Source organism: Caulobacter sp. DWR2-3-1b2, assembly GCF_049896345.1.
Taxonomy (GTDB): domain Bacteria; phylum Pseudomonadota; class Alphaproteobacteria; order Caulobacterales; family Caulobacteraceae; genus Caulobacter.
This window is the reverse complement of the sequence record NZ_JAFCUC010000006.1, coordinates 166,079-264,615: the sequence shown is the minus strand read 5'-3', so window position 1 is coordinate 264,615 and position 98,537 is coordinate 166,079. Positions and strand designations below refer to the sequence as shown.

Annotated in this window: 84 protein-coding genes, 1 other RNA gene and 4 pseudogenes (1 of these 89 cut by a window edge); 45 read left to right on the top strand and 44 right to left on the bottom strand. The window is 67.2% G+C overall.

Features of this window, described 5'->3' with window-relative positions:
• A pseudogene (locus ACP694_RS16775) lies at nt 1-97 on the top strand (IS5/IS1182 family transposase); the annotation flags it as partial.
• Between the two features lie 18 nt (nt 98-115).
• On the opposite strand, the gene ACP694_RS16770 reads toward ACP694_RS16775, so the two are convergent.
• The 5 genes from ACP694_RS16770 to ACP694_RS16750 all read right to left on the bottom strand — a co-directional run bounded on the left by ACP694_RS16770 (nt 116) and on the right by ACP694_RS16750 (nt 4,570).
• The gene (locus tag ACP694_RS16770; RefSeq protein ID WP_426014221.1) at nt 116-1,912 is read right to left on the bottom strand and encodes an ATP-binding protein; all 1,797 of its coding nucleotides are present in this window, start codon (nt 1,910-1,912) and stop codon (nt 116-118) included.
• 114 nt (nt 1,913-2,026) lie between these two features.
• Nucleotides 2,027-2,500 (bottom strand): DUF1203 domain-containing protein, encoded by a 474-nt coding sequence (locus ACP694_RS16765; RefSeq protein WP_426014219.1) that lies wholly within the window; start codon nt 2,498-2,500, stop codon nt 2,027-2,029.
• A 173-nt stretch (nt 2,501-2,673) separates the two neighbouring features.
• Nucleotides 2,674-3,120 (bottom strand): flagellar basal body protein, encoded by a 447-nt coding sequence (locus ACP694_RS16760; RefSeq protein ID WP_426014218.1) that lies wholly within the window; start codon nt 3,118-3,120, stop codon nt 2,674-2,676.
• Nucleotides 3,121-3,122: 2 nt separating this feature from the next.
• Nucleotides 3,123-3,452: a rod-binding protein gene (locus ACP694_RS16755; RefSeq protein WP_426014217.1), complete on the bottom strand. Its 330-nt coding sequence runs from the start codon at nt 3,450-3,452 to the stop codon at nt 3,123-3,125.
• Nucleotides 3,452-4,570 (bottom strand): flagellar basal body P-ring protein FlgI, encoded by a 1,119-nt coding sequence (locus ACP694_RS16750; protein ID WP_426014216.1) that lies wholly within the window; start codon nt 4,568-4,570, stop codon nt 3,452-3,454. Before ACP694_RS16750 ends, ACP694_RS16755 begins: the two co-directional genes overlap by 1 nt.
• Nucleotides 4,571-4,800: 230 nt before the next feature.
• Here ACP694_RS16750 and ACP694_RS16745 point away from each other — a divergent pair, with 230 nt between their 5' ends.
• Nucleotides 4,801-5,232 (top strand): flagellar assembly protein FliX, encoded by a 432-nt coding sequence (locus tag ACP694_RS16745; protein ID WP_426014214.1) that lies wholly within the window; start codon nt 4,801-4,803, stop codon nt 5,230-5,232.
• 175 nt (nt 5,233-5,407) lie between these two features.
• The gene (gene dksA / locus ACP694_RS16740) at nt 5,408-5,836 is read left to right on the top strand and encodes an RNA polymerase-binding protein DksA (protein WP_426014212.1); all 429 of its coding nucleotides are present in this window, start codon (nt 5,408-5,410) and stop codon (nt 5,834-5,836) included.
• 66 nt (nt 5,837-5,902) lie between these two features.
• Here the strand turns inward: dksA and ACP694_RS16735 are convergent, their stop codons facing one another.
• The gene (locus tag ACP694_RS16735; protein WP_426014252.1) at nt 5,903-6,517 is read right to left on the bottom strand and encodes a pyridoxamine 5'-phosphate oxidase family protein; all 615 of its coding nucleotides are present in this window, start codon (nt 6,515-6,517) and stop codon (nt 5,903-5,905) included.
• Nucleotides 6,518-6,588: 71 nt separating this feature from the next.
• Nucleotides 6,589-6,945 carry a response regulator gene (locus ACP694_RS16730; RefSeq protein WP_426014211.1) on the bottom strand — a complete coding sequence of 119 codons (357 nt, stop codon included), beginning with the start codon at nt 6,943-6,945 and terminating at the stop codon, nt 6,589-6,591.
• 331 nt (nt 6,946-7,276) lie between these two features.
• Here ACP694_RS16730 and ACP694_RS16725 point away from each other — a divergent pair, with 331 nt between their 5' ends.
• Both ACP694_RS16725 and ACP694_RS16720 read left to right on the top strand, forming a co-directional pair.
• On the top strand, nt 7,277-8,074 hold the full coding sequence (locus ACP694_RS16725) for a crotonase/enoyl-CoA hydratase family protein (protein WP_426014250.1): 798 nt from the start codon (nt 7,277-7,279) through the stop codon (nt 8,072-8,074).
• Nucleotide 8,075: 1 nt separating this feature from the next.
• The gene (locus ACP694_RS16720) at nt 8,076-8,723 is read left to right on the top strand and encodes a DUF3052 domain-containing protein (RefSeq protein WP_426014209.1); all 648 of its coding nucleotides are present in this window, start codon (nt 8,076-8,078) and stop codon (nt 8,721-8,723) included.
• Nucleotides 8,724-8,943: 220 nt separating this feature from the next.
• Here the strand turns inward: ACP694_RS16720 and ACP694_RS16715 are convergent, their stop codons facing one another.
• Both ACP694_RS16715 and ACP694_RS16710 read right to left on the bottom strand, forming a co-directional pair.
• Entirely contained in the window at nt 8,944-10,131 is a 1,188-nt protein-coding gene (locus ACP694_RS16715; protein ID WP_426014207.1) for an FAD-binding domain-containing protein, read from the bottom strand.
• Nucleotides 10,132-11,272: 1,141 nt separating this feature from the next.
• Entirely contained in the window at nt 11,273-12,760 is a 1,488-nt protein-coding gene (locus ACP694_RS16710) for a flavin-containing monooxygenase (RefSeq protein WP_426014206.1), read from the bottom strand.
• A gap of 175 nt (nt 12,761-12,935) precedes the next feature.
• On the opposite strand from ACP694_RS16710, the gene ACP694_RS16705 reads away from it, so the two are divergent.
• Genes ACP694_RS16705 through ACP694_RS16695 form a run of 3 tightly spaced genes read left to right on the top strand, consistent with a single transcriptional unit; the run spans nt 12,936 to nt 15,159 of the window.
• On the top strand, nt 12,936-13,829 hold the full coding sequence (locus ACP694_RS16705) for a DMT family transporter (RefSeq protein ID WP_426014205.1): 894 nt from the start codon (nt 12,936-12,938) through the stop codon (nt 13,827-13,829).
• Entirely contained in the window at nt 13,826-14,560 is a 735-nt protein-coding gene (locus ACP694_RS16700; RefSeq protein WP_426014204.1) for an N-acetylmuramoyl-L-alanine amidase, read from the top strand. The genes ACP694_RS16705 and ACP694_RS16700 overlap by 4 nt, the downstream gene beginning before the upstream one ends.
• Complete coding sequence (locus ACP694_RS16695; RefSeq protein ID WP_426014202.1) at nt 14,560-15,159, top strand: FMN-binding negative transcriptional regulator; 600 nt, start codon at nt 14,560-14,562, stop codon at nt 15,157-15,159. Before ACP694_RS16700 ends, ACP694_RS16695 begins: the two co-directional genes overlap by 1 nt.
• Nucleotides 15,160-15,423: 264 nt before the next feature.
• Here ACP694_RS16695 and ACP694_RS16690 read toward each other — a convergent pair whose 3' ends face one another.
• Nucleotides 15,424-15,693 (bottom strand): hypothetical protein, encoded by a 270-nt coding sequence (locus ACP694_RS16690; protein ID WP_426014200.1) that lies wholly within the window; start codon nt 15,691-15,693, stop codon nt 15,424-15,426.
• Nucleotides 15,694-15,861: 168 nt separating this feature from the next.
• Between ACP694_RS16690 and rnpB the strand changes: the two genes are divergently transcribed.
• The 14 genes from rnpB (at nt 15,862) to ACP694_RS16620 (ending at nt 30,995) form a co-directional block, all read left to right on the top strand.
• Nucleotides 15,862-16,261, top strand: an RNA gene (rnpB, locus tag ACP694_RS16685) — RNase P RNA component class A.
• A gap of 348 nt (nt 16,262-16,609) precedes the next feature.
• Complete coding sequence (locus ACP694_RS16680; RefSeq protein WP_426014198.1) at nt 16,610-17,077, top strand: division/cell wall cluster transcriptional repressor MraZ; 468 nt, start codon at nt 16,610-16,612, stop codon at nt 17,075-17,077.
• Nucleotides 17,074-18,069 (top strand): 16S rRNA (cytosine(1402)-N(4))-methyltransferase RsmH, encoded by a 996-nt coding sequence (rsmH, locus tag ACP694_RS16675; RefSeq protein WP_426014196.1) that lies wholly within the window; start codon nt 17,074-17,076, stop codon nt 18,067-18,069. Before ACP694_RS16680 ends, rsmH begins: the two co-directional genes overlap by 4 nt.
• Nucleotides 18,066-18,524 carry a cell division protein FtsL gene (gene ftsL, locus ACP694_RS16670; RefSeq protein WP_426014193.1) on the top strand — a complete coding sequence of 153 codons (459 nt, stop codon included), beginning with the start codon at nt 18,066-18,068 and terminating at the stop codon, nt 18,522-18,524. The genes rsmH and ftsL overlap by 4 nt, the downstream gene beginning before the upstream one ends.
• Nucleotides 18,521-20,275 carry a peptidoglycan D,D-transpeptidase FtsI family protein gene (locus tag ACP694_RS16665; protein WP_426014192.1) on the top strand — a complete coding sequence of 585 codons (1,755 nt, stop codon included), beginning with the start codon at nt 18,521-18,523 and terminating at the stop codon, nt 20,273-20,275. The genes ftsL and ACP694_RS16665 overlap by 4 nt, the downstream gene beginning before the upstream one ends.
• Complete coding sequence (locus ACP694_RS16660; protein ID WP_426014190.1) at nt 20,272-21,729, top strand: UDP-N-acetylmuramoyl-L-alanyl-D-glutamate--2,6-diaminopimelate ligase; 1,458 nt, start codon at nt 20,272-20,274, stop codon at nt 21,727-21,729. The genes ACP694_RS16665 and ACP694_RS16660 overlap by 4 nt, the downstream gene beginning before the upstream one ends.
• Nucleotides 21,722-23,119, top strand: a complete 1,398-nt coding sequence (locus ACP694_RS16655) for a UDP-N-acetylmuramoyl-tripeptide--D-alanyl-D-alanine ligase (RefSeq protein ID WP_426014188.1) — start codon at nt 21,722-21,724, stop codon at nt 23,117-23,119. Before ACP694_RS16660 ends, ACP694_RS16655 begins: the two co-directional genes overlap by 8 nt.
• Nucleotides 23,119-24,234, top strand: coding sequence for a phospho-N-acetylmuramoyl-pentapeptide-transferase (gene mraY, locus ACP694_RS16650; RefSeq protein WP_426014186.1), 1,116 nt, complete (start codon nt 23,119-23,121; stop codon nt 24,232-24,234). The genes ACP694_RS16655 and mraY overlap by 1 nt, the downstream gene beginning before the upstream one ends.
• Nucleotides 24,235-24,247: 13 nt before the next feature.
• Nucleotides 24,248-25,657, top strand: coding sequence for a UDP-N-acetylmuramoyl-L-alanine--D-glutamate ligase (murD, locus tag ACP694_RS16645; protein ID WP_426014185.1), 1,410 nt, complete (start codon nt 24,248-24,250; stop codon nt 25,655-25,657).
• Between the two features lie 74 nt (nt 25,658-25,731).
• Entirely contained in the window at nt 25,732-27,687 is a 1,956-nt protein-coding gene (locus ACP694_RS16640; RefSeq protein ID WP_426014184.1) for a PAS domain S-box protein, read from the top strand.
• Between the two features lie 68 nt (nt 27,688-27,755).
• Complete coding sequence (gene ftsW, locus ACP694_RS16635; RefSeq protein WP_426014181.1) at nt 27,756-28,928, top strand: putative lipid II flippase FtsW; 1,173 nt, start codon at nt 27,756-27,758, stop codon at nt 28,926-28,928.
• 55 nt (nt 28,929-28,983) lie between these two features.
• On the top strand, nt 28,984-30,069 hold the full coding sequence (gene murG / locus ACP694_RS16630; protein WP_426014178.1) for an undecaprenyldiphospho-muramoylpentapeptide beta-N-acetylglucosaminyltransferase: 1,086 nt from the start codon (nt 28,984-28,986) through the stop codon (nt 30,067-30,069).
• Between the two features lie 58 nt (nt 30,070-30,127).
• Nucleotides 30,128-30,475: a hypothetical protein gene (locus ACP694_RS16625; RefSeq protein WP_426014177.1), complete on the top strand. Its 348-nt coding sequence runs from the start codon at nt 30,128-30,130 to the stop codon at nt 30,473-30,475.
• The gene (locus ACP694_RS16620; protein ID WP_426014176.1) at nt 30,465-30,995 is read left to right on the top strand and encodes a PIN domain-containing protein; all 531 of its coding nucleotides are present in this window, start codon (nt 30,465-30,467) and stop codon (nt 30,993-30,995) included. Before ACP694_RS16625 ends, ACP694_RS16620 begins: the two co-directional genes overlap by 11 nt.
• On the opposite strand, the gene ACP694_RS16615 is transcribed toward ACP694_RS16620, so the two are convergent.
• Entirely contained in the window at nt 30,992-31,453 is a 462-nt protein-coding gene (locus ACP694_RS16615) for a hypothetical protein (protein ID WP_426014248.1), read from the bottom strand. The genes ACP694_RS16620 and ACP694_RS16615 overlap by 4 nt on opposite strands.
• A 90-nt stretch (nt 31,454-31,543) precedes the next feature.
• On the opposite strand from ACP694_RS16615, the gene murC reads away from it, so the two are divergent.
• From murC to ACP694_RS16600, 3 genes are all read left to right on the top strand, one after another.
• Nucleotides 31,544-32,962, top strand: coding sequence for a UDP-N-acetylmuramate--L-alanine ligase (murC, locus tag ACP694_RS16610; protein WP_426014173.1), 1,419 nt, complete (start codon nt 31,544-31,546; stop codon nt 32,960-32,962).
• Nucleotides 32,963-33,245: 283 nt separating this feature from the next.
• Nucleotides 33,246-34,178 carry a UDP-N-acetylmuramate dehydrogenase gene (murB, locus tag ACP694_RS16605; RefSeq protein ID WP_426014172.1) on the top strand — a complete coding sequence of 311 codons (933 nt, stop codon included), beginning with the start codon at nt 33,246-33,248 and terminating at the stop codon, nt 34,176-34,178.
• A gap of 216 nt (nt 34,179-34,394) precedes the next feature.
• The gene (locus ACP694_RS16600; RefSeq protein ID WP_426014171.1) at nt 34,395-35,801 is read left to right on the top strand and encodes a M20/M25/M40 family metallo-hydrolase; all 1,407 of its coding nucleotides are present in this window, start codon (nt 34,395-34,397) and stop codon (nt 35,799-35,801) included.
• A gap of 99 nt (nt 35,802-35,900) precedes the next feature.
• Here the strand turns inward: ACP694_RS16600 and ACP694_RS16595 are convergent.
• A pseudogene (locus tag ACP694_RS16595) lies at nt 35,901-36,028 on the bottom strand (hypothetical protein); the annotation flags it as partial.
• Between the two features lie 118 nt (nt 36,029-36,146).
• On the opposite strand from ACP694_RS16595, the pseudogene ACP694_RS16590 reads away from it, so the two are divergent.
• The 4 genes and pseudogenes from ACP694_RS16590 to ftsZ form a co-directional block, all read left to right on the top strand.
• Nucleotides 36,147-36,416 (top strand): annotated as a pseudogene (locus ACP694_RS16590) (D-alanine--D-alanine ligase); the annotation flags it as partial.
• Nucleotides 36,343-37,257, top strand: a complete 915-nt coding sequence (locus ACP694_RS16585) for a cell division protein FtsQ/DivIB (RefSeq protein ID WP_426014169.1) — start codon at nt 36,343-36,345, stop codon at nt 37,255-37,257. The pseudogene ACP694_RS16590 and the gene ACP694_RS16585, both read left to right, overlap by 74 nt.
• A 31-nt stretch (nt 37,258-37,288) precedes the next feature.
• The gene (gene ftsA, locus ACP694_RS16580) at nt 37,289-38,614 is read left to right on the top strand and encodes a cell division protein FtsA (protein WP_426014167.1); all 1,326 of its coding nucleotides are present in this window, start codon (nt 37,289-37,291) and stop codon (nt 38,612-38,614) included.
• Nucleotides 38,615-39,218: 604 nt separating this feature from the next.
• Nucleotides 39,219-40,739, top strand: coding sequence for a cell division protein FtsZ (gene ftsZ, locus ACP694_RS16575; RefSeq protein ID WP_426014165.1), 1,521 nt, complete (start codon nt 39,219-39,221; stop codon nt 40,737-40,739).
• Between the two features lie 125 nt (nt 40,740-40,864).
• Here ftsZ and ACP694_RS16570 read toward each other — a convergent pair whose 3' ends face one another.
• Nucleotides 40,865-41,167: a hypothetical protein gene (locus ACP694_RS16570; RefSeq protein ID WP_426014163.1), complete on the bottom strand. Its 303-nt coding sequence runs from the start codon at nt 41,165-41,167 to the stop codon at nt 40,865-40,867.
• 206 nt (nt 41,168-41,373) lie between these two features.
• Here ACP694_RS16570 and ACP694_RS16565 point away from each other — a divergent pair, with 206 nt between their 5' ends.
• Entirely contained in the window at nt 41,374-41,844 is a 471-nt protein-coding gene (locus tag ACP694_RS16565; protein WP_426014161.1) for an Lrp/AsnC family transcriptional regulator, read from the top strand.
• A 7-nt stretch (nt 41,845-41,851) separates the two neighbouring features.
• Here the strand turns inward: ACP694_RS16565 and ACP694_RS16560 are convergent, their stop codons facing one another.
• A complete protein-coding gene (locus tag ACP694_RS16560; RefSeq protein ID WP_426014159.1) occupies nt 41,852-42,460 on the bottom strand; it encodes a hypothetical protein in 609 nt (202 codons plus the stop codon).
• A gap of 1,125 nt (nt 42,461-43,585) precedes the next feature.
• Entirely contained in the window at nt 43,586-44,818 is a 1,233-nt protein-coding gene (locus tag ACP694_RS16555; protein WP_426014157.1) for a pyridoxal phosphate-dependent aminotransferase, read from the bottom strand.
• Between the two features lie 234 nt (nt 44,819-45,052).
• Between ACP694_RS16555 and ACP694_RS16550 the strand changes: the two genes are divergently transcribed.
• Nucleotides 45,053-45,430, top strand: a complete 378-nt coding sequence (locus tag ACP694_RS16550; RefSeq protein ID WP_426014155.1) for a methylglyoxal synthase — start codon at nt 45,053-45,055, stop codon at nt 45,428-45,430.
• A 100-nt stretch (nt 45,431-45,530) separates the two neighbouring features.
• Here the strand turns inward: ACP694_RS16550 and ACP694_RS16545 are convergent, their stop codons facing one another.
• On the bottom strand, nt 45,531-45,998 hold the full coding sequence (locus ACP694_RS16545) for a ribonuclease H (protein WP_426014152.1): 468 nt from the start codon (nt 45,996-45,998) through the stop codon (nt 45,531-45,533).
• Between the two features lie 389 nt (nt 45,999-46,387).
• Between ACP694_RS16545 and ACP694_RS16540 the strand changes: the two genes are divergently transcribed.
• Nucleotides 46,388-47,764: a hypothetical protein gene (locus ACP694_RS16540; protein WP_426014151.1), complete on the top strand. Its 1,377-nt coding sequence runs from the start codon at nt 46,388-46,390 to the stop codon at nt 47,762-47,764.
• A 60-nt stretch (nt 47,765-47,824) separates the two neighbouring features.
• Nucleotides 47,825-48,133 carry a hypothetical protein gene (locus ACP694_RS16535; RefSeq protein ID WP_426014149.1) on the top strand — a complete coding sequence of 103 codons (309 nt, stop codon included), beginning with the start codon at nt 47,825-47,827 and terminating at the stop codon, nt 48,131-48,133.
• A 6-nt stretch (nt 48,134-48,139) separates the two neighbouring features.
• Here ACP694_RS16535 and ACP694_RS16530 read toward each other — a convergent pair whose 3' ends face one another.
• The 8 genes from ACP694_RS16530 to ACP694_RS16495 all read right to left on the bottom strand — a co-directional run bounded on the left by ACP694_RS16530 (nt 48,140) and on the right by ACP694_RS16495 (nt 56,945).
• Nucleotides 48,140-48,745: a hypothetical protein gene (locus ACP694_RS16530; RefSeq protein WP_426014148.1), complete on the bottom strand. Its 606-nt coding sequence runs from the start codon at nt 48,743-48,745 to the stop codon at nt 48,140-48,142.
• Nucleotides 48,746-48,888: 143 nt separating this feature from the next.
• A complete protein-coding gene (locus ACP694_RS16525; RefSeq protein ID WP_426014246.1) occupies nt 48,889-49,977 on the bottom strand; it encodes a DUF2336 domain-containing protein in 1,089 nt (362 codons plus the stop codon).
• Nucleotides 49,977-50,597, bottom strand: a complete 621-nt coding sequence (locus tag ACP694_RS16520; RefSeq protein ID WP_426014147.1) for a hypothetical protein — start codon at nt 50,595-50,597, stop codon at nt 49,977-49,979. The genes ACP694_RS16525 and ACP694_RS16520 overlap by 1 nt, the downstream gene beginning before the upstream one ends.
• A 114-nt stretch (nt 50,598-50,711) precedes the next feature.
• Nucleotides 50,712-51,467: an ABC transporter permease gene (locus ACP694_RS16515; RefSeq protein WP_426014145.1), complete on the bottom strand. Its 756-nt coding sequence runs from the start codon at nt 51,465-51,467 to the stop codon at nt 50,712-50,714.
• A gap of 133 nt (nt 51,468-51,600) precedes the next feature.
• Nucleotides 51,601-52,344 (bottom strand): ABC transporter ATP-binding protein, encoded by a 744-nt coding sequence (locus ACP694_RS16510; RefSeq protein ID WP_426014144.1) that lies wholly within the window; start codon nt 52,342-52,344, stop codon nt 51,601-51,603.
• Nucleotides 52,341-53,318 carry an ABC transporter substrate-binding protein gene (locus ACP694_RS16505; RefSeq protein ID WP_426014142.1) on the bottom strand — a complete coding sequence of 326 codons (978 nt, stop codon included), beginning with the start codon at nt 53,316-53,318 and terminating at the stop codon, nt 52,341-52,343. Before ACP694_RS16505 ends, ACP694_RS16510 begins: the two co-directional genes overlap by 4 nt.
• 194 nt (nt 53,319-53,512) lie before the next feature.
• Nucleotides 53,513-55,576 (bottom strand): MASE1 domain-containing protein, encoded by a 2,064-nt coding sequence (locus ACP694_RS16500; RefSeq protein ID WP_426014141.1) that lies wholly within the window; start codon nt 55,574-55,576, stop codon nt 53,513-53,515.
• Nucleotides 55,577-55,700: 124 nt separating this feature from the next.
• Nucleotides 55,701-56,945 carry a cation:proton antiporter gene (locus ACP694_RS16495; RefSeq protein ID WP_426014140.1) on the bottom strand — a complete coding sequence of 415 codons (1,245 nt, stop codon included), beginning with the start codon at nt 56,943-56,945 and terminating at the stop codon, nt 55,701-55,703.
• A 91-nt stretch (nt 56,946-57,036) separates the two neighbouring features.
• On the opposite strand from ACP694_RS16495, the gene ACP694_RS16490 reads away from it, so the two are divergent.
• Nucleotides 57,037-57,522, top strand: a complete 486-nt coding sequence (locus ACP694_RS16490) for a low affinity iron permease family protein (protein WP_426014138.1) — start codon at nt 57,037-57,039, stop codon at nt 57,520-57,522.
• A 30-nt stretch (nt 57,523-57,552) separates the two neighbouring features.
• Here ACP694_RS16490 and ACP694_RS16485 read toward each other — a convergent pair whose 3' ends face one another.
• Nucleotides 57,553-57,864 carry a polyhydroxyalkanoic acid system family protein gene (locus ACP694_RS16485; protein ID WP_426014136.1) on the bottom strand — a complete coding sequence of 104 codons (312 nt, stop codon included), beginning with the start codon at nt 57,862-57,864 and terminating at the stop codon, nt 57,553-57,555.
• A gap of 124 nt (nt 57,865-57,988) precedes the next feature.
• Here ACP694_RS16485 and didA point away from each other — a divergent pair, with 124 nt between their 5' ends.
• From didA to ACP694_RS16465, 4 genes and pseudogenes are all read left to right on the top strand, one after another.
• Entirely contained in the window at nt 57,989-58,201 is a 213-nt protein-coding gene (gene didA, locus ACP694_RS16480; protein ID WP_426014133.1) for a DNA damage-induced SOS-independent cell division inhibitor A, read from the top strand.
• A gap of 32 nt (nt 58,202-58,233) precedes the next feature.
• Nucleotides 58,234-59,247, top strand: a complete 1,014-nt coding sequence (gene dgcA, locus ACP694_RS16475; protein WP_426014132.1) for an N-acetyl-D-Glu racemase DgcA — start codon at nt 58,234-58,236, stop codon at nt 59,245-59,247.
• Between the two features lie 72 nt (nt 59,248-59,319).
• A pseudogene (locus ACP694_RS16470) lies at nt 59,320-59,541 on the top strand (thiolase C-terminal domain-containing protein); the annotation flags it as partial.
• Between the two features lie 73 nt (nt 59,542-59,614).
• Entirely contained in the window at nt 59,615-60,409 is a 795-nt protein-coding gene (locus tag ACP694_RS16465) for a DUF1295 domain-containing protein (RefSeq protein WP_426014130.1), read from the top strand.
• Nucleotides 60,410-60,527: 118 nt separating this feature from the next.
• On the opposite strand, the gene ACP694_RS16460 is transcribed toward ACP694_RS16465, so the two are convergent.
• Nucleotides 60,528-62,024, bottom strand: coding sequence for a carotenoid oxygenase family protein (locus tag ACP694_RS16460; RefSeq protein ID WP_426014128.1), 1,497 nt, complete (start codon nt 62,022-62,024; stop codon nt 60,528-60,530).
• Between the two features lie 164 nt (nt 62,025-62,188).
• Here ACP694_RS16460 and ACP694_RS16455 point away from each other — a divergent pair, with 164 nt between their 5' ends.
• Nucleotides 62,189-64,186: a TonB-dependent receptor gene (locus tag ACP694_RS16455; protein WP_426014126.1), complete on the top strand. Its 1,998-nt coding sequence runs from the start codon at nt 62,189-62,191 to the stop codon at nt 64,184-64,186.
• Nucleotides 64,187-64,234: 48 nt separating this feature from the next.
• Here the strand turns inward: ACP694_RS16455 and ACP694_RS16450 are convergent, their stop codons facing one another.
• Complete coding sequence (locus ACP694_RS16450) at nt 64,235-65,338, bottom strand: L,D-transpeptidase family protein (protein WP_426014124.1); 1,104 nt, start codon at nt 65,336-65,338, stop codon at nt 64,235-64,237.
• A gap of 79 nt (nt 65,339-65,417) precedes the next feature.
• Between ACP694_RS16450 and ACP694_RS16445 the strand changes: the two genes are divergently transcribed.
• A complete protein-coding gene (locus ACP694_RS16445; protein ID WP_426014123.1) occupies nt 65,418-66,572 on the top strand; it encodes a D-alanyl-D-alanine carboxypeptidase family protein in 1,155 nt (384 codons plus the stop codon).
• On the opposite strand, the gene ACP694_RS16440 is transcribed toward ACP694_RS16445, so the two are convergent.
• Together ACP694_RS16440 and ACP694_RS16435 are read right to left on the bottom strand one after the other, a co-directional pair.
• The gene (locus tag ACP694_RS16440) at nt 66,466-68,982 is read right to left on the bottom strand and encodes an ABC transporter permease (protein WP_426014121.1); all 2,517 of its coding nucleotides are present in this window, start codon (nt 68,980-68,982) and stop codon (nt 66,466-66,468) included. The genes ACP694_RS16445 and ACP694_RS16440 overlap by 107 nt on opposite strands.
• Complete coding sequence (locus ACP694_RS16435; protein ID WP_426014120.1) at nt 68,982-69,695, bottom strand: ABC transporter ATP-binding protein; 714 nt, start codon at nt 69,693-69,695, stop codon at nt 68,982-68,984. Before ACP694_RS16435 ends, ACP694_RS16440 begins: the two co-directional genes overlap by 1 nt.
• 57 nt (nt 69,696-69,752) lie before the next feature.
• On the opposite strand from ACP694_RS16435, the gene ACP694_RS16430 reads away from it, so the two are divergent.
• On the top strand, nt 69,753-70,412 hold the full coding sequence (locus ACP694_RS16430) for an arylesterase (RefSeq protein ID WP_426014117.1): 660 nt from the start codon (nt 69,753-69,755) through the stop codon (nt 70,410-70,412).
• A 116-nt stretch (nt 70,413-70,528) separates the two neighbouring features.
• Here the strand turns inward: ACP694_RS16430 and ACP694_RS16425 are convergent, their stop codons facing one another.
• The 10 genes from ACP694_RS16425 to ACP694_RS16380 all read right to left on the bottom strand — a co-directional run bounded on the left by ACP694_RS16425 (nt 70,529) and on the right by ACP694_RS16380 (nt 84,373).
• Nucleotides 70,529-71,635, bottom strand: coding sequence for a YeiH family protein (locus tag ACP694_RS16425; protein WP_426014115.1), 1,107 nt, complete (start codon nt 71,633-71,635; stop codon nt 70,529-70,531).
• A 137-nt stretch (nt 71,636-71,772) separates the two neighbouring features.
• Complete coding sequence (locus ACP694_RS16420; RefSeq protein WP_426014113.1) at nt 71,773-74,904, bottom strand: efflux RND transporter permease subunit; 3,132 nt, start codon at nt 74,902-74,904, stop codon at nt 71,773-71,775.
• 9 nt (nt 74,905-74,913) lie between these two features.
• Nucleotides 74,914-75,984 carry an efflux RND transporter periplasmic adaptor subunit gene (locus ACP694_RS16415; protein ID WP_426014244.1) on the bottom strand — a complete coding sequence of 357 codons (1,071 nt, stop codon included), beginning with the start codon at nt 75,982-75,984 and terminating at the stop codon, nt 74,914-74,916.
• 229 nt (nt 75,985-76,213) lie between these two features.
• A complete protein-coding gene (mgrA, locus tag ACP694_RS16410; protein ID WP_426014242.1) occupies nt 76,214-77,230 on the bottom strand; it encodes an L-glyceraldehyde 3-phosphate reductase in 1,017 nt (338 codons plus the stop codon).
• 217 nt (nt 77,231-77,447) lie between these two features.
• On the bottom strand, nt 77,448-78,449 hold the full coding sequence (locus tag ACP694_RS16405) for a glycoside hydrolase family 5 protein (protein WP_426014111.1): 1,002 nt from the start codon (nt 78,447-78,449) through the stop codon (nt 77,448-77,450).
• A gap of 91 nt (nt 78,450-78,540) precedes the next feature.
• Nucleotides 78,541-79,269: a FadR/GntR family transcriptional regulator gene (locus ACP694_RS16400; protein ID WP_426014240.1), complete on the bottom strand. Its 729-nt coding sequence runs from the start codon at nt 79,267-79,269 to the stop codon at nt 78,541-78,543.
• A 182-nt stretch (nt 79,270-79,451) separates the two neighbouring features.
• Nucleotides 79,452-81,020: a sodium/sugar symporter gene (locus tag ACP694_RS16395; protein WP_426014110.1), complete on the bottom strand. Its 1,569-nt coding sequence runs from the start codon at nt 81,018-81,020 to the stop codon at nt 79,452-79,454.
• A 42-nt stretch (nt 81,021-81,062) separates the two neighbouring features.
• Nucleotides 81,063-81,698, bottom strand: a complete 636-nt coding sequence (locus ACP694_RS16390) for a 2-dehydro-3-deoxy-6-phosphogalactonate aldolase (protein WP_426014109.1) — start codon at nt 81,696-81,698, stop codon at nt 81,063-81,065.
• Nucleotides 81,685-82,626 carry a 2-dehydro-3-deoxygalactonokinase gene (locus ACP694_RS16385; protein ID WP_426014107.1) on the bottom strand — a complete coding sequence of 314 codons (942 nt, stop codon included), beginning with the start codon at nt 82,624-82,626 and terminating at the stop codon, nt 81,685-81,687. The genes ACP694_RS16390 and ACP694_RS16385 overlap by 14 nt, the downstream gene beginning before the upstream one ends.
• Before the next feature lie 10 nt (nt 82,627-82,636).
• The gene (locus ACP694_RS16380; RefSeq protein ID WP_426014105.1) at nt 82,637-84,373 is read right to left on the bottom strand and encodes an IlvD/Edd family dehydratase; all 1,737 of its coding nucleotides are present in this window, start codon (nt 84,371-84,373) and stop codon (nt 82,637-82,639) included.
• A 280-nt stretch (nt 84,374-84,653) separates the two neighbouring features.
• On the opposite strand from ACP694_RS16380, the gene ACP694_RS16375 reads away from it, so the two are divergent.
• The 4 genes from ACP694_RS16375 to ACP694_RS16360 all read left to right on the top strand — a co-directional run bounded on the left by ACP694_RS16375 (nt 84,654) and on the right by ACP694_RS16360 (nt 94,236).
• Nucleotides 84,654-87,662 (top strand): TonB-dependent receptor, encoded by a 3,009-nt coding sequence (locus ACP694_RS16375; RefSeq protein WP_426014103.1) that lies wholly within the window; start codon nt 84,654-84,656, stop codon nt 87,660-87,662.
• 225 nt (nt 87,663-87,887) lie between these two features.
• Nucleotides 87,888-89,387 carry a tryptophan halogenase family protein gene (locus ACP694_RS16370; RefSeq protein WP_426014101.1) on the top strand — a complete coding sequence of 500 codons (1,500 nt, stop codon included), beginning with the start codon at nt 87,888-87,890 and terminating at the stop codon, nt 89,385-89,387.
• Nucleotides 89,388-89,554: 167 nt separating this feature from the next.
• A complete protein-coding gene (locus ACP694_RS16365) occupies nt 89,555-91,228 on the top strand; it encodes a DUF5597 domain-containing protein (RefSeq protein WP_426014099.1) in 1,674 nt (557 codons plus the stop codon).
• Between the two features lie 161 nt (nt 91,229-91,389).
• Nucleotides 91,390-94,236 (top strand): TIM-barrel domain-containing protein, encoded by a 2,847-nt coding sequence (locus ACP694_RS16360; RefSeq protein WP_426014097.1) that lies wholly within the window; start codon nt 91,390-91,392, stop codon nt 94,234-94,236.
• A gap of 39 nt (nt 94,237-94,275) precedes the next feature.
• Here the strand turns inward: ACP694_RS16360 and ACP694_RS16355 are convergent, their stop codons facing one another.
• From ACP694_RS16355 to ACP694_RS16335, 5 genes are all read right to left on the bottom strand, one after another.
• Nucleotides 94,276-94,941: a M23 family metallopeptidase gene (locus tag ACP694_RS16355; protein WP_426014095.1), complete on the bottom strand. Its 666-nt coding sequence runs from the start codon at nt 94,939-94,941 to the stop codon at nt 94,276-94,278.
• A 261-nt stretch (nt 94,942-95,202) separates the two neighbouring features.
• On the bottom strand, nt 95,203-96,738 hold the full coding sequence (hutH, locus tag ACP694_RS16350; RefSeq protein WP_426014094.1) for a histidine ammonia-lyase: 1,536 nt from the start codon (nt 96,736-96,738) through the stop codon (nt 95,203-95,205).
• Between the two features lie 10 nt (nt 96,739-96,748).
• Nucleotides 96,749-96,934, bottom strand: coding sequence for a hypothetical protein (locus ACP694_RS16345; protein WP_426014092.1), 186 nt, complete (start codon nt 96,932-96,934; stop codon nt 96,749-96,751).
• Between the two features lie 44 nt (nt 96,935-96,978).
• Nucleotides 96,979-97,740, bottom strand: coding sequence for an SDR family NAD(P)-dependent oxidoreductase (locus tag ACP694_RS16340; RefSeq protein ID WP_426014090.1), 762 nt, complete (start codon nt 97,738-97,740; stop codon nt 96,979-96,981).
• Between the two features lie 93 nt (nt 97,741-97,833).
• A protein-coding gene (locus tag ACP694_RS16335; protein WP_426014088.1) for an alpha-L-fucosidase crosses the window boundary here: on the bottom strand, nt 97,834-98,537 show its 3' portion. 922 nt of this gene lie beyond the right edge of the window; 704 of the gene's 1,626 nt are visible here — the last part of the coding sequence; its start codon lies off the right edge, out of view; its stop codon occupies nt 97,834-97,836.

Genomic DNA, 98,537 nt, shown 5'->3' with positions numbered 1-98,537 from the left:
CAAGCAGTTCCGCCGCATCGCAACCCGGTACGACAAGCTTGCAACCACCTTCATGGGCTTCGTAACCCTCGCCGCCATCATGCTATGGCTCAAATAGCTAAATCGTCACTACGGCCTAGAGCAGTGACACGTCCGCCGACACCGCGCCCGCCAACGCCGTTTCTAGCGCCGCCACCAGGCGCGCGGCGGCGATCGGCTTGGCCACGAAGCCATCCATGCCGGCGTCGAGATAGCGGTCGGTCTCGTGCGTCAGCACGCTGGCGGTGACGGCCAGGATCGGCGTGCGCGGCCGATCGCCGGCGGCCTCCAGCGCCCGGATCGCGCGGCCCGCTTCCAACCCGTCCATGCCCGGCATGTGGATGTCCATCAGGATGGCGTCCCAGGGCTCGGCGCGCCACATGGCGACGGCTTCCTGGCCGTCACGCGCCGCGCCGCAGGCCACGCCCATATGGGCCAGCATGGCTTGAAGCACGGTGCGGTTGGTCTGGTTGTCATCGACCACCAGCATCCGCAGGCCGCCATTCGCGGTCGGCCTCTCGACCGGAGCCGCCGGTACGGGCTCGATCAGGCCGTCCACAGTGGGGCAAGGCACGTCGAACGCGAAGCGCGCGCCGCCGCCCTGCGGGCTGTCGAAATCGATCTGGCCGCCCATCAAGGTCACCAACCCGCGGCAGATGGCCAGGCCCAACCCGCTGCCCCCGGTGCGCCGGGTGGTCGAGCTGTCGAGCTGCACAAACTTCTCGAACACCTGGGCATGGCGGTCTTCGGGAATGCCCACCCCGGTGTCGATCACCTCGCAGGTCAGGCCCAGGGCGTCGCCGCCGATGCGCACGGTGACCGCGCCGGCTTGGGTGAACTTGACGGCGTTGGAGATCAGATTGCTGAGCACCTGGCGTAGCCGCGCCTCGTCGCCGTCACGCCAGCCACGCGCCTGGGGTTCGACTTCCAGCGCGAAGGCCAGGCCCTTGTCGTGGGCCAGGCCCGCATAGAGCCGACTTAAGGTCTCGGCCAGGGCGTCCAGACTGAAGGGCGCGCGCAGGATCTCCATCTTGCCGGCCTCGATCCGCGAGATGTCGAGAATGGCGTTGATCACCCCCAGTAGCGCCCGACCGGAGTCTTGCACGACCGCCAACCGGCCACGCTGATCTTCGGAAAGCTCGGCCCGCTCCATGGCCTGGGCCATGCCCAGCACGCCGTTCAGGGGCGTGCGGATCTCGTGGCTCATGGTCTCGAGGAACTCGGTCTTGACCCGGTTGGCGGTCTGGGCGGTCAGGGCCAGCGCCTGGGCCTCGTCACGCAAGCGGCGGTTCTCGCCCAGCTCGGCCTCCAGCTTGCGGTTCAGGGTGTCAGACGCCAGGCGGGCGCGCAGCTCGCGCAGCACCGCCCCCCGCATCAGGGTCGACATGCCCAGGGCGGCGAAGGCTCCCGCCACGCCCAGGAAGCCGTACTGGGCGACCAGGTCGCCCGGCGCGTTGCGGGCCATCAGCAACAGGCCGACGAGCGACACGCCAACACTGAACAGGGCCACGCGGCGGGTGGGGGCCGAGGTCGCGAACACCAGGGCCATCAGCACGAAATAGACCAGCTTGGCCGGTTCGAAATGCAGCACCTGATAGGCCACGACATTGGCCATCAGCAGCGCGTTCATCGTCAGGGCGGCCGTCTCGAGCCCCACCAGTCCTGGCGGACGGAACTTCAGGCGCCACCACAGGCCCAGAGCGGTCAGGGCGGCCAGCATCGCCAGACCTTCCAGCAGCAGCAGGCCCCAGCCCCTCTCGTAAAAGGGGTGAGAGATGCTGATCACGGCGTAGTAGGCGGCGGCGGCGAGCAAGTATCCGCTGAGGATCGGAATGTAGGGCCCGACGATCTCTTTCGTCGGGATGGGTTCCCACTTAACAACCGCGCGCTTCATAAAACCGTGCGTCCCCCCGCCTGCTCGATCTACGAATAGCTTAGCTGTTCGCGGTTAAGTCGCCATTGAGATAACGCCGTCATCGAACCCTGCTTCCAAGTGTCGCAGACGCGGTCAGGCGTCCGCGCGATCAATCCGCGCGGCGTAGCAGCCGGGCCGGGCGTAGTGGGCGTGCAGATAGGCGACCTGCGGGTCGGCCAGCAGCCGCTCGATGACGGGGCCGGCCTGCGCGCCCTCGACCAGGTCGGCGTCGCACATCATGCCGGCCGCGTCGAAGGCGCGAAGCGACAGCAGGCGCCGGGCCAGGGCGGGCGGCAGGGCGTTGGTCGCGTTGACCGCCGCGCCGGCCGCTTCGCGCACATAGATGGCGTGGGCCGAGCGGAAGGGGCTATCGGCGGGCTGATGCTCATAGTTCAGCAGGATCAGCCGCTCGCCGGGCTCGGCGTCGTCCAGCGTCACGCGGCAGGGAAAGGCGAAGGCGGTGTCGGCGACGACCCGCAGCATGCCGCGCGCCGCCAGCGCGTCGTCGTCGAGCGCGAACAGCGGCTGGAAAGGTTCTATCGGCAGGCTGGAAACGGTGAAGGCCACGGCAAGCTCCTGTGCTGGAGCCTGTGTGGCGGCTGGCGCTGCGCGCCGACACCCGATGCTTGTGGTGTCTGCTAGAGCATCGCGCGGAAAAGTGGTCACCGGTTTTCCGCAAAAGCGATGCGAAAACAAAAGTCTAGAGCAAGCCGTGCGATTCCTATGTCGCGCGACTTGCTCTAGGCCCGCTGGTTCAGCGTGATCGCCGTGCCGTTCTGACGATAGGCCGCGCCTTGCGAGCCTGGCCCATAGCCCGACGCGGTGGGGCGTTGCTCGGCGACTTCCTGGGCGATGGCGCGGACCAGGCCTTCGGTGACGGTCTTGGCGGCGGTGACGGCGCGGCCTTGGCGGGCCAGCACGGCGTCGAAGGCCTCGGTGGCGCGGACCAGCCGCAGGCGGCGGGACGGTTCGGCGCCGGCCACCAGGGCGACGCTGGCGCGAACCCGGGTCGACTCGTGGCGATACAGATTGGCCAGCTTGGCGACCTCATCGACATATTGCGCCGCCTCGTGCGGCCGGCGGGCCTCGAAGGCGGTGGCCTGGCGGGCGATCAGGTCGGTGAGGCGCTCGGTCAGGATGATCAGCTGTTCGACGCGGTCGTCGGGTCCGGTGGCGGTGAGGGCCATGACTATTCCTTCAAGCCTTGCATCTTCAGCATTTCCTTCTGGACCGTGGCGGCCAGACCGATGCCGCCGGCCTTGGTGACCTGCTTGGCCATCTCCTCGGTCAGCAGCGACTTGAACATGTCCTCGCCGGCCCCGCCGCCTCCGATCTCGGGGGTTTTCATGCCAGCGGTCATCGACTGCAGCATGATCGACAGGAACGAAGCCTCGAACTTCTGAGCCGTTTCCTTGATCTTGCCGCGCCGCAGAAGTTCGGCGGTGGAGGTGGCGGTGGGGCCGACTGTGTCGATCGGCGTCGCCGCGAGGGCCATATTTGTCGTGAACAGGGCGCTCATCACATCACCTCGATGTCGGCTTGCAGGGCGCCCGCGGCCTTGATGGCCTGCAGGATCGAGATCATGTCGCGGGGCGTGACGCCCAAGGCGTTGAGGCCGCCGACCAGGCTCTTCAGCGAGGCGCCGCCGCCCAGGGTCAGCAGCCTCTTGCCGGTCTCCTCGTTGACGCTGACGGCGGACTGCGGGACGACCTGGGTCTGGCCCGGGCTGAACGGGGCCGGTTGGCTGACGGCCGGGTTTTCCTGGACAGAGATGGTCAGGTTGCCCTGGGCGATCGCCACCTGGCTGATGCGAACGTCGTCCCCCATCACGATGACGCCGGCCACCTCGTCGATGATCACCTTGGCTGGGCTGTCGGGCTCGACCTCCAGGTTCTCGATGGCGGTGACGAAGCTGATCATGTCCATGCCGGCCGGCGGGCGCACCGCGACGATGGTCGGGTTCTGGGCCTGGGCCGAGCGGGGAAACTTGGTGTTGATGGCGTCGGAAATCCGGCGCGAGGTGGTGAAGTCGGGGTTGCGCAGGGTCATGCGCATCTCACCCATCTCGACCATCTGGAAGCCGGTTTCCTTTTCGATAATGCCGCCGGCGGCGATCCGACCTGCGGTCGGCACGCCCTTTGTGACGGAAGAGCCCGAGGCCCCGCCGGCCGAGACCGATCCGGTCTGCACCGAGCCCTGCGCCACCGCATAGGTCTGGCCGTCCGCGCCTTGCAGCGAGGTGACCAGCAGGGTGCCGCCCAGCAGGCTCTTGGCGTCGCCCAGGGTCGAGACCGTGACGTCCATCCGCGCGCCGGACGCCGAGAACGGCGGCAGGTTGGCGGTGACTATGACGGCGGCGGTGTTCTTGGTGTTGAGGTTGCCGTCGCGGACATTGACGCCCTGGCGTTCCAGCATCGCCTCTAGGCTCTGCTTGGTCATCGGCGCGTTGCGCAGGCTGTCGCCAGAACCGTTCAGGCCGACGACGATGCCGTAGCCGATCAACTGGTTGTCGCGCACGCCTTCGAACGAGACGATGTCCTTGATCCGCGACTTGGCGTCAGCGGGGCTGGAGGCCATGGCCATGGCGACGGCGGCGAGAGCGAGGCCCAGAACGGAAGCGAAGAATGAACGAGACATGGCGATCCTGCGGCGGGGTCGTATCCCCGGGTCGTCCCATGCCAGAAGCGGGCCATGAAAAAGTTCAATGAAATCAGTTGAAATCTAGGGTTTTTCTGCCTGCGACAATCCGATCCGGCAGTTTCTGCCCGGCATTAACCATACCGCAAGCGAGCGCCGCCAAAATGTGGTTAACGGGAGGGGGTGACTCCCGCGTTTCGGTAGTTTCCGCGAACGGAGCAGCGTCGGTCATGAAGGTTTCCAGCACGGGAGGCGCGGGCGCGGTTGGCGCATCGCGGGCCAAGCCGACTGGCGGCGGCGGATCGGGATTCTCCCTGCCTACGGTGGGCGGCGCGAGTGCGGCTTCGGGCGTAGCCCAGACTGGCGGCGTGGCGGGTGTCGGCTCGCTGGACGCCCTGCTGGCCCTGCAGGCCAATCTGGATCCCCTGGAGCGCAAGCGGCGAGCGGTGAAGCGCGCGGGCGGCCTGCTGGACATTCTGGACGCGCTGAAGATCTCGGTTCTCGACGGCGAGGTTTCGACCCAAACCCTGTCCAGGCTGAAAAGCGCGGTCCGAGAGCACCGCGAATCGACCGACGATCCGGGGCTGGAAACAATTCTCAACGAAATCGAGACCCGGGCTGCGGTCGAAGCGGCCAAGCTTGAGCAGGCCCGGCTGGGTTGAGAAGATTGATGAAACCGTATCTTAAAGAACACGGTTCATTGAATTTCCCCAGGATCCGGGATTTCCTGCACGGCGCTGGACACACCGCTCACGCGACGTTCATTGAACCCGGCTATCGTTTTGGTATAAGCACCCCGCCTGACTTGGGCGGAGTTGATCGGGGCGTGAGGCGTTAATGCAAACGGCCACTGTTCTTAAGGCGTCAGGCTCGTATCGTCCTACAGACGACGAGCCTTTCATGAACGAGCGTCAACTTGAATATTTCAAGCAGAAGCTCATCGCATGGAAAGAGGAGATCCTCCGCGAATCTCGCGAGACGGTCACTCATCTACAGGCTGAAACTGAAAACCATGCCGACCTCGCCGATCGCGCGTCGTCGGAAACTGATCGGGCGCTTGAACTTCGGACCCGTGACCGTCAACGGAAGCTTATTTCCAAGATCGACCAGGCGTTGCGTCGGGTCGAGGACGGTTCCTACGGCTACTGCGAAGAGACCGGCGAACCGATCGGTTTGGCGAGACTGGACGCGCGGCCCACCGCGATGCTCAGCCTGGAAGCCCAGGAACGCCACGAACGTCGGGAACGGGTTCACCGCGACGATTGAGATCATCATGATCTCGACCTGATTGTGTTTCGAACGGCCCCGCCTCACGGCGGGGCCGTTTTCGTTTCACCACAGGCTCGCCGCCGCGCGCTCGGGCCAGGCCTTGTCGTACTCGGGCCCGCCGACGGTGTCGTGGCTCAATGCCGCCAGCATGGCGCCGGGCGAGGGCAGGCGCCGGGTATCGAGCTGGGTCTCCGCTTTCCACAGTCCCGGGCGGACGACGGCCCGGGCGCACTGGAAATAAGCCTCGACGACCGTGATCACCAGACAGGTGCGCGGCGCCTTGCCATCGACGGCGAAACTGGCCAGCAGGGCTGGATCGGCCGACACCACCGCCCGGCCATTGACCCGGAAGGTCGTGCCCGAGCCGGGGATCAGGAACATCAGCGCCACGCGCGGATCGCGGACCACGTTGCGCAGGCTGTCGATGCGGTTGTTTCCCCGCCGGTCCGGCAGGATCAGGGTCCGCTCATCGGCGATGCGCACGAAACCGGGCTGGTCGCCGCGCGGACTGCAGTCCAGTCCCTCGGGGCCGGCCGTGGCGAGGGCCAGGAACGGCGATGCCTCGATCAGGGCGCGGTAATGCGGCGTGATGCGGTCGGCCACCTTGACAGTCGAGGCCGCGACCGGCGCGAGTCTGTAGAGCGCCTCGAGCGCCTCGAGCGCCTCGAGCGCTTCCAAGCTGTCGATGACGTCCACGGGCGGCCTCCTGCGAGGCCGCCAGCATAGACGGTCTGAACGCCGCGAAAAGCCTAGGCCGCCGCGGCTTGGGCGACGGCGCAAGCCTCGGCCAGGCGATGGGGCGAGATCGGCTTGTCGACCACGGTGCGGGTTCGCGCCCCCAGTTGGTCGGCGTTCCCGGTGACGTACACCACCGGGATTGGCCCTAGACGCGCCAGGATCGCCGTCACTGCTTCGACGCCGGTGCCACCGATGATGCGGTAGTCCGCCGTGATGAGATCAGGGTGCCGCCTCAAGGCGCAATCGAGCGCTTCCTGGGGACTTTCGGCGATGTCGAAACTATCGAACCCCTGCTCGGTGAGCAAAGCCTCCACTTCCATTGCGATGAGGATCTCGTCCTCGATGATCAAAGCATGCCGATGGGACATGTTCACTGGACGCCACCACTTCTCTAAATCGTCCCTATCCCCAGTAGAAGCCTATGATTCTCTTCTGCGCTAACGATTTTTACGGTTCAGCTTGTCTAAAATGTCGCAGGGGCGCGCCTGCGACTTGTTCTCAAGCGCCACCTTAGGCGCTCTTGACTGGTGACAACGATGTCATGAACGGCGAACACTTGCCTGGTCTTTGTAATCACAAGTGTTTACCTCAATGTTCAGCGAACGCCGTGTTTCGGTCATGTTTGCTTGCGGAGTCTTGCGTCGTCCAAGGGAAATTGCGCTATGCAGAGCGCAAAAATACGCAGGAGCGCGCGCCATGATGTCCCTGATCCTTACCGAGAAACGCGGCCACGTCGCGATCCTCACGCTCAACCGCCCCGAGGCGATGAACGCGCTGGGCGCGCCGGGCGATGGCGATCAGGTGGCGGCGGCCTGCGAGGCGATCAATGACGACCAACAAATTCGCTGCGTGATCCTTACCGGCGCGGGCCGGGCGTTCTCGGCCGGCGGCGACGTCAAGGCGATGAAGGCCCGCGAAGGCGCGTTCGGCGGCAACGGCGTGGCGGTGCGCGACGGCTATCGCAAGAACATCCACCGCATCGTGCGGGCCATCTATGGCCTGGAGGTCCCGGCCATCGCCGCCGTCAACGGGGCGGCCATCGGCCTAGGCTGCGACGTGGCCTGCATGACCGACATCCGCATCGCCGCCGACACCGCCAAGTTCGGGGTGACCTTCCTGAAGCTGGGCCTCATCCCCGGCGACGGCGGGGCCTGGCTGATGCCGCGCACGATCGGCATGAGCCGCGCCGCCGAGCTGCTGTTCACCGGCGACGTCATCGACGCGGCCAAGGCGCAGGACTGGGGCCTGATCAGCAAGGCGGTGCCGGCCGAGACCCTGATGGACGAGGCCCTGGCCCTGGCCGAGCGCATCGCCCTGCAGCCGCCCCACGCCCTGCGCATGGCCAAGACCCTGCTGCGGCAGGGCGCCAGCGCCAGCTACGACACCCTGATGGAGATGAGCGCCATGGCCCAGGCCATCGCCCACCACACCGACGACCACATGGAAGGCGTCGACGCCCTTCTCGAAAAGCGCCAACCCAGCTTCAAGGGCTCCTGACATGGGTAAGGAAGCCAAGGGCGTCTGGGGCCAGCTGGCGGACGGCGAGAGCGACGGCAAGCTGCTGTGGGAGCCGCCCAAGCTGATCTTCCGCGGCGCGGTGCGCGGCATTTTCCAGGGCCATGCCCTGCGCGACCTGCGGGTCGAGGGCGCCGACCTTGTCCTGACCGACGGCACCCGGTTCACGCTGGAGCCGGGCGAGGCGGACACGTGGCTGCACGCCATCCAAAACCCGCCCAGCCGCCTGGACAAGCTGGGCGTCAAGGCGGGGCAAACGGTGGTGGTCCTGGGCGTGGATGACGCCGAGTTCCTCGACGAGCTGTCGGGCCGGGCGGAGCCGGTGGAAGCCGACGAGGACATCGACCTGCTGTTCCTGGGCGTTGAGGACCTGGCCGATTTCGACCAGCTCGAAGACCTGATCGGCGGCCTGGCGGCCAAGGGCGCGATCTGGATCGTCGCCGAGAAGGGTCGGGGCGCGCCGCTGAAGGACACCGAGATCCTGGCCGCGGCGCGCGGGCAGGGGCTGGTGGACACCAAGGTCTGCGCGTTCTCCAAGACCCACACCGCGCTGCGCTTCGTCAAGCGCAAGGGCGGGGCGGTGGCCGCGCCAGCCGTCGCCGATGAGGACGAGGGGTTCGACGAGGAGTAGGGGGGCACTAAGCGGGGCGGCTGGGTGGGCTTTCGAGCCTAGTCCGATGTTCGTCCTGCCGGTTCTCCGGCACGGCGTCCAAGGTCCGGCGTCAGGCGCGGCCACAATTCCCGCACCCGACTCAACCTGGCCTCACTCCAGACGCGCCGATGGAGCGGGCAGGGTGTTGACCACAGCGATGGCCGTCAATCCGCTCCCAAACTAGCGGAGCGATCGCGGCCTAGGTGAGGTCTCCGGCCGCGAGGCTTACCATCGCTCGCGCCTTGAACGGAAAGAATCCCTTGGTCGCGTGAGGCCAAAGCCGAACATCCCAACGACGCCTGACCTGCACCAGCGTTACGCCTTCAACCGCCAATCTGGACGAGATATCAGCCAATGCGTCAGCGACCGGGCCAACCGGAGCATAGGGCGTGACAATTTGCCGGACACCGGCTGCTCTGGCGGCAGACAGCAGGCGCTCGGGCTCCAGGCTATCATGCCGGGTCGTGGGGCAGCCGAAGAATGCGCCGATCCGCGTTGTCGTATCCAGGGCTGCGCCTTCGAGGAAGCGACGAGCCGCTTCGCCCCAGAGCTGCTGCCCGTCCGTCGCAACAACTGCCGCTACGAAGGGGCTAGCCGCTCCAAAAGCTGACTCCGGATGCATGTCCTCCGACGTGACCAGAAGCATGGCCGGCTCAGAGATGGAGGCGACACGATGTTCAACCAGGTCGAGAGGACCCGGAAGCGGAAGCTCCGTGAGCGCGGTGGCTTCTGTGGCCAGACCTTTCGGTGCAAAGCGCCGGTTGGTATTGCGGGCGATGTTGTCGGTAGAGGCGAGATAGATCTTGCCGGGCGTCTGAAGCCCCGCAACCCAGCGCCAGGACAGCGTATTGCTCGCCGCATCGGCATCAATCAGATGACGTAAAAAGAAGTTTGCGCCCAGCGACCAGGGCAGCTTCAGGGTGAAAATCCAGATGGAGGCAAACCACATACGTGTGTGGTTGTGGAGGTAGCCGGTCTCCGCCAACTCATTCACCCAGTCATCAAAGCCCTCAATCCCCGTCTGGCCGGTCTGCGCTTCATGAAGGGTAGGGGAGCCGGCAAACGCTTGGGCCTGGCGATCTCTTTCAGTGCAGAAGCGCGCCCAGACTGCGGGGCGTGTCTCAAGCCACCCCTTCCAGTAGGTCCGCCACAGCACCTCCTGAACGTATTTCTCGGCCGCTCTGGCGTCATGCTGCGCGAGCACGGCGGCGATGATCTCCTTCTCGGTGATCAGGCGATGGCGCAGATAGGGTGAGAGCCTCGACACCGCGGTCGGCTGGCCAGGACCAGGATCAGTATTGCGGCCGGCCGCGTAGGCAAGACCGGCTTGCGGGACGAAAGCGGTGAGGCGGCGTAGGGCTTCATCACGGGTTGGCGGGAAAGTCATGATCGTCCGTCACTTGCAAGCTTGCCGGCTCCTTAAGCGCCTGGGGTCTCAATGCATAGGCCGGACGTGCTGATTGAGCCGGCTCGGCGCGGGGTGTCGGCCAGATCCAAGCTTACCCACATTGCGGGACGGTCGTCCGGACCAAATGGGCGACACAAGTCCGACCACGCCATTGGGTCCTTCGGCTGAATGTCCGAGCCCTGGAGCTAAACTAAGTTCCGCTTCGGGTCGGGAGCGGAAGCCAGCCTGTTGCCCGAAACTGGACATTGGACCTTCGGTGGGAAGCGCACATACCAAGGTTAGAGATAGGCGGCGTCCAACGGTGATCGAAGGTCCGGTTGATGGAGCGGGTCCACCTTCCGCTTCCGACCCCTGAGCTGACGTTGGGTTGCGCCTGGAACACCCTCTCTCTTGGAGAGAGGGAGGGGCCCATGGCGGAGCCATGGGAGGGTGAGAGGTTACACTCTCACCGAATAAAGCACAGTCATTCTGCAGGTCTCGGACGGCTGCCAGATCCACGACATTGGCCGTCATGCGCTAATTCCGGACTCTCGAAGGGGCGGCTGAATGGATTGGGAATTTCCGGCCGGCGGTGCAACCTCTCACCCTCCCACCGCTTCGCGGCGGGTCCCTCCCTCTCTCAAAGAGAGAGGGGTTCAGGACGACCGACCTCCACCCTTCGCTGACGTTCCGAACGTCCGCTTCCGGTGAAACCGGCATCCGCTCCGGATGTGGCCACGCCTTATAGCCTTGGTGGATCGGAGCTCTGGCGTCTGACGATGTCAAGGACGGCGCGAAGCGCCGCCGCGACGCGGCCGCCAGAGGCGGTCCTTGACATCGTCAGACGCCAGAGCAAGCTCGCCATCAAGGTTTTAAGGCGCGGCCTCGCCGATGCGGGCGGTTTGGGAAGGGGCTGGACGTTTCAAGCACGTTGGCGACCCGGCAGTGCTTGGCGCCCGCTGCGGTGCGCGCCAGCCTGTCGGCGCCTTCGCGCACCGGAAGTCCTCCCCCTTTGGGGGAGGTGTCGGCGAAGCCGACGGAGGGGGGAGTGATTAGCAGGTGGCCGAACCTCCGGATCGGAGACCCCAAAACTCCCCCCACCGATCGCTGCGCGATCGCCTCCCCCACGGGGGGAGGCGTTCTAGGCCGCCTCCGTGACCTTCGCCTTCGCCTTCGCCTTGGCCTTGCTGAACACCATCGTCCCGTCGTCCACCTTGCCCAGCCGCAGGGTCACCAGATCGAGCGCGTAGTTCTGATAGGCCTTCCAGGGCTTTTGCGCGCCCTGCTTGGGGAACTTGCCGATGCCGCGCTGGACGTAGCCGGAGCTGAAGTCCAGCCACGGCTCGACCGGCATGTCGGGGTCGGTGACACGCGGGGTGCATTGGACGGTGCCGGTGCGGTCCATGTGGTTGATCAGCCGGCAGACATATTCGGCGGTCAGGTCGGCCTTCAGGGTCCAGCTGGCGTTGGTGTAGCCGAAGGTCGAGGCGAAGTTGGGCACATCGCTGAACATCATGCCCTTGTAGGACAGGCTCTGCGACAGGTCGGCCGGTTGGCCGTCGACCACCACCTTCATGCCGCCCGCCAGCTGCATCACCAGGCCCGTGGCGGTGACCACGACGTCGGCGTCCAGGGTCGCGCCCGAGGTCAGTTTCAGGCCGGTCGGGGTGAAGGCCTCGATATGGTCGGTGACCACCGACGATGTCCCGGCCTTCAGCGAGGCGAACAGGTCGGCGTCGGGCACCAGGCAAAGGCGCTGGTCCCAGGGGTTGTAGCGGGGCGTGAAGTGGGTGGCGACGTCGTAGTCGGGCCCCAGATGTTCGCTGACCAGGCCGATCAGCTGGGCCTTGGTCTTTTCCGGCTTCTTGCGGGCGATGTTGAAGAACAGCATCTGCATCAGCACGTTCTTCCAACGCGTGATGCGGTAGGCCAGCATGATCGGCAGCTTGGCCCGCAGCCAGTTGGCCAGGGCGTCCTCCGCCGGACGTGAGACCACATAGGTGGGTGAGCGCTGCAGCATGGTGACGTGGCTGGCGGTCTTGGCCATCTCCGGCACCAGGGTGACGGCGGTGGCCCCGCTGCCGATCACCACGACCTTCTTGCCGGTATAGTCGAGGTCGGCCGGCCAGTGCTGCGGGTGGACGATGCGGCCGCCGAACGTCTCGACACCCTCCCAGGGCGGCGTGTAGCCGGCGGCGTAGTCGTAATAGCCGCTGCACATCAGCAGGAAGTTGCAGGTCAGGGTGACGACCCGGCCGTCATGCTCGGCCTCGACGGTCCAGGTGGCGGTCTCCGAGGACCAGCTGGCTTGCTGGACCTTGTGATTGAAGCGGATCTTGCGGTCGACGCCGTGGTCCTTGGCCGTCTCGCGGACATATCTCAGGATCGACGGGCCGTCGGCGATGGCCTTGGCTTCGCGCCAGGGCCGGAACGAATAGCCCAGGGTGTACATGTCGCTGTCGGAGCGGATGCCGGGATAGCGGAACAGGTCCCAGGTGCCGCCGATGGCTTCGCGGCCCTCGAGGATTGCATAGGTCTTGCCCGGGCAGTGGGTTTGCAGGTGATAGCCCGCGCCGACGCCCGACAGGCCCGCTCCTACGATCAGGACGTCGAAATGCTCGATGGCCATGCGCTCGCTCCGCTCCCCGATGTGGTCCGGCGTGCCCGGACGTCTTGGTTATCTTATCGACGTTCATATAGAGGCGACCATTTTGACCGTCGGTCAACCGGTGGCGTACCGTCCTTTCGATTTCCGGCGGGTTTTCGTTTGCGCACCGCGGCTTTGGCCGCGTATTCGATCCGGCATGAACTTGCGCGATTTCGGTCTGCTGGTGCTGGTCTGCCTGGTCTGGGCCTGCAACAACATCATCTCCAAGATCGTGGTCGCCCACTGGGGCGTGCCGCCGTTGTTCTATGCGGCGGTGCGGTTCGCGATCGTCGCGGCGGTGACCCTGCCGTGGCTGCTGCCCGCGCCCCGGCCGACCTGGCGGATCGTGGTGGTCGGCCTGCTGATGGGCGTCGGCAACTTCGCCCTGCTGTTCATGGGCTTCAAGACGGCCTCGCCCTCGGCGGCGGCGGTGGTCATCCAGGTCGCCGTGCCCTTCACCACCATCCTGTCGGTGCTGCTGCTGGGCGAGAAGGTGCGCTGGAAGCGCGGGCTGGGCATCGCCCTGACCCTGTCGGGGGCGGTGGTGGTGATGTGGAACCCGCACGGCCTTCAGCTGTCGCCGGGCCTGTGGTTCATCGTCGGCTCGGCCTTCACCGGCTCGCTGGGCGCGGTGATGATGAAGCAGATCGAGGGGGTCAAGCCCCTGCAGTTCCAGGCCTGGGTCGGCTTCACCGCCGTCGCGCCCCTGGCGGCGCTGAGCGGGGTGTTCGAGCCCGGCGGCCTGGGCCTCGCCGCCCATGCCGGCTGGCCGTTCGTGGCCGCGGTGCTGTTCTCGGCCCTGGTGGTGTCGGTGCTGGGACACACGACCTATTATGGCCTGATCCAGCGTCACGAGGCCAATCTGATCGCGCCGCTGACCCTGATGACCCCGTTGATGACCATTGGCCTGGGCGTGCTGATCACCCACGATCACTTCGACATCCGAATGGGAATCGGCACGGCGCTGGCGCTGGTCGGCGTGCTGATCATCGCCCTGCGCAAGAACCAGGTCATGCCGCTGATCCTGCTGATGAGGAACCGTTTCCAATGACGCCCTCCCCTCTGAAGTTGGCCGACGCGCCGTCGCCGAACTTCGATGCCCGCAAGGCCATCCCCGACAGCGTGATCCTTCACTACACCGGCATGGAGACCGGCCCGGCGGCGCTGGAGCGTTTGTGCGATCCGGAAGCCAAGGTCTCGGCCCACTACCTGGTCGAGGAAGATGGCCGGGTGTTTCGCCTGGTGCCCGAGGAGCGCCGCGCCTGGCATGCCGGGGCCGCCTTCTGGAAAGGCGTCAAGGACATCAACTCGGCCTCGATCGGGATCGAGATCGTCAATCCGGGACACGAGTTTGGCTACCGCGCCTTTCCCGACGCGCAGGTCGCCGCCGTGATCAACCTGCTGGCCGACATCCGTTCGCGGTGGACCATCGACGATGACCGCGTCCTGGGCCATTCCGACATCGCCCCCGGCCGCAAGATCGACCCGGGCGAGCTGTTCCCCTGGAAGCGGCTAGCCGAGGCCGGCCACGGTCTTTGGGTCGAGCCGCCGCCGTCGCCCGGCGCGCCGCTGGGCGAGGGCGAGGAGGGGACCGGCGTCTTCGCCCTTCAGGCCGGCCTGACCCGCCTGGGCTACAACTGCCCGCCGTCCGGCAAGTACGACGCCTGGACCACCACCATCGTGGCCGCCTTCCAGCGCCACTGGCTGCAGACCCGCTTCGACGGCGTCGCCGACGGCGAGACCCGGGCAAGGCTGGTGGCCCTGCTGCGGGCCGCCGGCTGATGCATCCGGCCCAGCCGTTCCGGGTCGAGGATCGCGCGACCCTGCTGGGCTTCATCGCCGCCCATCCGTTCGTGACGCTGGCGGCGGCGGTGCGCGGCCGGCCGTTCACAGCCCAGGCGCCGGTGGTGATCCGCCATCTCGGTGACGGCGAGGTGGCCCTCGACTTCCACCTGTCGCGCGGCAACGTGCTATCGCCGTACATCGTCCAGGGCTTTCGTGCGGTGGCGCTGGCCACGGGTCCCGACGCCTATGTCAGCCCGGACTGGTACGCGGGCGAAGACCAGGTCCCGACCTGGAACTACCTGTCGGTCGAGGCCGAAGGCTCGGTCGCCGGGCTCAACGACGTCGAGCTGGTGGCCCTGCTCGACGACCTCTCCGCCCAGGAGGAGGCGCGCTTGCTGCCCAAGCCGCCCTGGACCCGCCACAAGATGAGCCCTGGCCGCTTCGAGGCCATGACCCGCGCCATCATCGGCGCGCGGTTGGTCGTCGATCGCCTGGAGGGGACGTTCAAGCTGTCGCAGAACAAGAGCGAAGCGGATCGGGCTGGGGTGGTCGCGGCGCTGGGGGAGCATCCGATCGCGGGATTGATGCGGAGCTAGGGTCGAATCTCGGGATTGGCCGTTTGGCTTCCGACCCTGGGCGGACATTGGGTTGCGCCTTAAAAAGCCCTCTCTCTTGGAGAGAGGGAGGGGCCCATGGCGAAGCCATGGGAGGGTGAGAGGTTACATTCTCACCGAATAGGGCATGGTCATCCAGCAGGTTGGGGCAGCTGCCAGATCCAGGATTTGTTGCCGTTGTGTGCTCCTCCGGACCTTCGAAGGCGGCTGGACGGATTCGGATTTTCCGGCCAGCGGTGAAACCTCTCACCCTCCCACCGCTTCGCGGCGGGCCCCTCCCTCTCTCAAATAGAGAGGGTTTTTCGCGTCCGCCAACCACCCTAAGCTGACGTGAGCAATGGCGGCTCCGGGGCGTTGCGCCGATCGATCGCATTTCGCTTCGGTGCGAAAGCGCGAGCGATGAAAGGACAGTGGGGGCTTTGTCTTCCCGACCTCCGTCGGAAACAGCAGACCGTCTTCAAGCATCGCGCGGATTTCATCCGCATCCATCGTGTCGAACTCGTCGGGAATGGCCAATTCGCCGTCCAGGAAGCCAAGGCGGCGTAGCTGACCGGGATGGTCCTCCGGGCGGTCGGGTGCGGCATGGAATTTCTCCGCCGAGCTAGGCGGTGAAGTCAGTCTACCTCATCGTGCCTCGATCTCCGATTGACCCGCCGTCACGGACCCGTCAAACACCCCCTCGGACCAGATGGTCGGGCGGCCGCGGTCTTCGCAAGAAGGTCGAGGAAAGTCCGGGCTCCACGGTGACAAGGCGGCGGGTAACGCCCGCCGGGAGCGATCCCAGGGATAGCGCCACAGAAAGCAAACCTCCTCCCCTCGGGGCGGGAAGGGTGAAAGGGTGGGGTAAGAGCCCACCGCGGACCTGGCAACAGGGACGGCATGGCAAGCCCCGCCTGGAGCAAGACCGAATAGGGACCCCGCGCCGGCCTCGCGTCGGATAGGCCGTCACTGGCTGAGAGGGTCCGGGTAGGTCGCGAGAACCGTCCCGCGAGGGGCGGTCCAGAGGAATGGCCGTCTCGCGGTCGTCTTTCTTTCGGGAGGGGCGGACGTCAGACAGAACCCGGCTTACAGACCATCTGGTCCATTTCGCGCGCCAGAATGGGGACCGGCGCATGCGCTGGTCCCCAGCCGCCACCTTTCGCGAAAGTGGGTTTTACCCCCGCTTGTCCACCGCGCGAGCCGGGTCGATGCGCTCATTCCCGTGTTCGCAAGGCGTTCAGCGAGTCTAGCGCCAGCCGAAGTCTTAACATGTTCTGTGTATGTTCTGTTGATAGATTCACGGGCTCTGTGAACACCCGCCGCGACACCTTTGTTTTCGCGGCGAAACGCCTGTTGGTGTCATTGTCTCCCAATCAATCCCATGTTAACCCAGTTCTGCCGGAGCGAGCGTGTCAGGGCGTCCGGCGGCGGGCTTTTCGATAGGGGTAGTGGGGTGTTTCTCTCGACGTTCGAGAAGCAGCTGGACAGCAAGCGGCGCATCGTTGTGCCGCAGGATTTCCGCGCCACGCTCTCGGGCCCGTTCGACGGGATCTTCTGCTTTCCTTCCATCGAAGCCGATTGCCTTGAAGCTGGCGGGAAAAGCTTGTTTGACCGTTACCAGGGCGTGATCGAGGAGCTGCCTTTCGGCGACCCGCTGCGTTCGGCCCTCGAGGTCAGCGTGCTGGGCGGCATGGCCAAGCTGTCGTTCGACACCGCCGGCCGCATCACGCTTCCCGACACCCTGTGCGAGATGTTCGGCCTGACCGACTGGGTCGCCCTGGTCGGCCTGGGCGAGCGGTTCCAGATCTGGTCGCGCGAGGCCTTCCAGGCCCACCGCGCCGAGCAGCGCGAACTGGCCCGCGACGGCTTGGCCGCCATGCGCGCCCAGCAGCGCACCGCGCGGATCGGCGGCGTCGCATGACCGAGCTTTCCGACACCCCTCCCGAGGTCGCGCCGCACGTCTCGGTGTTGCTGGGCGAAGTGGTCGGCGCCCTGGCGGCAGGCCCTGGCGACGTGGTCATCGACGGCACCTTCGGGGCTGGCGGCTACACCCGCGCCATCCTGGCCACCGGCGCGACGGTCATCGCCTTCGACCGCGATCCCAGCGTCCAGCGCTTCACCGCCGAATTCACCGCGACGGCCAATTCCGCGACGGCCAATTCCGCGACGGATAGTCGCTTTCGGCTGATCGAGGACCGTTTCTCGCAAATCACGGCGTATCTGGAGGATGCGTCGGTTGACGGCGTAACCCTGGATCTTGGCGTGTCTTCCATGCAGCTCGACGAGGCCGAGCGCGGCTTTTCCTTCATGCGCGACGGTCCGCTGGACATGCGCATGGGCGCCGACGGCCCCACGGCCGCCGACCTCGTCAACGACCTGGACCAGGTCGAGCTGGCGCGCATCCTCTACGTCTATGGCGAGGAGCACGCCTCGCGCCGCATCGCCAGCTTCCTGGTCAAGCGCCGGGCCGAGCGGCCCTTCACCCGCACCCTGGACCTGGCCCATGTGATCGAGCGCGCCCTGGGCGGACGCAAGGGCGCCAAGGCCCATCCGGCCACCCGCTCGTTCCAGGGCCTGCGGATCGCCGTCAACGCCGAGCTGGAAGAGCTGGAGGCCGGGCTGGTCGCCGCCGAGCGGGTGCTGAAGCCGGGCGGCCGGCTGGCCGTGGTCACCTTCCATTCGCTGGAAGACCGCATCGTCAAGACTTTCCTGGCCGAGCGGGCCGGGCGCACGCCCGGTGGCTCGCGCCACGCCCCGCCGGTCGAGGTGGGCGCGCCGGCCAGCTTCCAGCTGATCTCGTCCAAGGCCATCGCGCCGGGCGAGGCCGAACTGGCCGTCAATCCGCGCGCCCGCTCGTCGAAGCTGCGCGCCGCCGTGCGGACGCAGGCTCCGGTGTGGAGTGACGCCCGATGAGCCTGTCGAGCATGTTCGATCGGCGCATACGGGGCTTCCGGGTGGTGGAGCTGGTTTGCCTGTGCCTGCTGATCGCCTTGGTGTTGGGCGTCTACATGGCCAAGACCTTCGCCGGCCGCGAGCGCGCCGAGATCGCCTCGGTCGAGCAGCAGATCGTCGATGAGAAGGTCCGGGTTCGGTTGCTGAAAGCCGAGGTCGCCTACCTCGAGCGCCCGGGCCGCATCGAGCAGTACGCCGCGAGCCGAAACCTCGGGCCAATCAAGCCTGAGCACGAAACCACCGAGGACGCCCTGATCGACCTCGCGCGCAATGCGCCCGTCGCCCACGCCCCGGCCGCGCCGTCGGTCAGCGCGGCCGGGGCGGCGGCCACCGCCGAGGCGCCCGAGGCGACGCCCGACGACTATCCGCCGCCCCAGCTCTCGTCTCAGCCGGCTCCCGCAGAGGCTCCGCGATGAGCCTGTCCAATCTCGCCCCCGGCGGCGCACCCCGCGCCTGGCGCTGGCTGATCGAGCGGGTCTGGCGGCTGGAGCACGCCTTCGAGCGCTCGCGCGCCGCAGCCCGCCCGGAAGACGACACCCGCATCCGCATCTTCTTCGTCATGGCGATCTTCGGCCTGGCCTTCACCGTCCTGGCCCTGGGCGCGACCTGGGCGGCGGTGTTCTCCAAGGTCGGCGGCAACAGCTATCTGGCCTCGACCGCGGGCGCGCGCGGCGACCTGGTCGATCGCAACGGCCAGCTCCTGGCGGTGGATCTGACCCACTACGCGCTCTATGTCGATCCCAAGGAAGTCTGGGACGCCAAGGCCACCCGCGTCACGCTCGCCAAGGCCCTGCCGCAGGTGCCGGTCAAGCGGATCAACGAAGCCGTCTCGGGTCCGCGCCGCAGCTTCGTGCTGGGCGGCATGACGCCCGCCGAGAAGGGCGCGATCTTCGACCTGGGCCTGCCGGGCGTGCAGTTCGAGGAACAGGCGCGCCGGGTCTATCCGCTGGGCGCCAGCGCCGCCCACTTCATCGGCTTCGTCGACAAGGGCGGCCTGGGCCTGTCCGGGGCCGAGAAGGCGCTGGACAAGACCGTGCGCGACGCCGCCGCCAAGGGTCCGGACGGCGCCACGGCGCTGTCGATCGACCTGCGCGTCCAGGCCGCCCTGGAGGACGAGGTCCGCAAGGCCGCGATCGAGTTCCAGGCCAAGGACGCGGTCGGCATCGTGACCAACATCCATACCGGGGAGATCCTCGGCATGATCAGCTATCCGGATTACGACCCCAACCAGCTGAACCAGGCGTCCAGCGAGCAGATGACCAACCACGCCGCGGCCTCGGTCTATGAGATGGGTTCGACCTTCAAGGCCTTTACCGTGGCCATCGGCCTGGACACCGGGGCGGCGACGCCGGCCTCGACCTTCGACGCGCGCGAGCCGTTCAAGCTGGGCTACCGGACGATCCACGACTTCCACGCCGCCAAGAAGATCCTGACCCTGGTCGAGGTGTTCCAGCACTCGTCCAACATCGGCACCGCCATGCTGGCCGAGCGGATCGGCGGCGAGCGCCTGAGCCGTTATTTCAACGCCTTGGGCCTGACCAAGCCGGCCAAGGTGGAGCTGCTGGAATCGGCCCGCCCCCTGACCCCGAAGAAGTGGGACGACGACGCGGTGGCCTCCACCTCGTTTGGCCACGGCATCAATGTGTCGCCCCTGGCCCTGGCCCAGGCGATGGGGGCGCTGCTGAACGGCGGAACGCTTCAGCCGCTGACCATCCTGAAGCGCGCGCCGGGCGTGCGCCCCGAGGCGCCGCGCGCGATCTCGGAGGAGACCTCGCAACAGATGCTGCGGATCATGCGCGCCAACGTCACCGGCGGCAGCGGCAAGTCGGCCAACATCCCGGGCCTGACGGTGGGCGGCAAGACCGGCACGGGCGAGAAGTACGATCCCGCGCTCAAGGGCTATAACCACCAACGCCAGGTCTCGTCGTTCGCGGCGGTTTTCCCCACCGAGGGCCCGCTCGAGGCCGATCGCTATTTCGTGCTGGTCCTGCTGGACGAGCCCAAGGGCAACGCCAAGACCTCGGGCTTCTCGACCGGCGGCTGGGTGGCCGCGCCGGCCGCCGGCCGGGTCATCGACCGCATCGCGCCGTTCCTGGGCGTCAAGCGCCAGGCCGACATCTTCACTGTGGCCCAGTCGCCGAAAGCTGCACCGGAGGCGGGACTTTGAGCAAGACCCTTTCCCAGATCCTCAACCGGCCCTGCGTGGTCGATCCCGTCATCACCGGGGTCACCGCCGATAGCCGCAAGGTGGCCGACGGGTTCCTGTTCGCGGCCCTGCCGGGCAGCAAGGCGGACGGCCGCAGTTTCATCGACGGCGCCATCGCCTCGGGCGCCGCCGCCATCCTCGCTCCGGACGATGTCGACAGCCTGGCGGTCCCGACCGTCCACGCCGGCGACCTGCGCCGCGCCTATGCCCTGGCCGCCGCCCAGTTCTGGAGCGAGCAGCCGCAAACCTGCATCGCGGTGACCGGCACCAACGGCAAGACCTCGGTCGCCGGCTTCGCCCGTCAGATTTACGCCCGCCTCGGCCACAAGGCCGCGAGCATGGGCACGCTTGGAGTCGTGGTCAGCGCGCCGGGCGTCGCGGACCAGCAACTGACCCCGCCCGGCCTGACCACGCCAGACGCCGCCGATGTCGCCGAGATGATGGCCAGGCTGGCCGGCATGGGCGTGACCCACCTGGCGGTCGAGGCCTCGTCGCACGGCATCGACCAGCGGCGGCTGGACGGCGTGCGCCTGGCCGCCGCCGGCTTCACCAACTTCACCCAGGACCACCTGGACTACCACGGCACCATGGGCGCCTATCGCGCGGCCAAGCTGCGGCTGTTCGAGACCCTGCTGCCGCGCGCCCGCACCGCGGTGCTCAACGCCGACAGCGACGCCTTCCCGGCCTTCGCCTCGGCCGCCGTCACCTCCGGCCAGACGATCCTGTCGGTCGGCCATGATGGACAGGGGCTCAAGCTGGTCTCGCGCACCCCCGTGCCGGAGGGCCAGCGCCTGAGGATCGCCGCCCAGGGGCGGGAGTTCGACGTGCTGCTGCCGCTGGCCGGGGATTTCCAGGCCTCCAACGTGCTGGTCGCGGCGGGCCTCTGCCTTGCGACGGGCGAAGACCTCGAGGCGACGATCGCCGCCCTCGAACATCTCGAAGGCGCGGCCGGCCGGCTGCAGCGGGTCGGGACCGGCGCGCGCGGCGGCGAGGCCTATGTCGACTACGCCCATACCCCCGACGGCCTGGAGACGGTGCTGGCGGCCCTGCGCCCTCACACCCAGGGCAAGCTGATCGTGGTGTTCGGGGCCGGCGGCGACCGCGATCGCGGCAAGAGGCCCCTGATGGGCGAGATCGCCGCGCGCCTCGCCGACGTCGCCATCGTCACCGACGACAATCCCCGCTCCGAAGAGCCGGCCTCGATCCGCGCCGCCATCCTGGCCGCCGCGCCGAGCGCCCAGGAGTTTGGCGACCGACGCGAAGCCATCCGGGCCGGGGCGGCGCTGCTGTCTAACGGCGATGTGCTGGTGGTGGCTGGCAAGGGTCACGAGCAGGGCCAGCTGGTGGCCGGCGTGAACCATCCGTTCGACGACGTCACCGAAACCGCGAAGGCTTTGGAGGCGGCCCATGTCTAACGCCCTCTGGACGGCTGACGAGATCGCCGGCGCGACCCACGGCCAGGTGCTGGGGGCCTTCGAGGCCACCGGCGTATCGATCGACAGCCGCAGCATCGCGCCAGGCGACCTGTTCGTGGCCCTGTCGGGCGCCCGGGACGGTCATGAGTTCATCGTCCAGATCACTGACAAGGGCGCGGCCGGGGCCCTGGTCTCCAAGCCCGTCGCCACCCCGGCCGTGCTGGTCGAGGACACCTTCCTGGCCCTGGAGCGCCTGGGCGTCGCCGCCCGCGAGCGCGCGCCCCAAGCGCGGCGCGGGGCGGTGACTGGCTCGGTCGGCAAGACCAGCGTCACCCGCGCCGTCGAGGCGGGCCTGCGCCGCGCGGGCAAGGCCCACGCCTCGGTCAAGTCGTACAACAACCATATCGGCGTGCCCCTGACCCTGGCGCGCATGCCGCGCGACACCCAGCGCGCGGTGTTCGAGGTCGGCATGAACCACAGCGGCGAGATCATCCCGCTGTCGAACTTCATCCGTCCGCACGCGGTGGCCATCACCACGGTCGGCCCGGTGCATCTGGAGAACTTCGCCGACGGCGAAGAGGGCGTCGCCCGCGCCAAGGCCGAGATCTTCGCAGGTCTCGAGCCCAACGGCGTGGCGGTGCTGAACGCCGACAATCCCTGGTACAGCTTGCTCAAGGCCGAGGCCGAGAAGGCCGGGGCCGAGGTCTGGAGTTTCGGCACGGGCGAGGGCGTCACCGCGCAACTGACCGCGTTCGCCGCCAGCGCCGAAGGCGCGACCCTCACCGCCGTGCTGCGTGGCGAGACGATCCAGTTCCCGATCCGGCAGACCGGCGTCCATTGGGGCCTCAACAGCCTGTGCGTGCTGCTGATGCTGGAAGCTCTGGACGTCGATCGCGACACCGCCCTGGCGGCCCTGGCCGAGTTCGAGCCGATAGAGGGGCGTGGCGCCGAGCGGGTGGTAAAAATCCCGGGCGGAACCTTCACGCTCGTAGACGAAAGCTACAACGCCAACCCGATCTCGATGCAGGCGGCGCTGAAGACGCTGGGCGCGCGCCAGGTGGCCGGCCGACGCATCGTGGTGCTGACCGACATGCTGGAACTGGGCCCGCAGAGCGGTCGTTTTCACAGTGAGCTGGCCACCCCGATCGCCGCCGCCGACATCGATCTGGTGTTCTGCGCCGGACCGTTAATGAAATCTTTATGGGAAGCGCTACCGCCGACTCGACGCGGCGGCTATGCCGAAAGCGCCGCCGAGCTCGCGCCTCTGGTCGTCTCGGCGGTGAGGGCGGGCGACGTGGTGATGGTGAAGGGTTCGAACGGGTCGCGCGCGGGGGCCGTGGCGGCCGCGCTCAACGCGCTCAACGCGCTCGACCTCGAAGGACGGGGCTGATGCTGTATTTCCTCTACGAGTTCCTGTCGCGAGGCGGGCACGAGCATGTGCCGGTCCTGAACCTGCTCAAGTACCTGACCTTCCGCACCGGCATGTCGATGCTGACGGCCTATGTGGTGGCCGTGGCCATGGGCTCGCGCTTCATCCGCTGGATGAAGGCCAAACAGGGCAAGGGCCAGCCGATCCGCACCGACGGCATCGCCCGCCACATCACCGAGAAGGCCGGCACGCCCACCATGGGCGGCTTCATGATCCTGGCCGGCCTGTTCGTCGGCTCGCTGCTGTTCGCCGACCTCAAGAACGTCCATGTCTGGGTCGTGCTGGTGATCACCGGCAGCTTCGGCGTGCTGGGCTTCATGGACGACTACGCCAAGGTCACCAAACAGACCACGGCGGGCCTCTCCAGCATTCAGAAGTTGATCGCCCAGTTCGTCGTCTCGATCATCGCCGCGGTCGTGCTCATCCTGTTCGCCCCCAAGGAGTCGATGACGCCCGGGCTCGAAACCTCGATGGTTTTCCCGTTCTTCAAGGCCCTGGTGATCAATATGGGCTGGTTCTACGTGGCCTTTGCCGCCGTCACGATCGCCGGCTTCTCCAATGCGGTGAACCTGACCGACGGCCTGGACGGCCTGGCCATCGTGCCGGTGATGATCGCCGCCTCGACCTTTGGCCTGATCACCTACCTCGTGGGCAACTACAAGTTCGCCGACTATCTAAACCTGCATTTCGTGCCCGGCGTCGGTGAGTTGGCCGTGGTCTGCGGCGCGATCATCGGCGGGGGCATGGGCTTCCTCTGGTACAACGCGCCGCCCGCCAAGATCTTCATGGGCGACACCGGGTCGCTGGCCCTGGGCGGGGCGCTGGGCGCCATTGCCGTTTGCGCCAAGCACGAGCTGGTTCTGGGCATCGTCGGCGGCCTGTTCGTGGTCGAGGCGCTGAGCGTCATGATCCAGGTCGGCTACTTCAAGAAGACCGGCAAGCGTATCTTCCTGATGGCGCCGATCCATCACCATTTCGAGAAGCTGGGCTGGGCCGAGTCCACCGTCGTGATCCGTTTCTGGATCGTGGCGATGATGCTCGGCTTCCTCGGCCTCGCCACCCTGAAACTGAGATAGGAAGGGGCGCGCCATGATCCCGGTCCGCGGCTTCGAGGGCAAGACCGTCGCTGTGTTCGGCTTGGGCCGGACAGGGCTGACGGCTGCTCGCGCCCTGATCGCCGGCGGGGCCAAGGTGGCGCTTTGGGACGAGAAGCCCGAGAGCCGCCAGGCCGCCGTGGCCGAGGGCCTGAACGTCGTCGATCTGTCGACCGGCGACTGGAGCGACTACGCCGCCCTGATGCTGTCGCCGGGCGTGCCGCTGACCCATCCCAAACCGCACTGGACGGTGGGCAAGGCCAAGGCGGCCGGGGTCGAGATCCTGGGCGACATCGAGCTGTTCGCCCGGACGGTCAACGCCGCGCCCGAGCACAAGAAGCCGAAGATTATCGCCATCACTGGCACCAACGGCAAGTCGACAACCACGGCCTTGATCGGTCACATCTTCACACAGGCCGGCCGCGACACCCGCGTGGGCGGCAATATCGGCGAGGGCGTGCTGGGCCTGGAAGACATGCACGGCGGCGCCGTCTATGTGTTGGAACTCTCGTCCTACCAGCTCGACCTGACCACCAGCCTGCACGCCGACGCCGTGGTGCTGCTGAACATCTCGCCCGACCATCTGGACCGTCACGGCGGCATGGACGGCTACATCGCCGCCAAGCGCAAGATCTTCCAGAACCAAGGCAAGGGCGACACCGCGATCATCGGGGTGGATGATCCGTGGTGCCAGCAGATCTGCACCGAGATCACCGCCGCCAACCGCCGCACCATCTGGCCGATCAGCGCCGGCAAGGCCATGGGCCGGGGCGTCTACGCCCTGCAAGGCATGCTGTACGACGCCACGGGTGACCGGGTGACCGAGATGGTCGACCTGTTGCGCGCCCGCAGCCTGCCGGGCCGCCACAACTGGCAGAACGCCGCCGCCGCCTACGCCGCCGCCCGCGCCCTCGGCCTGACCACCCAGCAGGCCTGCGACGGCCTGATGAACTTCCCGGGACTGGCCCACCGGATGGAGACCGTCGCCAAGATCGGCAAGGTTCGCTTTGTCAACGACAGCAAGGCCACCAATGCCGACGCCGCTCGCCAGGCGATGTCGAGCTATCCGAAGTTCCACTGGATCGCCGGCGGCGTGGCCAAGGCCGGCGGCATCGACGTTCTGGTCGATCTGTTCCCGCGCATCGCCACGGCCTATCTGGTCGGCGAGGCGGCGGAGGATTTCGGCAAGGCCTTGGAGGGCAAGGCCCCGGTGCGCCAGTCCGGCGACATCGCGACCGCCGTCGCCGCCGCCTATGCCGACGCGGTCGCTAGCGGCGAGGAGGCCATCGTGTTGCTATCGCCCGCCTGCGCCTCGTTCGACCAGTTCGCCGATTTCGAGCAGCGGGGCGAGGCCTTCCGCGTCGCGGTGATGGGCCTGGGCAAGCCGGCCGCCAAGCGGGCCTGACGGCGGCGGCGGAACCAATCACGCCGCTTTACCGTTGCCTGCCGCATGTACCTTTGCGCGCCGGGGGGCGAATAGTGGACCCACAGTCCCACAACATCGCGTCGCAAGACGACGACGGGCGCTATAAGCTTCTCGTCGATGCAATCACCGATTATGCCGTCTACATGCTCGATCGGGACGGCCGCGTCAGTAGCTGGAACCCCGGCCCCGAACGGTTCAAGGGCTACCAGCCGCACGAGGTCATCGGCCAGCACTTTTCCCAATTCTACACCCCCGAGGATCGCGAGGCCGGTGTCCCCGCCCGCGCGCTGCACCAGGCCGCCACCGAGGGGCGGTTCGAGCAGGAGGGTTGGCGCCTGCGCAAGGACGGTGGCCGCTTCTGGGCCCACGTTGTCATCGACCCGATCCGCCTGCCGTCTGGCGAGGTGGTGGGCTTCGCCAAGATCACCCGCGACCTGACGGAACGCAAAGCGGTTGATGAGGCCCTGCGCGGCAGTGAGGCGCAATTCAAGCTGCTGGTCGAAAGCGTCACCGACTACGCCCTTTACATGCTGGATCCGGACGGCCACGTCGCCAGCTGGAACGCCGGCGCCGCACGGATCACGGGCTACGCCGCCGATGAGATCATCGGTCACCATTTCTCGCGTTTCTACACCGAGGAAGACCGTCTCGCGGAGGGGCCCGAGCTCGCGCTGTGGACCGCCGTCGCTGACGGGAGGTTCGAAAAGGAGGGGTGGCGGCTTCGCAAGGACGGGAGCTGCTTCTGGGCGCATGTGGTCATCGACGCGATCCGTGACGACCGCGGGCGGGTGATCGGATTCGCCAAGATCACCCGCGACATCACCGAACGGCGTAACACTCAGCGCGCCTTGGACCATGCGCGCGAAGCCCTGTTCCAATCCCAGAAACTGGAGGCGATCGGCCAACTGACCGGCGGCCTGGCGCACGACTTCAACAACCTGCTGATGGCGGTGCTGGGTAGTCTGGAACTGGTGCGCAAGCGATTGCCCGTCGATCCGCGGATCACGCCGCTGATCGACAACGCGATCCAGGGCGCCGAGCGGGGCGCGGCGCTGACGCAGCGTATGCTGGCCTTTGCGCGAAAGCAGGAATTGCAGCTGCGCGCGGTGGACATCGCGACCCTGGTGCAAGGCATGACGGGGTTGCTACAGCGATCCATAGGGCCGTCCATCCATCTGCAAACCCAGTTCCCGGACGACCTGGCCTGGGCGTTCACCGACGCCAACCAGCTCGAAAACGCTTTGCTGAACCTTGTGGTCAACGCTCGGGACGCGATGCCGACAGGCGGCTTGGTCAGGATCGAGGCCACCAATGAAAGGATCGACCAGCAAGTGGTCGCTGGCCTAGCGCCGGGTGGCTATGTCCGGCTGACCGTGACCGACACGGGCGAGGGCATGGACGCCAAGACGGCCTCTCGCGCCACGGAGCCTTTCTATACGACCAAGGGCATAGGCAAGGGCTCGGGCCTGGGGCTTTCGATGGTCTATGGCCTGGTCGAGGAGTCCGGCGGCCGGTTGATCCTCCATAGCCAGCTCGGTGAAGGCACGGCCGTGGAATTGTGGTTGCGGCAAGCCAGCCCCGAAGACCAGCAACGCGTCGTCACCGACAATCTGGAAGCACTTCATCGCGACGAGATCGGCTCCCTGGTCGTTCTGGCGGTCGATGACGACGAACTGGTGCTGATGAACACCTCGGCCATGCTTGAGGAACTCGGTCATCGGGTTCTGAAGGCCTCGTCGGGCGCGGAAGCCTTGGCGACCCTGCAGCGCGAAGCGGTCGATCTGGTGATCACCGACTTCGCTATGCCACACATGACCGGAATCCAGCTGGTCGAAGCGATGCGCGCGCGGAACGCCCACATCCCCGTGTTGCTCACGACCGGATATGCTGAGCTGCAGCCGGGAGCCGGGGCCAACCTGCCTCGCCTGGCCAAGCCGTTCGGACAGGACGACCTCGAACGCGCGGTCCGGCAGGCCGCCGGCTCCACGGGGCGTCGGGCGGCCGAATAGTCGCCGCGCGGCGTGGTGTCTCGGCCGATCGAAACACTCGCTTAACCCTAAACTCCGACCTTCCGACGATGACGTTCCAGACCGCCCACGCCTTTGCCCGCACTGACCGTTCGCGGCTCGGCGTCTGGTGGTGGACGACGGATCGCTGGCTGCTCGGCGCCACGGCGCTGCTGGTCACCCTGGGCGTGTTGTTGTCCTTTGCCTCGAGCCCGGCGGCCGCGGCGCGGATCGGCATCGACGACCAGTTCCACTTCGCTGTGCGCCAGTGCGTGTTCGGGGCGGCCTCGGCGGTGATCGTGCTGTCGGTGTCGATGCTGGGGCCAAAGGGTATCCGGCGCTCGGCCTTCTTCATCTACATCGCTGCCATCGGGGTGATGGCCGCCCTGCCGTTCATCGGCCACAGCGCCAAGGGCGCGGCCCGCTGGCTGCTGATCGGCGGCTTCACCTTCCAGCCGTCGGAGTTCATGAAACCGGCCCTGATCGTGCTGGTCTCGTGGATGTTCTCCGAGGGCCAGAAGGGCGAGGGCGTGCCGGGCGTGTCGATCGCCTTCTTCCTCTATTTCATCGCCGTGGGCCTGCTGCTGATCCAGCCCGACGTCGGCCAGACCGTGCTGATCACCATCGCCTTCGGGGCCGCCTTCTGGATGGCCGGGGTGCCGATCTCGTGGATCATGGGCCTTGGAGCGGTGGCCGTCGGCGGGTTGTGCTCGACCTATTTCCTGTTCGACCACGTCCATGCCCGGGTGCAGAAATTCCTCAGCCCCGACCAGGCCGACACCCACCAGATCACCCGCGCCGCCGAGGCCATCCACGCTGGCGGCCTGTTCGGACGCGGTCCGGGCGAGGGCGTGATGAAGCGCCACGTGCCCGACCTGCACACCGACTTCATCTATTCGGTGGCGGCCGAGGAATATGGCCTGGTCTTCTCCCTGGCCCTGGTCGCCATCTTCGCCTTCATCGTGGTGCGCGGGCTCTACAAGGCCATGAAGCTGACCGACACCTTCGAGCAGGTGGCCGCAGCAGGCCTGTTCGTGCTGGTGGGCCAACAGGCCTTCATCAATGTGGCGGTGAACCTCAACATGATCCCGACCAAGGGTATGACCCTGCCGTTCATCAGCTATGGCGGCTCGTCGATGCTGGCTATGGGCCTGACCCTGGGCATGGCCCTGGCGTTGACGCGCAAGCGTCCGGGGGCCTATGGCGGGGCGGGAGAGTTCGACCAGGCGGGGGCCTTCGGCTGACGCTCCGGAGACCTGTCTTGCCCATGACCCGCTCGCGTTCTGGAGCCGCCCCGATATGAGCAAGCTTGTCGTCGTCGCCGCCGGGGGCACCGGTGGACACCTGTTTCCCGCCCAGGCCCTGGCCGAGACCCTGAAGGGCCGAGGCTGGCGCGTGGTGCTGGCCACCGACGAGCGCGGCGCGCTCTATGCCGACAAGTTCCCGGCCGAGGAGCGCCTGGCCCTGTCGGCCGCCACCGCCAAGGCGGGCGACCCGATCGGCATGATCAAGGCCGGTTTCGCCGTCACCCAGGGCGTGCTGCAGGCCAAGGCGGCGTTCAAGCGCCTGAACCCGGCGGTGGTCGTGGGCTTTGGCGGCTATCCCGCCCTGCCGGCCCTGCTGGCGGCGGTGACCGAGGGCCGGCCCACGGTGATCCACGAGCAGAACGCCGTGCTGGGCCGGGTGAACCGCTTCCTCGCCTCGCGCGCCACCGAGGTGGCCTGCGCCTTCCCGACCCTGGAAAAGGCCAAGCCCCGCGTCAAGGCTCGCGCCCATGTGGTGGGCAATCCCGTGCGGCCCGAGATCCGCGCCCTCTACGACGTGCCCTATCTGCCGCCCGAGGTGCAACTGCGGCTGCTGGTCACCGGCGGCAGCCAGGGCGCGCGCCTGCTGTCGGAGCTGGTCCCCGAGGCCATCGCCAAGCTGCCCGAGGAGATGCGCGGCCGGCTGAAGGTGCAGCAGCAGTCGCGTCCAGAGTCGATGGAAAGCGCCCGCCGCATCTACGCCAACGCCATGGTCGATTGCGAGGTCGCGCCGTTCTTCCGCGACATGGCCGGCCGCCTGCGCCAGGCGCACCTGGTGATCGGTCGGGCGGGGGCCTCCACCTGCTGCGAGCTGGCCGTCGCCGGCCGCCCTTCCATCCTGGTCCCCCTGAAGATCGCCGCCGACGATCACCAGCGCTTCAACGCCCAACTGCTAGAGGAGGCCGGCGGCGCGGCGGTGTGCCTGGAAGACGAACTGACCGTCGACGCCATGGCCGGCGCGCTCAACGCCTTGCTGAAGGACCCCGCGCGGCTTGGCCGCATGGCCGTGGGGGCGCGGTCGGTGGCCACGCCGGACGCAGCGGAAAAGCTGGCGGACCTGGTGGAACGGACGGCGCGGTAGGCGCCATTTGCCAATCATCCAAAAAACCTATATCTTCTATAGAAGCTATAGGTTCGCCATGCCCAGCCGATCGACCCATCTCGACGAAGATACAGACCTTCTGGTCGCGGAGACCGCGAAGCTGGAGGATCGCAATCCATCCCAGATCATGGCGGCCGCCGTGCGGTGGTATCTGCATCTGACGCCGGGCGCGCGCGATGCGATGCGCCGCATCGAGGCGATCGGCGCGCCGGCCGTCGAGGAGATCGGCTGGACCTTGAGTCGCGCCCTGCTGGAACGCGAATACGCCACCCTCGTCCGGCAGGGCGCGCGGTCGTTGAAAACGACCCTGACCGCCGAGGCGTCCGAGGCTGAGATCATGGCGGAAGCGACGCGCATGACCCGGCGGCCGGCGCGTGCCGACTAGGCTCTGCCTGGACCTCAACGTCTGGCTCGGCGCGATCCTGTCCGAACGGTTGGAGCGGCGCGGTACGGCGGCCCTGACGCTGGTCGAGGCGGTGCGGTCCGGCCCTAGTGCGCGCGGTCCCGTCGCCCTGGTCATTTCGTGGGGCATGCTGAACCGGCTTCGCGAGGTTTTGATCCGCTTTGATTTTGGCGGCGCGGAGGCCGATCGCCTCATTCAGGTTATCGCGACCCTCGCCCGCGACGGCCCATCCCTGACACTCGGCGGCGTCGGCGTTTTGCCGCTGGACGACGAGGAGGATCGGCACGTGCTGGAGACCGCCTTGGCCGGCGGCGCCGACATGCTCGTCACTCAGAACTTGAGAGACTTCGCGGGCCACGACGTACGGACCTTGATCACGGACCGATGGCACGGTGTCGAAACCTCCGCTGGCAAGCTGCTGATCGCCCACACCTACGCCGCTGCCGCTTGGCTGCGGGGCGAGGATTTCCCCGCCGAAGTGCGGGCGTTCCTGCAGCGCTAAGGCTCCGCACCTGTTGCGATCACGGGCCGACCGAGGGTTACAGCGTCTTCGACGCTGGTCGCCACCGACACGCTCGCATAGGGCCGCCAGCCGTCGCAGACGACCTTGGCCACCGCGTCGTCGGCGCCGCCCGTCGGGATCGCCGCCGCCGGACGCTGGTCGCCGCTGATCGGCCCCTCCTTGCCGCCGACCCGGACGCTGGAGAACCCGGCATGGGCGATGGTGCGGGCGTCGCAGTCGATCACCTCGTAGCGCCAGCCGCCCCAGAAGGCCTCGGTCCCGGCGATGAAGCCGTCCTCGGCCACCTGCAGCACGCGCAAGCGCGCCGTGCGACCCGTCCAGGTGACGCCGCCCATGTCCACGAAGGCGGCGAAGCGGCCGACGTCGGCCAGGCGCAGCTCCAGCGGCGCCTGAGCCAGGGCGGGAGAGGCGAGGGCGATGACGCCTCCCCCGAGCAACGCGGCGAAACGGAGGAGGAGAAGAAAATCCACGGCGCCTGCACCAAACATCCCGTTCCACCCCGTCGCCAAATCGTCTAATCGAGCCGGATGATCCAGCGTCGACGCCCCGTACCCTTCGAACTTGGCCCCGTGCACTTCATCGGCATCGGCGGCATCGGCATGTCCGGCATCGCCGAGATCATGCTGCGCATCGGCTACACCGTGCAAGGCAGCGACGCCAAGGCCAGCGCCAATACCGAGCGGTTGGAAAAGCTGGGCGCGCGGATCTTCATCGGCCAGGACGCGGCCAATGTCGAAGGCGCGTCGGCCATCGTCTATTCCACGGCGATCAAGGCCGACAATGTCGAGATGGCCGCTGGCCGCGACAAGCGCCTGCCGCTGGTTCGCCGGGCCGAGATGCTGGCCGAGTTGATGCGGCTCCAGTTCTCCGTCGCCGTGGGCGGCACGCATGGCAAGACCACCACCACCTCGATGGTCGCGGCCCTGCTGGACGCCGGGGCTCTGGATCCGACCGTGGTCAATGGCGGGATCATCAACGCCTATGGCACCAACGCCAAGGTCGGCGAGGGCGACTGGATCGTGGTCGAGGCCGACGAGAGCGACGGGTCTTTCCTCAAGCTGAAGTCCACCGTGGCCATCGTCACCAATATCGACGCCGAGCACCTGGACCACTGGGGCACCTTCGACGCGGTCAAGAAGGGCTTCCAGGACTTCATCGAGAACATCCCGTTCTACGGCTTCGCGGCGGTCTGCACCGACCACCCTGAGGTCCAGGCCCTCACCGCCCGGATCGAGAACCGCCGGCTGGTGACCTATGGCGTCAACCCCCAGGCCGAGGTCCGGGTCAGCAATATCGAGATGGGTCCCGAGGGCTCGAAGTTCGATATCCTGGTGTCGCCGCTGGTCGGCGAGCCGGTGACCTATGAAGGTCTGAAGATGCCGATGGCCGGGCATCACAATGTGCTCAACGCCACCGCCGCCGTCGCCGTGGCCCGCGAGCTGGGCGTCAGCGCCGACGACATCCGGGCTGGCCTGGCCAGCTTCGGCGGGGTGAAGCGTCGCTTCACCACCACGGGCGTCGCCAACGGCATCCGCGTGGTTGACGACTATGGCCACCACCCGGTCGAGATCGCCGCCGTGCTCAAGGCGGCCCGGGCGGTCACCGAGGGCAAGGTCATCGCGGTGGTCCAGCCGCACCGCTTCACCCGCCTGCGCGACCTGATGACCGAGTTCAGCTCGTGCTTCAACGACGCCGACACGGTGATCGTCGCCGACGTCTACACGGCCGGGGAGGCGCCCATCGAAGGTGTTGATCGCGATCACCTGGTCGAAGGCCTCAAGAAGTTCGGCCACCGCCGCGCCCTGCCGCTGGAAAGCCCCGCCGCCCTCCCGGCCCTGATCGCCGCCGAGGCCCAATCGGGTGACCTGGTGGTGCTGCTGGGGGCGGGGGATATCACGAGTTGGTCCTACGCCCTGCCGGGGCAGCTGGAAGCGCTGGCGACGTGAGCCGACGGGCGTGGACCATCGCCAAGGTGGTGCTGATCGTCCTAGCGATCGGGGACATTGCCTTTGGCGCCTGGCTCTCGAACGTTCTAACGGTGGCCCGACCGCTTAGCCCGCAAGGATCCTTCGTCGTTCCTTTCGCGACACATGGCGGAACGACCTACATTTCGCAGATCGATCAAACCCAGCACCGGATCGCCTTCTTCGGCGGTTTCGTGATCGTGGTTCTGTACCAAATCACGCGACGCCTTTCCGCAAAGCGCTCGCCTGGACCTCGCCTTACGACATGACCTGGAAAACCCAACTCCCCGCCGTTCGCGGCAAGCTGTTGTTCGATGAGCCGCTGGGGCCGTTCACCTGGTTCCGGGTCGGTGGTCCGGCCGACGTCTTGTTCCTGCCGGCCGACGCCGACGACCTGCGCGACTTTCTCAGCGCCCTGCCGGACGAGGTGCCGGTCCAGGCGCTGGGCGTCGGCTCCAACGTGATCATCCGCGACGGCGGCGTCGAGGGCGTGGTGATCCGCTGCGCCGGGCGGGCCTTTGGCGAGGTCACCGTCGACGTCGAGGAAAACCTGATCATCGCCGGTCCGGCGGCCTTGGACGCCTCAGTCGCCCGGGCGGCGGCCAAGGCGGGCCTGACGGGGCTGGAATTCTTCGTCGGCATCCCCGGCACGGTGGGCGGCGCCCTGACCATGAACGCCGGCTGCTATGGCCGCGAGACCAAGGACATCCTGGTCAGCGCCTGGGGCTATGACCGGACCGGCGAGATTCGGGTCTGGGACAATGCGGATTTCGGCTTCACCTATCGCCACACCCAGGTGCCTGCCAACAGCATGTTCTGGGTGCAGGCGATGTTCCGGGGCACGCCCGATGATCCGGCCGACGTGCGCGACCGCATGGCGGAAATTACCGCCCGCCGCGAGACCACCCAGCCGATCCGCGAGAAGACCGGCGGCTCGACGTTCAAGAACCCGCCCGGCCACTCGTCATGGAAGCTGGTCGACGAGGCCGGCTGGCGCGGCAAACGCTTTTCCGCGAGCGGGAAAGAGGGGGGCGGCGCGATGTTCAGCCCCCTGCACAGCAACTTCCTGATCAATACCGGCGAGGCCACCGCCGCCGACCTGGAGGGCCTGGGCGATACCGTCCGCGCCGACGTGCTGGCCAAGACGGGGATCCACCTGGACTGGGAAATCAAGCGCATCGGGCGGCCGGGGACTTAAAGGTCCTCCCCCTGTGGGGGGAGGCGGCGCGAAGGCGCCGGTGGGGGGAGTCATCCCACCTCACCAACACTCCCCCCTCCGTCGGCTGCGCCGACACCTCCCCCACAGGGGGAGGACCTTTTAGACTCCCCCCTCAAACGTTACCGATAGTTCATCCGGTTGTTGCCTATTCCCGGCGCGGAGCGATGCTATGAACCCTCCAACGAGGGAGTTTCCATGCGCCTGTTCCGCACGCTGCTGACCGCCGCCGCCACGACCGCCCTGCTGGTCGGTTCCGTTCACGCCCAAGACGCCGTCACCGCCGAAAAGCTGCGCGACAAGGCCCTGTTGGACCGCACCGCCTGGGATATCACCGAGGACCTGACCACCACGATCGGTCCGCGCCTCGTCGGCTCGCCGGCCATGGCCCGGGCCAAGGACTGGAGTGTGGCCAAGTTCAAGGCGCTGGGTTTCACCAACGTCAAGGTCGAGGAGTTCGCCAAGCCGTCCTGGACGCGCGGCGAGGAGTCGGCGCAACTGGTCGCGCCCTATCCGATGAAGCTGAACATCGTCGGCCTGGGCCGCACGGTGGCGACTCCGCCTGAAGGCCTCGAGGCCGAGGTGGCGTTGTTTCGCACCTATGATGAGATGATCGCCGCGCCGGAGGGGTCGCTGAAGGGCAAGATCGTCGTGATCACCCAGCCGATGGTCCGCGCCCAGGACGGCGCCGGTTACGGGGTCGCCGGGATCTCGCGCCGGGCCGGCCCGGTCGAGGCCGCCAAGCGCGGAGCCATCGCCCTCCTGATCCGCTCGATCTCGACCTCCGACTCCACCGTGCCCCACACCGGCGTCACCGCCTTTGGCGACGACGTGGTTTCGATCCCCTCGGCCGCCCTGGGCGTGCCGGAGGCCGAGCAACTGGAGCGTCTGGCCGCCAAGGGCGCGGTGCGCATCAAGCTGAAGCTGGCTTCGACCGTCGACCCCAAGGCAGTGGCCTGGAACATTTCGGGCGAGATCAAGGGCTCGCAGACCCCCGACGAGGTGATCGTCATCGGCGGCCACCTGGACAGCTGGGACGTTGGCACCGGGGCCCTGGACGACGCCACGGGCGTGGCCATCACCACGGCCGCCGCCAAGCTGATCGGCGACCTGCCCAAGCATCCCAAGCGCACCATCCGCGTGGTGATGTTCGGCTCGGAAGAGAGCGGCGGCTCGGCGGAAGCCTATGTCGACGCTCACAAGGCCGAGTTGCCCAAGATCGTCCTGGCCGGCGAGAGCGATACCGGCGCCGATCGGATCTACGCCCTGCAGATCCCCAAGGGTTCGTCCGGCCACCCGGCGATCAAGACCGCCGTCCGCGTGCTGACCTCGCTGAACATCTATCTCGACAGGCTTCCCTCGCCGCACGCCGGCTCGGACATCGAGGGCCTGGAGGCCGCCGGCGTGCCCGTGATCGGCCTCAAACAGGACGCCAGCCGCTACTTCGACTACCACCACACCATGGACGACACCCTCAACAAGGTCCGTCCGGGCGAACTGGCTCAGAATGTCGCGGCCTGGACCAGCTTCATCTACCTGATGGCCGACAGCGACATTGACTTCCGCGTGCTCAGCGCGGCGGCGCCGGCGGCGCCAAGCCATTGATCCAAGGCTGCGGAAGGTTCTCCTCACCCGCCAAGCGGGGGAGGTGGCGCGATGCGAATAGGCATCGTGACGGAGGGGGCGTCCTCCGGCGCCGCTGACGCCCCCTCCGTCACGTCGCTGCTAGCGACGCGCCACCTCCCGCGTTGCACGGGTGAGGACAAGAAGGCCCGCGTCGGACTCTTCGCCCGTGGGTCATTCCCGCGACCAAGTGATGCACGGACGGGCGGCGAAATTTGATCGTCCACAGGTTTCATGACCCCCGCCGCTATCCGACTGGAAAGCGCCTCTGATCACGCGTTTTTCACCCGAATTCCCCTTTGCGCGGGTTTCGCGCCCCGTCGCACCAAGCTTGACCATACCACTCTTGGTTGCCAAGGTGTGACCCGAAGTGACTTCCGTTATGACGACATTAACGACCTTCTGGTGTTGCTAGGGGTCAATACGCACCCCGGCATGACACCCACTTCGCTCGCTCTTGAGCAGGCGGACCAGGTTGGCGTCGCGTTTGATTGTTTAGTGTTCTGGATCGTGGAGGACGCTTATGCCCGCTGTAGTGCGGGGGGGACCGCGCAAGCCAGTGCGCCCCCGGGCCGAAGCGCCCGCAAGTCCGAATAAGGCCAGGCCGGCCGCGCGCAAGCCCGCGCCGCCGGTCGGGAAGCTGCACGCCGCTCGGAGCGGCGTGGGGGTATCGCCGAAACTCGCCCTCGGCGTGGCCGGCGCAGCCCTGGTCATCGCCCTGATCGCCACCCTGGCCACGGGCCACCGCCTCGAGCGCCTCGGTCAGGCCTTTGGCCGCGGGGTCGACGGCGAGTTCGCCGACCTCGGCTTCAAGCTGAAGACCGTGCACATCGAAGGCGCTTCGCCGATGGCTAAGGCCGACATCCTGGCCGCCTCGGCGCTCTATCTCGACCAGCCGACCCTGGGTTTGGACCTGGCGGGCCTGAAGGCGCGCGTCGAGACCGTGGGCTGGGTCAAGTCGGCCAAGGTCGCGCGCCTGTTGCCCGACACCGTGACCATCACCGTCGAGGAGCGCCCGGCCCTGGCCGTGTGGCAGCACTCCGGGTCCATGCGGGTCATCGACGCCGAGGGCCGGATCATCCGCGAGGCCGACGCCGCGCGCTTCCCGCAACTTCCGCTGGTGGTGGGGCAGGGGGCCGACCAGGCAGCCGGCGCCATCCTGCCCGCCGTCAACGCCCGGCCGCGTCTGCGTGACCGTCTTGAGGCGCTGGTGCGCGTCGATGACCGTCGCTGGGACCTGCGGTTGAAAGATGGGTCACTGATCCAGCTTCCAGCCATTGACGAAGAGTCCGCGCTGATTCAATTGGATCAGCTCGACCAAAGACAACGAATCCTCGATCTAGGCTTCGCGCGCATTGATTTGCGCGACCCCGAGATGGTGGCCGTGAGACCTCGCGACTCGGTGCTGCCTGGGCAGCCCGTGGCCGGCGGGGCGTAAAGTAAAAGATGGGCATGAGGTGGCTTTAACGATGTCCCGACTGGATGACCGGAAACAGGCCCGCGAAGGCCTGAAGGCGACGCTCGTGCGCCAGCCGGCGGTCGCTGCCGTCGACCTGGGCGCGTCCAAGGTCACCTGCTTCATCATGAAGCCGGATGGTATTCACCGCGACAACCGCACCCTGACCACGGCCGGCGTTGGCTATGTGCAGTCGCGCGGCGTGCGGGGCGGGGCGATCGTCAATCTGGACGAGGCGGCCCAAGCCATCGCCCAGGCCGTCGAGCGGGCCGAGACCGTGGCCGGCGTCAATGTCCAGGGCGTCAGCGTCTGCACGGCCGGCGGCCAGCTGGCCAGCCACCGCGTCACCACCCAGGTGTCGCTGGGGGCCCGGCCAATCGCTGACGGCGACCTGTCGCGCGCCATTGCTTCGGCCCTGGCGCAGGTTCGCATTCCCGGCCGCAAGCCGATCCACCTGCTGCCGATCGCCTGGTCGGTCGATGGCCAGAAGGGCGTGCGCGATCCCCGCGCCATGTTCGGCCGCGCGCTGGGCCTGGAGCTGCTGGTCGTCTCGATCAACGAGAACGTCTTCCACACCCTGGCCCACTGCGTCGAGCGCGCCCACCTGTCCTTCGAGGGCGTGGTCGCCGCGCCCTTCGCCTCGGCCCTGGCGGCCCTGGAAGAGGACGAGATGGACCTCGGCGCCGTCTGCATCGATATGGGCGGCGGCTCGACCTCAGTCGCCGTGTTCAACCAGGGCGCCCTGTGCCACGTCGACAGCCTGGCGGTCGGCGGAGGACACGTCACGCAGGACATCGCGCGCGGCCTGCAGACCTCGGTCGCCGGCGCCGAGCGCATCAAGACCCTGCACGGCAGCGCCATCGCCTCGGCCAACGAGGACCGCGAGATGATCGAGGCCCCGCCGCGCGGCGATGACCCCGGCGCTGGTCCGGTGATCGCGCCCCGCTCCCTGCTCAAGGGCATTATCCAACCCCGCGTCGAGGAGACGCTGGAACTGCTGCGCGAGCGCCTCAAGGCCTCGGGCGCGCCGGTCGAGCCGGGCGCCGGCATCGTGCTGACGGGCGGCGCCAGCCAACTGGCTGGCGTGCGCGAAGTGGCCGTGCGGGTGTTCGATCGTCCCGTCCGCCTGGGCCGTCCGCGCCGGGTGCCGCACCTGGCCGACGCCGCGTCGGGTCCGGCCTTCTGCGCCGCCGCCGGCGTGCTGCACCGCTCGGCCTTCGGTCCGCGCGAGGTGGTCTCGCCCAAGGCCCTGGCCGGCGCCGCGATCCGCAAGCGCCCGATGGACCCCAACGCCAGCGCCGTCGCCAAGGCGGCCGCCTGGCTGCGGGATAATCTGTAAGCCTTAAATCCCTTCATCCCGCCGAAGGTCGGGACCCAAGCGGCTGATCCGGACCGGCGCATGCGCACGGGACTTCCGTGACCTTTATGGCCCGCCCGGCTTAGGTCTCGACTTTTGTCGGGATGAAAAGATAGAGGGTCGAGCGGTTTCAAGCTTCACCGAGCCCCGTTCGCCCGAACACGGCGCGGGCGGCTGTAAATTTTTGTGACGGCGTAAATTATTTCGGCTTGTGGATAAGGCCCAAGAAGAACGGCCAAGTCTTACCGGGCCTTAAGCATAAGCGTTTACGGTTTCGGCGTCTGAAACACCTAATGGCGTAGTTTCAACGCCTTCTGGAACCGGGTTTGGCAAGCTTTTCGGGTCAGCGTCGTTCCGTCGCATCGCCATTCGGAGCGTCCCCGAGCCCCCCGCGAATCCCTTGTGATTCCTTGGGATAACTGGCCTTTTCCCGCGTGTTTGGGCTCGACCAAAGGCCGACTCACATTATGGAGTTAACCAGCGATTAAGGTTGCTGGTTGTTCTGTTAACCCGATCGTCGAGATCACTCCCAGCGTTTGATCTGTTCGGCTGTTGACGAATTCGGCGTTTAAGACGCGAGGCTCCCATGGCAATTTCTCTTTCCGCGCCGCGCACCACTGAACTGAAGCCACGGATCGTGGTGTTCGGCGTGGGTGGCGCAGGCGGCAATGCTGTCAACAACATGATCGAGGCGGGCCTCGAGGGTGTTGAGTTCGTGGTGGCCAACACCGACGCGCAGCAGCTCCAGTTCGCCAAGACCGACCGTCGCATCCAACTGGGCGTGCAAGTGACCCAGGGCCTGGGCGCCGGCGCCCACCCCGAGGTCGGCATGAGCGCCGCCGAGGAGAGCTTCCCGGAAATCGGCGAGCATCTCGATGGCGCCCACATGGTGTTCATCACCGCCGGCATGGGCGGCGGCACCGGCACCGGCGCCGCGCCGATCATCGCCAAGTGCGCGCGTGAGCGCGGCATCCTCACGGTGGGCGTGGTCACCAAGCCCTTCCACTTCGAAGGCCGTCACCGCATGCGTCTGGCCGACGCCGGCATCGGTGAGCTGCAACGCTATGTCGACACCCTGATCGTCATTCCGAACCAGAACCTGTTCCGGGTCGCCAACGAGCGCACCACCTTCGCCGAAGCCTTCGGCATGGCCGACCAGGTGCTGCATTCGGGCGTCCGTTCGATCACCGACCTGATGGTGCTGCCGGGCCTGATCAATCTCGACTTCGCCGACGTCCGCACGGTGATGACCGAGATGGGCAAGGCGATGATGGGCACCGGTGAGGGCACCGGCGAAGACCGCGCCCTGATGGCCGCCCAGAACGCCATCGCCAACCCGCTGCTGGACGAGGTTTCGCTGAAGGGAGCCAAGGCCGTTCTGGTCAACGTGACCGGCGGCATGGACATGACCCTGCTGGAAGTCGACGAAGCGGCGAACGCGATCTCGGATCAGGTCGACCCGGAAGCCAACATCATCTTCGGCGCCGCCTTCGACCCGTCGCTGGACGGCGTGATCCGCGTGTCGGTGGTCGCCACCGGCATGGACGGCGCCTCCATCGCCCAGATCGAGCCCAAGCCGGTCTCGCGCAACATCACGGCCCCGCCGTTGGTGGTGGAGACCGCGCGTCAGTCCGCTCCGGCCCCCGCGACCGCCGAGCCCACCCGCCCAGGCATGCGCTACGAGCCGCGCCCGATGGAGCGTCAGGCCGCCGCCCAGACCGCGTCCTACGCGCCGGAACCGGCCTATGAAGAGCCCGCGCCGATCGTCGAGGCCCAGAAAGACCTGCGCTTCGAAGAGCCGGTGATGGAAGAGCCCCGCGTCGCCGCCCCGGCCCCGCGCGTCACCCGCATCGTCGACCCGATGGTCGCCGAGGCCGGCGACGAGCCGCTCTACAGCGAAACCTATGACGACCGCCGGGCTCAAAAATCGAGCGGCTGGATGAGCCTGTTTGGCGGTGGTCGCCAGCAGCGTTACGAACCCCCGGCCGCCCCGGCGTCGCGCGCGACCGGCTCGGCCCGGCCCGCCCTGCAGCCTCTCGACCAGCCGCAAGCGGAAGCGGGCGAGGATCTGGAGATCCCGTCGTTCCTGCGCCGTTTGGCCAACTAGGCCCACGAAAGTAAGCGTAACAGTAAGCGTAAAACGAAACCCCCGGGGCGCGAGCTCCGGGGGTTTTGCTTTGGGTCACGGATGCTGATGGGGACAGGCGCATGCGCCTGGCCCCCTTCGCCGTTCTAGTGGGTCTTGGCGGCCGCGTCGGCGGCGGCGTTGGTCTTGCGCTCCGCGGCGCCCACGGCGTCGGAAGCGTTGTCGGCGGCATGGTCGGCGGCTGCGGCGGTGCTGTCAGCGGCCTTGTGGGTGGCGGCGGCGGTGTTGGCGGCGGCCGTGCTGGCGTTGTTGGCGGTGTCCTGGGCGGCCGAGGCGGTGGCCTTGCCGGCCTGGTCGGCGGCGGCGGCGGTGTGGTCCTCGGTCTTCTGCGAGCAGGCCATCAGCGACAGGGCGGCGAGCGAGGTCGTGAGGATGAGAGCAAGACGCATGGGGGTGTTCTCCGTGGCGGCGGGATGTTGATCATCCTCGCGGTGTCCAAGGCTCGGATTGGCGCTTGGGGGGTCAAGGCGATGGCCTCCAGATCCAAACGCACGGCCTGGCTTTAAGCTCCAGCGCGACGGGCGAGGGGTGCGCAAGGCGGGCAAAGCACGCTAGCCTGCCACAATCTGCCAAACCGCCGACGGATCCGGTCACGATGAAGCTCACCCGCGCCGATCGGAAGATCCTGGAGATCCTCCAGCAGGACAGCTCGGTCACCAATGTCGAGTTGGCCGAACGGGTCGGCCTGTCGCCCAGCCCCTGCCTGCGGCGGGTCAAGCAACTGGAGGCCTCGGGCTTGATCGCCGGCTACGTCGCCCTCCTAGACCGCCGCAAGGCGCGGCTCGACCTGCTGGCCTATGTCGAGGTCCAGGTCGATCGCCACAGCGAAACCGCCGCCGAAGCCTTCGCCGAGGCCGTGCGCCGAGAGCCGATGGTGGTGGGCTGCCACGCCATGACCGGCGGCTACGACTACCTGCTGCGGGTGGTGGCGCCCAACCTCGATGCCTATGCCGAGTTCACCATGAAGCGCCTGCTGAAGATGCCGGCGGTCAAGGACATCCGGTCGTCCTTCGTGCTGGAGACGATCAAGGACGCGACGGCGCTGCCGCTGGATTATGTGGAGTAGGGGGCTTTCAGCGCCAGGCGCTCCTACACGGCGCTCCCTGTGTCGGACTGCAGACTGGCGGAATACTATTTTTTCCCAATTCCACAACCAGGGCTAGGACGCGGGTGGAAGGGGCCGTCATGAGTGGGCCTCCATATTTTCCGGCTATGATCGTGAAGCGCCCACCAGATTCCCAAAACCACTCATTGCGGGTTTCGCCCTCAATCAACTCTCCAGCGCTTATCCAGCCGTCAGCCGCGAGGTGCTGTAGATAGCGATCGAATGCTTGAGGATCTCCCTGTACAGCGACGCCACAGCTCTTATCACCGTCTGGACCCTGCAGCGTGATGGTGATCTTGGCGGGACCGAAAGTCGCGGTCATATCTTCGCTGATACCAATCAAGCTCTCTTCTCGTGAAGCTTGATGGAAGCCCAGCCTTCGGGCTTGGTCCAACGCCCTCTCTCTGTTCACACTCGCGTTCCGCATATAGGGCTTGCAGACGTTTTCCACGGCGGCGGCGATCGCGCTGTCAGGGGTGTCGAAGGCTTCCGCCGACCGCGTTGCGCCCAATGAAAGTAGAAGTGCTGCGAACAGGCTGTTCAGCAGGTACCTCCCGCGTCGATGGAAAATGATCATTGGTCTTCATTACCTCTGTTTCGCTTGAAACCAAGTTTTGGCGACCGCTAGCATCCGCCCCGGATGCGGCCACGCCTTAAAGCCTTGGTGGATCGGAGCTCTGGCGTCTGGCCGAGTCAAGGACGACGCTCTCGCGTCGCCGCGCCGCGGCGGCCCTTCGGGCCGTCCTTGACTCGGCCAGACGCCAGAGCAAGCTCGCCATAAAGGTTTCAAGGCGCGGCCTCGCCGTTGCGGGCGGGCAGGGGAGGGGCTGGGCGGTTCAAGCAAACGTTCTTTCCCTCCCCGCCCCGGGGAGGGTGGCCCCGAAGGGGTCTGGTGGGGTTTGATGAGGTGGCCGGCGGAGCCCCACCCGCCGGCTTCGCCGCCACCCTCCCCATGAAGGGGAGGGAAGGAGCGCCGGGGGGATAGAGCGCCCTCCATCCCCACAATCACTCACCCCAAACCCCAACAAATTCGACGCCCTATAAAATAATCAGCGTCACGACCGCTGGCGCACCCACCACGGCCTCATACTGGACCCTGTCTCCGTCGCGGAGGAGGGCGCTTGGTACCGACCCGAAGCGGCGATGGAGATGGAACCGAGCGGGGCCGTGCAGGGCCGCGCGCGAGGCAGGTGTGGGTTGTCGGAGAAATCCGCCGCCCATCAAAACCTTGCCGGGATCTGCGCGGGTCGACGGGGCCGGGACGTTCAAACCGGTCTGTTCCAGGATCTGTCGGAGTCGCTGACGGCCCCTTCCGGGCGACTTTGATCCTGCCCGTCCGAGGGGGAACGTCGATCGGGATGAAACAAGCCCTCAATCGCCGTCCCTCGAGACAAACGGTTTCGCGGAGCGGTCGGTCCACGCCGAAACGCAAACTCTACCTCACGGTCATCCGGGCTTGGCCCGGCCGCTCCGCGCCTCCTCAACCCCCTTTCGGGCCATCCCGTCAGGCGACGAAGCCGTGTGTCTCAAGTCCTTCCCCCGTGGGGGAGGTGTCGGCAAAGCCGACGGTGGGGGGAGTGATCGGATGCCGGCCAGACCTGCGATCGAAGACCCCAAAACTCCCCCCACCGGACGCTGCGCGACCACCTCCCCCACGGGGGGAGGATTTTCACCCCGGCTCGGTCGCCAGTTCGCAGCGGCGCTAGGCGGTCGGGTAATGGCCCAGGTCGGCCCGATGTCCACCGAGGTCATGGCCCTCCATCGCCACCGCCGGGCTCGCCATCACCGTCTTGAACGCTGTCTTGAAGGCCGCCATCTCGGCGGGCGTCCCCACCGAGATCCGCACGGCGTTCGGCCAGATCGGCCAGGTGCGGCCGATATAGACGCCCTTGGCCTTCATCGCCGCGATCACGCCCTTGCCGTTACGGCCAGTGTCGATCATGAAGCAGTTGGTCTCGGGCGCACCGATCACTCTGTAATCGTTGGCCTTCAGCCAGGCCAGGGTGTCGCGGCGGGTGTCGCCGATGATCGTCTTGCGCTCGGCGACCAGGCACTTGTCCTCCAACGAGGCGCGAGCGGCGGCCGAGCCGGTGATCGGCATGGCGTTCTGGCCGAACGGCGCCAGCTTGGCCAGCAGGTCGGGCCGAGCCACCGCGAAACCGCAGCGGATGCCGGCCATGCCATAGATCTTCGAAAAGGTCCGCAGCACGATCAGGTCCTTGCCGGCCGCCACCAGGTCCAGCGTGTCCTGGGCGTCCGACAGGTGGATATAGGCCTCGTCGACCAGCAGGATCGAGCCGGCGGGCTTGTGGTCCAGCGCCCAGGCTATGTCCTGCTTGGTGGTGGTCGTGCCGGTCGGGTTGTTGGGGTTGCAGATATAGATCACCCCGGCGGCCGGATCGGCGGCGACCATGGCCTTGACGTCGTGGCCGTAGTCGGCGGCCAGCGGCACCTTGACGATCTTGGCCTTACTGGTCATCGCCGCATACATGCCCGCCTCATAGGACGGATCGGCGGTGACGAAGCTGCGGGTCGGCGAGGTGAAGGCCAGCACGCTGTAGTGCAGCGGCTCGGAGGAGCCTGCATAGACGGCGATGTTCTCGACCTTCAGCCCGTTCTGGGCCGCGAAGGTAATGGCCAGCATCTCGGTCTCGCCATTGAGGTCGTAGCGGCCGCCCAAAGGGGCCACGCGGGCGATGGCGGCGCAGGCGGCCTTGGACGGGCCCAGCGGGTTTTCGTTGGCGTTGATCAGCACCGAACCGGGCGGCGGCACGCTGGGGCCCTGGCCGTGCAGGGCCATGCCGGACGGCGGGGCGGCGGTGGTCTGTGCGGCGCGAGCCAGGCTGGCCTCGGTCAGGATCGGCGTCGCGGCGACCAGCGCGGCGGCGCGCAGGAACGACCGGCGGCCCAGAGCCTTTGTGTCAGAATTTTGCATGTCCATGTTCGTTCCCGTCTCCTTGGCGCGGGTCTTGCCGGCCCGACCTTGGCAGGACACGCCGCTCTTGAGGGACGCGCAAGGTCTCGTCTGGAGCCGCGCCGCCGAAGCGATATCCTGCTCGCGGCGGGAGCATCCCTGCTCGGGGGATCGTCAGCGCCGACGCCAGGACGCTCTTGTCATTCGGGCGAGGGCGCGAAATGAGTGCGTCCCCCTTGGTGTCCGGAGCCGCCCATGCCCAACCGCCCCTTCGCCGTCGGCCTCGTCGCCCACGACGACAAAAAGACCGCCCTGGTCGCGTGGGCCGTGGCGCACCGGGGCTTTTTGAGCCAGCACAAGCTCTACGCCACCGGGACCACCGGCGGCCGGATCCTCGAGGCCTTGCCGGACCTGGACCTGACCCGGCTGAAGAGCGGACCGCTGGGCGGCGACCAGCAACTGGGCGCGCTGTTGGCCGTGGGCCTGCTGGACATGCTGGTGTTCTTCGTCGACCCGCTGTCGCCCCAGCCGCACGATGTCGACGTCAAGGCGCTGATCCGCATGGCGACCCTGGCCGAGGTGCCACTGGCCTGCAACGTGGCGACGGCCGACCTGATCGTGGCGGGGCGCTAGAGCATTTTTCGAGCGAAGTGGTTGCGGTTCGCGTGAAGAAAAATGCGTCAAAACAGAAGATTAGAGCTCACGGCCTGACGCAGTCAGGTCGGGAAATGCTCTAGCGGGGGAACTTCAGCAGGTTCGGCTTCGGGATCGCGGCCTTGAAGCTGCCCCGGGTCTTGGCGGTGTCGAGGCCGAAATCGGCCCAAGCCTTGAGGAAGCCGGCGGCGGGCGCGGCGTCGGTGAGCGGCGTCAGGGTCAGCACCGGACGGGCGGCCAGCAGCTTGCGGGCGGCGGCCCAGGCTTCGGGGTCGGCCAGGGCGCAGGCGCCGTCGGTCGCGGCCAACTCGGCGGCCAGGGAGGGCTCGGCGACATAGAGCTTCACGGCCGTCTGCGCCGGCAGGTCGGCCAGGGCGGTCAGGGCTTCGATCAGGCCGGTCAGAACCATGCGCGGGCCGGTGACGCGACGCTCACCGCCAGCCGCGCCGGCCAGGGTCCCGTCGGCGTTGCGCCGCACGTAAGCCCAGCCGCCATAGCCGGGGTCGGGTTTGCACAGGGCGGCGGTCCAGAGGGTCACGGCGGTCATGGCGCCTGTCTAGGGCCGTCGCCCCGACGTGGCCAGAGGCGGGTGACGAACGGGCTGAAGACAGCTTCGCCGGAACAGAAAGTAAACCAGGCCTTAAAAACCTTGGTTAACGTCATCTTCAGGTCGATGAACAGAGTTCTAACGCGGATGGCTTTTTCGCCGTCCCGTCAAGAACCGGTAAGCAAGAAATGTGCCATATCGGGGCGGAAGCAACGCTTTTGTTGGCTTTGAGGAACGAAGCGTAAACGAGTCCCAAATATTTATGGTTAACGCCATCTTAGGATCGGTTAACGACTTGTTAAACGCGATGGCTCCGGCTTTGCTACTGATGCGTTGAACCCTTGCCGGACGTCCCGGCGTGGGACGTTCCGTGTGCGGAGTACGCAGCGATGTTTGAGTTTGGTCGTGATTTGAAAAGACTCTTCGGAGTCGACGCCGGCGCCCCCGCCAGGGCCGCCGCCCATCGGGACGGACTGACCGGCGGCGACACCTCGCTGCTGGAGTTGCTAGACCTGCGACTGCTGGTTAACGAGGCCCGGTCGGCCGACGTGGCCGCCGGCCGCATCGGCGCCAAGGATCGCGGCCGCCGCCTGCTGGAAGCCGCCACGGTCTGGCGCGAACTGGCCCGCCGCTCCGGCGACGCCGCCGCCTTGCGCAAGGGCGCGGCGCAGGCCGAAGCCGCCGCCAAAATCTTCGAGACCGAACGCCGCGCCGACTGCCTGGCCGCCGCGCGCTGCGAGCAGGCGACCCTGGCGGTTCTGGGCGCCGACATGTTCGGCGATGAGGGTCTGCACGCCGCCGCCGGCGCCACCCTGACCCTGGCCAAGACCGCGCCAGGCCATCGCTGCGCCATGGCTGAGGCCCTGATGGCCGGGCTGGAAGGCCGCGTCGCCTTGGCCGAGAACGATATCGACCGCGCCCTGGCTGCGGCCCAAGCTTTTGAATCGCCGCTACGAGGCCTGTCGGCCGCGCGTCGGGTCAAGGGCGGGGCTTCGCGCCTGCTGCTGGCCGACCAGCGCGCCGCGCGCGTCGAGCTTTTGCTGTCGTGCGCCGCCCGCCTGAAGGACCGCGCCTTGACCGAGGTCGCGCTGAACGAGGCCAAGGCCGCCGAGGCGGCGCTAGACCCGGACTTCGAGCCCCTGGCCTGGTCGCGGCTCGAGTCGCTGCGCGGCACGGCGCTGGTGCAACTGGGCGAACTGGACGGCGAGATCAACCACATCGCCGACGGCGTCGAGGCCCTGGCCCAGGCGTTGGAGCCGGTCACCGCCGACCACAGCCCCATGGACTGGGCCCGCGCCCAGGCCGCGCTGGGGGCCGGCCTGCAAGCCATGGGCGAGGCGACGACCTCGGAGCGCTGTTTCGAACGCGCCGTCACCTGCTACGACCGCGCCTCGCACATTCTCAAGACCCAGCCGGCCCTGGCCCTGCGCGCCGTGGTCGCCAACAACCGAGCCCTCAGCCTGGCCCGCTGCGCCGAGCTGACCGCCGACCTGGCCGTGCTCGACGCCGCCGAGATGGCCTTCAAGGCCGAGCTTACCGCCGCGCCAGGCGCGCGCGATCCGGCCGCCTGGGCCGTGGCCCAGATGAATCTGGCCCGGCTCTACGAGGCGCGAGTCGAGATCACCGGTCGCGACGATGGCCGCCTGGATCGGGCCGCCATGGCCTTGGCCAGCGCCTTTGACGTGTTCGCCGAACTGGGCCTGCGGTCGCTAACCGAGTTGGCGGCTCAAGGGTTGCAACGCGTGAAACAGGCGCACCCCGCCTGACCCAGAATGAAACCGGCCAGCTCCGACGGGGCCTGGACCCAAGCCAGTAGGGAAGACCCAGTGATCGCTTCGTTGCTCGCCGCCGCCGCCGTTTCCATCGCTCCCGCGCCGACCACCTCGGCTCAACCCGCCATGACCCAGATCCGGGACACTACGCCTCGGGTCGCCGAAGCGATCCTCAGCTGCATGGTCAAGCGCGATGGCGGCCTGACCGCCTGCTCGGTGCAGAGCGAGACCCCGGCCGAACTGGGCGTCGGTCAAGCCGCCCTGTCGATGGCCTCGCAGTTCCAGGTCGAGCTGATGGGCCCCGACGGCAAGAGCCGTGCTGGCTCATTCATTGAAGTCCCGGTCCGCATCCGTATTCGCTAGACTGGCCTACCAGGGCTCGCCGGGCGGCGGGTCGTCGCCGCGCGGCGGCGGGGCGTAGCGATCGTCCTCGCGGTCATCGCGCCAACGACGCTGCTCCAGCCGCTCCTGCTCCAGCGCGGCCCGTTCGCGGCGGTCGTCCTCGGCCATGCGCTCACGTTCCCAGCGGGCGCGTTGCGCCTCCCGGGCGTCATCGCGCGCCCAGCGCTCGCGCTCCCACCGATCATCACGACGGTCAGGCTCCGTCTGGGGGAGACCAACCTCCTCGTCGTCGCGCTCGACGGGGATGACCCGGGGAGGCGCGGGCCCCATCACCGGCCTCGGCGGCGGCGAATCTGCAGCGGGGGCGAAGGTGTCGGTCAACGCCTGCCGGCCCTTGGTCATGGCCAGGGCGGCGTCGGAAAGGCCAACATCCAGGAGGCCGGTCCGCGCGACCGCCGCTTTCGGCGGTTGGACCAAATGGATACTGATCCCGTCCGCTCCCGCCGCCGCCTCCGTGGGCGGCTCCGGTCGCGTCAGGGCTGGCCACGCCAGGGCGGCGATGGCGGCGGCCGTCATGGTCCCGGCCACGGCGGCGCAGGCGACCAGGGTCGCGCGTTTCTTTGACTGTTCCACAAGGGCGCTCCGGAGGAAGGCCCCTCGATGGACTTCAAACGATCGCCTGCCGAGCGAGTTCCGCCCGTGGCCGGATCAACGCGACGCCAAACGGGGCTCGGTCTGGTTTCCGCGCCTCCAGTGGTCGGGATCAGGCGCGAGCCTTAGGCCGCCGCCACGTCGCCCGTGGTGCGACGCATGCGCCAGAAGCGGATGGTGCGCAGGGCCGCATCGCGGGGCAGGGCGGCGTAGAGCTCGCCATAGGCCTTGGCCTTGTCCATGGCGTTGTCGTTGGGATCAAGGATCAGCAGGGCGAAGGTGAGGAACAGGGCGCGATCAAAATCGGCCGCCTTGCAGACCACCGCCAGGCCGTCGAGCTCGCGGCGCTCGATGATCTTGCGCGCGGTGTGGAAGTCGATGTCGGCCATCTCGGCGAGGGCGACCAGAAACAAGGTGGTCTTCTTGGCCCGCAGCATGCCGGCCAAGACCGGCGGCGTGACGCCGCCGCGAGCCTTCATCGCGCTGATCTCCTCGACCGCCGCAGCATAGTCGGGCGGCAGGGCGCCGTCACGTTCGGCCACGCGGTTGCGGCCGGCTTTCAGGGCCGCGTCGAGGGCGATCGGATCGACATTGGCGTTGCGCTCCATGATCCGGTCGCGCAGGCGCGCCTCCGCCACGAAATACATCTCGTTGAGCAGGTCGATGGGCAGGGCCTGGCGATCGATCACCGCCTCGTGCAACTCGGGATTGGCGGTCGCGCGGTCGATGGCCGTCTCGTGGGCTTTGCGCGACAGCACCGCGCCTTCATTGCGCAGAAGCACGCTCAAAGTGGTGTCGTCGCCGCGCGCCACGATGGCGTCCGAGACGACCATGGGCACGGCGAGGCGCTGGGAGATGGCGCGCAGATGGTCCTGGCCCTGGGTGCGGGCCACGTGCAGCAGATCGGCCTCGGTAAGCTGCGGGGCGCCTTGCAGGATCGGGCGGGCGACGGCGATGGTGTCGCTGACCAGGGCCCGGGTCAGGGTCGGCGGCGCTTTCGCCACCGTGCCGAGCCGCTCGGCCAGCTCAATCTTGACGGCCTCTTCCATCTCGCCGGCCAACTGGCCCATGACGTCGTCGAACAGGCCCATCTCCACATCGTCGTGGCTCTCGCTGGCGAAGAACAGGTCGGTGACCCCACGCAGCAGGTCGCGGCGGCGCTCGCTGGACGGCTCGTCGGCCAGGGCGATGAGGTCGTGCAGACGCGACTGGATCACTGGAATTTCCGGGTCTTGCGGCTGTCGCCGTTGTCATCTTCGTCGTCGCCATTCACGCCGGCCGCCAGCCAATCGGCCGAGCCATGGCGGGGCGCGGCGTCTCTGGCTTCGGGCGTCGGTTCGCTGGCGGTGATCAGCACGCGGCTGTCAGGGCCCAGGGGCGGGATGGCGTCGGGCGTCAGGCCGTATTCACGGCCCACGGAGTAGAAGCGCGCACCTGTTCCGGCCGTGTTCACGGCGGCGACCTGCCGGGCGGCTGGCGGCGGCGGCGACGCGGGCGGGGTCGGCGGGGCGTAGAGGCTGGTCGGCAGCGGCGCGGCCGGTGGTGTGAAGGCTGCCGGCCTTGGCGTGGCCGGGGCGCGAGCGGGCTGGTAATTGGTCGATGCGGCGACCGGCGCCGGTGTGGCTGACGTCGAGACGAAGGCGGCCGCCTGACGCTTGTTGGCCCAACCCAGCATGGGTCCGTCATAGCGCGCGGTCGCCGCGGCGGCGGTCACGGCGACGGCGGCGGTGGTCTGGCGGGGGCTGCTGGGACCATAGCGGCTCTCGCGCGCGCCTTCGGCGTACGCCGGGGCGGCGACGCTGATCAGCACGGGCAGGAGGACAACAAGGCGCATGAACCGGTCCGGAAACGAGCAGGGTCCCCTTGATCCATAAGCATCCCGACTTAATCCGGGCCTAACGGCGACGCGAATTCGCGCGCCGTGACCCTGGGCCGCGCCAGGCTCGGGTCAGCGACCCCACCACCAGGCCAGCAGGCGGCGTTCCACCAGCGCCATCACGCCGTGCAGCGCCACGCCGAGCACAGCCAGCACGGCCAGGGCGGCGAACATACGCGCGGTCTGCAGGCGGTAGGACGCCTCTAGCAACCGCCAGGCCAGGCCCTGGACGCCGCCGGAGCCTGCGACAAACTCGGCGACCACGGCTCCGACAACAGCCAGGCCGGCAGCCACCTTGTGGCCCTCCAGCAAGGCCGGGACCGCCGAGGGCAGGCGCAACCGCCACAGACGCTGGACGGGTCCCGCGCCATAGAGGTCGAATAACCTGGCCAGATCTGGATCTACGGACTTGAGGCCGGTCAGGGCGCCCGAGAAGATCGGGAAGAAAGCGGCCACGGCGGCCAGGGCTGTGACCGCGCGCTGCGGATGGTCTATCCCAGCCCAGATGGTCATCAAAGGTCCAAGGGCCAGGAGCGGCGTGACCTGCAGTATGACGGCCACGGGCCGTATAGCGTCCTCCAGCACGGGATTGAGACTGACCAGCAGGGCCAGGCCGCAGGCGAGCAGGCTGGCCAGGGCCAGGCCGATCAGGGCGGTCGACAAGGTCCCCCAGGCGCTGGACAGCAGCAGCGGCCAACCCTGGGCCAGGGCGGCGCCGATCGCCGAGGGCGCGGGCAGGAGGTAGACCGGCACGTTGAGGACGCGACAGCTTAGCTCCCAGGCGGCCAGGAGAAGGATGATCAGGGCAAGGGGGGCGAGGAGCTTCATTACCAAGTCCGCCTCCCGTGGGGGAGGTGTCGGCGAAGCCGACGGAGGGGGGAGTCGGTCGAGGCGGGTCTGCTCCCCCCACCGGCGCTTTCGCGCCGCCCCCCCCACAGGGGCAGGGCCTGTTGAGCGGCGGTCATGCCGCCGCCTCGACACCGCGCGCCAGCAAGCCTGACACCGCCTCCGCCGTCTCGCGGAACGCTGCTGTCGTCCGAAAGCCGGGCGGCCGGACGACAGGCCCCTCGACCGCCACCTCGCCCGCGATGCGGCCCGGACCGGGGCTCATCACGACGACCCGCCTGGCCATATAGACGGCCTCCTCCACATTGTGAGTGACGAAGACCACAGCGGGCGCCAGGGCCTCGACCAGGTCCAGAACATCATCAGCCAAGGCCCGCCGGGTGATCTCGTCGAGGGCCGCGAAAGGTTCGTCCAGCAGCAGCAAGCGCGGGCTGGTGACCAAGGCGCGCGCCAGGGCGGCGCGCATGGCCATGCCGCCCGACAGCTGGGCGGGGCGGGCGGTCTCGGCGTCCTTGAGGCCCACCCTGGCCAGGGCCGCGACAGCCTGCTCCCGAGCCTGCCGCCTTGGCGTTCCAGCCAGTTCAAGCGGCAGGGCGACATTGGCCGCCGTGCTCATCCACGGGGCCAGGGTCGGGGCCTGGAACACCACCGAGGTCTCGCCCCGACCGGCGGCGCGGGTCACCGTGCCCCGCGTCGGCGACTCCAGCCCCGCCAGCAGACGCAGCGCCGTGGACTTTCCGCAACCCGACGGGCCGACGAGGGCGACGATTTCTCCGGCGTTCAGGGTCAGGTCTATGGGACCCAGGGCGCGCCCGCGACCGGGGTAATCCACCTCTAGCTGTTGCAGGGCCGCGATCACTTCGGCAGGTAGTCCAGCGAATAGGCCCGCTTGTAGTCCATGCCCTTAGGATAGACGCCCTGGCCAGAGGTCGCCGCGAAGAACGCCGCCCAGCGCGCGTCGGTCATAGCGCCCACGCCGGTGCGGGGCACCACGCTGTAGGACCGCATCTTGTCGCGCGCCTGGTCGAGGACGTCCTGGGTCATTTCCGGATTGTCCTTGAGGATCAGGGCGTCGCCCGGCTTGGCGTCGCCATAGACGTAAGACGTCCAGCCCGCAGCCGTGGCCTCGACGAAGGCTTTCACCGCCGCGGGGTTCTTGGCGATCAGGGCGTCGGGGACGAGCGCCATCGAGGCGTATGAGGGGTAACCGTCGTCGGCCAGCAGGAATACCGCCGGCTTCAGCTTGCCCTCCCTCTCGATGAGGTAGGGCTCGGAGGTGACATAGCCCTGCTGGATCACCCGCTTGTCGGCCAGGAACGGCGCGGCCGAATAGTTGTAGCTGTGGACCTGGTCGTCGGTGAAGCCGTGCTTGGCCTTCAGCCACACCCAAAAGGCGGTCTTGGAGGCGTCCGACAGCAGGATCGGCCGGCCCTTCATGTCGGCGATGCTGTTCACGCCCTGGCCGGGGTGGGCGATCAGGACCTGGGGATCCTTGTCCATGAAGGCGGCGACCGCTTTGACCGGCACGTTCTGCTGGGCCAGGTTCAGCACGATGAAGCTGTTGGAGCCGACGCCCACGTCCACCGCCCCGGCGGCCAGAAGCTGCGGCACGTTCACGCCGGGACCTCCTTGGATCAGGGTCACGTCTAGCCCGCGCTTGGCGTATTCGCCGGTGGCCAGGGCTTGGTAATAGCCGCCGAGTTCAGCCTCAGCCTTCCAGTCAGTGGCCAGCTTCAAGGCCGTGCGGCCGGGAGTCTCCACAGCCTGCTTGGCGGGCGAACAGGCGGCCAAAACGGCGCAGAGGGCCAGGGCGGCCAGGCGCAGGGTGTTCATGCTCTTCTCCCCGAATAGCGGGGGGAGGTTAGTGGGGGAGGCGGTGAGAGGGAAGCCTAGTTCCTTCCCCTCTGGGGGAGGCGGCCGAAGGCTGGTGGGGAAAGCTTTGGGATCGTCGATCCGAGTCCGGCTAACTGCCGATCACGCCCCCTCCGTCGGCTGCGCCGACACCTGCCCCACAGGGGGAAGAATGCCTACTTCCGCGCCAGCCACCGACTGACCTTGGCGTACAGCACCTCGCGCTGCACGGGCTTGGCCACGTGGTCGACCATGCCGGCGGCATAGCAGCGCTCGACCTGCTGGGGCAGGGCGTCGGCGCTCATGGCGATGATCGGGATCTTCCCGGCCTCTCCGTCGAGGGCGCGGATGGCCCGGGTGGCGGCCAGGCCGTCCATCTCTGGCATGTGGATGTCCATCAGGATGATGTCGTAGCCGCCGCGCGCGGCCATGGCCACGGCTTGCTGGCCATTGTCGGCGGTCTCGACCCGGCAGCCGACCAGGGCTAGCAGCGCCGCGCCGATCTCGCGGTTCATCGGGTGGTCATCGACGAGCAGGATGCGCGCCGCGCCGGGTTCGGCTGCTGGCTGTGCCTCTGGAAGGTCATAGGCTTCGACCTGCGGCGCGCCGAGCTCCAGCCAGAAGGCCGAGCCGTGACCCAGTGCCGTATCGACGCCGATCCTGCCGCCCATTAACTCGACCAGGGCCTTGCTGATCGCCAAGCCAAGGCCGGCGCCTGCGTAAGCGCGACTGGCCGAGCCGTCGACTTGGCTGAAGCGCTGGAACAGACGCCCTTGCTGCTCGATGGCGATGCCAACACCGGTATCGACGATCTCGAACCGCAGCCTATCCTCGATCTCGCCCGGCTCAATCGCCAGGCGGGCCCGAATCCGGCCGACCTCGGTGAACTTCACCGCGTTGTTCAGCAGGTTCAGCAGCACCTGACGCAGGCGCAGGCCGTCCAGGTCATGCAGGCCGCCGACCTGGTCGACCACCTCGACCTCGATGGTCAGGCCCTTGTTCTCGGCCTCGGGCCGGATAATGCCGACCGCGTCGTGCAGCACGGCCGCCGCCGAGGTGGGCTGGAACAGCAGCTCCACCTGGCCGGCCTCGACCCGCGAGAAGTCGAGGATGTCGTTGACCACGGTCAGCAGGGCCTTGCCGGCGGTGTCGATCAGACCCAGTTGGCGGCGCGCGTCGGCCGGCAGGTCCGTGCGCTCGACCAGGAGTTGGGAGAAGCCGAGCACGCTGTTGAGCGGCGTGCGGATTTCGTGGCTCATCGTGGCCAGGAATTCGGTCTTGGCCTCGTTGGCGGACAGGGCGCGGGCGCGGGCGGCGCGGGTCAATTGTTCGCGACGGACCAGCAGACGGCGCAGGCGCTCTTGCTGGGCCAGGGCCAGGCCGGTGGCGAGGCTGGTGACGAACAGCACACCGACGAACACTTGGACAAATCGGTTCTGATGAGCTTGGGACCAGCCCGTGGAGATCTGCTGGGTCCACAGGCCGTTCACGGTGAGCGGAATGGCGACGCAGGCGACGATCAGCGAAGCCTGGGCCGCGCCGCGCGGACCCAGGCGGAAAGCGGTCAGCACGGCGGCCGGGAACAGCAGGAACGGGGCGGGCAAGCCCTTGGCGTAGAAAACTGCGCCGCTAAGCCCTGCCATCAGCACGGCCAGCCCCAGCTGTTCCGGCGGCGCCCGTTGAAAGGTGCGGCGATGCTCGGCGTCGATCAGCACCAGCACGCCGGGCAGCACGATGGCCATGCCCAGCACGCCGCACACGAACCAGGCGCCCATCACCGGCAGGAACGGCTGTCGATAGAAGATCAACAGCAGCGTCGCGCAGACCGCTGACATCAGCAAGGCCACCGGAGCGGTCAGGGTGGTCAGCAGGGCCAGCTGTCGCATGGTGCGCACGCGCGGCGGTCCGCCGAAGAACCGGCGGATCACCACCCACGCCAAGACGGCTTCGCCGAGGTCGACCACGGTATAGATGACGGCGCGGCCAACACTGTCGCCGACCAACAGGTCGATGACCAGATGGGCCACCAGCGCGATCGCGGCGAGGATGAGCCTGCGGGGGCGGCTGAGAACCAGAAACCCCGCCGTCAGAAGAGCGTTCGACGGCCACAGCGCGGCGATGCCCAAGGCGTCGCGGGTCAGGAAGTCGCTGAAGGCCTGGCTGGCCACCAGCGACACCGCCAGTAGCGCCAGGAGCGAGTCCTGCCGTCGTTGCTCCTGATGGGCGGCGCTAGCCTGCATCTTGATCCCGTTCCCCCGGCGGAAGGAATACGATGAACGACCGCCTTGAGTTTCTTCGATATTCCGGATGTGACGCTTTGTCGCATCCTTAGGCCGAGCGCGATCCCGTCGAGGTTGTGGTCATTCAGCGGGGTTTGTTGGCCGCGCGCCAGGCGTCGATCCGCGCCATCAAGGGCGTGGCGGTGACACCGTGCACCAGGATCGAACACAACACCACGAAGCCGGTGATTGCCCATAGGCGATCCCACCGCTGGAAGTGCCCGTGATTGAGACCATAGGCCAGGTAGTAGAGCGAACCAATCCCTCGAATACCAAAGAACGCCACCAGGGCCCGTTCGCGGAGGGAGTGGGGCGAGCCGATCAAGCCGATCCATCCGGCCAGGGGCCGAATGACGAACACCAGGGCCAGACCAAAGGCGATCTCTTTCCAGGTCAGGGAGTCCAGCAGACCGCCGGCCACCGCCCCACCGAGCAGCACCAGGACCAACATCATCAGCAGGCGCTCCACCTGTTCGGCGAAGTCGTGCATGGCTTCGTGGAAGACGTGGTCGCGCTCGGTTTCGCGCAGGGCCAGGCCAGCGACGAACACCGCCAGGAAGCCGTAGCCGTGCGCCGCCTCGGTGACGCCGTAGGCCACCAGGGTCGCGCCGAGGGCCACGAGACCGTCGCCCGTACCCGACATCCGGGCGTGCGGCGCCTTGAAGGTGGCCCAGCCCAGCAGCTTGCCGACGCCCCAGCCGACGCTTACGCCCGCCGCCACCCGCCACAGGACGTCGATGGTCAGCCAATGGGTCAGCAGACCCTGACTGGCCGCGCCGCCCGCCAGGGCGATGGCGACGGCGAGATGGACAAAGGGAAAGGCGAAGCCGTCGTTAAGTCCAGCCTCGGCGGTGAGAGAAAACCGCGCCTCGCCCCGGTCGCCGGCCATCGGCGGTCCGACCTGAACATCCGAGGCCAGCACCGGATCGGTCGGCGCCAGGGCCGCGCCCAGCAGCAGGGCCGAGGCCAAGCCCAAACCCAGTCCGTGCATGCCCATCAGGGTCACGCCCAGGATACTGAGCGGCATGGTGATGGCGATCAGCCGCCAGGCAGAAGCCCAGCGCTTCAAGCCGATCCGCCGGTCGATCTTCAGGCCCGCGCCCATCAGCGAGACGATGACCACGATCTCGGTCATGCGTTCGGTCAGGGTGGAAAAGCGCAATGGATCGGAGCGGAAGGGCACGACGCCGCCGTGGAACACCGCGACCCCGATCAGGACACAAAGAATGGCCAGCGACAGCGGCAGGCGGCTGAGCGCCATCGGCAGCCAGGCGACCAGCAGCACCACAACGCCCAGGCCCAGCAGGAATAACAGATAAGGATCGAACATCCCGTCCCTAACGCATGGAAGCTCGCGACGACCCTGTCTAACCGTAGAACAAATTGTCCAGCTTGTGCGTTAGGGCGCCAAGGGAGCGCCCATGGACAAGCTTTTCGCCAAATTCGCCAACGCCACCGCCAAGATCACCGGCAGCCCGCCGGCCTTTCTGATCTGCGTGCTGATGGTGCTGGTCTGGGCCGCCAGCGGACCGCTTTTCAAGTTTTCCGAGACTTGGCAGCTGGTGATCAACACCGGCACGACCATCATCACCTTCCTGATGGTGTTCCTGATCCAGAACACCCAGAACCGCGACGGAGCTGCCGTTCAGACCAAGCTTGACGAACTGATCCTGACCTCAGCCGCAGAGAACAAGTTCATGGGCATCGAGAAGCTGACCGACAAGGAGCTGGAGGCCATGCACGCCCGCTGCACCGAGCATGCGGAGATGGCCCAGGCGCGCTTGGACAAGATTGGCGAAGAACGTGAGAAGCGGACCGAGTCCAAGGCCTCGCCGCGTATTAAGCGCAGTCCGGCCAAGCGCCCGCCGGCCAAGGACGCGCCAGCGCGCCGGGTGAAGACCTCTTAAACAACGCTCATTTTGGCGAATGCCGAGAGGCTACTTCTTCTCCAGCAGCAGCGTGCCCTGCTTCTTGACCTGACCGGTGATCTTGCTGGCGATCATGCCCAGCAGGCCGGGCAGGACGATGTCCATCCGCACCGATTGCTCCATCACGAACAGCGCGCCCGAGATGGTCTGACCCATGGCCAGGGCCGAGAAGTTCAGGGTGTCGCCGTCCCAGGTCTTCCGAACGTCCTTGAGCGCGCCGCCCGCCTGGCCGATCAACTGTCCAAACCCCTCCTCGATGCGGCGACGCGCCTCGGCGGCGCCGAGCTGATGGGGAATGGTGATGGTGATCGGCTTGCTCATTCGTCGGGCTCTCGTTCGGCAGGGCTAACGCCCAGAAGCGACATATGGGTGCGAAAACCGTCTTCGGCCACGTCCGGATCTGACGCAGCGGGCGGCGATGGTCACGGTGTCCACGGAGAACGCCATGACCGACATCCCCATGCCCAGCCTTTTCCAGCCCCAGACCCGTCCGGTACACTTCACTCGCCCGGGCCGTCCCGGCGGCGTCGTGGGCGCGCTGAACTATGCCGGCGTGCTGCTGGTGTGGGTCGTGCTGTTCGTATGGGATCCCCGGTTGGCCATGCAGGTGCTTCGCGAGCGCCGCGCCGACTCGCCGATCCCGCGCCGGATCGGTTGAAGAGTCTCGCCAAACTGGCTTATCGATGAGCCATGCAGCGCACCGTCTCGATCGTCCCTGTCAGCCACCGCCTGAAGGCGCCGTTCCGCATTTCGCGCGGGGTCAAGACCGCCGCCGAGACGGTGGTGGTCGAGGTCGTCGAAGGGGATCTGATCGGGCGCGGCGAGTGCGTTCCCTATGCCCGTTACGACGAAACGGTCGAGAGCGTCATCGCCGAACTGCAGCCACCCGTCCAGGCCCTGCGGGATGGCGCCGCGCCGCATGAGGCCCTTGCGCTGCTGACGCCCGGCGCGGCCCGCAACGCCCTGGACTGCGCGCTCTGGGACTTGCGAGCCAAACGCGAGGGGCTGAGCGTCGAGGCCTTGACCGCTCTGCGTGTGCCCGACCGCCTGATCACCGCCGTGACCATCAGTCTGGACACCGTCGAGGCCATGGGCGCGGCCGCTCTGGTGGTGGCAAGCGCGCCGCTGATCAAGGTCAAGCTGTCGGCCGACGACCCCGCCGCGCGGCTGCTGGCCGTGGCGCGGGCCGCCCCGCACGCCCGCCTGATCGTCGACCCCAATGAAGGCTGGGATTTCGCCACGCTCGACGGGCTTAAACCCATCCTGTCGGACCTGAATATCGCCTTGGTCGAGCAACCGCTTCCGGCCGGGGAAGACATGGCGTTGGAGGGCTATGATCCGCCCTATCCGATCTGCGCCGACGAGTCGGTGCATACCGCCGAGGACTTGGCGGCTCTGAAGGGTCGCTATGGCGCCGTGAACCTCAAGCTCGACAAGGCTGGCGGACTGACCGAGGGGCTGCTGATGCTGGAGGAGGCCCGCAACCACGGCTTCACCCTGATGGTTGGCTGCATGGTGGCCTCGTCCCTGGCGATCGCGCCGGCGCTGCATCTGGCGGGGTCCTGCGCCTTCGCGGATCTCGATGGACCCTGGTGGCTGGCGGAGGATTATCCCGGCGGCGCGCGAGTGGCCGACGGGTGGTTGACGCGACCGGCGGAAGGCTTCTGGGGCGACGGCGTGACAGCGGCGGGGCTGTGGCTTTGACCCTCAGCCCGCTCCCCTCCGGGAGAGGGAGGGGTCCAAGCGAAGCTTGGGAGGGTGAGGGGTTTAGACGTCCGCGCTGGGATCGCCGACCTGTCGCAGGTGGATGCGATCGAGGTCTACGACTGCTTCACCGCCACGCAATACATGGCCATCGACCACCTCGGCTTGACCGCGCCGGGCGAGAGCTGGAAGGCGATCGAGGACGGCTCCATAACCATGCGCGGCCGCCTGCCGATCAACCCGTCGGGCGGCGGCTCGACCACGACAACGGTGAGCCTGTTGGTGGGGGTGTAGATTTTCCCCTCAGAGGGGGAAGGATCTTCCTTGAGCCGCCAGACGTAGCTACCATCAATTTGAAAGTTCAATCGTGCCTCTGCTCACCCTCTTCCTGATCAACGCCGCCGTCTCCGCCGCCGCTTTCCTCGGCCTGTGGCTGATTGGCCTGCGGCTCAAGGACGTCAGTTTCGTCGACGCCTGGTGGGGCGTGGGCATGGCGCTGATCGCCTGGAGCACGCTGGCCCAGGTCGGCGTGACGCCGCACGGGGCGCTCCTGACCGGCCTGTGCACCCTGTGGGCCGTGCGCCTGGGTGGCTATCTACTGTGGCGCTGGCGTAAGCAGGGACCAGACCGCCGCTACGTGACCATGATGCACCATGCCGAGACCGTGCGGGGCTGGAGCTTCGCCAAGGCCTCGCTGCTGATCGTGTTTTCGCTGCAATATCTGCTGCAGTTCGTCGTGGCCCTTCCGGTGCAACTGGGTCAACTCAGCCCTTCGCCGCTCGGCCCCCTGGCCATCGCCGGCGCGGTGCTGGCGGTGGTGGGCATCGGCTTCGAGAGCCTGGGCGACTGGCAGTTGCTGCGCTTCAAGGGCGACCCGGCCAACGCGGGCAAGGTGCTGGACACCGGCCTGTGGCGCTACACCCGACACCCCAACTATTTCGGCGACGCCTGCGTCTGGTGGGGCCTCTACCTCGTCGCCGCCGAAACGGGGCTGGGGGCGTGGTCGCTGCCGGGCCCGATCCTGATCACCGTGCTGCTGACCCGGTGGAGCGGCGTGCCGACCGTCGAGGGGCGCATGCGCCGCAAGCGGCCGGACTACGAGGTCTATGTGGCGCGGACGTCTGGCTTCGTGCCGTGGTTTCCGAAGAGGGGGTCACGCTAAAACCCTCTCCCAAAGGGAGAGGGAGGGGCCTAAGCGAAGCTTGGGAGCGTGAGGGGTTTAGATGCCGGACGGCGTGCCGGCAGGGCTTCGGTCAGAATACGGAGAAGGGCGTAACCCCTCACCCTCCCATCGCTGCGCGACTGGCCCGTGCCTCTCCCTTTGGGAGAGTGTTTAGGCTAGCGCGCCCCGCCCAGACCGCGTGCGTGCCGCTGCTGATCTTGTGCGGCAAGGCGATGCGGCACGCGGGCGTCATCGTCTTGGCGTCGACGATCAGGCACTCCGAAGCCCCCCGATTCTCGTCGATGATGAAGCTGACCAGATAGCCGTCATCCTCGCTCGTCGCCCCGACGCGCGGCGCGAACGGGGCCTCGCTGGCGTAGCGGCCGGGGCCCAGCGCCAGTGACCAGCTCTCGCCCGTCTCGAGGTCGTGCTTGACGAAGCCGTTGAACAGGAACCAGCCCGGCTTGGCGGTCGTGGAATAGGCGTAGCGATAGGGCCGGCCGGCATAGGCCTGATTAAACATCCCAAACTCCAGGATCCGCTCGTCCAGGTGACCTTCGGTGGTCTCGCCGGTGGCCAGGTTGAAGCGCCAGCGGTGCAGCTTGGGTCGGAAGCTGTGCTCGTCGAGATAGGCCATCAGGTGGCCATGACCCTCTGGCGCGTCCTCCAGCGGGCGCGGTGTCGGGTTCTCCTGGAAATAGCCGTCGAGCACGATCTCGTCGCCGTCCTCATAGGCGTTCAGCCAGTGCAGCACATAGGTCGGGGCTGCCTCGAACCAGCGAACCGCGCCGCCGTGACGGGGTACGATGCCGAACCGTGACGGCAGGCCCTTGTGCAGGCGCACCGCGTGGATGTCGCGCTCCAGCAGATTGGCGTCCCAGAACACCGGCAGGTCGTTGAGGATCGAATAGTTCGCCGTAAACGCCATGTCGTGCGGCAGGCGCGGACCGGGCAGGTCAATGGGCTGGTAGACGGTGCGCTTGCCGTTTGCGTCGACCACCCCGTAATGCATGTAGGGCGGGTACTTGGAATAGTTGAAGAACAATAGCTCGCCTGTCGCCTCGTCGACCTTGGCATGGGCCGAGACGCCGTCCAGCGGGGCCCAGCCGGCGACGCCCAGATTCTCCAGGGTCAGGGGGTCCAGGCGATAGGCCTCGCCGCACTGGTAGAAGGTGGCGATGGCCTCGCCCCCGTGCACGACGATGTCGGTGCTGGCGGTGTCCTTCAGGCCGCCGTGGGCGCCAAAACCAGGGCGCTTCGACGTGCCAGGTCCATCGGCCAGCCCGCCCCAGAGACTCTCGCCGGCTTCCTGCTCGGCCTCGAAGCCGCGGGTGCGGATGAAGCGGTTGCGATAGCGTGCCTGGCCGTTCTGGAACTCGATCTGGTGAACCATGCCGTCGCCGTCGAACGGGTGATAACGGCCCAGCGGCTGGTGCACGGGGTTTTCGGTGTTGCGCAGGTAGACGCCGTCCAGGTCGGTCGGGATCGCGCCCTCCAGAACCTCCAGCTCGACCGCATCGACCTCCTCGTGCAGCGGCGTCCAGGCGCCGGTCATGTAGGGGTGGTTGGTTTGCTGCAGCGACGTGCGCACCGGGGGCTGGCGGTCGACTTTCATGGTGGGTTCCTGGCCTCCGAGCGTCGTGTCGCGCCTTGGTTGCAGCCTATAAAGGTCAGTCTTGCTGTGCAAGCGACGGAAAGCGCACAAGAGATGACCGACGCCGTTCTTTCTCCACGCAAAGTGGTTTAGCGGGTACACGCTGTTCATCGTGTGAGAGTGATATGCCGGTCGATACGCCACCCGCCGTCGAGCAAGTCGTCGTCACGGCGGCCCGCCTGCCGCCATCCGCCGCCGACGCCGCGTTCTCAATCGTTCACCTCGGCGAAGCCGATCTGGCCAAGAGCCAGCGGGTCGATGAGGCGGTCAGCCATACACCAGGCGTCTCGCTGTTCCGGCGCACATCCAGCCTGTCGGCCAATCCGACCACTCAGGGCGTCAGCCTGCGGGCCATCGCGCCGTCGGGCGCGGGGCGGACCCTGGTCACCCTGGACGGCGTGCCGCTGAATGACCCGTTCGGTGGCTGGGTAATCTGGTCGCAGCTGGCGCCGGAGTCGCTGGCCGGGATCGACATCGTGCGCGGGGCCGGGGCGGGACCTTACGGAGCCGGCGCCTTGACCGGCGTCATCGCGCTGCGCGAACGCGACAGCGGGATCGCCGGCGACGTCTCGGTGGGAAACCTGGGCAGCCAGCGCGCCTCGGCGGCGGCGGTCTCGACCCTGGGGCGGTTCGAATTCTTTGGCGGGGCTTCCTATGACAAGTCGGACGGCTACGTCCCGGTGCGCGGCAAGGCCCAGGGGGCAGCCGACACACGCACCGACCTGGAGGCCAAGAGCATCGCCGGCCGTGTCGACATGGCCACCGCCCTTGGCATTCTGTCGCTGCGCGGCGGTTTCTTCGAGGAGGATCGCGGGGCGGGCCTGGCGGGCGCGCGGGCCAACGCCTCGGGCAATGTGCTCAGCGCCACCCTGGCCAAGGCTCCGCGCGGCCAAGCCCTGGGCTGGCGGCTGCAGGCCTGGCGGCGCACCAGCGACCTGTTCAACACCTCGGTCGCCGTGGCGGCCAATCGGGCGACCACCACGCCGGCCAACAGCCAGGATAAGACCCCGGCCACCGGCTGGGGCCTGAACGGCGCGCTGCGTCGCAAGGTCGGCGGACTGGAATGGGAGCTCGGCGCCGACGGACGCCTGAACGACGGCGAGGAGCGCGAGCGCTATAGCTTCTCCAACGGCGCCTATACCCGCAATCGCGTGACCGGTGGCAAGACCTCGGTGGTCGGGACCTATGGCGACGGCTCGTGGTCGAGCGGTCCCTGGCTGGTGGCGGGCGGGCTGCGGCTGGACCATTGGGAGACCACCGACGGCTTCCGGATCGAGCGCAACAGCCTGACCGACGCCGTGCTGCTCGACCAGCATCCCGCCGACCGCGATGGCGAGGTGGTCAGCGGTCGCCTGGGCGTGACGCGCCAGATCGGCGACGAGACCGTGGCCCGCCTGGCGGCCTACACGGGCTTTCGGCCCGCTAATCTCAACGAGCTCTACCGTCCATTCCGGGTGGCCAACGACGTGACCGAGGCCAATGCCGGCCTGAAGCCCGAGCGACTGATGGGGCTGGAAACCGGCCTGTCTCGCAAGGGCGGCCAGGGGCTGATCGAGGCCACGGTGTTCTGGAACCGGGTCGACGATCCGATCGTCAATGTCACCCTCGGCGTCGGGCCGGGGACCTTCCCGGTCGGTGGCTTCATTCCGGGCGGCGGGACGCTACGCCAGCGCCAGAACGCCGGGACCATCGACGCCTATGGCCTGGAGGCTAGGGCCGAGCGCACGGTCGGCTCCGTGACCCTGACCTCGGCCCTGTCGGTCACGGACGCCCGCCTCGACGGCGGCTCTGACGCTCCGCAACTGACCGGCAAGCGTCCGGCCCAGGCTCCGATCTGGAGCGCCACGGCCGGTCTGTCGGCGGTCCTGACCGACAAGCTGACCTTGGCCAGCGACCTGACCTACGAAGGCAAGCGGTTCGAGGATGACCTCAACAGTCGGGTGCTCGATCCGGCCTACCGGCTGGACGCCCGCCTGGAATGGCGCGTGCGGCCGTTGGTGACAGCCTATGTGTCGGGCGACAACCTGTTGGACGCCAACATCCAGACCTCACGAACGGCGGGCGGCGTGGCGGGCTTCGCCGCCCCGCGCATGGTGCGCTTGGGGCTGAGGGTGGCGCTGTAGGCTGCTGAAAGGGACAGGCACATGTGCCTGTCCCCAGCCGCGAATGCATCACCGCACCGGCTTGCCGTGGAACACCACCTTCGCCCCCTTCACCACCGCCTTGCCCAGTTCCGCCGCGTCCCAGTTCGCTAGGCGCACGCAGCCGTGCGAGGCGCGCTTGTTGACCAGCCTGGGATCGGGCGTGCCGTGGATGCCGTAGGTGTCCTTGGTCAGGTCGATCCAGGTTGAGCCCACCGGATTGTTCGGGCCTGCCTTGATGGTCAGCTTGCCCTTAACCTTGCCGAAGGTCAGGCGCGAGGGGTCGTAGGTGTAGGTCGGTCGCGGGGCGACGGTGTTGACCGCCCATTCGCCCACCGGGGCCGGACGCTCGGTGCTGCCGACCGTGGCCGGATAGACCGCCAGCAGCTTGTCGCCGTCGGCATAGGCCTTGAGAACGCCCCTGGCGTTGTCGATCTCGATGCGGGTGACCTTGCCGTCCAGGCCTTCGGCGCCAACCGCCGCGACGATGATCGTGGTCCCGGCCTTGCTGAAGTCGACGCCGGGGTTCAGGGCCTGCAGCAGCGGCTCGTCCATGTGGAACTTCTCGGCCAGGGCTTCGAGCGGCGTGCCGTAGGACAGGGCCGGCAGCTTGGCCATCGCCTCGTAGTCGTCCTTGGGAATGTCGGGCTGGAACGGGCCGGCGGCGTCCTCGGCGGTGATGACGTAGTCGGTGACGGCCGGGCCGGCGTCGGCGACCAGGGCGTCCCAGACGGCGGGAGTCAGCTTGCCGTCGACGGTCAAGCGGTGGGCCTCCTGGAAGGCGCTGATGGCGTTGGTCAGGTTCGAGCCTTCCTGGCCGTCGATGACGCCGGGCGAGAAGTGGGCGCGGTCGAGCAGCACTTGGGCGCGGGTCAGATAGGCCTTCTTGGCCTCGGGCGTGGTCACCGCGGTGTCAAAGACGGCGCCGTTCACGGCCTGGGCCATCGGCGACGGCGCGGCCGGAGCTGGCGCGGCTGCGGCGGGAACGACAGGGAGGGGCGCGGGCGTCTGCGGGGCGGCGGCTGCGGGCTTGCGCGAGGCCGGCGGATTGGTCTGCGCCGCAGGGTCAGAACAGGCGGCGGTGGCCACCATGCAGCCAAACAGCAGAACGACGGGACGCAGGATCGAGGGCATGAAATAACTCCGAGGGAACGCCTAGCCACTCTGAAGCCTTCAGCCATGGCTAAGTTCCAAAGTGGCGGGGGAGCCCCTATTGAAGATCCTGCGTCGGCTGATCTGGGTGTTCGGAGCGCTGGCCGTGCTCGTCGCGGCGTTCTTCGCTTGGGTGAACTGGCCCAACAGGCCCGCGCCTTCCGTGCCGCCGCCGTCGGTCTCGGCGCCGCGTCCGCCGGTCGAGTATGAGCCGCCGAGCTATTTGCCATCGAACGATCCGCCGTCGGCGCCGAATGTCGCTTCCGCGCCGATCGCCGGCGGACCGCCCGAGGACTGCCAGCCGGGCGGTCCCTCGGTCAGCGCCGCGCCGGTCAACGCCGCTTCGCTGGGCACGATGGCCTGGGCGCCGTTCGGCAGGGGCGAGACCGGCTGGGAGATCTACGCCCCGCGTGTCGCCAACGAGATCGCCACCGCCTGCGCGCCGGGAACGCCGCGCTTCGCCGACGCCCTGGCGCGCTGGCAGGGCGGCCACGGTCTGAAGGCGACAGGCACTTTCGATCCGGACACCTTCAAGGTGATGCTTGTGCGCTGGCACCGGGCGCGGCCGTTCGTGCGGGTCAATGGAGAGGGCGTCTGCCCCAATGCGCCGGCGGTCTCGAGCCTGGCCACCGCGCGGCCGCAGGAAAGCTTTGGCGGCAAGATCATTCAGCTGCGCCCCGGCGCATTGGAGGCCTATCGCCGGATGTACGCCGAGGCCAAGGCCGCCGGCGTGCTCACCCGCCCTGAGGCCCTGACCATCTATTCCGGCTTCCGCGACCCGGCGGCCGACGCCGCCCGCTGCGCCCGCGACAACAATTGCCAGGGCATGGTCCGCACCATCTGCTCGGCCCACCGAACCGGTCTGGCGATGGACGTCTATATCGCCGCCGCCCTGGGCTTTGGCCCCGATAGCAGCAACGACGCCAACCGGCTGATCATGACCCGGTCGGACCTCTATCGCTGGCTGGTCGCCAACGCCGGTCGCTTCGGCTTCGTCAACTATGTCTACGAGCCCTGGCACTGGGAGTGGACGGGCGAGCCGATGCTGCCCGGCGTGCCGATCAACAGCCTGCCGCAGGCCGGGTCGGGCAGCGCGACAGACCCCCTGCTCAATCCGCCCGCAGCACCGGCGCCGGTCGTTGCGCCAGCGCCAGCGCCGCCGCCAAAAGCCCGCCCGCCGTCGAAACCCCCGCCGCGCCGGCCAGCAGGATCATGACCCCGCCCCAGTCGACGCTCCAGCTGGCCTCGAACACCTTGACCACCACGGGCCAGGCGGCGGCGAAACCCAACGTCACGCCCGCCGTGCCCGCGATCAGCCCGACCGCGCCATATTCGATGGCGTAGGCCAGCAGGATCTGGCCGCGCGTCGCGCCAAGCACCTTGAGCGTGGCGGCCTCGCGGGCCCGGGCTCGCGCTCCTGCGGCGATGGCCCCGGCCAGCACCAGCAGGCCCGCCAGCCCCGCCACCGCCGCCGCGCCGCGAACGGCGAGGGCCAGGCGGTCGAACAGGGCGGCCGCCGCATCAAGCTGCTCGCGGACGCTGATCACGTTGACGCTCGGAAAGCTGGTCCCCAGACGGCGGGTCAGAGCCGCCTCCCGCGCCTTGTCCAGGCGGACGATCGCGACACTGCGCAGGTCAGCGCCTTCGAGCGCCTGGGTGTTGAGGATCAGGTTGAAGTTGGGGCCAAAGCCGCCGAACTCGATCTTGCGCAACACCGCGACCCTGGCGTCGATGTCGCGGCCCAGGATGCTGAGGGTGACGATATCGCCGAGCTTGAGCCCGGCGGCGTCGGCGATCTCGGTGTTGAGGGCCAGCAGGGGCGGGCCGGCATAGCCGGGCTTCCACCAATGACCGCCGACCGTGCCGGGGTCGGTGGGTTCGCCGGCCAGAAGCGACAGGCCGATGTCGTTGTCGAACGCCCAGCGTTGGCCGGGTTTGATGGTCTGCAGATCGACGGGCTTGCCCTTCAGGCCGCCAATGCGGCCGGTGGCGAACGGCATGCGCAGATAGGTCTTGGGCGTCAGCGGGCCGATCGCCTTGGCGACCTCGGCGTCGAAGGCGGCGGCCTGGTCGCCGGGGATCTCGGTGAAGACCATGGCTGGGGCGGTGCGGGGCGCGGTGGTGGTGATCTGGGCCAACAGGGCCGACTGGATCAGCACCACGCAGGCCAGCAAAGCCACGCCCAGGCCGATGGCCGGGCTGGCGGTGCGGGCCGCCGAGCGCGGTCCGGCCAGGTTGGCCAAGCCGAGCTTGGCGGGGCCGCTGGCCAGTCGCCGGACCTTGCCCGCGCCCCAGGCGGCGGCCCGACCCAGCGCCCAGAGGATCGCGAACGACACGATGACGCCGGCTATCATGATCCCCGCCGCCACGGGTGTCGGAGCGGTGACGACGGCCAGGGCGGCCAGGCCCGCGCCGGCCAGAACCGCGCCCAGCGTTTCCAGGCTCAGCGGAATGCGACCGCCCAGGCTGCGGCGGAACAGGGCCGAAGGCGGCGTTCGCCGGGCCCGGGCCAGGGGAATCAGCGAGAAGGCCGCCGCCGCCAGCAGGCCGAACAAGCCGGCCTTGGCGAGGGGCCACGGATAGACCGCGAACAAGGCGGGGATCGGCAGGGACGAGCCGGCCAGCTGTCCCAGGATCAGCGGGGCGACGGCGCCGATCGCCAGGCCGATGGCGACGCCCGAGGCGGCCAGCACGCCGATCTGGATCAGGTAGAGGTTGCGGATCAAGGCCCCATCCGCACCGACAGCTTTGAGCACTGCGATCGACGGCTCGCGAGTGGTCAGATAGGCGCTGACGGCGCCAGCCACGCCCAGGCCGCCGGCCACGAGTGAAGCCAGTCCGATGAAGCCGAGGAAATATTCGAGCTGGTCGATCAACCGCCTCGCGCCGGGCGCGGCGTCGAGGCGGTCGCGGGCTTGCAGGCCGGCGTCGGGGAACTTGGCGACCGTGGCCTTGCCCAGGGCGCGGGGGTCCTGGCCAGGGGGCAGGGCGATGCGCACGGTGCGAGCCGACAGACCACCCGTCGCCAGCAGACCCGTACGTTGCAGCACGTCGTCGCGCACCATGACGCGCGGCCCCAGCGAGAAACCTCGGGAAAGCCCGTCAGGCTCGCTCACCAGCACGGCGCGGGCGATGAGAGTGACCGGCCCGGCCTCGAACCGGTCGCCGAGTTTCAGGTGCAGGCGGTCCAGCAACGCCGGCTCGACCGCCGCGCCGGGGACACCGTCGCGGTCGGCCAAGGCGGCGACGACGCTGGGGGCGCCATCGAGTTTTACCGTGCCGGCCAGCGGGAAGCGGCCGTCGACGCCGCGCAGGCTGACCAGCCGGCGTTCCCCATTGGGGGCTTCGGCCATGGCCCGCGCGCCGGCGGTGTAGGTGGTGACGCCCAGCCGGTCGAAGGCGGCGCGTTCGGCGGGGGTGAAGTCGCGGTTCTCGATCGAGAACGACAGGTCGCCGCCTAGGATCTCGCGCGCCTGGCTGGCCAGGCCGTGGCGAAAAGCCTCGGCTGTCGAGCCAGCGGCGGCGATGGCCGCCACGCCCAGGGCCAGGCAGGCCAGGAAGATGCGAAAGCCGCGAACGCCCGAACGCAGCTCGCGGGCGGCCAGTTTCAGCGAGAGAGCGGCCATCAGGCTTCGATCTTGCCGACGATTTGGCCGTCCGCCATCCGTACGATGCGATCGGCGCGCTCGGCCAGCACAGGGTCGTGGGTGACCATGACCAGGGCGGAGCCGACCTCGGCCACCAGAGCGAACATCAGGTCGGCGACGGTGGTGGCGGTCTTGGCGTCGAGATTGCCGGTGGGCTCGTCCGCGAACAGCAAGGCCGGCCGCGCGGCCAGGGCCCGGGCCAGGGCCACCCGCTGTTGCTCGCCGCCCGACAGCTGGTGCGGATAGTGGGTGAGGCGGTGGGGCAGGCCCACGCGGTCCAGCCATTGTCGCGCGGTGGGCAGGGCGTCCCTGGCGCCGGCGATCTCCAGCGGGGTGGCGACGTTTTCCTCGGCGGTCATGTTGGGCAGCAGGTGGAACGCTTGGAAAACCAGGGCCGCGCGGCCGCGCCGCAGCTTGGCCCGGCCGTCTTCATCGAGCTTGGCGAGATCTTGGTTGAACAACCGCACGACCCCCGAGGTCGGCTGCTCCAACCCGGCGCCGACCGCGATCAGCGATGACTTGCCCGAGCCCGAGGGACCGATCACCGCCACGCGCTCGCCAGGGTTCACCGTCAGATCGACGCCCCGCAGAATGTGCACGGGTCCGGCCGCCGAAGGCAGGGTCAGGGTGACGGCTTCAAGGGCGAGGACAGGCGTGGAAGCGGGCAGGGACGGCGAAGTGGCGTTGGACATGAAACTTCCTGAATCCCCACCCATTGTTGGGACGAGCGCCAACCTACATAGGAAGACATGAGCCCGACCGCACCGCGTTTTCTCAGCCGTCGCCAGATCGCCCTCGGTCTGATCGCCGCCTCACAGGTCGCCGCCACGCCGGTGATCCCGCCCAAGTCGCCCGTGGTCACCGTGCTGGGCGACTCGATCACCGCAGGCCTGGGCCTGCCGGCCCGCGACGCGATGCCGGCGCAACTGCAGGTCGCCCTGCAGCGCATGAACGTATTCGCCAAGGTACGCGCGGCGGGAGTGTCGGGCGACACCAGCGGCGGCGGGCTGGCGCGGGTCAATTTCAGCATCGCGCCCGACACCGCCCTGTGCGTGGTGGCGCTGGGCGGCAACGACCTGTTGCAGGGCGTCGAGCCCCGAGTGACCAAGGCCAATCTGCGCTCCATAATGCAAAGCCTGAGAAACCGGCGCATCCGCACCGTCTTGGTCGGCATCGCGGCGCCGCCACTGATCGGCGGGTCGTACGCCCGCGATTTCAACGCGATCTATCCAGCCTTGGCGAAGGAGTTCGCGGCGCCGCTCTATCCTAACCTGCTGGCCGGAGTGGGCGGTTCGCGGCAACTGATGCAGGGCGACGGCATCCATCCCAATGCGGCGGGCGCCAGGCTCATTGGCCAGAAGCTGGCGCCGCTGGTGGCCCAGGCGCTACGGACGGCGCGGACGACGTGAGTCCTGGTGTCGCCAACCCGTCGCAACACCTTTCGCCCGTAAAACTGTCATCCCGGATCTTCGCGCTGCGCGCTCGTCCGGGATGACAAGGCTTTTAGGTGAGAATGGTTAGACGCCTAGGTGAAGACCTCCACCGCCACCAGCACCACCCCCGCGATCCACGCGGTTTCGATCACCATCAGCGCGACAGGACGCCAGCCGGCGGTGATCAGGTCCTTGAACGAGGTCTTCATGCCGAGGCCGGCGATGGCGGTGACCAGGCACCAGCGCGAGACTTCGCTGGCCGCGTCGGTGACCGGCTTGGCCAGCCAGCCGAGGCTGTTGATGACCACGAGCGCCGCGAAACCGACCAGGAACAGCGGCACGGTCGGCTTCGCGCCGCCGCTCGCGCCGGGACCCATGCGCGCCACGACGAAGGCGATGCCGAAGACCACCGGCAGCAGCATGGTCACCCGCAGCAGCTTCACATAGGTGGCCACGTCGCCGGTGTGCGGCGAGATCATGTAGCCTGCCCCCACCACCTGGGCGACGTCGTGGATGGTGCCGCCCAGGAAGATCCCCGCCCGAGTATGATCCAGGTGCAGGGCCGCCGTCAGCAGCGGATAGGTGATCATGGCGATGGTCGACAGGGCCGTGACCGTGACCACGGCCAGGATGGTGTCGCGCTCGCTGTCCTTGGTGCGGGGCAGCACCGAGGCGATGGCCAGGGCCGCCGAGGCGCCGCAGATGCCGACCGCGCCGCCGGACAGGACGCCGAAGCTGGAGCGCAGGCCCAGGCGCTTGGACAGCACCGCGCCCAGCAGGATCGTGGAGCCGATGGCGATGACCACGGTGACGATCGGCGTCAGGCCCAGGCCCAGGATCTGGCTGGCGGTGATCCGCGCGCCGAGCAGGGCGACGCCGAACCGCAGGATGGCCTTGGACGAGAACTCGATGCCGGGAATGCAGCGGCCTTCCTGGTGCAGGAAGTGAAAGGTCATGCCAAACAGCAGGGCGAACAGCATGACCGGCGCGCCGTAGTGCTGCGACAGCCACGAGGCGGCCAGGGCGATGGTCACCGCCACCAGCACGCCGGGATAGAGTTTGATCAGCGCCGCCTGGCCGGGGAAGCCCACCTTCGCCGTTGGCGCGCTCGCCTCGGGCCGGGAGAGGCCCTCCATGCCTTCCAGTGACTGGAACAGCGCACGGGCGGCGGCGGTGTCGGTGTCGAGATCGGAATGCATGCGCGGGCCCCGGGGCCGGCGAGTCGCACCGGTCACGAGGGGATCGAGACCCGATGGCGCGCGCCGGGACAAGTAAAAAAGCCCCCTCGCCGTCGGGCGAGGGGGCTCGATTGTCGTCTGACGGTGCAGACCGGGGGTTAAAGCTCCCGGCCGCCGCCGCCGAAGACCTGCTCCGAAGGCGGCGCCTGGACGTGGGTGGGCGTGGCGTGCTGGTGCCTGAACATCTTGTCGGTGATCTTGCTGGACCAGTTCTTCAGCTTGTCCATGAACACGAACACCACCGGGATGTAGAGCAGCGACAGGAAGGTCGAGGTGATCAGCCCGCCGATCACCGCGATGGCCATGGGCGCGCGGAACTCGACGTCGGCGCCAAAGCCGAACGCCACCGGCGCCATGCCTGCGGCCATCGCGACCGTGGTCATGATGATCGGCCGAGCCCGCTTGTGGGCCGCGTCGAGCAGGGCCTCGTGGCGGCTCATGCCGCCCTTCATGGCCATGATCGCGTACTCGACCAGCAGGATCGAGTTCTTGGCCGCGATGCCCATCAGCATCAGGATGCCGATCAGGGTCGACATCGAGAAGCTGCTCTTGGCCAGCACCAGCAGCAGGAAGGCGCCGCCGATGGCCAGGGGCAGAGCAGCCATGATGGTCACCGGATGGGCGAAGCTGCGAAACAGCAGCACCAGCACCACGTACATCAGCAGGATGCCGGTGATCAGGGCGGCCATGAAGCCGGTGACCATCTCCTGAATGAACTCGGCGTCGCCAGCCGCCACTTCCTTGACGCCGGTCGGCAGAGTCTTGACCGACGACAGGGCGTGAACGCGCTTGCTGGCCTCGCCGACCACGATGCCGTCGAGCTCGGCGGTGATCTCGGCCACCCGGGCCCGGTCCTGCCGCGAAATCTGCGACGGGCCGGCGCCGTAGCGGACGTCGGCCACGGCGTTCAGGGGCACCGAGCCGCCGTGGCTGGACGGCACCTTCAAGGTTTCCAGCACCGACATGTCTTGGCGGGCGTCGTCGGTCAGGCGCAGGCGAATCGGCACTTGGCGGTCGCCCAGATTATATTTGGGCAGCGACTGGTCGATGTCGCCGATGGTGGCGACGCGCACGGCTTGCGAGATCGCGCCAGCGGTGACCCCGGCCCGCGCGGCCTGGTCGGGCTTGGGCGAGACGATGATCTCGGGCCGGGCGATGGCGGCGGTGTTGACCACATTGGCCAGGCCCGGGACGTTGCGCATCTGGGCCTCGACCGATCGGGCGGCGGCTTCCAGTTGCGGACCGTTGTCGCCCACCAGGCGTAGCGTGTAGCTGGAGCCGTCGCTGGGACCACCGCCGTTGTTGCTGCCGGCCCCGATCCGCGCGCCGGGGATCGCCTTGAACTGATCGACCATCTGGCGGCTGAAGTCGCGCTGGCTCATCCGCTGGCCCTTGCCGACCAGATCGGCGGTCAGCTCGGCCTTGTTGACGCCGTCGTTGCCGACCGAGGCGTAGACCCCGGTCACTTCCGGACGAGCCCGAAGTTCGCGGGTCATGCGCTGGGCGATGGCGTCGGTCTCGTTGAGCGTCGCCCCCGGCGGCAGCTCGAGGCTGAACGGCGCCCGCCCGCGGTCGGCGGCCGGCTGGAACTCGAAGGGCAGATGGGTGGCCAGGAAGACGGTGCCGACCAGCATCGGTATGGCCAGCAGGGCCACGATGATCTTGTGGCCCAGCGCCCAGTTCAGGCTCTTGAGATAGGGCCCCATCCACGCCGGATCCTTGTCCGGCTTGTTGTGGGCCTTGAGCATATAGGCCCCCATCAGCGGAGTCAGCATGCGGGCGACCAGCAGCGAGAACAGCACCGAGACGCAGGCGGCCAGGGCGAAGGCCTTGAAGAACTGGCCGATGATTCCGGGCATGAAGCCGACCGGCGCGAACACCGCTACGATGGTGAAGGTGGTGGCGACGACCGCCAGGCCGATCTCGTCGGCCGCCTCCATGGCCGCGTGATAGGGCGATTTCCCGCCTCTCATGTGCCGGACGATGTTCTCGATCTCGACGATGGCGTCATCGACCAGAATGCCGACGGTGAGGGACAGCGCCAGCAGGGTGACGCCATTCAACGACTGGCCGAGCGGGGCCATGATCGCGAAGGTCGGGAATAGCGACAGGGGAATGGCAACGGCCGCCAGGAAGGTGGCGCGCCAGTCGCGCAGGAACAGAAGCACCACCAGCACCGCCAGCAGGGCGCCCAGGCCGAGCGCCTCCAGCGAAGCATAGTAGCTCTGCTCGATATATTTCACGTTCGAGGTCAGCTCGACGATCTGAAGCTCGGGGTGCTCCTTGTCGAGCTTCTCAACCTCCTTGCGGACCTTCTCGGCGACCTTGACCTCGGAGGCGCCGCGCGAGCGGACCATGTTGAAGGTCACGACTTCCTGGTTGTTGAACCGCGCCTGGTCGCGCGGTTCGGCCCAGTGGTCGGTGACCTCGCCCAGGTCGCCCAGGCGCACGGTCTCGCCGTTGTTCAGCTGGACGCGGGTCTCGCGCAGTTGATCTACGGTGTTGGCCGCGCCGAGGGTGCGGATGGCGCGCTCGGAGCCGGACACGGTGACCCGGCCGCCGGGCAGGTCGGCATTGGCCGATTGCAGGGCGCGGCTGACTTCGGCCGCGGTGACGCCCCGGGCCGACAGGCGATCGGGGTCGAGGGCGACCTGAATCTCGCGATTGACGCCGCCCCGGCGGTTCACTTGGCCAATTCCCTTGATGGACAGCAACGCGCGGCTAACGTCGTTGTCGACGAACCAACTGCGCTGTTCAGGGGTCAGGTTTGGGGCCTGGACGACGTAGGTGATCAGCGGATTACCTGAGATGTCGATGCGCGTGACATTGGGGATCTGCATGTCCTGCGGCAGGGCGCTCTGCAGATTGGCCATGGCGTTGCGGACATCGTTGGTGACCCGCTCGTGATCGACGCCCAGTTCGAATTCGATAAAGGTCGAGGAATAGCCGTCGCCGACCGTCGAGCTGATGTGGCGCACCTGGCCAAGGCCGGCGATCGAGTCCTCGATCAGCCGGGTGACCTGGGTCTCCAGCTCGGTCGGCGCGGCGCCGGGGCGCGAGGCGTTGACGATGACCAGCGGCAGGTCGACGTCGGGATTGTCGTTGATCCGCATGCTGGTGAAGCCAGAGACGCCGGCGATGGTCAGCAGCAGGAACAGCAGGATGACGGGGATCGGGTTCCTGATCGCCCAGCGCGAGATGTTGTTTTGGTTGGGGTTCGGATTTTCCATCGCGATCCCCTAGCGCTTGGCCGCGACGACGCGCACGGCGTCGTTATCACCCAGGAAGCCCGCGCCCTCGACCACGACGCGCTCGCCGGCCAACAGGCCCTCGGCGGCGGTCTGGTTGGCGTTGCGCGACAGGATGTCGATGCGCCTGAACCGGGCGTGGTTGTTGGCGTCGACCACGAACACGCCCGACTGGTTTTGCCTGTATAGAATGGCGGCGGTCGGGATTGTCGGGGCGGGGCGGACGCCCGCCGAGATCTGGGCGCGGGCGAACATGCCCGAGCGGAAGCCGCTGCCGGGGGCCAGGCTGATGCGCGCCAGGCCAACACGGGTTTGGGCGTTGACCTCGGACGTGACGATGCGAACCGTGCCGGTGGTCTGGCCGACCTGGTCGGAGGTCACGGTGGCGGGCATGCCGGCCTGGACCGCCAGCAGGTTGGTCTCGGGAATCTCGGCGTCAAGCTCCAGCCGGCCATCGCGGACGATGCGGAACAGCTCGGTTCCGGCCGAGACGATCTGGCCCTTGGTCACGCTGCGGCGGCTGATCAGACCCGAGACCGGGGCGCGGATCGCGGCCTGGCCAAGGCGGGCGAAGGTCTCGTTGCGCGAGGCGTCGGCGGAGGCGAGTTGGGCCAGGGCGGTCTGCTGGCGGGCGGTGGCGGTGTCGAGCGAGGCTTGCGACAGATAGCCCTTGGCCTGCAGTTCGCGCGAACGGCCCAGCGCGGCGGTAGCTTCGGCCAGGGTGGCCTTGGCGCTGGCCACCGAGGCTTCCTGCTGGCGAAGCTGGGCGCGCAGCATGGTGTCGTTTAGCGAGACCAGGATCTGGCCCTGGCGAACGGTCTGGCCTTCCTCGGCATTGACCGAGACGGCGGTCAGGCCTCCGGTCTCGGCGCCGACAGGCACCTCTTCCCATGGCGTGACGGTGCCCGAGGCGCTGATCAGCCGGGGCAGGGACTGGATGGTGACTGGCACGACGCTGACCGTCAGGCTAGCGGTCACGCCCGGCTTCTTGGCGGTGTCGGTCTTGGCCTTGTCCTTGCCTTGGTCGCAGGCTGTCAGGCTCAGTGCGCCGATGCAAAGCACTAACGGCAACGCAGTCGAACGCAGGCCGCGTTTATTTATCCGTTGATGCACGACGAACCTCAGCTCCGGTGGTTTGAACAGCCAATCGCCTTCTAGCCGAGAAACGGCGTTCGCCGGATTAAATGATCGTAAGGCTTGGATGTCGGGGCATGGCCTCGTCGGATTTGAGCTTTCTGTGACATCGCGGACGCAATCCGCGCGTCGATGCGCCCCGCCTGGAAGGGTCGGCTCAGCCTTTGGGCAGGTCCGACGCCGACAGGTTCGACGAGATCTTCCAGAGATCGATCGCGCCCTCGGTGGCGTGGCGATCGATCTGGGCCAGCTCTTCGGCGGTGAAGGAGAGGGTGTTAAGCGCCGCCAGGGAGTCTTCCAACTGGGCCACCGTACGGGCGCCGATCAGGGCCGAGGTGATGCGCGGGTCGCGCAGCACCCAGGCCAGGGCCATCTGGGCCAGGCTCTGGCCGCGCGCGCTGGCGATCTCGTTGAGCGCCTGAATGCGGGCCAGATTGTCGGCGCTCAGCAGATGACCGCCCAGCGAGCCCGCCTTGGCCGCGCGCGAGTCCTGCGGCACGCCGCCGAGGTATTTGTTGGTCAGCATGCCTTGGGCGAGCGGCGAGAAGGCGATGCAGCCGACGCCGAGGTCGTCCAGGGTGTCCAGCAGGCCGTCCTCGATCCAGCGGTTGAGCATGGAGTAGGACGGCTGGTGGATCAGCAACGGCACGCCCTCGGCCTTGAGGATGGCCGCCGCCTGGCGGGTCAACTCGGGCGAATAGGACGAGATGCCCACGTACAGCGCCTTGCCCTGGCGATGCAGATGGGCCAGGGCGCCCATGGTCTCCTCCAGCGGCGTCGTGGGATCGACGCGGTGCGAATAGAAAATGTCGACATAGTCGACGCCCATGCGCTTGAGGCTCTGGTCACAGCTGGCGATCAGGTACTTCCGCGAACCGCCAACCTTGCCGTAGGGACCTGGCCACATGTCCCAGCCGGCCTTGGTGGAAAGGATCAGTTCGTCGCGGTGGGCGGCGAAGTCGCTGGCCATGACCTTGCCGAAATTCTCCTCGGCCGAGCCGTAGGGTGGGCCGTAATTGTTGGCCAGGTCGAAATGGGTGACGCCCAGGTCGAAGGCCCGGCGCAGGATGGCGCGGCCGTTTTCGAAGACGTCGGCGCCGCCGAAGTTCTGCCACAGCCCCAAAGAGATCGCCGGCAGGTCCAGGCCGCTGCGGCCGGTCCGGCGGTAGGGCATGGCGTCATAGCGGGTGCCGGCGGCGACGTAGGGCTTCTGCACGGGACGGTTCCTGTGGGGGACTCAGGGTCGGGATGGAATGGCGCGAATTCTCTGCAGTGTCATCCAGAACGAAACCCACCGCCGTTTTCCGGGCGAATGCCGGGACCCAGATTCATCCAGCGCGGCTCGTGGGTTTCACCTGGGCCCGGCCTTCGCCGGGGAGACGGGAAGGAGACTACGGAACCAGCGCCCGATGGATCGGCGCCACCCACGCATCCTTCTTGATGTCATAGACTACGAAGTCGCTGTCGAACTGCCAGTAGGCCCAGGCCCAGCCGCGTTTCTCGGCCTGGCGGGCGGCCGCGGCGGTGTAGGCGGCGCGGAAGGTCATGCCGCCCTTGTCATAGGCCCCGAACTCACCCAGCAGGATCGGCCGGTCATTGGCCCTGGACCAGGCCTGGACGCCGTCGAAGTCGGTCTTCATCCGCTGGCGTTCGGCCTTCGTGCCCCAGGTCACCCCGGTCTTGGGCGTGTCGGGATTCCACGACGCACCCTGGTGGGTGAATTCCATCGGCAGGTAATAATGGACGGTGACGATCAGGTGGCGATCGGCGGCCGGCAGGGACAGTTTGTCCAGATGGCTGATATTGTTCCAGAAAGCCGGACCCACGATGACGTTGCGGGTTGGATTGGTGGCGCGCACAATGGGCAGAAGCTCGGCGACCCAGCTGTTCCACAGGTCGTCGGTCAGGCCCTTGTTGGGCTCGTTCAGCAACTCGAAAACCACACCGTCGGGCGCGTCCTTGTAACGCTCGCCGATCTGCCTCCAGAAGGCCGACAGCTTGGGTCTGCAGGTGGCGGGGTCGTCGCCGCAATCGCCGAAATTGTGCTCGTCGAGGATCACCGTCAGCTTCTGGTCCAGCGCGGCCGCGACCACGGCGTCGAGGGTCTTCAGCCAGGCCGGGTCAAGCTGGTTGTCGGCGTCCATGTGCGAGAAGGCATGCAGGTTAATGCGCACCGCATCGAAGCCGCCGTTCTTGATGACCTTGAAATGGCGATCGACCTGGAAGCGGGCCGTGGCCGGGTCCTTCCATAGCGGGTCATAGCCCAGCACGTTGACACCGCGGGTCATGGCCTTGACCTGATCGCGCGGCGTGATTTCGCCGGCGGCCGCCGGCACGACGGCCAGGGCCGATAACAGGGCGCAGGCGGTCAAGGTCTTCAAAACGGAGAGCATGGCGTTTCCTCGCGGGCCCGCGCTTGAAGGCGGGCTCTTTATGACAACGCTGTCACTATTCACCCAAATGGGTCGGTGCGCAACCGCCCGTTCAGGCGTCGCGGCGGGCGGCTTCGGATTCAGTGCCGGGCGAGGCGGCGCGGATCAGTTCCAGCACGTCGACGATGATGATCTGCATGGCGCTCTGGGCGGCGACCGCGTCGCGGGCGATGATCGCGGTGGCCACATCCTCGTGCGACGGGATCGAAGCGGTGCGGCCCTTGATGCGGTTGGTGAAGCGGATCGAGATCCGCAGGGCGGTGTTCACCAGCTCATAAAGGTCGCGATAGAACGGGTTCTTGGTGGCGTTGAGGATTGCCACGTGAAAGGCGATGTCGGCCGACAGCGGATCGTCCTCGCCCTCGGCGGCGGCCTTCATCCGTTCCAGCGCCTTGCGGATACCGTCCAGCCCCGCCTTGTCGGCGTTGCGGGCGGCCAGGGCGGCGGCGGCGGGCTCGATGCCCAGCCGCATCTCGGTGAACTCGGCCAGCAGGCGAAGGCTGAACTTGCGTTCCAGCAGCCAGCGCAGGACGTCGGGATCCAGCAGGTTCCACTCGTTCTCTGGCTCGACCACGGTGCCGTGGCGAGGGCGGGCGCTGAGCAGGCCCTTGGCGGTCAGCATTTTGACCGCCTCGCGGGTAACCGTGCGGCTGGCTCCGAACTGCTTGGACAACTCGCCCTCGGTCGGGAAGCCGATCTCGACATATTCGCCGGTGACGATCGATTGGCCCAGCGCTTCGACGAGGCCATAGGTCAGGCTCAGGCCCGGCTGCGTACGGATCGCCAAGTTCACTTTCCCCTCAAACCCCTCTCGAAGCACGAATCTTCGAAAGGTCTGACCTTGTGTAGCGTGCTTCGTCGGCGCCCGGAACAAACATATCTGACGACGCCCCGTCACGGCGAACCGTGACGGGGTTTGAGGTTCAGGCTTGAGCGATCATTGCTACAGCGACGTCCGCATGATCACCACCAGATGGCGTAGAGCGCTATCAGGATCAGGATCACGCCGAGGCCGGCGATGTTGAAGCCGGTGGTGGTCTTGTAGCTGACCCCCTCCAGGCTCACGATATTGACGGCCTTCTTTTGTGGCGCGACCAGTGAGACGACGATCGCCGCGGCCAGGGTCAACAGGAACACCAGGCCGACGCGGTTCATGAACGGGATCACGAACACGCCCATCTTGTCGGCGACGAAGAAGGCGCCTGACAGGGCCGCACCGCCGATTGCGGCCACCAGGGCCGAAGCGGTGGTGGCGCGCTTCCAGAACAGGCCCAGCATGAAGATCACCACGATGCCCGGGGTGAAGAAGCCGGTGAAATCCTGGATGAACTGGAAGGCCTGCTCGGCCTTGCCCAGCAGCGGCTTGGCCATGATGATGCCGATGATCACAGCGATGACGGCGGTGATGCGGCCGACGGTGACGAGGTGGCCTTCGCTTGAGCCGGTCTTGACCTTGGCGTAGATGTCCAAGGTGAAGATGGTGGCGATCGAGTTGATCTTGGCGGCCAGCGACGCGACGATCGCGGCCACGAGGGCGGCGAACACCAGGCCCAGCACGCCGGGCGGCAGCAGCTTCATCATCTCGGGATAGGCTTGGTCGGGCTTGGCCAGGCCGGGCACCAGGATCAAGGCCGCGATGCCCGGCAGCACGACGATCACCGGCATCAACAGCTTGAGATAGGCCGCCAAGGCAATGCCCTTCTGGGCTTCGGCGATGTTCTTGGCGCCGAGGGCGCGCTGGATGATGTATTGGTTGAAGCCCCAGTACGAGACGTTCATCACCCACAGGCCGCCGAACAGCACGCTGAGGCCCGGCAGATCCTTGTAGTGCGGGTTGTCCTTCGAAAGGATCATGTCGAACTTTTCGGGGAATTGGGTCGTCAGATGGTTGAAGCCGGCGACGACGCCCTGGCCCGCGCCGATCTTGTCGAGCGACAGGTAGACGATGATCAGGCCGCCGGTGATCAGCAGGGCCACTTGGACGATATCGGTCAGGGCCACGGCCTTCAGGCCGCCCCACAGCTGATAGGCCAGTGCGAAGACGCCGATGATCACCAAGGCGAGCATCTGGTCGATGCCGGCCACGGTGTGGATGGCGATTGAGCCCAGCCACAGGATCGAGGTCAGGTTCACGAAGACGTAGAGGATCAGCCAGAACACCGCCATCACGTTGCGGACGCTGGGTCCGTACCGCTGTTCCAGGAACTGCGGCATGGTGCTGATGTTGTTCTTCAGGAAGATCGGCAGAAAGAATTTGCCGACGATCAGCAGGGTCAGGGCCGCCATCCACTCGTAGGAGGCGATGGCCAGGCCCAGGGCGTAGCCCGAGCCGCTCATCCCGATGATCTGCTCGGCCGAGATGTTGGCGGCGATCAGCGACGCGCCGATGGCCCACCAAGGCAAGGCCTTGCCCGCCAGGAAGTAGTCGGTGGAGTCCTTCTTGTGGCCGCCCTTGTCGCGGGAAACCCACTGGGCCAGGCCGAAGATGGCGACGGCGTAGATCGCCAGGATGACGAAATCGATGGTTTTCACTGAGGTCCCCCCTAGGGCCGTATTCTCGTTTTGGTGTTGCGCTTAGCTCGGGAACTCGGCGGTCCAGGCGGCGACCAGGGCCTTGGCCCTCTGGCTGACGTCCTGGGCCGAGTAGCCCGGTCGATAGAGTTCGCCGCCGACGCCGATGCCCGACACGCCAGCCTCGATCCAGGGTTTCAGATTGGCCGCGCCGACGCCGCCGACGGCGTAGACGCTGACGTCCTTGGGCAGCACGTCGCGCACCGCCTTGATGTGGCCCGGGCCGAAGGTGCCGGCCGGGAAAAGTTTCAGCGAGCGCGCGCCGGCCTTGACGGCGGCGAAGGCTTCGCTGGGCGTGGCGAAGCCGGGCATCACGGTCAGGCCCAGGCCGACGGCGTGGCGGATGACGGCAGGGTCGGTGTTGGGCGTGACAATCAGCTTGCCACCGACGCCGGCAACCTGATCGACGACGTCAGGCGACAGCACGGTGCCCGCGCCGCACAGCGCCTGGTCGCCGAAGGCGGCGCATAGCTTGCCGATGCTGACCAGCGGATCGGGCGAGTTCATCGGCACTTCGATCGCGCCGATCCCGGCCTCGACCAGGGCGGCGGCGACGTCGAGAATCTCCTCGGGCTTGACGCCGCGAAGGATCGCGACGATCGGCGGGGTCTTGGCGTCGGGCGAGCTAGGCAAGGACATGAACTCCACTGTTCTGGGCTGACGACAACGTTGTCAATCCGGCCAGGACAGCCGAGTCGCCATCCACGGGTACGCTGGCGCCGCCATGGGCGGTGATGGCTTCGGCATAGAGGACGCTCAGGGCCGGGGCTCCGATCAACGACACCTGGCCCAATTTCCCAAACCAGCTTGAGGTGGTTGCGGTATCAGCGCCTATCAACAGGCCCGACAGGAAGCCCATGGCCTCGTCCTTGGCCAGGCCGTCGAGAAGTTGTCGGCTGCGGGTCTCGAAAATCAGATGGGGCAGGGCGCCAGGACCGTGTTCGACGATCCGGGCCACGCCGCGCGTGAAACCGGCGGCCAGGCCCTCGGCCGATTCGGCGTCGCCAGGCGCCGCCTTGGCCAGGATCGAGTGTTCCCGTAGCAAGGCGTAGATCTCGCCGACCGGCGCAGTGAGGAACGATGTGATCGCCCCGTCGTCGACCACGACCCATTTGGTGTGGGTGCCGGGCAGGGCCAGCAGGTGACGACCCTTGGCGAGGTCGGCGTTCAGGGCCAGGGCGCCGAGGATCTGGGTCTCCTCGCCGCGCATCACATCCGGTCCGCCCAGGGCGTTGCGGCACGACAGGCCTGGCACGATGGCGACCGGCAGGCCGTCCGCGTCGATCTGGATCAGGCGATCGCGGATGTCTGCGGCGCTGGCCGGGCAGGCGGCGTAGGGCGCCTCGACCCAGCCGTTGCGCGAGCCGACCATGCCGCACAGCAGGGCCTGGGAGGGGCCGGCTTCGCGCCAGTCGCCCACCAGCTCGAGGAAAGTCTCGCACGGCGACTTGGACAGGGACCCGATGCCCGGCCCATCTCGCCGATCGAGCACCATCTTGCCCTGCCGCAGGAAGAGCCGCAGGCGCGAGGTGCCCCAGTCGCCAAAGATCGTGACCGAGCTGTCCATGGGGTTCATCTCAATGCGACTCGCGGGTGACGACCGACCCACTAGATCCCACGAGGAAGTCGAGATCCGCGCCTTTGTCGGCGCCTAGCACGTGGTCGATGTACAGCTTGGCGTAGCCGCGCGTCGCCTTGGGTGGTGGCGGATTGGCGCGCCACACCACCAGGCGCGCGGCCATATCCTCGTCGGAGATCAGCAGGTTCAGTGACCGAGCGGGGCCATCAAGCTGGATCTCGTCCCCAGTCCGGACGACCGCCAGCGGGCCGCCGGCCTCGGCCTCGGGCGAGACATGCAGAATGACGGTGCCAAAGGCTGTGCCGCTCATCCGGGCGTCGCTGATGCGCACCATGTCCTTTACGCCCTGTTCCAGCAGCTTGGTCGGCAGCGGCATGTTGCCCACTTCGGGCATGCCCGGATAGCCCTTGGGCCCGCAGCCCTTGAGCACCAGGATCGAGCTGGCGTCGACATCCAGGGCCGGATCGTCGATGCGGGCCTTGAAGTCCTCGATGGTCTCGAACACCACGGCCTTGCCGCGATGGGTGAGCAGTTCGGGGCTGGCTGCGCTGGGCTTCATCACCGCCCCGCCGGGGGCCAGGTTGCCGCGCAGCACCCAGATGCCGCTGTCGGGCTTCACGGGGTGCTCGACGCCGCGAATGACCTCGCCATTATAGACCTCGGCCTTTTCGTACTGAGCGCCGATCGGCGCGCCGGTCACGGTCAGGGCGGTGGGGTCCAGGAGCGGTTGGAGTTGCTTCATCACCGCCGGCACCCCGCCGGCATAGTGCAGGTCTTCCATCAGGAAGCGGCCCGAGGGCTGCAGGTCGACCAGCAGCGGCACGTCGCGCGACAGATGATCGAAGTCCTCCAGGCTCAGTTCGACACCCAACCGACCCGCCAGGGCCAGCAGATGGATGACCGCATTGGTCGAGCCGCCGATCGCCGCGTGGACGCGCAGAGCGTTCTCGAACGCGGCGCGCGTGCAGACCTGAGACATGGTCCGCCCGTCATGCACCATGCGGACGATGGCCCGGCCGGTCTCGTGCGACATCGCCGCGCGGCGGGCGTCGACGGCCGGAATGGTCGCGTTGTACGGCAGGCTCATGCCCATGGCCTCGACGATCGAGGCCATGGTCGAGGCGGTGCCCATGGTCATGCAGGTGCCAGGCGAGCGGCTCATGCCGCTCTCGGCCGACATGAAGTCCGGCAGGGTCATCTCGCCGGCCCGGACGGCCTCGGAGAACTTCCAGACGTCGGTGCCCGAGCCGATGTCCTTGCCGCGGAACTTGCCGTTCAGCATTGGGCCCGAGCTGATCACGATGGTCGGCAGATCGACGCTGGCCGCGCCCATCATCTGGCCCGGCGTGGTCTTGTCGCAGCCGCCCAGCAGCACGACGCCGTCGATGGGATTGCCGCGGATCGACTCCTCGACATCCATGGCCAGCAGGTTGCGAAACAGCATGGCGGTCGGCCGCATCTGGGTCTCGCCCAGCGACATGGCCGGAAACTCCAGCGGCAGGCCGCCAGCCTCCCAGACGCCACGCTTCACATGCTCGGCGATGTCGCGCAGGCCCGCGTTGCAAGGCGTGATTTCGGACCAGGTATTGCAGATGCCGATCACTGGCCGGCCGTCGAACACATCGTCCGGAAGGCCCTGGCTCTTCATCCAGCTGCGATGGATGAAACCGTCGCGATCCAGCTTTCCATAGCTGGCGCTGCTGCGGAAGCGACCGCTTCCGTTTCCTTGACTCATGTTCTTCCCTGACGCCCCCGGGCAACGATAAGCGCCCGATCCTCGTCATTTATAGTATAATAACGATGGTGGCAAACTCCCCTGTTTCAGGAGGGATTTGGCGGGCGTGGCGCTAAAGTCGCGCCTTTCAATGCAAAATGATAGCGCTATCAATTCCCGCTTGAAAGTATCACTTATATGACTAAAGGTCCGCTCCAGATCGTGTGATCGCCGAGCGCGACGCACGTCACTGGCGCCTTAAGAGCGCCAGGACGGATCTCTCTGGGGGAAGGAAACGGGAATGCCACGTCGCAATCTGTCTCATCGCAATCTGATGCTCATGGGCGCCTCAGCGCTTGTGCTCTGCGCCGCCGCGCCAGTCGTGGCGTTCGCTCAAACCGCCCCGGCGACCACCGACACGGTCGAGGAAGTCGTCGTCACCGGCCAGCGGGCGGCCCTGCAATCGGCTCAGAAGCTGAAGCAGAACGCCGACGAGGTGGTCGATTCCATCGTCGCCGACGATATTGGCAAGCTGCCCGACCGGTCGGTCACCGAGGCGCTGCAACGCGTCGTCGGCGTCACCATCGACCACACGATGTCGCGCGGCGATCCCGAGCACTATTCGGTCGAGGGCAGCGGTGTGAACATTCGCGGCCTGACCTATGTGCGCTCAGAACTGAACGGTCGCGACAGCTTCACCGCCAACGGCGGCCGTAGCCTGAGCTTCGAGGACGTCCCGCCCGAGTTGATGGCCGGCGTCGATATCTACAAGAACCCCTCGGCCGAGCAGATCGAAGGCGCCGTCGGCGGCCTGGTCAACCTGCGCACCCAGATGCCGTTCGACCAGAAGGGTTTCAAGGCTTCGGTCTCGGCCCAGGGCAGCTATGGTGAACTGACCAAGGGCAAGGCGACCCCGTCGGGCTCGATCCTGCTCAGCGACCGCTGGGACACCAATATCGGCGAATTCGGCGCCCTGGTCGATCTGGCCTATTCAGAAAGCAAGACGCGGACCGACGGCATCCAGGTCGAGCCCTACTACCAGCGCGCCTATGATGGCACGACCCTGCTGGTGAACCCGACCGCGACCCAGTTTGCGGCGGCGCAGAAGGTCTGGATCCCGAAGGGCGTCAACTGGCGCACGCTGGAGTTCGATCGCAAGCGCTTCGGCGCCTACGGCGCCCTGCAATGGCGGCCGACCGACAAAATCGAGATGTCGCTCACCTACTTCCGCAGCCAGTACAAGATGGACTGGAGCGAGTACGCGATCTTCTCGCAGGCCAATGTCTGGAACATCCAGGGCTCGAACCTGAAGTTCAACGATAGAGGAGTGCTGCAGTCGGGGACGCTCACGGATCCGACCGACAAAGGCATTAATTTCAACGACGACGTCCGGGCCGCCAACCGCAAGTCGGTGACCGCCGACACGGCCTACAAGATCAAGTGGGAAGCCACCGACCGCCTGACCATTACCTCGGACCTGCAATATGTCCGCGCCACGACCGACGGCTTTGACTCCACCGTGGCGACTGGCTTGCTCGTGCCGTCGGAACAGATCGACCTGACGGGCAAGGTCCCGACGGTGACGGCCAACGCCGCCTATCTGGCCGACAAGAACAACTATTACTGGGGGTTCACGATGGACCACCAGGACAAGAGCCTGGCCCACGAATGGGCCTGGCGAACCGACGCCGACTACCGTTTCGACAGCAGCATCTTCCGTTCGCTACGGGTCGGCGCGCGCTTCAGCGACCGGGACTCCCTCAACGACCAGGCGCCCTACAACTGGTCGGCCGTCAGCCAGCCCTGGCAGGTCGGGTGGAACATTTCGGGGCTGGCCAAGCTGAGCGATCCGCGCTTCCAGGCGGCGACCACGCTGCACAGCTTCAGCAACTTCTTCAACGGCCAGGCTGACACGCCGGCCGCGGTGATTTTCCCGGACGCCTCGCTGGCTCTCGGTTTCCCGGCAAGCTACGTGGCGCTTCACAAGTATCATGACATCCTGTGCGCCGAGCAGGTGGCGGCCCAGGGTTGGGGCTCATGCGACGTCTGGGCGCCCAGTTCCTTTGGCAACGACGCCTACCGCAACAGCCAGGACGAAAAGTCCTATGCGGTCTACAGCCAGCTGCGGTTCGGTTTCGATGACTTGAAGTATCCGATCGACGGCAATGTCGGTATCCGGGCGGTCAAGACGGTGCTGCACGCGCGCGGGGTGATCGCCCTGGCGGCGTCGAACATCGGCCAGAACACCTCGCCGACGCCGGTTCCGGTCTTCACGGCCAGCACGGTAAAGCAGGCCTTCCAGAACGACTACACCGACTACCTGCCCAGCCTGAACCTTCGGATGAAAGTTACGCCAGAGTTCCAGGTCCGCCTGGCCATGGCCAAGGCGATCGCCCGGCCCGACTTCAGCCAGCTCCAGGCCTACACCAGCTTGTCGCCGACCTATGTGACCTCGGGAACGGTCATCACCGGCACCAGCCTCACCGGCACGGCCAGCGGCAACCCCTACCTGACCCCGACCAAGTCGGATCAGTATGACCTGTCGGCCGAATGGTACTTCGCGCCGGCCGGTTCGCTGACCTTCGCGGCGTTCTACAAGCATCTGTCGGACGTGGTGATCAACCAGGTTTCGACGATCCAGGCCAAGGACACCACGGGCACAGTCTACAACTTCACCACCACGTCGCCAGTCAACGGCGCGCGCGGTCTAGCGCGCGGATTCGAGGTGGCCTACCAGCAGTATTTCGACTTCCTGCCGGGCTTGCTTTCGGGCTTCGGCGTGCAGGCCAACTACACCTATGTCGACAGCCGTCAGCACCTCTACACTCCAGTCAACTCGGCGCTGTGCACCGATAGCAGCGGCGGCGCGACAAATCTCAACCTGAACCTCAACGGCTGCGACACTGATGGTCGGACCTTCGGCAACCTGCCCTTGGCCAACCTGTCGAAGAATAGCTACAACTTGGCGCTTCTCTACGACAAGGGTCCGGTCTCGGCGCGCCTGGCCTACAATTGGCGGTCCAAGTACCTGCAGGCTGTCAACGTCAATGGCACGCAAGGCACAGATGGCGGCGCAAACGGCCAGAGCCAGAGCATCGCCTGGGGCCTGCCGACCTGGGCCGACGACTACGGTCAGCTGGACGGTTCGATCTTCTACAAGATCAATGAGAAGGTCACGATCGGCCTGGAAGCTCAGAACCTGACGGACTCGGTTTACAAGCAGCTGATGCAACAGCACGTCGGCACGATGGGCCGGGCCTGGTTCGCCAGCGGCCCGCGCTACACCGCGCAGATCCGCGCGACGTTCTAGAAATGACGTGATCCACACGGACCCGCGCTCCACCGAGCGCGGGTTTCGTGCTGTCTAGAGCATTTCCCGACCTGACTGCGTCAGGCCGTGAGCTCTAATCGTTTGTTTTGAGGCATTTTTCTTCACGCGAACCGGAACCACTTCGCTCGAAAAATGCTCTAGCGACCGGGTCAGGCGCGCGTCGTGGCGCCGGCCCGAACCTGAGCGTCCTGGGAGGGAACAGAGGTGTCCGACAAGGCCATCCGCAAGATCGTCATCGTCGGCGGCGGGACCGCCGGCTGGATGGCCGCCGCTCCGCTCGCCAAGATGCTGGGCGGGCGGTGCGAGATCGAATTAATCGAGTCCGAGGAAATCGGCACGGTGGGGGTCGGCGAGGCCACCCTGCCCACCATTCGCTTCTACAATCGCGCCCTGGAGCTGGACGGGGTCGATTTCATTCGCAAGACCCAGGCGACCTTCAAGCTCGGCATCGAGTTCCGCGACTGGGGCCGCGTGGGGTCCAAGTTCTTCCATGGTTTTGGCGATTACGGTCCGCGGATCGAGAACCGTTCGCCACACCATCACTGGCTAAGACTGCGGGCCCTGGGCGACATGACGCCGATTGACGCCTGCTCGGTGTCGGCCAGCGCGGCGGCCGTCGACCGGTTCACGCCGCCGGTGGGAGACGCGCCGTCGGTATTCAACGCCTATTCCTACGCCTTCCACTTCGACGCCTCGCTCTATGCCCGCTACCTGCGCGACTATGCCGAGACGCGGGGGGTAAAGCGCACAGAGGGCAAGATCGTCGATGTGAAGCTGCGCGGGGAGGACGGCTTCATTGAGCGCCTGGTGCTGGCCAATGGGACCGAGGTCGAGGGCGATCTCTTCCTGGACTGTTCAGGCTTTCGCGGGCTGCTGATCGAGCAGGCGCTGAAGACCGGCTACGAGGACTGGTCGCGCTGGCTGCCCTGCAACAGCGCTTGGGCCGTGCCCTGCGAAAGCGTCGCACCATTGACGCCTTATACGCGTTCGACGGCCCGCTCGGCGGGCTGGCAATGGCGCATCCCGCTGCAGCACCGGATCGGCAACGGCCATGTGTTCTGCGACGGCTTCATCGAGCGCGACGAGGCCGCCCGCGTTTTGATGGCCAATCTGGACGGCAAGCCCCTGGACGACCCGCGTCCGCTGCGCTTCACCACGGGGCGCCGGCGCAGGGCCTGGAACCGCAACTGCATTGCCCTTGGCTTGGCCGGCGGCTTCCTGGAACCGCTCGAATCAACCAGTATCCAGCTGATCGAAAACGGCGTGGGTCGGCTGATCGAGCTGTTCCCCGACCGCGACTTCGACCCCAGCCTGGCTGACGAATATAATCGCCGGATGGACACTCAATTCGAGAGCGTCCGCGACTTCCTCATCTTGCACTACAAGGCCACCACTCGCGACGATTCCGAGTTCTGGCGCTATTGCCGCGACATGCCGATTCCTGATCGCCTGGCTCATCAGATCGAGCTGTTCCGGAGTAGCGGCCGCGTGTCGATCCACGATCCGGAGTCGTTCTCCGAACCCAGCTGGATCGCCATGTATCTGGGGCTGGGGGTCGAGCCTCGATCGCACGATCCGATGGTCGATCTGATCGACGAGGGAGCCTTGCGCGGCCATTTCGAGCGTATCCGAGGCTTGGTCCGCCAGACGGTGGACGCCATGCCAAGCCAGTCGGACTTCATCGCGCGCAACTGCCAGGCTTGATGACGCCCGGAGGCCTCATCAGCTTGATGAGAGCGGCACTGGATGAAGGCGCATATCGCCTTGCAAAGCTGGCAGCCTCGGCTATTTGTCGTATTATACATATGGTAGCGGTAACGAGCTGTCGCGGCGATCTTCGTGCGACGACGGCCAATAGGGGAGGGGACAGAATGCGACCCCACAGGACCATCGCGAACAAGGCCAAGATCCCGTTCGGTCCAGCCCTTTCGCACGCCCTCGTATCGCTTATCGCGCTGGCAGCCGCGAGCGCCGCTCCAGCGATTGCGGCCGAGGCCTCGATCCCCAAATTTGTCGCCAAGGATGGTCGTCACGCCCTGCTGGTGGATGGCGCGCCGTTCCTGATGCTGGGCCTGCAAGTCAACAACTCCAGCAACTACCCTTCGCAGTTGCCCAAGGTCTGGCCGGCCGCCAAGGCGATGCATGTCAACACCCTGGAAGTGCCGATCGCCTGGGAGCAGATCGAGCCGGTCGAGGGGCGGTTCGACTTCTCGTTCGTCGACGTGCTGCTCAGGCAGGCCCGCGACAACGACGTGAAGCTGGTCCTGCTGTGGTTCGGGACGTGGAAGAATAATGGTCCAAGTTACGCCCCCGAATGGGTCAAGCTGGACAACAACCGCTTTCCGCGGGTGATCACCGCCAAGGGCGAGACCCGCAACTCGCTGTCGCCGCACTTCCCCGCCACGCTGGAGGCCGACAAGAAGGCCTTTGTGCAGTTGATGCGCCATTTGAAGGCCGCCGATCCGGATCACACGGTGATCCTGATCCAGCCAGAGAACGAGACCGGCGCCTACAGCGCCGTGCGCGACTATTCCCCTACCGCCCAAAAGTTGTTCGCGGGTCCTGTGCCGGCCCAGCTGGTCAAGGCCATGGGCAAGACGCCTGGAACCTGGAGCCAGGTGTTCGGCAAGGACGCCGACGAATATTTCTACGCCTGGTCGATCGGCCGCTACGTCAATGAGATCGCCGCCGCCGGCAAGCGCGAGCTGCCGCTGCCGATGTATGTCAACGCCGCCCTGCGCGACCCATTCAAGTATCAGGACCCCTACACCTACTCGTCGGGCGGGCCGACCTGGAATGTGCTCGAGGTCTGGAAGGCGGCGGCCCCGTCGATCGACGCCATTGCGCCGGACATCTACATGCGGGAGAGCGACAATGTTCGCAAAACGCTGGAGCAGTACGACCGCCCCGACAATCCGCTGTTCGTCGCAGAGATCGGCAGCGACAAGGGCTATGCGCGCCACCTCTATGACGTGCTGGGCCGCCACGGGATCGGCTTCTCGCCATTTGGCCTGGATCAGACCGGCTATTCCAACTACCCGCTGGGCGCCAAGACGGTGGACGCCCAGGCGCTGGAGAATTTCGCGGTCCACTACCGCCTGTTGGCCCCTATGGCGCGCGAATGGGCCAGGCTGGCCTATGAGGGCAATGTCTGGGGCGCTGGCGAGGCCGACGACCGCAAGGCCGAGACCCTGAAATTGGGCGACCGCTGGACGGCGACGCTGTCCTACGGCGAATGGCAGTTCGGCTCGATCGACCAGCCCTGGATGGGCAAGGCCGAAAAGCAGCCCGGTCGCGAGGTGCCCGACGGCGGCGCCCTGATCGCTCAGCTGTCGCCCAACGAATTTCTGATCACCGGCTATCGCGCTCGCGTCAGCTTCGGTTCGGTCAAGGGCGAACGGTTCCTGATGGCGCGGGTCGAGGAAGGCCATTTCGAGGACGGCCAGTGGGTCTTCGATCGCCTGTGGAATGGCGACCAGACCGACTACGGCCTCAACCTGACCACCACGCCGCAGGTGCTGAAGGTTAAGCTGGCCACGTACTAGATCGAACCTTCATCCATCCCGAACCCGTTTTCCCGGCGAAAGCCGGGACCCAGATTCATCCGAAGCCTCTTGCGGGTTTCACCTGGGCCCCGGCCTTCGCCGGGGAGACGGAAATAGGGCTGGCGCCGATAACAACACCCAATGATGGGGAAGAGAACCCGATGCGCATGCATGTGAGATCCACCGGCCTCGTCGCCGGCTTGACCCTGGCCCTGATGGCCTCGACCAGCGCCTTCGCCCTGGACGGGGCTTTCGAGAAGACCGCTGACGGCGTGATCGTCACCCCCGCCTCGGGACCCGCCAAGAAGGTCCGGCTGCAGGTGATGGGCGAGCGCGTGATCCACGTCACCGCCACGCCCACCGACAGCCTGGATATGCCGGCCAGCCTGATGGTCACCGCCAAGCCCGGCGGCGCCTTCACGGTCAGCGAGGCTGGCGGCAAGGTCGTGGTCAAGGCCGGCAAGGCGAGCGCCGAGGTGTCGCTGGCCGACGGGGCGGTCAGCTTCCGCGACGAGGCCGGCAAGCTGGTGCTCAGCGAGAACGGCCGCCGGTCGTTCAAGTCCGAGACCATCGACGGCAAGACCTTCTACGGCGTTAGCCAACAGTTCAATCCGGATACGGACGAGGCCTTCTACGGCCTGGGCCAGCACCAGAACGGCCAGATGAACTATAACGGCCAGGACGTCGAACTGGCCCAGTACAACCGCGACATCGCGGTGCCCTTCGTGTTGTCGACCCGCAACTACGGCCTGCTGTGGGAAAACAACGGCATCACCCGGTTTGGCGACCCGACGCCCTACGACCTGGCCTCACGCGACCTGAAGCTCTTCGACGCGGACGGCAAGGCGGGCGGCTTCACCGCCAAATACTATGTCGGCGACGCGCTGAAGTTCACCCGCGTGGAGGCCGACATCAACTACCGCTATCTGAAGGACCTGCCCAACTGGCCGGCCGAACTGACCGGTCCGGACAAGAAGCCGCTGAAGGGCGCGCGGGTGGTCTGGGAAGGCTCGGTCGAGGCCCCGGTCGCCGGCGTCCAGAAGTTCAAGCTCTATTCCAGCAGCTACGCCAAGGTCTATGTCGACGGAAAGCTGACGATCGACCGCTGGCGCCAGAACTGGAACCCCTGGTTCCACAACTTCACCTCCAGCATGACGCCCGGGACTCAGCACAAGATCCGCGTCGAGTGGGAGCCCAACGACGGCTACATCGCCCTGCTGCACAATAATCCGATCCCGGCCGCCGATCAGAAGTCACTGACCTTCACCTCCGACGTCGCCCACGCCATCGACTACTACTATGTCGGCGGGACCGACCTGGACCAGGTGATCGGCGGCTATCGCGGCCTGACCGGCGACGCGGTGATGATGCCACGCTGGGCCTATGGCCTGTGGCAGAGCCGCCAGCGCTACGAGACCGCCGACCAACTGCTGGGCGTGGTCAAGGAATACCGGTCCCGCAAGCTGCCGCTCGACAACATCGTCGAGGACTGGCGCTACTGGAAGGACGACAGCTGGGGCAGCCACAAGTTCGACGAGACCCGCTTCCCCGATCCCAAGGCGATGATCGACGAGGTCCACGACCTCAATGCTCACTTCATGATCTCGATCTGGGCCAAGTTCTATCCGACCACGGATCACTATAAGGAGTTCGACGCCAAGGGCTTGATGTACAAGCGCAACATCGAGCAAGGCGCGCTCGACTGGGTGGGACCGGGCTATCTGAACTCGTTCTACGACCCCTATTCCAAGGAGGCGCGCGACATCTACTGGCGTCAGGTCAAGGACAGCCTGAAGGTCTATGGCGTCGACGCCTGGTGGATGGACAGCGACGAGCCGGACATGCACTCCAATCTCGACATTCCCGAGCGCACCCTGCGCATGGGGCCGACGGCCATGGGTCCTGGGGCGGAGTTCTTCAACTCGTTCCCGCTGATCCACACCAGCGGCGTGTTCGAGGGCGAGCATGAACTGAACCCCGACAAGCGCAGCTTCATCCTGTCGCGCTCGGGCTTCGGCGGCATCCAGCGCAACGGCGTGGCCCTGTGGAGCGGCGACGTGGTCGCCCGCTGGGACGACTTCAAGGACCAGATCTCGGCGGGCGTGAACCTGTCGATGTCGGGCATCCCCAATTGGACCACCGACATCGGCGGCTTCTCGGTCGAGGATCGCTACACCAACAAGGACCCCGCCCACTGGGCCGAATGGCAGGAGCTGAACCTGCGCTGGTTCCAGTTCGGGGCCTTCAGCCCGCTGTTCCGCAGCCACGGCGAATTCCCGTTCCGCGAGATCTACAACCTCGCCGACGAGGGCACGGACGTCTACAAGAGCCTGGCCTGGTACGACGAGCTTCGCTACCGGCTGATGCCCTATGTCTACACCCTGGCGGCCGACACCTACCACCACGATGGCAGCATGATGCGCGGCCTGGTGATGGATTTCCCGGCCGACAAGACGGCGCGCGACATCAATGACGAGTATCTGTTCGGCAAGGCGTTCCTGGTCGCCCCGGTCACCGAGTTCAAGGCCCGTTCGCGCCAGGTCTACCTGCCGGCCGGCGCGTCGTGGTTCGACTTCGAGACCGGCAAGGCCTTCAAGGGCGGCCAGACGATCAAGGCCGACGCGCCGCTCAACCGCATGCCGCTGTTCGTGAAGGCCGGCTCGATCGTGCCGACCACCGTCGTGCAACAGTACGTGGGCGAGCAGCCCGACGCCCCGCTGACCGTGGTGGTCTATACCGGCGCCGACGGGACCTATGAGCTCTACGAGGACGACGGCCTCAGCAACGGCTATGAGCGCGGGGCCTTTAGCCGCATCCCGATGCGCTACGACAACGCGTCGGGCCGCCTGACGATCGGCGCGCGGGCGGGGACGTTCAAGGGCATGCTCGCCAACCGCATGATCAAGGTCCGCTTCATCGGCGGCGGCGGCGAGCCGGTCGACTTCGACACGGTGGACGCGACGGTCGCCTATGCCGGCCAGGCCGTGATGGTGACTCGGAAGAAGTAGAACAAGTCCTCCCCCACGGGGCCCCACGGGGGGAGGACTTTAGGCCTCGGTCACCAGCTTGCGCACGATCAGCGCCGTGGCGTTCACCCGCTCGCCGCCCGGCTGCATGACCTCCAGGTGCACATGGTCGGTGATCCCCGGATAATGCTTCTGCAGGCTCTGGTCGTGGCCGATGATCTGGCCCAGGCGCACCGTCTCGCCGACCTCGACGCCTGGCGTCACATAGAAGGCGCGGGCCACATAGCCCAAGGCGGGATTAGTGATCTCGACGAACTTCAGGTCACTGAAGCCGGCATAGGCATAGCCGATCTTGGTGACATAGCCCGAGATCGGCGCCTTCACGGCCTGGCCCGCGACCGCCACATAGTCGACGCCCTCGTGATCGCGCGAGCCGCCGTCGCGGCGGGCTCCGAAATTGCCGTCGCCGAACTCGTCGTGCCCCCGGGGCGCCGCGCCGGTCGGGTTGGCGAAGTCGGGCGCGCCGTCACCGTCGATGTCGGCCCCGCTCCAGACCAGTTCCTTGCGCACAGGGAGTGGGGGCTTGGCGGCCAACTGGGCTAGCAGGCGCTCGACCGCCGGAGCCTGAGCGCGCGGGGCGACATGAGGATTTTCCATTGCCGCCACGACCATGGGCGCGAAGACCAGGGCCAGTCCCAACGCGGCGCGCGCCAGGGGGGCAAGGGTCTTCACGGTCGCTGCGTGCATCTCATCGCCTCTCAGTGTAGTCGGGGGTGCGTCGGTCACTCGGGGGTTAACGGCCAGATAAGGCGAAGACGTGGCCGACCAAGTGCGACGGCTTGTCGCGTCCTTGGTCCGATCTACTCGAGCTTTGCTATGTAAGCCTACCGGATATTAGGCAATCCGCGATTGGGCGGGCGAGTTATTCTCGGACAGGTTCAGAAAAACTGCAGTCTCGATTTCGGAAGTGTCGGGAATGACACCCAGTCGCCGAAGACATCTGGCGCTCTAGACTCCTACCCCCGGCAGTCCGATCGCAGACACCGCCGCGACCAGCGCTCCAGACCGCACCAGGGCGTTGGCCGCCTCCATGTCCGGGTGGAAGTGCCGATCGTCGTCCAGGTAAGGCACCTGGGCGCGCAACAAACCGCGGACGGCTTCCAGCGCCGGGCTCGAGGTCAGCGGCGCGTGGAAGTCGCAGCCTTGCACGGCGGCCAGCAGTTCGATGCCGATCACGGCTTCGGCCGCCTCGACCATGGCCAGGACGCGCCGGGCGCCGTGGGCGGCCATCGAGACGTGATCCTCCTGGTTGGCCGAGGTGGGGATCGAATCGACGCTGGCCGGATAGGCCTTCTGCTTGTTCTCCGACACCAAGGCGGCGGCCGTGACCTGCGGGATCATGAAGCCTGAATTCAAACCCGGCTTGGGCGTCAGGAAGGCGGGCAGGCCCGAGCAGGCGGGGTCGACCAGCATGGCGATGCGCCGCTCGGCGATCGAGCCGATCTCGCAGACGGCCAGGGCGATGATGTCGGCGGCGAAGGCCACGGGCTCGGCATGGAAATTGCCGCCCGACAGCGCCTCGTCGGTGTCGGGAAAGATCAGCGGATTGTCTGACACGCCGTTGGCCTCGGTGGCCAGGGTCACGGCGGCCTGGCGAAGGATGTCCAAAGCCGCCCCCATCACTTGCGGCTGGCAGCGCAGGCAGTAGGGGTCCTGCACGCGGGTGTCGCCCTCGCGGTGCGAATCGCGGATCGCCGAGCCGGCCATTAGGTCGCGCAGGGCGGCGGCGGTCTCGATCTGTCCGGGTTGGCGGCGCAGGGCGTGAATGCGCGGGTCGAAGGGGGTGTCCGAACCCTTGGCGGCTTCGGTCGACAGGGCGCCGGTGACCAGGGCGGATTGGTACAGACGCTCGGCGTCGAACAGAGCGGCCAGGGCGTTGGCGGTCGAGAACTGGGTGCCGTTCAGCAGGGCCAGGCCCTCCTTGGGACCCAGGGTCAAGGGCGTCAGCCCCGCTTGGGCCAGGGCCTGCGCGGCGGGCAGGCGGCGGTCGCCCACGACGATCTCCCCGACCCCGATCATGGCTGCGGCCATGTGGGCCAGCGGCGCCAGGTCACCCGAGGCGCCGACCGAACCCTGGCAAGGCACGACGGGGGTCAGGCCCTCGATCAGCAGGGCCTCCAGCAGGTCGGTCGTCGCGGGCCGCACGCCTGAGGCGCCTTGCGCGAGATTAGCCAGCTTCAGGGCCATCATCAGGCGGACCACCGGAACCGGAGAGGGCGCGCCCGTGCCGGCGGCGTGGGACAGCACGATGTTGCGCTGCAGGGTCTCGAGATCAGCGTCGCCGATCCGCACGCTGGCCAGCTTCCCAAAGCCGGTATTGACGCCGTAGACCGGCTCGCCCTTGGCCAGGATCCGCTCGACGGCGGCGGCGCTCCGCGCGATCACCGGCGCCGCGCCCGGATGCAGCCGCGCGGCGGCCCCGCGATAGACGGCCTTCCACTCGGCGAGGGCGACCTCGCCGGGGTTCAAGACGACGTCGGTCACGCGCTTGAGCCTACCGGGCGCTCAGGTCGGCATAGGCGGCGTCGATGGCTTCATCGCGACTGGTCGGATGCTTGGCCAGGCGGTCCTTGGCGGCTTCGGCCACGGCCTCGGCGCGGGCGGGCGTCAGCTTGGCCAGGTAGCGGTGGGCCTTCAGCTTTTGGTCGACGGTGACGCCGCGCTTGATCGTGTCGGTCATGAAAGCCTCCTTGAATGAGGCGCTGGTCTACAGCCTTGGGACGCCTAAAGGAACTGTCCGTCGTCCACCGTGAATTCCGATCCCGTCACCGCGCGCGCGGCGTCGGAGCAAAGGTAGAGCGCCAGGGCTTCCAGGTCGGAGGTCTCCAGCAACCGCCGGCGCGGAAACCCGGCCATCAGCTTCTGGCCGCCTTCGCTGTCGAACCAGTCGGCGTTGATCTCGGTCCTGATGTAGCCAGGACATAGGACATTGACGTTGATCCCCTTGCGAGCCCACTCGCGGGCCAGGCTCTTGCCCATGTGGGCGACTGCCGCCTTTGAGGTGACATAGGCGGTCAGGCCGGGCAGCACATGGCGCGCGCCGATCGAGGCGACCAGCAGGATGCGCCCGCGCTGGCTTGAGGGGCTGCCGGCCTTGATCATCCGCCGAGCACCTTCGCGGGCGGTCAGGAAGGCCCCGCGGGTATTGACGGCCTGGACCCTGTCGAAGTCGTCGATGCTGATGTCGAGCGCCGAGCCATGGAGGCTGATGCCGGCGTTGGCGATCACCGATTCCGGCGGCCCGAACGCGGCTTCTATCGCGTCATAGCCGGCGATGACTGCGGCCTCGTCCTCGACATCCATGGCGAAGGCCTGGGCGGTCCCGCCGTCGGCGGTGATCTGGGCGACCAGCTCGGCCAGCTTGTCGACGCGGCGGGCGGCGGCCGCGACCCTGGCCCCGGCTCTGGCGGCGGCGCGGGCAAGGTCGGCGCCGATGCCCGACGAGGCGCCGGTGATCAGGATCGTGCGGCCGGCGAGGGTGGTCATGGCGTTTCCTTTTTACGGCAGTCTGGAAGGCTGCCGTAAAGGGCGTCAATGGCCACTGGCGATAAGGTCCTCCCCCACGGGGTGGAGGACCTTTTAAGCCAATCCCGGCCCCGAGATCTTCAGCACCGGCGTGAAGGCCGGCCGTGCGCTGGGCAGCGTGACCCACAAACCTTCGCCGTCTCGCACGAACGGCAGCGGATCGCCGCCGCCCAGCAACTCCACCCGCCGCACCTCGCCGGCGCTGGTCGGACCGGACGTCGCCAGGCTCTCGATTACCAGCTCGCCCGTCGGCCAGGCCATCGGCATCGCGTAGAGCTCGCCGGCCCTGGTCGTGAACCGGATGTCGGCCGCCTCGAACGGCTTGGCGTCGCCTTCGTTCTGCATGCCTTCGACCAGCTTGGTTGGGCCCTCGCCGAAGATCCGCCAGGGCCGCGAGGCGTAGATGGCCGGGCCGTTGACGGCGATCCAGCTAGCCATGCCTTCCAGCACCTTCTCTTCCTTGTCGTCGATCGTGCCGTCGCCGCGCTGGGGGATGGAGACCATCAGGCAGCCGTTCTTGCTGACCACGTCGATCAGCCGCTGGATCACGTCCTGGGCGCTCTTGTAGCCGTCGCGATCGTAGAGGCTGCGGTCATAGTGCCAACTTCCGATACAGGTGTCGGTCTGCCATGGCTCGGGCCGAAGGCGGTCGGAAAAGCCGCGCTCGACGTCCTCGACGATGCCCCGGCGCTGCAGCGGGCTCAGCTTCTTGCCGGTCACCACGACGTCGCTCGCACCATGCCAGGCGCGAGCCTGAT

Bases quoted from the DNA above. Each gene is read 5' to 3' on its own strand.
- ACP694_RS16770 (WP_426014221.1), bottom strand. From the start codon at position 1,912: ATGAAGCGCGCGGTTGTTAAGTGGGAACCCATCCCGACGAAAGAGATC.
- ACP694_RS16760 (WP_426014218.1), bottom strand. From the start codon at position 3,120: ATGGCCCTCACCGCCACCGGACCCGACGACCGCGTCGAACAGCTGATC.
- ACP694_RS16755 (WP_426014217.1), bottom strand. From the start codon at position 3,452: ATGAGCGCCCTGTTCACGACAAATATGGCCCTCGCGGCGACGCCGATC.
- ACP694_RS16750 (WP_426014216.1), bottom strand. From the start codon at position 4,570: ATGTCTCGTTCATTCTTCGCTTCCGTTCTGGGCCTCGCTCTCGCCGCC.
- ACP694_RS16745 (WP_426014214.1), top strand. From the start codon at position 4,801: ATGAAGGTTTCCAGCACGGGAGGCGCGGGCGCGGTTGGCGCATCGCGG.
- dksA (WP_426014212.1), top strand. From the start codon at position 5,408: ATGCAAACGGCCACTGTTCTTAAGGCGTCAGGCTCGTATCGTCCTACA.
- ACP694_RS16730 (WP_426014211.1), bottom strand. From the start codon at position 6,945: ATGTCCCATCGGCATGCTTTGATCATCGAGGACGAGATCCTCATCGCA.
- ACP694_RS16725 (WP_426014250.1), top strand. From the start codon at position 7,277: ATGTCCCTGATCCTTACCGAGAAACGCGGCCACGTCGCGATCCTCACG.
- ACP694_RS16720 (WP_426014209.1), top strand. From the start codon at position 8,076: ATGGGTAAGGAAGCCAAGGGCGTCTGGGGCCAGCTGGCGGACGGCGAG.
- ACP694_RS16715 (WP_426014207.1), bottom strand. From the start codon at position 10,131: ATGACTTTCCCGCCAACCCGTGATGAAGCCCTACGCCGCCTCACCGCT.
- ACP694_RS16710 (WP_426014206.1), bottom strand. From the start codon at position 12,760: ATGGCCATCGAGCATTTCGACGTCCTGATCGTAGGAGCGGGCCTGTCG.
- ACP694_RS16705 (WP_426014205.1), top strand. From the start codon at position 12,936: ATGAACTTGCGCGATTTCGGTCTGCTGGTGCTGGTCTGCCTGGTCTGG.
- ACP694_RS16700 (WP_426014204.1), top strand. From the start codon at position 13,826: ATGACGCCCTCCCCTCTGAAGTTGGCCGACGCGCCGTCGCCGAACTTC.
- ACP694_RS16695 (WP_426014202.1), top strand. From the start codon at position 14,560: ATGCATCCGGCCCAGCCGTTCCGGGTCGAGGATCGCGCGACCCTGCTG.
- rsmH (WP_426014196.1), top strand. From the start codon at position 17,074: ATGACCGAGCTTTCCGACACCCCTCCCGAGGTCGCGCCGCACGTCTCG.
- ftsL (WP_426014193.1), top strand. From the start codon at position 18,066: ATGAGCCTGTCGAGCATGTTCGATCGGCGCATACGGGGCTTCCGGGTG.
- ACP694_RS16665 (WP_426014192.1), top strand. From the start codon at position 18,521: ATGAGCCTGTCCAATCTCGCCCCCGGCGGCGCACCCCGCGCCTGGCGC.
- ACP694_RS16655 (WP_426014188.1), top strand. From the start codon at position 21,722: ATGTCTAACGCCCTCTGGACGGCTGACGAGATCGCCGGCGCGACCCAC.
- mraY (WP_426014186.1), top strand. From the start codon at position 23,119: ATGCTGTATTTCCTCTACGAGTTCCTGTCGCGAGGCGGGCACGAGCAT.
- murD (WP_426014185.1), top strand. From the start codon at position 24,248: ATGATCCCGGTCCGCGGCTTCGAGGGCAAGACCGTCGCTGTGTTCGGC.
- ftsW (WP_426014181.1), top strand. From the start codon at position 27,756: ATGACGTTCCAGACCGCCCACGCCTTTGCCCGCACTGACCGTTCGCGG.
- murG (WP_426014178.1), top strand. From the start codon at position 28,984: ATGAGCAAGCTTGTCGTCGTCGCCGCCGGGGGCACCGGTGGACACCTG.
- ACP694_RS16625 (WP_426014177.1), top strand. From the start codon at position 30,128: ATGCCCAGCCGATCGACCCATCTCGACGAAGATACAGACCTTCTGGTC.
- murC (WP_426014173.1), top strand. From the start codon at position 31,544: ATGATCCAGCGTCGACGCCCCGTACCCTTCGAACTTGGCCCCGTGCAC.
- murB (WP_426014172.1), top strand. From the start codon at position 33,246: ATGACCTGGAAAACCCAACTCCCCGCCGTTCGCGGCAAGCTGTTGTTC.
- ACP694_RS16600 (WP_426014171.1), top strand. From the start codon at position 34,395: ATGCGCCTGTTCCGCACGCTGCTGACCGCCGCCGCCACGACCGCCCTG.
- ACP694_RS16585 (WP_426014169.1), top strand. From the start codon at position 36,343: ATGCCCGCTGTAGTGCGGGGGGGACCGCGCAAGCCAGTGCGCCCCCGG.
- ftsA (WP_426014167.1), top strand. From the start codon at position 37,289: ATGTCCCGACTGGATGACCGGAAACAGGCCCGCGAAGGCCTGAAGGCG.
- ftsZ (WP_426014165.1), top strand. From the start codon at position 39,219: ATGGCAATTTCTCTTTCCGCGCCGCGCACCACTGAACTGAAGCCACGG.
- ACP694_RS16570 (WP_426014163.1), bottom strand. From the start codon at position 41,167: ATGCGTCTTGCTCTCATCCTCACGACCTCGCTCGCCGCCCTGTCGCTG.
- ACP694_RS16565 (WP_426014161.1), top strand. From the start codon at position 41,374: ATGAAGCTCACCCGCGCCGATCGGAAGATCCTGGAGATCCTCCAGCAG.
- ACP694_RS16560 (WP_426014159.1), bottom strand. From the start codon at position 42,460: ATGATCATTTTCCATCGACGCGGGAGGTACCTGCTGAACAGCCTGTTC.
- ACP694_RS16555 (WP_426014157.1), bottom strand. From the start codon at position 44,818: ATGCAAAATTCTGACACAAAGGCTCTGGGCCGCCGGTCGTTCCTGCGC.
- ACP694_RS16550 (WP_426014155.1), top strand. From the start codon at position 45,053: ATGCCCAACCGCCCCTTCGCCGTCGGCCTCGTCGCCCACGACGACAAA.
- ACP694_RS16545 (WP_426014152.1), bottom strand. From the start codon at position 45,998: ATGACCGCCGTGACCCTCTGGACCGCCGCCCTGTGCAAACCCGACCCC.
- ACP694_RS16540 (WP_426014151.1), top strand. From the start codon at position 46,388: ATGTTTGAGTTTGGTCGTGATTTGAAAAGACTCTTCGGAGTCGACGCC.
- ACP694_RS16520 (WP_426014147.1), bottom strand. From the start codon at position 50,597: ATGCGCCTTGTTGTCCTCCTGCCCGTGCTGATCAGCGTCGCCGCCCCG.
- ACP694_RS16515 (WP_426014145.1), bottom strand. From the start codon at position 51,467: ATGAAGCTCCTCGCCCCCCTTGCCCTGATCATCCTTCTCCTGGCCGCC.
- ACP694_RS16505 (WP_426014142.1), bottom strand. From the start codon at position 53,318: ATGAACACCCTGCGCCTGGCCGCCCTGGCCCTCTGCGCCGTTTTGGCC.
- ACP694_RS16500 (WP_426014141.1), bottom strand. From the start codon at position 55,576: ATGCAGGCTAGCGCCGCCCATCAGGAGCAACGACGGCAGGACTCGCTC.
- ACP694_RS16495 (WP_426014140.1), bottom strand. From the start codon at position 56,945: ATGTTCGATCCTTATCTGTTATTCCTGCTGGGCCTGGGCGTTGTGGTG.
- ACP694_RS16490 (WP_426014138.1), top strand. From the start codon at position 57,037: ATGGACAAGCTTTTCGCCAAATTCGCCAACGCCACCGCCAAGATCACC.
- ACP694_RS16485 (WP_426014136.1), bottom strand. From the start codon at position 57,864: ATGAGCAAGCCGATCACCATCACCATTCCCCATCAGCTCGGCGCCGCC.
- didA (WP_426014133.1), top strand. From the start codon at position 57,989: ATGACCGACATCCCCATGCCCAGCCTTTTCCAGCCCCAGACCCGTCCG.
- dgcA (WP_426014132.1), top strand. From the start codon at position 58,234: ATGCAGCGCACCGTCTCGATCGTCCCTGTCAGCCACCGCCTGAAGGCG.
- ACP694_RS16460 (WP_426014128.1), bottom strand. From the start codon at position 62,024: ATGAAAGTCGACCGCCAGCCCCCGGTGCGCACGTCGCTGCAGCAAACC.
- ACP694_RS16455 (WP_426014126.1), top strand. From the start codon at position 62,189: ATGCCGGTCGATACGCCACCCGCCGTCGAGCAAGTCGTCGTCACGGCG.
- ACP694_RS16450 (WP_426014124.1), bottom strand. From the start codon at position 65,338: ATGCCCTCGATCCTGCGTCCCGTCGTTCTGCTGTTTGGCTGCATGGTG.
- ACP694_RS16440 (WP_426014121.1), bottom strand. From the start codon at position 68,982: ATGGCCGCTCTCTCGCTGAAACTGGCCGCCCGCGAGCTGCGTTCGGGC.
- ACP694_RS16435 (WP_426014120.1), bottom strand. From the start codon at position 69,695: ATGTCCAACGCCACTTCGCCGTCCCTGCCCGCTTCCACGCCTGTCCTC.
- ACP694_RS16430 (WP_426014117.1), top strand. From the start codon at position 69,753: ATGAGCCCGACCGCACCGCGTTTTCTCAGCCGTCGCCAGATCGCCCTC.
- ACP694_RS16425 (WP_426014115.1), bottom strand. From the start codon at position 71,635: ATGCATTCCGATCTCGACACCGACACCGCCGCCGCCCGTGCGCTGTTC.
- ACP694_RS16420 (WP_426014113.1), bottom strand. From the start codon at position 74,904: ATGGAAAATCCGAACCCCAACCAAAACAACATCTCGCGCTGGGCGATC.
- mgrA (WP_426014242.1), bottom strand. From the start codon at position 77,230: ATGCCCTACCGCCGGACCGGCCGCAGCGGCCTGGACCTGCCGGCGATC.
- ACP694_RS16405 (WP_426014111.1), bottom strand. From the start codon at position 78,449: ATGCTCTCCGTTTTGAAGACCTTGACCGCCTGCGCCCTGTTATCGGCC.
- ACP694_RS16390 (WP_426014109.1), bottom strand. From the start codon at position 81,698: ATGTCCTTGCCTAGCTCGCCCGACGCCAAGACCCCGCCGATCGTCGCG.
- ACP694_RS16385 (WP_426014107.1), bottom strand. From the start codon at position 82,626: ATGGACAGCTCGGTCACGATCTTTGGCGACTGGGGCACCTCGCGCCTG.
- ACP694_RS16380 (WP_426014105.1), bottom strand. From the start codon at position 84,373: ATGAGTCAAGGAAACGGAAGCGGTCGCTTCCGCAGCAGCGCCAGCTAT.
- ACP694_RS16375 (WP_426014103.1), top strand. From the start codon at position 84,654: ATGCCACGTCGCAATCTGTCTCATCGCAATCTGATGCTCATGGGCGCC.
- ACP694_RS16365 (WP_426014099.1), top strand. From the start codon at position 89,555: ATGCGACCCCACAGGACCATCGCGAACAAGGCCAAGATCCCGTTCGGT.
- ACP694_RS16360 (WP_426014097.1), top strand. From the start codon at position 91,390: ATGCGCATGCATGTGAGATCCACCGGCCTCGTCGCCGGCTTGACCCTG.
- ACP694_RS16355 (WP_426014095.1), bottom strand. From the start codon at position 94,941: ATGCACGCAGCGACCGTGAAGACCCTTGCCCCCCTGGCGCGCGCCGCG.
- ACP694_RS16345 (WP_426014092.1), bottom strand. From the start codon at position 96,934: ATGACCGACACGATCAAGCGCGGCGTCACCGTCGACCAAAAGCTGAAG.
- ACP694_RS16340 (WP_426014090.1), bottom strand. From the start codon at position 97,740: ATGACCACCCTCGCCGGCCGCACGATCCTGATCACCGGCGCCTCGTCG.